Annotated in this window: 101 protein-coding genes, 1 other RNA gene and 2 CRISPR repeat arrays (2 of these 104 running past the window's edge); of the genes, 40 read left to right on the top strand and 62 right to left on the bottom strand. The window is 73.7% G+C overall.

The window, feature by feature from the left end; genetic code table 11:
- The 9 genes from IMZ35_RS14325 to IMZ35_RS14285 all read right to left on the bottom strand — a co-directional run.
- Window positions 1-1,031: the 5' portion of an RNB domain-containing ribonuclease gene (locus IMZ35_RS14325; RefSeq protein ID WP_199441582.1), read on the bottom strand. It extends 373 nt beyond the left edge of the window; the window shows 1,031 of its 1,404 coding nt (coding positions 1-1,031); the start codon lies at window positions 1,029-1,031; its stop codon lies beyond the left edge, outside the window.
- A 136-nt stretch (window positions 1,032-1,167) separates the two neighbouring features.
- Window positions 1,168-1,353: a hypothetical protein gene (locus IMZ35_RS14320; RefSeq protein WP_199441497.1), complete on the bottom strand. Its 186-nt coding sequence runs from the start codon at window positions 1,351-1,353 to the stop codon at window positions 1,168-1,170.
- 29 nt (window positions 1,354-1,382) lie between these two features.
- Window positions 1,383-1,910: a hypothetical protein gene (locus tag IMZ35_RS14315; RefSeq protein ID WP_229371758.1), complete on the bottom strand. Its 528-nt coding sequence runs from the start codon at window positions 1,908-1,910 to the stop codon at window positions 1,383-1,385.
- Window positions 1,911-1,948: 38 nt separating this feature from the next.
- Window positions 1,949-2,950 (bottom strand): C40 family peptidase, encoded by a 1,002-nt coding sequence (locus IMZ35_RS14310; protein ID WP_199441581.1) that lies wholly within the window; start codon window positions 2,948-2,950, stop codon window positions 1,949-1,951.
- Window positions 2,951-2,954: 4 nt separating this feature from the next.
- On the bottom strand, window positions 2,955-3,566 hold the full coding sequence (locus IMZ35_RS14305) for a hypothetical protein (RefSeq protein ID WP_199441496.1): 612 nt from the start codon (window positions 3,564-3,566) through the stop codon (window positions 2,955-2,957).
- Between the two features lie 13 nt (window positions 3,567-3,579).
- Window positions 3,580-5,502, bottom strand: coding sequence for a hypothetical protein (locus IMZ35_RS14300; RefSeq protein WP_199441495.1), 1,923 nt, complete (start codon window positions 5,500-5,502; stop codon window positions 3,580-3,582).
- Complete coding sequence (locus tag IMZ35_RS14295; RefSeq protein WP_229371987.1) at window positions 5,499-8,255, bottom strand: ATP-binding protein; 2,757 nt, start codon at window positions 8,253-8,255, stop codon at window positions 5,499-5,501. Before IMZ35_RS14295 ends, IMZ35_RS14300 begins: the two co-directional genes overlap by 4 nt.
- 97 nt (window positions 8,256-8,352) lie before the next feature.
- On the bottom strand, window positions 8,353-8,844 hold the full coding sequence (locus IMZ35_RS14290; RefSeq protein WP_199441493.1) for a hypothetical protein: 492 nt from the start codon (window positions 8,842-8,844) through the stop codon (window positions 8,353-8,355).
- A 3-nt stretch (window positions 8,845-8,847) separates the two neighbouring features.
- On the bottom strand, window positions 8,848-9,123 hold the full coding sequence (locus IMZ35_RS14285; protein ID WP_199441492.1) for a hypothetical protein: 276 nt from the start codon (window positions 9,121-9,123) through the stop codon (window positions 8,848-8,850).
- Window positions 9,124-9,636: 513 nt separating this feature from the next.
- Between IMZ35_RS14285 and IMZ35_RS31760 the strand changes: the two genes are divergently transcribed.
- Window positions 9,637-9,864: a ParB family protein gene (locus tag IMZ35_RS31760; RefSeq protein WP_307868101.1), complete on the top strand. Its 228-nt coding sequence runs from the start codon at window positions 9,637-9,639 to the stop codon at window positions 9,862-9,864.
- 48 nt (window positions 9,865-9,912) lie between these two features.
- On the opposite strand, the gene IMZ35_RS31755 is transcribed toward IMZ35_RS31760, so the two are convergent.
- The gene (locus IMZ35_RS31755) at window positions 9,913-11,553 is read right to left on the bottom strand and encodes a DUF6345 domain-containing protein (protein ID WP_199441490.1); all 1,641 of its coding nucleotides are present in this window, start codon (window positions 11,551-11,553) and stop codon (window positions 9,913-9,915) included.
- A 204-nt stretch (window positions 11,554-11,757) separates the two neighbouring features.
- Window positions 11,758-12,168, bottom strand: an RNA gene (rnpB, locus tag IMZ35_RS14270) — RNase P RNA component class A.
- 314 nt (window positions 12,169-12,482) lie between these two features.
- Here rnpB and IMZ35_RS14265 point away from each other — a divergent pair.
- Entirely contained in the window at window positions 12,483-13,067 is a 585-nt protein-coding gene (locus IMZ35_RS14265; protein WP_199441489.1) for an NAD(P)H-dependent oxidoreductase, read from the top strand.
- 107 nt (window positions 13,068-13,174) lie between these two features.
- Here IMZ35_RS14265 and IMZ35_RS14260 read toward each other — a convergent pair whose 3' ends face one another.
- Genes IMZ35_RS14260 through IMZ35_RS14240 form a run of 5 tightly spaced genes read right to left on the bottom strand, consistent with a single transcriptional unit; the run spans window position 13,175 to window position 17,131 of the window.
- The gene (locus IMZ35_RS14260) at window positions 13,175-14,275 is read right to left on the bottom strand and encodes a bifunctional RNase H/acid phosphatase (RefSeq protein WP_199441488.1); all 1,101 of its coding nucleotides are present in this window, start codon (window positions 14,273-14,275) and stop codon (window positions 13,175-13,177) included.
- On the bottom strand, window positions 14,272-15,009 hold the full coding sequence (locus IMZ35_RS14255; RefSeq protein ID WP_199441487.1) for a zinc ribbon domain-containing protein: 738 nt from the start codon (window positions 15,007-15,009) through the stop codon (window positions 14,272-14,274). Before IMZ35_RS14255 ends, IMZ35_RS14260 begins: the two co-directional genes overlap by 4 nt.
- Complete coding sequence (locus IMZ35_RS14250; RefSeq protein ID WP_307868099.1) at window positions 15,006-15,845, bottom strand: Nif3-like dinuclear metal center hexameric protein; 840 nt, start codon at window positions 15,843-15,845, stop codon at window positions 15,006-15,008. The genes IMZ35_RS14255 and IMZ35_RS14250 overlap by 4 nt, the downstream gene beginning before the upstream one ends.
- A complete protein-coding gene (gene cobC, locus IMZ35_RS14245; protein WP_199441486.1) occupies window positions 15,842-16,897 on the bottom strand; it encodes an Rv2231c family histidinol phosphate aminotransferase CobC in 1,056 nt (351 codons plus the stop codon). Before cobC ends, IMZ35_RS14250 begins: the two co-directional genes overlap by 4 nt.
- Window positions 16,898-16,924: 27 nt before the next feature.
- Window positions 16,925-17,131, bottom strand: a complete 207-nt coding sequence (locus IMZ35_RS14240) for a hypothetical protein (protein ID WP_199441485.1) — start codon at window positions 17,129-17,131, stop codon at window positions 16,925-16,927.
- Window positions 17,132-17,201: 70 nt separating this feature from the next.
- Between IMZ35_RS14240 and IMZ35_RS14235 the strand changes: the two genes are divergently transcribed.
- Complete coding sequence (locus IMZ35_RS14235; protein WP_199441484.1) at window positions 17,202-17,819, top strand: 2'-5' RNA ligase family protein; 618 nt, start codon at window positions 17,202-17,204, stop codon at window positions 17,817-17,819.
- Here IMZ35_RS14235 and IMZ35_RS14230 read toward each other — a convergent pair.
- Complete coding sequence (locus tag IMZ35_RS14230) at window positions 17,789-18,607, bottom strand: hypothetical protein (RefSeq protein WP_199441483.1); 819 nt, start codon at window positions 18,605-18,607, stop codon at window positions 17,789-17,791. The two genes, IMZ35_RS14235 and IMZ35_RS14230, sit on opposite strands and share 31 nt — an antisense overlap.
- Before the next feature lie 155 nt (window positions 18,608-18,762).
- Between IMZ35_RS14230 and IMZ35_RS14225 the strand changes: the two genes are divergently transcribed.
- Both IMZ35_RS14225 and fxsT read left to right on the top strand, forming a co-directional pair.
- Window positions 18,763-19,173: a hypothetical protein gene (locus IMZ35_RS14225; protein ID WP_199441482.1), complete on the top strand. Its 411-nt coding sequence runs from the start codon at window positions 18,763-18,765 to the stop codon at window positions 19,171-19,173.
- Window positions 19,170-21,722: an FxSxx-COOH system tetratricopeptide repeat protein gene (gene fxsT, locus IMZ35_RS14220; protein WP_199441481.1), complete on the top strand. Its 2,553-nt coding sequence runs from the start codon at window positions 19,170-19,172 to the stop codon at window positions 21,720-21,722. The genes IMZ35_RS14225 and fxsT overlap by 4 nt, the downstream gene beginning before the upstream one ends.
- On the opposite strand, the gene IMZ35_RS14215 is transcribed toward fxsT, so the two are convergent.
- The gene (locus IMZ35_RS14215) at window positions 21,719-22,762 is read right to left on the bottom strand and encodes an NUDIX hydrolase (RefSeq protein ID WP_199441480.1); all 1,044 of its coding nucleotides are present in this window, start codon (window positions 22,760-22,762) and stop codon (window positions 21,719-21,721) included. The two genes, fxsT and IMZ35_RS14215, sit on opposite strands and share 4 nt — an antisense overlap.
- 164 nt (window positions 22,763-22,926) lie before the next feature.
- Here IMZ35_RS14215 and IMZ35_RS14210 point away from each other — a divergent pair, with 164 nt between their 5' ends.
- On the top strand, window positions 22,927-23,403 hold the full coding sequence (locus IMZ35_RS14210; protein ID WP_307868095.1) for a low molecular weight protein-tyrosine-phosphatase: 477 nt from the start codon (window positions 22,927-22,929) through the stop codon (window positions 23,401-23,403).
- Window positions 23,400-24,248, top strand: coding sequence for a fructosamine kinase family protein (locus tag IMZ35_RS14205; protein WP_199441479.1), 849 nt, complete (start codon window positions 23,400-23,402; stop codon window positions 24,246-24,248). Before IMZ35_RS14210 ends, IMZ35_RS14205 begins: the two co-directional genes overlap by 4 nt.
- A 10-nt stretch (window positions 24,249-24,258) precedes the next feature.
- On the opposite strand, the gene IMZ35_RS14200 is transcribed toward IMZ35_RS14205, so the two are convergent.
- Window positions 24,259-25,509, bottom strand: coding sequence for a putative hexosyltransferase (locus IMZ35_RS14200; protein ID WP_199441478.1), 1,251 nt, complete (start codon window positions 25,507-25,509; stop codon window positions 24,259-24,261).
- Window positions 25,506-26,555 carry a glycosyltransferase family 2 protein gene (locus IMZ35_RS14195; protein ID WP_307868093.1) on the bottom strand — a complete coding sequence of 350 codons (1,050 nt, stop codon included), beginning with the start codon at window positions 26,553-26,555 and terminating at the stop codon, window positions 25,506-25,508. Before IMZ35_RS14195 ends, IMZ35_RS14200 begins: the two co-directional genes overlap by 4 nt.
- Before the next feature lie 385 nt (window positions 26,556-26,940).
- Between IMZ35_RS14195 and IMZ35_RS14190 the strand changes: the two genes are divergently transcribed.
- Window positions 26,941-27,732, top strand: coding sequence for an SURF1 family cytochrome oxidase biogenesis protein (locus IMZ35_RS14190; protein WP_199441476.1), 792 nt, complete (start codon window positions 26,941-26,943; stop codon window positions 27,730-27,732).
- Window positions 27,733-27,738: 6 nt separating this feature from the next.
- Here IMZ35_RS14190 and IMZ35_RS14185 read toward each other — a convergent pair whose 3' ends face one another.
- The gene (locus IMZ35_RS14185; RefSeq protein ID WP_199441475.1) at window positions 27,739-28,689 is read right to left on the bottom strand and encodes a cobalamin biosynthesis protein; all 951 of its coding nucleotides are present in this window, start codon (window positions 28,687-28,689) and stop codon (window positions 27,739-27,741) included.
- Window positions 28,690-28,818: 129 nt separating this feature from the next.
- Here IMZ35_RS14185 and IMZ35_RS14180 point away from each other — a divergent pair, with 129 nt between their 5' ends.
- From IMZ35_RS14180 to IMZ35_RS14165, 4 genes are read left to right on the top strand one after another with little or no spacing between them, the layout of a single operon-like run.
- Complete coding sequence (locus tag IMZ35_RS14180; protein ID WP_307868091.1) at window positions 28,819-30,351, top strand: DUF2397 domain-containing protein; 1,533 nt, start codon at window positions 28,819-28,821, stop codon at window positions 30,349-30,351.
- Window positions 30,348-31,607, top strand: coding sequence for a TIGR02678 family protein (locus IMZ35_RS14175; RefSeq protein ID WP_307868088.1), 1,260 nt, complete (start codon window positions 30,348-30,350; stop codon window positions 31,605-31,607). The genes IMZ35_RS14180 and IMZ35_RS14175 overlap by 4 nt, the downstream gene beginning before the upstream one ends.
- Complete coding sequence (locus IMZ35_RS14170; RefSeq protein ID WP_199441474.1) at window positions 31,604-35,737, top strand: TIGR02680 family protein; 4,134 nt, start codon at window positions 31,604-31,606, stop codon at window positions 35,735-35,737. Before IMZ35_RS14175 ends, IMZ35_RS14170 begins: the two co-directional genes overlap by 4 nt.
- Entirely contained in the window at window positions 35,734-36,825 is a 1,092-nt protein-coding gene (locus IMZ35_RS14165) for a TIGR02679 domain-containing protein (protein ID WP_199441473.1), read from the top strand. The genes IMZ35_RS14170 and IMZ35_RS14165 overlap by 4 nt, the downstream gene beginning before the upstream one ends.
- On the opposite strand, the gene IMZ35_RS14160 is transcribed toward IMZ35_RS14165, so the two are convergent.
- Window positions 36,806-38,044, bottom strand: a complete 1,239-nt coding sequence (locus tag IMZ35_RS14160; protein ID WP_307868087.1) for an ROK family transcriptional regulator — start codon at window positions 38,042-38,044, stop codon at window positions 36,806-36,808. The genes IMZ35_RS14165 and IMZ35_RS14160 overlap by 20 nt on opposite strands.
- 233 nt (window positions 38,045-38,277) lie before the next feature.
- Between IMZ35_RS14160 and IMZ35_RS14155 the strand changes: the two genes are divergently transcribed.
- The 3 genes from IMZ35_RS14155 (at window position 38,278) to IMZ35_RS14145 (ending at window position 41,780) form a co-directional block, all read left to right on the top strand.
- Window positions 38,278-40,158, top strand: a complete 1,881-nt coding sequence (locus IMZ35_RS14155) for a lectin (protein WP_199441472.1) — start codon at window positions 38,278-38,280, stop codon at window positions 40,156-40,158.
- 204 nt (window positions 40,159-40,362) lie between these two features.
- Window positions 40,363-40,842 (top strand): gluconokinase, encoded by a 480-nt coding sequence (locus IMZ35_RS14150; protein ID WP_199441575.1) that lies wholly within the window; start codon window positions 40,363-40,365, stop codon window positions 40,840-40,842.
- A complete protein-coding gene (locus IMZ35_RS14145) occupies window positions 40,839-41,780 on the top strand; it encodes a threonine ammonia-lyase (protein WP_199441471.1) in 942 nt (313 codons plus the stop codon). Before IMZ35_RS14150 ends, IMZ35_RS14145 begins: the two co-directional genes overlap by 4 nt.
- Before the next feature lie 42 nt (window positions 41,781-41,822).
- Here IMZ35_RS14145 and nudC read toward each other — a convergent pair whose 3' ends face one another.
- Genes nudC through IMZ35_RS14125 form a run of 4 tightly spaced genes read right to left on the bottom strand, consistent with a single transcriptional unit; the run spans window position 41,823 to window position 47,194 of the window.
- Window positions 41,823-42,788 (bottom strand): NAD(+) diphosphatase, encoded by a 966-nt coding sequence (nudC, locus tag IMZ35_RS14140; RefSeq protein WP_199441470.1) that lies wholly within the window; start codon window positions 42,786-42,788, stop codon window positions 41,823-41,825.
- Window positions 42,785-44,197: a M16 family metallopeptidase gene (locus IMZ35_RS14135; RefSeq protein WP_199441469.1), complete on the bottom strand. Its 1,413-nt coding sequence runs from the start codon at window positions 44,195-44,197 to the stop codon at window positions 42,785-42,787. The genes nudC and IMZ35_RS14135 overlap by 4 nt, the downstream gene beginning before the upstream one ends.
- Window positions 44,194-45,483 carry a M16 family metallopeptidase gene (locus IMZ35_RS14130; protein ID WP_199441468.1) on the bottom strand — a complete coding sequence of 430 codons (1,290 nt, stop codon included), beginning with the start codon at window positions 45,481-45,483 and terminating at the stop codon, window positions 44,194-44,196. The genes IMZ35_RS14135 and IMZ35_RS14130 overlap by 4 nt, the downstream gene beginning before the upstream one ends.
- Before the next feature lie 10 nt (window positions 45,484-45,493).
- Entirely contained in the window at window positions 45,494-47,194 is a 1,701-nt protein-coding gene (locus tag IMZ35_RS14125; RefSeq protein WP_307868085.1) for a DUF2207 family protein, read from the bottom strand.
- 87 nt (window positions 47,195-47,281) lie between these two features.
- On the opposite strand from IMZ35_RS14125, the gene IMZ35_RS31420 reads away from it, so the two are divergent.
- Complete coding sequence (locus IMZ35_RS31420) at window positions 47,282-48,619, top strand: neutral zinc metallopeptidase (RefSeq protein ID WP_267877121.1); 1,338 nt, start codon at window positions 47,282-47,284, stop codon at window positions 48,617-48,619.
- On the top strand, window positions 48,619-49,467 hold the full coding sequence (locus IMZ35_RS14115; RefSeq protein ID WP_199441467.1) for a neutral zinc metallopeptidase: 849 nt from the start codon (window positions 48,619-48,621) through the stop codon (window positions 49,465-49,467). Before IMZ35_RS31420 ends, IMZ35_RS14115 begins: the two co-directional genes overlap by 1 nt.
- A gap of 10 nt (window positions 49,468-49,477) precedes the next feature.
- Here IMZ35_RS14115 and IMZ35_RS14110 read toward each other — a convergent pair whose 3' ends face one another.
- Window positions 49,478-49,936, bottom strand: a complete 459-nt coding sequence (locus IMZ35_RS14110; protein ID WP_199441466.1) for a hypothetical protein — start codon at window positions 49,934-49,936, stop codon at window positions 49,478-49,480.
- A 298-nt stretch (window positions 49,937-50,234) separates the two neighbouring features.
- On the opposite strand from IMZ35_RS14110, the gene IMZ35_RS14105 reads away from it, so the two are divergent.
- Complete coding sequence (locus IMZ35_RS14105) at window positions 50,235-50,921, top strand: response regulator transcription factor (protein ID WP_199441465.1); 687 nt, start codon at window positions 50,235-50,237, stop codon at window positions 50,919-50,921.
- Window positions 50,918-52,234: a sensor histidine kinase gene (locus IMZ35_RS14100; RefSeq protein WP_199441464.1), complete on the top strand. Its 1,317-nt coding sequence runs from the start codon at window positions 50,918-50,920 to the stop codon at window positions 52,232-52,234. The genes IMZ35_RS14105 and IMZ35_RS14100 overlap by 4 nt, the downstream gene beginning before the upstream one ends.
- A 4-nt stretch (window positions 52,235-52,238) precedes the next feature.
- On the opposite strand, the gene IMZ35_RS14095 is transcribed toward IMZ35_RS14100, so the two are convergent.
- The 3 genes from IMZ35_RS14095 to IMZ35_RS14085 all read right to left on the bottom strand — a co-directional run bounded on the left by IMZ35_RS14095 (window position 52,239) and on the right by IMZ35_RS14085 (window position 55,134).
- On the bottom strand, window positions 52,239-52,634 hold the full coding sequence (locus tag IMZ35_RS14095; protein ID WP_199441463.1) for a nuclear transport factor 2 family protein: 396 nt from the start codon (window positions 52,632-52,634) through the stop codon (window positions 52,239-52,241).
- A gap of 23 nt (window positions 52,635-52,657) precedes the next feature.
- Window positions 52,658-53,653 (bottom strand): potassium channel family protein, encoded by a 996-nt coding sequence (locus IMZ35_RS14090; protein WP_229371951.1) that lies wholly within the window; start codon window positions 53,651-53,653, stop codon window positions 52,658-52,660.
- A gap of 68 nt (window positions 53,654-53,721) precedes the next feature.
- Window positions 53,722-55,134: a M20/M25/M40 family metallo-hydrolase gene (locus tag IMZ35_RS14085; RefSeq protein ID WP_307868084.1), complete on the bottom strand. Its 1,413-nt coding sequence runs from the start codon at window positions 55,132-55,134 to the stop codon at window positions 53,722-53,724.
- Between the two features lie 91 nt (window positions 55,135-55,225).
- On the opposite strand from IMZ35_RS14085, the gene IMZ35_RS14080 reads away from it, so the two are divergent.
- Together IMZ35_RS14080 and IMZ35_RS14075 are read left to right on the top strand one after the other, a co-directional pair.
- Window positions 55,226-55,594 carry a DoxX family protein gene (locus tag IMZ35_RS14080; protein ID WP_199441461.1) on the top strand — a complete coding sequence of 123 codons (369 nt, stop codon included), beginning with the start codon at window positions 55,226-55,228 and terminating at the stop codon, window positions 55,592-55,594.
- A 140-nt stretch (window positions 55,595-55,734) separates the two neighbouring features.
- Window positions 55,735-56,271: a hypothetical protein gene (locus IMZ35_RS14075; protein ID WP_199441460.1), complete on the top strand. Its 537-nt coding sequence runs from the start codon at window positions 55,735-55,737 to the stop codon at window positions 56,269-56,271.
- Here the strand turns inward: IMZ35_RS14075 and IMZ35_RS14070 are convergent.
- Window positions 56,220-57,095 (bottom strand): helix-turn-helix domain-containing protein, encoded by an 876-nt coding sequence (locus tag IMZ35_RS14070; RefSeq protein ID WP_199441459.1) that lies wholly within the window; start codon window positions 57,093-57,095, stop codon window positions 56,220-56,222. The two genes, IMZ35_RS14075 and IMZ35_RS14070, sit on opposite strands and share 52 nt — an antisense overlap.
- A gap of 189 nt (window positions 57,096-57,284) precedes the next feature.
- Window positions 57,285-58,034, bottom strand: a complete 750-nt coding sequence (locus tag IMZ35_RS14065) for an SDR family NAD(P)-dependent oxidoreductase (protein ID WP_199441458.1) — start codon at window positions 58,032-58,034, stop codon at window positions 57,285-57,287.
- Between the two features lie 92 nt (window positions 58,035-58,126).
- Here IMZ35_RS14065 and IMZ35_RS14060 point away from each other — a divergent pair, with 92 nt between their 5' ends.
- Entirely contained in the window at window positions 58,127-58,735 is a 609-nt protein-coding gene (locus tag IMZ35_RS14060) for a TetR/AcrR family transcriptional regulator (RefSeq protein WP_199441457.1), read from the top strand.
- 76 nt (window positions 58,736-58,811) lie between these two features.
- Here the strand turns inward: IMZ35_RS14060 and IMZ35_RS14055 are convergent, their stop codons facing one another.
- Window positions 58,812-59,699, bottom strand: a complete 888-nt coding sequence (locus IMZ35_RS14055; RefSeq protein ID WP_199441456.1) for an oxidoreductase — start codon at window positions 59,697-59,699, stop codon at window positions 58,812-58,814.
- Between the two features lie 173 nt (window positions 59,700-59,872).
- Between IMZ35_RS14055 and IMZ35_RS14050 the strand changes: the two genes are divergently transcribed.
- Window positions 59,873-60,745, top strand: a complete 873-nt coding sequence (locus IMZ35_RS14050) for a helix-turn-helix transcriptional regulator (protein ID WP_199441571.1) — start codon at window positions 59,873-59,875, stop codon at window positions 60,743-60,745.
- Here IMZ35_RS14050 and IMZ35_RS14045 read toward each other — a convergent pair whose 3' ends face one another.
- The gene (locus IMZ35_RS14045; RefSeq protein WP_199441455.1) at window positions 60,746-64,006 is read right to left on the bottom strand and encodes an ATP-dependent helicase; all 3,261 of its coding nucleotides are present in this window, start codon (window positions 64,004-64,006) and stop codon (window positions 60,746-60,748) included.
- Window positions 64,003-67,194 carry an ATP-dependent helicase gene (locus IMZ35_RS14040; protein WP_438816869.1) on the bottom strand — a complete coding sequence of 1,064 codons (3,192 nt, stop codon included), beginning with the start codon at window positions 67,192-67,194 and terminating at the stop codon, window positions 64,003-64,005. The genes IMZ35_RS14045 and IMZ35_RS14040 overlap by 4 nt, the downstream gene beginning before the upstream one ends.
- 222 nt (window positions 67,195-67,416) lie before the next feature.
- On the opposite strand from IMZ35_RS14040, the gene IMZ35_RS14035 reads away from it, so the two are divergent.
- The 9 genes from IMZ35_RS14035 to cas2e all read left to right on the top strand — a co-directional run bounded on the left by IMZ35_RS14035 (window position 67,417) and on the right by cas2e (window position 77,886).
- Window positions 67,417-67,743 carry an MGMT family protein gene (locus tag IMZ35_RS14035; RefSeq protein WP_199441454.1) on the top strand — a complete coding sequence of 109 codons (327 nt, stop codon included), beginning with the start codon at window positions 67,417-67,419 and terminating at the stop codon, window positions 67,741-67,743.
- 105 nt (window positions 67,744-67,848) lie between these two features.
- Window positions 67,849-68,730: direct repeats of the CRISPR family, unit length 28 nt; unit sequence GTCTTCCCCGCGCGAGCGGGGGTGGTCC.
- A gap of 245 nt (window positions 68,731-68,975) precedes the next feature.
- Window positions 68,976-71,792, top strand: a complete 2,817-nt coding sequence (gene cas3 / locus IMZ35_RS14030) for a CRISPR-associated helicase Cas3' (protein ID WP_199441453.1) — start codon at window positions 68,976-68,978, stop codon at window positions 71,790-71,792.
- On the top strand, window positions 71,779-73,407 hold the full coding sequence (casA, locus tag IMZ35_RS14025) for a type I-E CRISPR-associated protein Cse1/CasA (RefSeq protein ID WP_199441452.1): 1,629 nt from the start codon (window positions 71,779-71,781) through the stop codon (window positions 73,405-73,407). Before cas3 ends, casA begins: the two co-directional genes overlap by 14 nt.
- A gap of 50 nt (window positions 73,408-73,457) precedes the next feature.
- A complete protein-coding gene (gene casB, locus IMZ35_RS14020) occupies window positions 73,458-74,036 on the top strand; it encodes a type I-E CRISPR-associated protein Cse2/CasB (RefSeq protein WP_229371756.1) in 579 nt (192 codons plus the stop codon).
- Window positions 74,037-74,057: 21 nt separating this feature from the next.
- Window positions 74,058-75,194 (top strand): type I-E CRISPR-associated protein Cas7/Cse4/CasC, encoded by a 1,137-nt coding sequence (gene cas7e, locus IMZ35_RS14015; protein WP_199441450.1) that lies wholly within the window; start codon window positions 74,058-74,060, stop codon window positions 75,192-75,194.
- Window positions 75,191-75,922, top strand: a complete 732-nt coding sequence (cas5e, locus tag IMZ35_RS14010) for a type I-E CRISPR-associated protein Cas5/CasD (RefSeq protein ID WP_199441449.1) — start codon at window positions 75,191-75,193, stop codon at window positions 75,920-75,922. The genes cas7e and cas5e overlap by 4 nt, the downstream gene beginning before the upstream one ends.
- Window positions 75,922-76,587 carry a type I-E CRISPR-associated protein Cas6/Cse3/CasE gene (cas6e, locus tag IMZ35_RS14005; protein ID WP_199441448.1) on the top strand — a complete coding sequence of 222 codons (666 nt, stop codon included), beginning with the start codon at window positions 75,922-75,924 and terminating at the stop codon, window positions 76,585-76,587. Before cas5e ends, cas6e begins: the two co-directional genes overlap by 1 nt.
- On the top strand, window positions 76,580-77,536 hold the full coding sequence (gene cas1e, locus IMZ35_RS14000) for a type I-E CRISPR-associated endonuclease Cas1e (protein WP_199441447.1): 957 nt from the start codon (window positions 76,580-76,582) through the stop codon (window positions 77,534-77,536). The genes cas6e and cas1e overlap by 8 nt, the downstream gene beginning before the upstream one ends.
- Window positions 77,533-77,886, top strand: coding sequence for a type I-E CRISPR-associated endoribonuclease Cas2e (gene cas2e / locus IMZ35_RS13995; RefSeq protein ID WP_199441446.1), 354 nt, complete (start codon window positions 77,533-77,535; stop codon window positions 77,884-77,886). The genes cas1e and cas2e overlap by 4 nt, the downstream gene beginning before the upstream one ends.
- 57 nt (window positions 77,887-77,943) lie before the next feature.
- Window positions 77,944-79,130: a CRISPR direct-repeat array (repeat unit 28 nt; unit sequence GTCTTCCCCGCGCGAGCGGGGGTGGTCC).
- Window positions 79,131-79,265: 135 nt separating this feature from the next.
- On the opposite strand, the gene IMZ35_RS13990 is transcribed toward cas2e, so the two are convergent.
- The 13 genes from IMZ35_RS13990 to IMZ35_RS13930 form a co-directional block, all read right to left on the bottom strand.
- Entirely contained in the window at window positions 79,266-79,895 is a 630-nt protein-coding gene (locus IMZ35_RS13990; RefSeq protein WP_199441445.1) for a phosphatase PAP2 family protein, read from the bottom strand.
- A 114-nt stretch (window positions 79,896-80,009) separates the two neighbouring features.
- On the bottom strand, window positions 80,010-80,369 hold the full coding sequence (locus tag IMZ35_RS13985) for a tetratricopeptide repeat protein (protein WP_199441444.1): 360 nt from the start codon (window positions 80,367-80,369) through the stop codon (window positions 80,010-80,012).
- Window positions 80,366-81,049 (bottom strand): sirohydrochlorin chelatase, encoded by a 684-nt coding sequence (locus IMZ35_RS13980; protein ID WP_199441443.1) that lies wholly within the window; start codon window positions 81,047-81,049, stop codon window positions 80,366-80,368. Before IMZ35_RS13980 ends, IMZ35_RS13985 begins: the two co-directional genes overlap by 4 nt.
- Window positions 81,046-82,161: a uroporphyrinogen-III synthase gene (locus IMZ35_RS13975; protein WP_199441442.1), complete on the bottom strand. Its 1,116-nt coding sequence runs from the start codon at window positions 82,159-82,161 to the stop codon at window positions 81,046-81,048. Before IMZ35_RS13975 ends, IMZ35_RS13980 begins: the two co-directional genes overlap by 4 nt.
- Window positions 82,158-82,511: a nitrite reductase small subunit NirD gene (gene nirD / locus IMZ35_RS13970; protein WP_199441441.1), complete on the bottom strand. Its 354-nt coding sequence runs from the start codon at window positions 82,509-82,511 to the stop codon at window positions 82,158-82,160. The genes IMZ35_RS13975 and nirD overlap by 4 nt, the downstream gene beginning before the upstream one ends.
- Complete coding sequence (gene nirB, locus IMZ35_RS13965) at window positions 82,508-85,018, bottom strand: nitrite reductase large subunit NirB (protein WP_199441440.1); 2,511 nt, start codon at window positions 85,016-85,018, stop codon at window positions 82,508-82,510. The genes nirD and nirB overlap by 4 nt, the downstream gene beginning before the upstream one ends.
- 114 nt (window positions 85,019-85,132) lie before the next feature.
- Complete coding sequence (locus tag IMZ35_RS13960; RefSeq protein WP_199441439.1) at window positions 85,133-86,497, bottom strand: MFS transporter; 1,365 nt, start codon at window positions 86,495-86,497, stop codon at window positions 85,133-85,135.
- A 125-nt stretch (window positions 86,498-86,622) separates the two neighbouring features.
- A complete protein-coding gene (locus tag IMZ35_RS13955; RefSeq protein WP_199441438.1) occupies window positions 86,623-88,065 on the bottom strand; it encodes an FAD-dependent oxidoreductase in 1,443 nt (480 codons plus the stop codon).
- The gene (locus IMZ35_RS13950) at window positions 88,062-90,050 is read right to left on the bottom strand and encodes a molybdopterin oxidoreductase family protein (protein WP_199441569.1); all 1,989 of its coding nucleotides are present in this window, start codon (window positions 90,048-90,050) and stop codon (window positions 88,062-88,064) included. The genes IMZ35_RS13955 and IMZ35_RS13950 overlap by 4 nt, the downstream gene beginning before the upstream one ends.
- Window positions 90,051-90,198: 148 nt before the next feature.
- The gene (locus IMZ35_RS13945; RefSeq protein ID WP_199441437.1) at window positions 90,199-90,996 is read right to left on the bottom strand and encodes a TIGR02569 family protein; all 798 of its coding nucleotides are present in this window, start codon (window positions 90,994-90,996) and stop codon (window positions 90,199-90,201) included.
- Window positions 90,997-91,130: 134 nt separating this feature from the next.
- Window positions 91,131-92,303 (bottom strand): adenylyltransferase/sulfurtransferase MoeZ, encoded by a 1,173-nt coding sequence (gene moeZ, locus IMZ35_RS13940; RefSeq protein ID WP_199441436.1) that lies wholly within the window; start codon window positions 92,301-92,303, stop codon window positions 91,131-91,133.
- Window positions 92,304-92,403: 100 nt separating this feature from the next.
- Window positions 92,404-93,516 carry a DUF3152 domain-containing protein gene (locus IMZ35_RS13935; RefSeq protein ID WP_199441435.1) on the bottom strand — a complete coding sequence of 371 codons (1,113 nt, stop codon included), beginning with the start codon at window positions 93,514-93,516 and terminating at the stop codon, window positions 92,404-92,406.
- A gap of 74 nt (window positions 93,517-93,590) precedes the next feature.
- Window positions 93,591-94,580, bottom strand: a complete 990-nt coding sequence (locus tag IMZ35_RS13930; RefSeq protein WP_199441434.1) for an alpha/beta fold hydrolase — start codon at window positions 94,578-94,580, stop codon at window positions 93,591-93,593.
- Window positions 94,581-94,705: 125 nt separating this feature from the next.
- Between IMZ35_RS13930 and IMZ35_RS13925 the strand changes: the two genes are divergently transcribed.
- Entirely contained in the window at window positions 94,706-95,356 is a 651-nt protein-coding gene (locus IMZ35_RS13925; protein WP_199441433.1) for a TetR/AcrR family transcriptional regulator, read from the top strand.
- 16 nt (window positions 95,357-95,372) lie between these two features.
- On the opposite strand, the gene IMZ35_RS13920 is transcribed toward IMZ35_RS13925, so the two are convergent.
- Entirely contained in the window at window positions 95,373-96,287 is a 915-nt protein-coding gene (locus IMZ35_RS13920; RefSeq protein WP_199441432.1) for an alpha/beta fold hydrolase, read from the bottom strand.
- A 64-nt stretch (window positions 96,288-96,351) separates the two neighbouring features.
- On the opposite strand from IMZ35_RS13920, the gene IMZ35_RS13915 reads away from it, so the two are divergent.
- Window positions 96,352-97,080: a TetR/AcrR family transcriptional regulator gene (locus IMZ35_RS13915; protein ID WP_199441431.1), complete on the top strand. Its 729-nt coding sequence runs from the start codon at window positions 96,352-96,354 to the stop codon at window positions 97,078-97,080.
- A 145-nt stretch (window positions 97,081-97,225) separates the two neighbouring features.
- On the opposite strand, the gene IMZ35_RS13910 is transcribed toward IMZ35_RS13915, so the two are convergent.
- Together IMZ35_RS13910 and IMZ35_RS13905 are read right to left on the bottom strand one after the other, a co-directional pair.
- Window positions 97,226-97,453, bottom strand: coding sequence for a DUF3107 domain-containing protein (locus IMZ35_RS13910; RefSeq protein ID WP_199441430.1), 228 nt, complete (start codon window positions 97,451-97,453; stop codon window positions 97,226-97,228).
- A gap of 39 nt (window positions 97,454-97,492) precedes the next feature.
- Complete coding sequence (locus tag IMZ35_RS13905) at window positions 97,493-98,164, bottom strand: ferritin-like fold-containing protein (RefSeq protein WP_199441429.1); 672 nt, start codon at window positions 98,162-98,164, stop codon at window positions 97,493-97,495.
- A gap of 397 nt (window positions 98,165-98,561) precedes the next feature.
- On the opposite strand from IMZ35_RS13905, the gene IMZ35_RS13900 reads away from it, so the two are divergent.
- From IMZ35_RS13900 to IMZ35_RS13890, 3 genes are all read left to right on the top strand, one after another.
- Window positions 98,562-100,208, top strand: coding sequence for a DEAD/DEAH box helicase (locus IMZ35_RS13900; RefSeq protein WP_199441568.1), 1,647 nt, complete (start codon window positions 98,562-98,564; stop codon window positions 100,206-100,208).
- A gap of 45 nt (window positions 100,209-100,253) precedes the next feature.
- Window positions 100,254-101,621 carry an Rv3212 family protein gene (locus IMZ35_RS13895; RefSeq protein WP_307868076.1) on the top strand — a complete coding sequence of 456 codons (1,368 nt, stop codon included), beginning with the start codon at window positions 100,254-100,256 and terminating at the stop codon, window positions 101,619-101,621.
- A gap of 68 nt (window positions 101,622-101,689) precedes the next feature.
- Window positions 101,690-102,583, top strand: a complete 894-nt coding sequence (locus IMZ35_RS13890; protein WP_199441428.1) for an alpha/beta fold hydrolase — start codon at window positions 101,690-101,692, stop codon at window positions 102,581-102,583.
- Window positions 102,584-102,608: 25 nt separating this feature from the next.
- On the opposite strand, the gene IMZ35_RS13885 is transcribed toward IMZ35_RS13890, so the two are convergent.
- The 5 genes from IMZ35_RS13885 to IMZ35_RS13865 form a co-directional block, all read right to left on the bottom strand.
- Window positions 102,609-102,947 carry a hypothetical protein gene (locus IMZ35_RS13885; protein ID WP_307868075.1) on the bottom strand — a complete coding sequence of 113 codons (339 nt, stop codon included), beginning with the start codon at window positions 102,945-102,947 and terminating at the stop codon, window positions 102,609-102,611.
- A 31-nt stretch (window positions 102,948-102,978) separates the two neighbouring features.
- The gene (locus tag IMZ35_RS13880) at window positions 102,979-103,818 is read right to left on the bottom strand and encodes a RecB family exonuclease (RefSeq protein WP_199441427.1); all 840 of its coding nucleotides are present in this window, start codon (window positions 103,816-103,818) and stop codon (window positions 102,979-102,981) included.
- Between the two features lie 64 nt (window positions 103,819-103,882).
- Complete coding sequence (locus tag IMZ35_RS13875; protein ID WP_307868074.1) at window positions 103,883-104,740, bottom strand: PHP domain-containing protein; 858 nt, start codon at window positions 104,738-104,740, stop codon at window positions 103,883-103,885.
- A 34-nt stretch (window positions 104,741-104,774) separates the two neighbouring features.
- Window positions 104,775-105,335: a PH domain-containing protein gene (locus IMZ35_RS13870; RefSeq protein WP_199441425.1), complete on the bottom strand. Its 561-nt coding sequence runs from the start codon at window positions 105,333-105,335 to the stop codon at window positions 104,775-104,777.
- 38 nt (window positions 105,336-105,373) lie between these two features.
- Complete coding sequence (locus IMZ35_RS13865; RefSeq protein WP_199441587.1) at window positions 105,374-105,544, bottom strand: hypothetical protein; 171 nt, start codon at window positions 105,542-105,544, stop codon at window positions 105,374-105,376.
- A gap of 134 nt (window positions 105,545-105,678) precedes the next feature.
- Here IMZ35_RS13865 and IMZ35_RS13860 point away from each other — a divergent pair, with 134 nt between their 5' ends.
- On the top strand, window positions 105,679-106,104 hold the full coding sequence (locus IMZ35_RS13860) for an NUDIX hydrolase (protein ID WP_199441424.1): 426 nt from the start codon (window positions 105,679-105,681) through the stop codon (window positions 106,102-106,104).
- 47 nt (window positions 106,105-106,151) lie between these two features.
- Here IMZ35_RS13860 and IMZ35_RS13855 read toward each other — a convergent pair whose 3' ends face one another.
- A complete protein-coding gene (locus IMZ35_RS13855; RefSeq protein ID WP_199441423.1) occupies window positions 106,152-107,261 on the bottom strand; it encodes a DUF2332 domain-containing protein in 1,110 nt (369 codons plus the stop codon).
- A gap of 1 nt (window position 107,262) precedes the next feature.
- Complete coding sequence (locus IMZ35_RS13850) at window positions 107,263-107,766, bottom strand: MaoC family dehydratase (RefSeq protein WP_199441422.1); 504 nt, start codon at window positions 107,764-107,766, stop codon at window positions 107,263-107,265.
- Window positions 107,767-108,076: 310 nt separating this feature from the next.
- Here IMZ35_RS13850 and corA point away from each other — a divergent pair, with 310 nt between their 5' ends.
- Window positions 108,077-109,159: a magnesium/cobalt transporter CorA gene (corA, locus tag IMZ35_RS13845; protein WP_199441421.1), complete on the top strand. Its 1,083-nt coding sequence runs from the start codon at window positions 108,077-108,079 to the stop codon at window positions 109,157-109,159.
- Between the two features lie 260 nt (window positions 109,160-109,419).
- On the opposite strand, the gene IMZ35_RS13840 is transcribed toward corA, so the two are convergent.
- The 4 genes from IMZ35_RS13840 to IMZ35_RS31415 are packed head-to-tail and all read right to left on the bottom strand — an operon-like array spanning window position 109,420 to window position 112,997.
- The gene (locus tag IMZ35_RS13840; RefSeq protein WP_199441420.1) at window positions 109,420-110,514 is read right to left on the bottom strand and encodes a DUF2332 domain-containing protein; all 1,095 of its coding nucleotides are present in this window, start codon (window positions 110,512-110,514) and stop codon (window positions 109,420-109,422) included.
- Between the two features lie 51 nt (window positions 110,515-110,565).
- Window positions 110,566-111,405: an ESX secretion-associated protein EspG gene (locus IMZ35_RS13835; RefSeq protein ID WP_199441419.1), complete on the bottom strand. Its 840-nt coding sequence runs from the start codon at window positions 111,403-111,405 to the stop codon at window positions 110,566-110,568.
- Window positions 111,402-111,740: a hypothetical protein gene (locus IMZ35_RS13830; protein WP_199441418.1), complete on the bottom strand. Its 339-nt coding sequence runs from the start codon at window positions 111,738-111,740 to the stop codon at window positions 111,402-111,404. Before IMZ35_RS13830 ends, IMZ35_RS13835 begins: the two co-directional genes overlap by 4 nt.
- A 12-nt stretch (window positions 111,741-111,752) precedes the next feature.
- Window positions 111,753-112,997, bottom strand: a complete 1,245-nt coding sequence (locus IMZ35_RS31415) for a WXG100 family type VII secretion target (protein ID WP_199441417.1) — start codon at window positions 112,995-112,997, stop codon at window positions 111,753-111,755.
- Window positions 112,998-113,151: 154 nt separating this feature from the next.
- Between IMZ35_RS31415 and IMZ35_RS13820 the strand changes: the two genes are divergently transcribed.
- Window positions 113,152-113,775 carry the 5' portion of a metallophosphoesterase family protein gene (locus IMZ35_RS13820; protein WP_199441416.1) on the top strand. It continues 60 nt past the right edge of the window, so 624 of the gene's 684 nt are visible here — the first part of the coding sequence; it begins with the start codon at window positions 113,152-113,154; its stop codon lies off the right edge, out of view.

Below are 113,775 nucleotides of genomic sequence, written 5' to 3'. Positions count from 1 at the left end.
GGCGCGGTGACGTGCGCGTACGGCGCACCCAGTCCGGCGTGCGAGGTGATCTCGGGCGGAGTGCCGTCGAACGCGGTGTACCCGGCACCGCGCAGCAGCCTCGTGGCGTCGACGAACAGGGCGAGCGACTCCGGCCGCGCCGGGTCGAGCCCGGCCAGGAACCGCGCGGGGCCGACGTCCTGCGGCCACGGGCTGCCGAGCGCGGCGGCGGTGCGGCGCAGGGCGTCGATCGCGTCGGAGTCGGGGGCGGGCAGCGTGCGCAGGACGCCGATCCCCGCGTCCAGCATGATCCGCGCGGCGCACATGCCCGTGAGCAGGGAGATCTCGGCGTTCCACGCCTCGATCTCGTTGCGGGGGCGCAGGGTCAGCCGCCAGCCGCCGTCACCGGTCGGCTCGATCTCCTGCTCGGGGAGTTGCAGCTCGACCGCGCCGCGGTCGAGTGCGAGCCCGCGGCGCAACCGGCCGAAGTCGGGCAGCGCGGCCAGCGACGGGTGCAGCTCGTCGGCGGCGAGCGCGGCCTGCACGGTCTCGTAGTCGAAGCGCGCTCTGGACCGCACGACCGCCCGGCGCACCCGCACGTCCCGCGGCTCGCCCTCGGCGTCGCAGTCCAGCGTCCACAGCACGCACGGCACGGTCTGGTCCGGCAGGAGGCTCGCCGCCCCCTCCGACAGCACGGTGGGGTGCAGCGGCACGTTGCCGTCGGGCAGGTAGAGGGTCTGGCCGCGTCGGCGCACCTCGGCGTCCAGCGCGCCACCGGGGACGACGAACACGCCCAGGTCCGCGATGGCGTAGTGCACCCGGAAGCCGTCACCGCGACGCTGCACCAGCAGGGCCTGGTCGAGGTCCTTCGCCCCTGGCGGGTCGATCGTGACCAGGGGCAACGAGGTCGCGTCTTCGCGGTCTCCGAGCGGAACTCCGCCCGAGACCACCTGCTCTGCCTCGGCCAGCGCCGCAGCGGGGAACTCCTGCGGCAGCACGAACTCGTCGCGGATGCCGTCGAAGTCCAGCTCGGCGCGGCCGGTCCGGATCACCGTCGAGGCCACCGGTGCACCTTAACCTCTCCGGTGTCGATCTCCGCGGAGTCTCCCACCACACCAGCGTGGCGCGAACGGTCCACTCGCGGTGCTGGAACGGTCCACTCGCGGTGCGGGAGCGGGCAACTCGCGGTCAGTCTTCTCGCCAGGCGCGGTCGGCCTCGTCGGCCGCCTCGTTGCGCTCGCGGGCCGTGTCCAGGGCCCGGCGCGCGGACGCCTCGTCCGGGTAGGGGCCCATGCGGTCCAGGCCGCGGCAGCCCGCGCCCTTCTCGGGGGTGCGGTGGGTGAGGCAGTAGTACCAGCCGTCCGGATCGACCATGGTCCAACCCTGTCACGGACGGCCGGTGCTCACCAGTTGTGCGGCGACTGCTTCGGCAGGGAGCCCGACGGCGGGAACTGGGACTGCTGCTGTTGCTGCTGGTGCGGCCGGGGAAAACCGCGGGGCGGGGTGCTCTGGTTGGCGTTGGCGTGCTCGGACGGGATCGGGTCCAGGCACGACACGAGGACCGTGCGGGTCTCCGGGTTCTCGATCCGCGCGCCGTTGCGCTCCCGGTAGACCAGCTCGCCGTCCGAGTCGATCTCGACCATCGCGCCGACCTCGGCGAGCTGGTCCTCGTCCAGGTCCACGAGCTTCTCGTGCCGCGACGGGACGACGCGGTACAGCGGCCAGTTCAGGTGCGCGTAGGCGCGGTGGAACTCGGCCATCAGGTGCGCCATGTGCTGCTGCCACGGCAGCGGCATGTTCTCCAGCAGGGAGCGCGGCAGCACCGCGTAGCCCCGGTCCACGCCGAGCGCCGTGTGGTCGAGGTAGTCCTTCAACGGCGTGCTGGAGGCGGGTGGCCCAGCCGGCCGCGGGATGGGGTCGGGGGTGAACATGTCGGCTCCTCACTGCGGACGATCGACGCAGCACGCGGTCACACGCCCGGCCGGACGGCCTGCGGCATCAGCTCGTGGTAGTCCCAGTTCATCTTGCTGACCTTCACCACGTCGCCCGTCTGCGGCGCGTGGATGTACTCGTCGTTGCCGAGGTACATGGCCACGTGGTGCACCGTGACGGGGTCGTTCGGGTCGGTGGCCCAGAAGACCAGGTCTCCCGCCTGGGCCTCGCGCACGGGCAGGTGGGCGCCGCCGGACAGGTACTGGTCGTTCGCGACCCTGGGGATCGCGACCCCCGCCTTCGCGAACGCCTTCACCAGGATTCCCGAGCAGTCCCAGGCGTCGGGACCGTTGCCGCCCCACAGGTAGGGCTCGCCGAGCTGCTCCTTGGTGAAGTCGATCGCCGTGGCCGCCGCCGCGGAGGCGACGAGGTAGTTGCCGATGCTGTCGCCGCAGCCCGCCGGGTCCGGGATCTCGCCGGACCTGCCGATGAGGAAGGCCGCCATGGCCTCCCAGTTGTGGTACCGGTCGGGGAAGGCCGAGCGCTCGACGGCCTGCGCGGAGTCGCCGGGACGGGTGGTCTCCCAGTCCGGCAGGGCCTGGAGCACGTCGTAGAACTTGTTGACCGCGTACTCGGGGTCGGTGACCTCCTCCGGGCTGCCCCAGCCCATCGAGGGCCGCATCTGGAAGATGCCCAGGGAGTCCCGGTCGCCGTGGTCGAGGCTGCGCAGCCCGGACTCGGTCATGCCGGCCTGGATGGCGATCTGCCAGGCCAGCGGCGGCAGTTCGCGCCGCTGCCCGACCTCGATGATCTTGGCGACGGTGCCCATCTGCTCCTCGGTGAGCTTCGCCGCCTGCTGCTCGCCCCGGTCACCGCTGCCGCTGTCCCACGGGCCCAGCGCGGCGTTGCAGCTCACGCTGCGCAGCCCGACGCGCTCCTCCTGCGCCGTCGTGCCGCTGATGACCGTGCTCACACCACTGGTGATCGTCACGGTGATGAGCGCCGTGATGATCGCGGAGACGATCAGACCGATCTTCAGCACGTCAGCTCACCTCGTCGTACTGGTGGACGACCCACTGGCCGTCAGCTCCCTTGACCACGGTCACGCGCAGCTTCGGGCCGTCGGTCGTCACGTCGACCTCGACGCGGTTGGAGAAGGAGGCGACCACCGACGGGATGCTCGTGACCCTGGTGGCCGGGACGTTCGCGGGCTCGACGGACCTGAGCTGCGGCAGCATCTCCTCCGACGTGTAGGGCTCCAGCCCGTCCAGCCACGTCTCGTTCGTCGTCCCCTCCGGGTGGTCCACCCACGCCTGCGCCCAGCTCATCGCCGCCGCGGTGGCCAGCGGGTCGGGGGGCACGGTCGTGGGCGTCTGGGTGGGACTGGGCAGCTTCGTCGGCAGGCTGGACGGAGGACCGCTGGGCAGCACGCCGACCTGTCCGGCGGAGGCGGGGGTGGTCGTCGCGCCGCCGCCGGTCTGCCTCTGGGCGGCCGGGGACCGCGTGCCCGTGACCCCGGGGACGACGACGCTGGCGACGGTCACCAGCACGGCGAACCCGACGGCCGCCGCCACCAGGTGGGCGGGTGACCGCAGCGGCCACCCCCACAGGCGTCGGTACACGGCCGCGCGACCGCGGTTCGTGCGAATGGGCACCTGCGTCCCCCTCTCAGTTGTCCCGGACTTCGAGCCCGCGCGACGGCCGGTAGATCACGTGCACCTGACGGCCCGCGACCACCTCGGTCTCGGCGCGTCTGGGGCCCGGCACGACCGGGCCGTCGACCGCCCGGCCCGGACCGCCCGCGCTGATGCGCGACGGCACGAGCACCGCGTCGTCCTGGCGGTCCCAGCTCCGGTCGACCGCGGGAGGCGTGTCGACGATCCTGCTGGGGACGCTGCCCGACGGCAGCGCCGCGGCCGGGCCGCTGCGGACACCGGGACCGGCCGGCAGGGCCGGGGTGCCGAGTCCGCCGTTGGACGGCAGCGCCCCGGCCTGCGCGGAGCGGTCGAGCCGCTGCGCGCTCGCCACGACCGGGTTCGCCGCCTCGGGGCGGATGCGCCGGGTGCGCTGCGCGCCCGCCGCGTCCGGACCGCTCGCGTCGGGGTCGGCGCCGCGCACGGTGTCCCAGAACTCGTCCTGCGGCGTGGGACCGGCGTCGGCCTTGCGTCCGCGCAGCCGGGCCAGCGGCCCCTGGCCGGACGGGAGCGCGTTGCTGGCGCTGCCCACGGACATCTCGACCATCTGCCACATGCGGCGCACCGGGCGGCCGACCATGAAGCACACCAGGGTGAGCATCAGCCCCAGCAGCGTCCGGGTCAGCAGCGACAGCGCCGTGGCGTTGAAGATCGCCTGGAGCAGCAGGGCGTGCACGCCGGCCAGCACCGCGAGGATCAGCACGTTGAACACGGTCACGGCCGCCGCGCGGGCGACCTTGCGCAGCAGGTCGTGGTGCAGCAGCGCGACTAGGCCGATGAGCGGCCCGGCCAGGGTGAGCAGGCGCAGCAGGAGCTGCGCGAGCAGCACCGCGGCCTTCGCGAAGAGCTGGAACAGCGAGAACGCGATCGCCTGGAGCAGCGCGAGGAACCCGGAGCCGGTGCGGCTGCCGTCGACGCCGGTGAAGTACCCCTTGGTCGCGCCGAGGCTCTTCGCGACGGTGTCCAGCTCGGCGTTCTTCGCCTTCAGCGCGTCGCCGTCGCCGTCCTCGTGGTCGATCAGCTCGGTGCGCGTCCACGCCTGCGCGTTCAGCAGCCGGGGACCGAACTCGGCGGCCTGCGGGGCCTCCGGCGAGCCGAACTCACCGCGCAGCCAGCTCTGGTAGACGACCATCTCGTGCAGCTTCGTGGGCAGCACGTGCAGCGTGCCCTGGTTCTCCGCGTCGTCGATGAAACCCGCCTGGATCTCCGAGGTCCTGCTGACCAGGGTGTTGTCCAGGAAGCTGTAGAACTGCGGCAGCGCCAGCGTCGACGTCGCGAGCCACATGCCCGCGAGCGCCCACAGGCTCCGCTTGCTGATCGTCGCCAGGTCGCCGTTCCAGATCTGGCGGAACATCAGCACCGCCAGGATCAGCGCCACCAGGCCGAACCAGCGCAGGTACACGTTGTCGTAGACCTGCTGCACGCCGTCCTTCACGGCGTCGTCGAGCGGGGCCAGCAGACCGCGGCCCATCACCGTGTAGTGCAAGGCGTTCGTCGCGCCGACGATGTTCTTCGCGACGCTGAACAGCTCGTTGCCCGCCCACGTGTCGATGGTGGCGTTGGGGTCGGGGATGCTGAGTTCCTTGCAGTCCGGGTCGTAGGTGTGCCACACCATGCCCGCGTAGCCGTAGACCGAGTACGCGCTGTCCGGCAGGCCGTTGCCGACCGCCGGGTCCAGCGCGCCGACCATGCCCGTGCCCGGACGCTCCGGGTTGGGCACGCCGCAGTTCGCCGCGTGCGCCGCGGGTGCGCCCAGGACCACCTGGAGAGCCGTGATCGCGACGACGACCGCCATCGCCGCGCCCCGCCTCGGCACCACCGCGCCCGGCGCACGCCGGGCGCGCCGCCGCGCGTGGAGCACGGCGACGACCCCCAGCACCAGCAGGACGGTGGTCATGCGACGCCTTCCCGGCCCGAGCGGCGGTTTCCTCCGTCACCGTGGGTCGAGTCGACCAGCTCGTCGGCGAGACCCACCTCGATGTCGGCCGCCAGCTCGTCGTCGTCGTAGCTGCCGTAGCTCTCGTCGTAGGTCAGCTCCTGCCCCGGCGAGGACACCTCGATCTGGTTCTGCGCCTCGGCTGTGGACTCGCGCATCGCGTCCGGTGTGGTGTCCAGGCCGTTGCGCAGGTGCTCCAGGTGCGGTCCGCTGAAGTCGATGCGGATGCGCTCCACACCGCCCGCGCCGTCGCCGAAGATGAACTGCCGCGGCGCGCGGTCCCGCTCGGTCGCGGTGCGCGCGCCACCGGGCCTGCGGCCGAGGCTCGCCACGACCTGCTCGTAGCCCGCGCCGACCGGGACCTTCAACAGCCGCAACGCGTCGGCCTGCGCCTGGTCGTCGTCCAGCCGCCCCACGAACACCGAGTCGAGCAGCGTGACGAAGCCCTGGATCTTCAAGAAGTCCGCCGGGACCTGGCTGGACAGCAGCACGCGGACGTTCCACTTGCGGGAGTCGCGGGCGAAGCGGTTCATCAGCACGCGGCCCGTGGGAACCTCGGACAGGAAGAACGCCTCGTCGATCCAGACGCCCTTGCGCAGGTCCTTGGGGCGCTCGTAGATCGAGCGCTGGGTGAGCCACGCGGCGAGGTTCAGCATCTCCACGCCCAGCGCCTCGGCGTCGGTCCAGTGCTCCCGGCCGACACCGTCCTTCGGCAGGTTCAGCCCCGCCATCGTGAGCACGGTGAGCCGGTCGTCGCGCTGCTCGTCGTAGGGGTCGGCGTTGCGCTCGGGGATGAGCAGCGACATGCGCTCGCGCATCTCGTCCAGGAAGTCCGCCACGACCACGGCGTGCTCGTGGTGCTCGCTCGCGTCGCGCCGCAGGGCCTCGAACACCTGGCCGGGGTGCGCGTCGAAGCGACCGCCGACGGTGCGGACCGCGCGCAGCAGCACGATCCTGGTCTGCGCGAGCTTCGCGACCTCGTAGGGCAGCAGACCGGTCAGCACGTCGAGCACGAGACGGCGGCGGGTCGCGGCGGCCAGCGCCTTCTCCCTGCGCCAGGCCCGCTCGGGGTCCTCCTCGTCGGCGAAGTGGTCGATCAGCGGCTCGGCGACCACCCGGTAGGGGTTGAGGATGCCGGGCTGGGCGTTGAGGAGGTTGATCGGCCGCGCGTAGGGCTTCAGCTCGGGCAGCTCGCACAGCGCGGCGAGCGGGCCGGACGGGTCGAGCAGCGTCCAGTGCGCCCCGGCGCGCAGCGTCTTGTAGACGATGCCGCCGCCGAGGAACGACTTTCCGGCGCCCAGACCGGCGACCATCGCCGTCAGACCGGAGGCGTCGCGCAGTTCCTGCGCCATCCACGGGTCCCACGCCACGGGCCGGCGGGTGGCCGTGCACGTCTCGCCGAGCAGGATGCCGCGGCGGTCGCCCACCTCGGCGGTCGCCGTGGGCACCGCGCTCGCCGCCCACAGCACCGAACCGCGGCGCAGGTAGGCCGACGACGACAGCGCCTCGCCGGGGATGAACTCCCGCGCGATGGCGTACTGCGCCTCGGGGTGCTCGATCGCGATCTTCGGCTTGTAGAGGTCGAGCAGCGACTGGGCCAGCCGCAGCGCCTCGCGCTCGGACGGCCCGGACACGGCGAGCCGCCACCACGAGCGCACCCGCGTGCCGAGCGCGGTGAAGCCCGACGTCATCTCGTCGTCGATCTCCAGCACCCGCGACGCCTGGCGCGCCAGCGACTGCGGCGGCTCCAGCTCGTGCTCGTCGGTGTAGTGGCGGACCTGCGAGCGCACCTTGTTCATCTGGCGCTGGAGCTCGCCGGAGACCTCCTCGGGCCGCCGCACGTAGATGCGGGCGGACCACTCGACCGAGGCCGGGAGGCGGTCGGCGCGCTGCACCCACGGGTCGTCGACCTCGGGGATCTGGAGGCCGTGCATGAGTCCGACGGTGAGCACGGCGACGTGCCGCTTGATGCCCGCGTTGGAACCGGTGCGGCCCCGCACGGTGACCGTCGGCGAGTAGGGCTCCTGGTGGAAGTCGGCGGCGTCGGTGAAGCTCGCCAGGTCCTCGGGCTCCCAGGCGGCGCCGGGCACCGCGGGCAGGTTGCGCGGCGCCGGCAGGCCCAGCGAGCACGACCGGTGCATCAGCCAGGCCATCTCCTCCGCCGTGGCCGGGCGGCCCTCCAGCCCGGCGGAGCCGATCACCTGGTCGAGGTGGTCGACCTCGCTGTCCAGCGCGACCAGCTCGGCGTCCACGGCGTCGGGGAAGACCTTGCGCAGCAGCGGGGCCGCGCGCTCGACGGCGCGGTCCACCACGTTGCGGGTCTGCACCTGGACGCCGAGGTAGACCTCCTTCTCCGCCATCGACCGGCCCATCAGCTGCTGCTGCTCGCCGACCATGTAGTCGTCGAACGACAGCGTGCCGGGGGTGTCGGGCAGGCGCTTCACGGCGTTGTGCACGTGCGCCTCCGCCCACATCCGGATGGGGTACGGGCGGGTCGTCACGCGCAGGTGCATCCAGCGGCCCTGGAGCTCCGCGTACTGCCCGGCGATGGCGGCGATCAGGTCCTGCCGCTGCGAGTCCGACCGGAACGACCAGCGCTGCGGCGCGAGCTTGTACCAGGCGTAGACCTCCTGGCCGGTGCGCAGCAGGTGGCCGTCGATGCTGCGCGCGGAGATCGACGGCGTGTAGCTCGGCACCGCCTGTTCGCCGGGCAGTCTCCTGCCCCTCCGGCTGTGGACCCTGCGATCGTCCGCGGCCGCCGCCGCGGCGTGCTGGGCGACGTGCTGCTGCGCCGAGCGTCGTCGGTCACGGTCACGCCGGCGTGCGAACACCGCGAGCCTCCTTCTTGCCGCTGGACTTCCGGCGCTGCTGGGATCGGGGCGAGACCTGCTGGGGCTGAGGTCGTCCTCTCGAACCACCGCCCCGCTTCTTCCTCTTCGGGCGGGGGCGCGCGGAGCTGATCCGGATGCGGGCGGCACTGGCCGCCCCACCGGCGCCGGAGCTCCGTTCCCTGGGCGCGGTGAGTTCGCGGACCCACATCGTGACCGCCGACGACAGCGGGCGCTCGTGGCTGATCCGCGCGCAGATGAAGCGGGTGATGACGATCGTGATGACGAAGGCCCAGGCCGTCGAGAAGAAGCCGAAGCCGAAGCCCATCCTGCGTTCCACCGTCATGACCAGCAGGAACACCACGATGCCGACACCCCAGGCGACGTAGCGCGCGCGCCAGGGGAAGGTTGCCTTGGGCGGGCCGAGCCAGACGGCGTCGACCCGGTAGACCTCGTCGTCAGTGCGCACCCGCACGCGTCATCCCCCGGTGAAGAGGCCGGCGATCCAGGTGCCGATGTTGGCGCCGGCGTTCGTGGTCACGGCGAGGCCGATTATCCCCAGCGCGATGATCACACCGCCCAGGCGGCGCATCACACCCGCGTTGTCACCCTTGCCGCCACCCAGCCACAGCAGGAGGACGGCGACCGTGAGCAGCAGCAGCGGTACCAGGTTGTCCAGGATCCAGGCGCGGATGCCTGTCGTTCCCAGAGCGGGCTGGTCCTGAGCGAGTGTTACCAGGGCCATGGCGGTCATCTCGTACTCCCGGGTACGCCTAGCGTGTCCGGACGGACTGATCGAGTCTCGTCCGGGGCGTGCGCTGTCGAGTAGAACACGTTCAGGTCACGAGCGGTGGTGCAGTGGGTGGTCCTGGTGGATCAACAGCCGTTCCCCTCACGATCTATTACGTCTAATCTACTGACACACATCATCGTTGAGGGGGTCTCGGCGGTGAACATCGAAGTGCCGATTCTCCCGGTTGCCGAGATCTTTCACCCGGATGCGGGCACGACGTTCACCCACCGTGCGCGGCCCCGGAAGTCGTGATCGAACAGGCACGTGATCGGCCGGATCGCCGCCGCCGGGGACCGCGGCCCGGAGTCGCACATCCGAGGAGACTCGCAGATGGCCCACCAGCCCGAACCACTTCCCGACGCGGGTGCAGCACTGGACCCGATCGCAGCCTCCAGAACGACCAGCACCGCAGAAACCGACGGTGATCAGGTTACCGGCTCCGGGCGGCAAACCGGACGCCGGGTGCAGCGCACGGTGAACTTCGACAGCGACGTGCTGGAACGGGCCAGAGCCGCCGCCACGTACCTCGCCGCGTACGAGCCGGTCGCGGGCGTGCGCAGCCTCGCGGACATCGTCAACCCCGCCGTCGCGGAGTACGTCGAGGAGCTGGAGCGGCGCTACAACGGCGGGGAGGCGTTCCGCCCGGTGTTCCGGATGCCCCCCGGCCGGCCCTCGCGCCGCCCGCTGGTCGGCGAGGTCTGACGCGGCGTGCCGGGGGCCGTCGCGACGGCCCCCGGCACGGTGCTCACCTCAGGACATGCCGCTGATCCGCCAGTAGAAGCCGCTCGCGGACGGGGTGTCCACGCCGGGACCGGTGCCCCTGCCGTGGAAGTAGTCGTCGAAGTTCGCCAGCCCCGACGGCCCGACCGGGCCCATCGTCGCCCACCTCACGGACGCCGGCTGGGTGTCGATCGACGCCTGCGCCCACGCGTCGCGGACCTTCATCGGGTGGTTCCACCACAGGAACGGCGCGCGCATCAGGTAGTCGCCGTAGATGCCGCCGTGGTCGGCGCGGTGCCAGGAGACCGTGTCGAAGCTGTTGATCTGGTGCAGGCCGCGGAACGCCCTGCCCCACCGCTGCGCCCACGTCTGGCCGCCCGAGGTGCCCTGCAGGATCGAGCAGGTGAACAGGCTCATCCACTCCACGTCGTCGGTGTTGCCCCAGTGGGCGTCCGTGTTGGAGAGGAAGGAGTCGTCGTGGTCGCTGCACCCGGCGAAGGAGAAGCCGGTCGGCGCGCCGTGGCCCTGCCAGTAGGTCATGTCCACGTCGTCGGCGTAGACGTCGTCGTGGCCACCGGGCAGCGACGAGTCCTTGAAGTCGCTCTCCCAGGCGTTGCCGTCGAGCCAGCTGAACTGCACCGGGACGCCCCGGCCGCTGAACTCGGCGTTGAACGAGGCGATGTTCTGCGCCGTCCAGGGCAGGCCGGAGCACGGACCGGTGCCCTCGCTGCCGACCGCGATCGGCGCGGTGGACCGCGTCTGCGCGTCCGGCGCCGACCGGACCTCCTGGCGCGGCGGCTGCGGGGGCGCCGGGACGGGCAGCGTCGCGTCGACCGCGGCGGGCACGGTGATCGCCTGCGTGGCCGAGCCGTCGGAGGCGATCCCGTCGCAGCGGAAGCTCGGCTCCAGCCGGTCGACCTCCTCGCCGAGCGCGGGAGCGTCGTAGACGTAGGACGCGGTGCCCACCCGCACGTTCTTCCCGAGCGCCTCGGCGCAGCGCTCGCGACCGCCGGCCAGGTCGAGCACGGCGACGGTGCCCGCCCGCTCCAGCGTCCTGGCGCTGTGCGAGAGCTGGGTGACCCGGCCGGTCGGGTCGAACGCCACCCGCAGATCGGCGCCGGGACCCACCAGCGGAATCCCGCCGAGGTCGAAGGTGAACGACACGGCGGTGTCCAGCGGCGCGGACACCCTCGTCCGCCCCTGGTCGTCGACGACGTCGAACGTGGTGCGCCCCGTCGTCGGGCGGGCGTTGCCCGGCAGCGCCCCCGCCGCGCGCAGCCCCTCCACCGCGCGCTTCGCCGCCTGGTCCTCCGGCAGGGCGGTGATCCTGCCGAGCGCGGCGAAGTCGATGCCGGTGAGCGCGGTCCGCCCGCCGTCCTCGTCGGCCTCGCCGTCGCCGAGGCGCACCGACGGGACGCGCAGGTGGTTCTCCTCGTCGACGAACGCGACGGCCCCGCTCCCGGTCCGTCGCACCTCCCGCAGGTCGAACGCGGCCCTCAGCGCGGCGGCCCGGTTCTGGTCCAGCCCCTCGGACGCGACGTGGAAGTACGGGAGTTCGGGTGCGGACGCGGCGAGCGCGGTGCTCGCGCCCGCACCGGCGAACGCGGTGGTGGTGATCAGCCCGCTGAGCGCGAGCCAGGTGGTCCGTCCTCGTGTGATCGGTTGACGCACTGGGGTTCCCCCTCTGTGAACCGGCACCGGGTCGGTGCCTGCGAGGAGGAGCGGCACCACCCCCCGGTGATACCGACCGCGGTCGCGGGGCCACCCGATCGGACCCGCGCACCCGTCGGCCGGTCGAGCGCCGGTCGTGCGAACGGGTGCTTCCGGGTGCGCGAACGCGAGAACCGCCCCGCCGGAGGGCGGGGCGGTTCGGCGCGGACGAGTCGGCCTGTAAGCCGGATCCTGTTCACGGGCGCCTCGCGGCGGTCCGATCGGCGGCCATCCATCTGGGCCCGTCGTCGCCGGCGGGCTCTAGCGGCCTACCCGCAGGCATCGGGCGGGCAGCCCTCGAACGCCTGCGCAGGAGTCACGACGAGCGCGACTCCCTCTTGGCCTTGCTCCGGGTGGGGTTTACCTAGCCGCCCCCGTCACCGGGGGCGCTGGTGGTCTCTTGCACCACCGTTTCACCCTTACCGCGGTCGCCCTGAGGCGTCCGCGGCGGTCTGTTCTCTGTGGCACTGTCCCGAGGGTCGCCCCTGGTTGCTGTTGGCAACCACCCTGCCCTGCGGAGTCCGGACTTTCCTCGACGACGGGGGTTCCCGCCGCCGCAGCCGCCCGGCCGGCTCGTCCGCGTCACCAGGATACCGGCCGTGTTCCCACGCCCTGGAATCCGCCCCGGTCTCCCTTGTCGCGGCCGGGGCGTGCTGCTCTACTCGGGGCATGGCCGGAACCGGGGTGCTGACCCGCCGCCGTCACGTGGACCACCACCGCGCGACCAGCTGCGCCTGTCGCTCCTGACGGTCTCCTCCGCTCGCCGCGGCGCGGCACCGCGCCCGTCCCGCTCGCCCAGCCCGGAGTCCGCCGAGCGCACGCGTCCGTCCACTTCGGACCGCTCGGCCGTTCGCCGTGCTCCGGCCCACGAACGACGAGGTGTTCCGACGATGTCGACGATCCTGATCGTCTCCGGTGACCCGTCCCCGTCCTCCCGCACGGGAACGCTGGTGTCGCACGTCGGCGCCCGGTTGCGAGGACCCGGCCACGACGTGGGCGTGCTGCACGTCCGGCGGCTGCCGACGATCTCGCTGCTGACCGAGGACCGGCGCGACCCGGAGATCTCCGACGCCCTGCGCCGGGTGGTGACCGCGGACGGGGTCGTCGTCGCGAGCCCCGTGCACCGCGCGGCCCACAGCGGACTGGTGAAGGCGCTGCTGGACCTGCTGCCGGAGCGGGCGCTGCGCGGCAGGGCGGTGCTGCCGCTGGCGCACGGCGGCAGCCAGGGCTTCCTGGTCGCCCTCGACCACGTGCTGATCCCGCTGCTGGCCGGTCGCGGCGCGGACACCGTCGTGCGCGGCGAGTTCGTGCTGGACCGCGACGTCCGCCTCACGCCGGACGGCGGCGTGCTGGCACCGGACTCCGCGCTCGCCCTGGACGCCGCCGCCGACCGCTTCCTGTCTGCCCTGAAGACGACGCGCGCCCGCCGCCACCCCCTGGCCTCCCGAGTGGAGCGTTCAGGCACCGCGAGTTGAGCGTTCGAGCAGCGCGAGTGGAGCGTTCGCGGTCCGGCTCGCGCCCGAACGCTCCACTCACCGGTCCCGAACGCTCCACTCGGGGTGCCCGAACGCTCAACTCGGGGTCAGGGGAGGTGGGAGGTGTCGTTGACCAGGCGGACGCTGGCGTGGCCGTCGGGGTAGAACTCGGCGGTCGACAGGGACGCCAGGTCCAGGTGCAGGCGGAACAGCAGTGACGGGCCCACGTCGAGCGCCATGCGCAGCAGGGTCTTGATCGGCGTGACGTGGCTGACCAGGACGACGTCGCCACCGCCGTAGCGGGTGATCACGTCGTTGCGGGCGCGGCGCACCCGCCGGTGCACCTCGTCGAAGCTCTCGCCGTCCGGCGGGGCGATCGACGTGTCGGACAGCCAGCGCCGGTGCAGGTCCGGGTCGCGCTCCGCGGCCTCGGTGAACGTCAGGCCCTCCCAGGCGCCGAAGTCCGTCTCGATCAGGCCCTCGTGCACGACGATCTCGGCCCCGGTGGTCGCGGCGACCGCCTCGGCTGTCCTGCGGGCGCGCTCCAGCGGTGAGGTGACGATCGCGGCGACGTCCGGCAGGGCGGCCAGCCGCTTCGCCGCGGCCTCGGCCTGGCTCAGCCCGGTGTCGGTCAGGGCCGGGTTGCCGCGCCCGGAGTAGCGGCGCTGCACGGACAGCTCGGTCTGGCCGTGGCGCAGCAGGTGCAGCCGGGTGGGCGTGCCGGACGCCCCCGTCCACGACGACGGCGGGGCCTGCTCGCGGGCGGCCGGGGAAGCGGACGGCGTCGTGGAACCGCCCTCCGCCTGCTCGTCCATCGCCCGGTTGGCGAGGCGGTCGGCGTGCGAGTTCTGCGCGCGCGGAATCCACTCGTAGGTCACGCGCGAGAACCGCTTCGCCAGGTCGCGCGCCTCCAGGGCGAGCGGCTGCATCGACGGGTGCTTGATCTTCCAGCGACCCGACATCTGCTCGACGACGAGCTTGGAGTCCATCCGCACGTCGACGGTGTCGGCGTCCAGCTCGCCCGCGGCGCGGAGCCCGGCGACGAGGCCCTGGTACTCCGCGACGTTGTTGGTGGCGTGGCCGATCCCGGCGAACCGCTCGGCCAGCACCGCGCCCGTCACCGCGTCCTTCACGACCGCGCCGTACCCGGCGGGGCCGGGGTTGCCCCGCGACCCGCCGTCCGCCTCGACGACGACCCGCCGCGTCACAGGCCCGATTCTCCCGTGCGCACCATGATGGCGTCGCACTCCTCGCACTGGACCACGTCGTCGGCCGCCGCGTCGCGGACCTTGCCCAGCGCGGTGCGGTCCATCTCGATGCGGCACGCGCCGCAGCGGCGGCTGCGCACCAGACCGGCGCCGATGCCCTTGTGGGCGCGGACGCGGTCGTAGAGGGCGAGCAGGTCGGCCGGGAACTGCTCGGCCATGCGCTTGCGGTCGGCGATGCGCTTGGCCTCCTGCTGGTCGAGGTCGGCGAACACCTCGTCGCGCCGGTGCGCGGCCTCGGCGATGGCCTGCTGCGCCTTGTCCAGCTCGACGCGGCCGTGCTGCACGTCGGCCTCGACGGCCTCGCGGCGCTCCATCAGCTCCAGCAGGTCGTCCTCCAGCACGCCCTGCCGACGCTCCAGCGTCGCCAGCTCGTGCTCCAGGTCCGACAGCTGCTTCGCGCCGACGGTGCCGCCCTGGAGCAGCTTGCGGTCGCGGTCCTCGCGGGCGCGCACCTGGTCGATCTCGGTCTCCTGGCGCTTCACGTCCCGGTCGAGGTCGCCCAGCGCGGTCTCGACGGTGACCAGCGCGTCCTGCTTGACCTGGACCTGCTTCTCGGCCTCGGCGATCTGGGCGATCTCGGGCAGCGTGCGGCGTCGGTGGGTGACGCGCGCCAGCTCGGCGTCGACCTCGGCGAGGTCGAGCAACCGGCGCTGCACGGCGGGGTCGGCTTTCACGCGGGTCCTCCTGTGTTCCGGCTCGTCGCAGCAACGGTCCACGGATCTGTCCGGCTGGTGGAGACGAGGGTGTCGACCGTACCGCCGAAGGCCCGCCGCACGACGTCGGCCGCCTGCTCGCACCACGGCTGCTCGCTGGCCCAGTGGGCGACGTCGACGAGCGCGGGCACGCGCGGGCCGCGGGCGAGGTGCTCACCGGCCGGGTGGTGGCGCAGGTCGGCGGTGACGTAGGCGTCCACCCCGGCGGCGGTGGCGGCGGTCAGGTAGCCGTCGCCCGCGCCGCCGCACACGGCCACGCGGCGGATCGGCCGCTCGGGGTCTCCCCCGGCGCGCACGCCCCACGCGGTCGGCGGCAGCGCGTCGGCGACGCGCTGGACGAAGGTCCGCAGCGGTTCGGCCTCGGCCAGCTCGCCGACCCGGCCGATGCCGGTGCCGGGGGCGTCGGCGTTCGGCACGAGCGCCCCGGTGACGGTGAGGCCGATGGCGGCGGCGAGCGCGTCGGAGACGCCGGGGTTGGCGGAGTCGGCGTTGGTGTGCGCGCAGAGCAGCCCGGCGCCCGCCCGGACGAGCCGGTGCACGAGGGCGCCCTTGGGGTCGTTCGCGGGCACGCCGTGCACGCCGCGCAGCAGCAGCGGGTGGTGGGCGACGATCAGCTGAGCGCCGGCGCGCAGTGCCTCCTCGACGGTCTCCTCCACCGGGTCGACGCAGAACAGCACCCTGCTCACCTCGTCGGCCGGGTCGCCGCAGACGAGGCCGACGGCATCCCAGGACTCGGCGGTGGCCGGCGGGTAGACCGCCTCCAGCGCGGCGACGACGTCGCCGAGGGTCGGGCTCACGGGTTCTCCTCCACTGCTGCGCTCAGGGCCTTCACCAGCACGTCGAACTCCTCCGGGGGCCGCAGCGCGACCCTCAGGTGGTCGGCGTCGAGTCCGGGGAACGTGTCGCAGCGGCGCACCGCGATCCCGTCGTCCCGCAGCGCCGCGCGCACGGCCTCGCCGTCGCGCACCCGCAGCAGCAGGAACGGCGCCCGCGGCTCGGTGACCAGCTCGACGCCGGGCACGTCCCGCAGCGCGCGGACCGCGTGCGCGGCGTGCTCGGCGTGCTCGGCCGCGAAGACCTCGGCGGACGCGGTCGCCGCGGGTTCGCAGCACGCCGTCACGGCCTCCAGCACGAGGCTGCCGACCGGCCACCGCGGCCGGTGCGCGCACAGCCGCGCGAGCAGGCCGGGTTCGCCGAGCAGGTACCCGGCGCGCAGCCCGGCGAGGCCCCACGCCTTGGTGAGGCTGCGCAGCACCAGCAGGCCGGGGACGCGCTCGGCGGCCAGGGACTCGGGCTCGCCGGGCACGGCGTCCATGAACGCCTCGTCGACGAGCACCACCCGGCCGGGTCTGGCCAGCGAGCGGACCACCTCGGCCGGGTGCAGCACGGACGTCGGGTTGGTGGGGTTGCCGAGGACGACGAGATCGGCGTCGTCGGGCACCAGCTCCGGCCGCAGGGCGTAGCCGTCGGCCGGGTCGAGCAGCACGTGCCGCACGGGCACGCCCGCGTCGAGCAGGGCGACCTCCGGCTCGGTGAACGAGGGGTGGACCAGCGCCGCGAGCGACGGCCGCAGCACCGGCAGCAGCGCGAAGCCCTCGGCCGCGCCGGACAGCACGACCACCTCGTCCGGCCGTCGCCCGTGCCGGTCGGCGACGGTCCGGCGGGCGGTCTCGTCGGCCGCGGCGGCGGGGTAGGAGCCGAGCCCGTCGAGCGCGGCGGCGAGCCGGTCGCGCAGCCAGGCCGGCGGGCGCGGGGAGCGCACGTTCACCGCGAAGTCCACGAGCCCCGGAGCGGCGTCGACGTCTCCGTGGTGCCGCAGGAGGGCGCGCGAGGAGTCCTGGCTGGTCATCGGGCGGAATTCTAGGCGGGTGCGGGATCAGCGCGCCGGGCGCTCCCGCTCGTGCAGCTCGTGCAGGGCCTCGTTGAGCACGATGGCGAGCCTGCTGGCCTGCGAGCCGCGGAACGACCCCGTGCCGGGGGCGGGGAACACGACGTCGATGCGGTCGTCCCGGAGGGTCACGCGGGCCTCCCGGTCCCGGCCGGTCGCGTCGGTGCACGGCACCCGCCAGCTCTTCGGTTCCACCCCCGGCACGCTAGGCAGCCGGGGCCCGCCCCGCCCGCTGCCGACACGTTCGGGGGATTAGGGTCGTGTCGTGCGCAGTGTGCCCGACGACACCATCGGCAGGGACGCCGTCGGCTACCTGGTGAACGCCGCGCTCTCACCGGCCGCTCAGGACGCCGTGCGCGGTCTCCAGGCGCTGCTGGACGCGCGGCTCCCCGGTGCGCTGTGGCTCGCCCCGGCGCACTCGCTGCACATCACGCTGCTGGACTGGATCGCGCCGCTCGTGACGTACGAGGAGGACCCGCACCGGCTGTTCGAGCGCGTGTTCCCGGAGTGCGACCGGGCGCTCGCCGCCGTTGTGGCCGGGCGCTCACCGGTCGAGGTGCGGTTCGACGAGGTCGTGGTGAGCGAGCGGGCGATCATCGTCAGGGGACGCGACGACGGGTCGTTCGCGAGCATCAGGAAGGCGTTCACGGCCGCCGTCGAGCTGCCGCCGGGCACCAAACCGGCGCCGCGCATCGTGCACGCGACCATCGCGCGGTACCGGGAGGCGGTGGACCTCGACGACCTCGCGCGGTACGCCGGGGGCATCGGCCCAGGTCCGGCCGAGACCGTCCGCTCGTTCCGGCTCGTCCGCGAGAACGTCCTGCCGATGCTGGCCCACGACCACCTGCGCGACTACCCCCTGGGCACGACGACCCGCAGGTAGCTCCGGTCGTCGAAGGACCGCTTCCCCGGCGCCCACCCCTTGGTCGCCGGGGGCTCGTCGATCATCAGCGGGTCGGCGGCCAGCCGTTCCGCCAGCAGCCTCTCGGCCTCGGCCAGGCTCGGCGCGGCGGCCGGGTACCCGTCGCTGGCGATCACCACCTCGCACCGCTCGTCCGGCAGGTCCACGACGTCCACGAACCCCGGCGGCACGTCCCCGCCGTCGACGGCGGCGTTGCGGTACCCGGCCACCGGGCGGTTCCGCAGCCCGACCAGCGCGCGCAGCAGCGGCTGCACCGCCGCCCTGCCAGGGTCGTCCGCCCTGAGCCGCTCCACCTCGGCCCCGGCGTCCAGCTCCGAGCGCAGCACGAGGGCACGCGCGCGGGCGACGACGTCCTCCCCGGTGGGCCGCTCGGGGATCGCGCGGCCGTTCACCAGGACGTGCGCCTCGCCGACCCGCCACACCTGTCGGCTGCCGAGGTGGACGACGGCGAAGGAGGCGGCGGACCCCGCTCCCCGGCCGATCCCGGCGGCGTCCAGGAGACGGCCGACGTCCCCGGTGACGGCCCGCACCGCCTCCTGCGCGGTGGTGGCCGGGTCCAGGGCGGCGAGCCGCGCCGCCGCGGTCAGGGCGATCGTCCGCCCGTCCGGCCCGCCAGGGTCGTCCCACGGCTTGGCGGTGGCGCCGTCGACCACGCCCGCCACCCGCGGCGCGAGCACCAGCACGTCGGCGCACTCGGCCTCGGACACGGCGCCGACCAGCGCTCGCTCGACCACGACGATCTCCGGCACCCGAACCCCCCGCTCTCCCGAACCGCAGGACGACACCCGGAAGGATGCTGGACGAACCCGTGCCGTGCGCGCACGATCGAGAACTGTCCCCTTTTCCGGCGCTCTCCTCCGCTAGCCTCGATCAGTCGATCATCACCGACCGCTGAGGACAACCGATGGACGATCTCGCCGCCACCGTCGTTCCGTACCTGGGAGCACTCGCCACGACCTACGGCGCGGCCGTCCTGGAGAGGGTCCGCGACGACACCGTCGACGCCGCGGCGGAGGGATCGGTGGGGCTGGGCAAGGAACTCCTGCGCAAGCTGCTCTCCCGCGGCGACGCCTCCCGGCGGGTGGAGGACGCGATGGTCGACCTGGCGGAGAACCCCGAGGAGCAGGACAACCGGGACGACCTGCTGCTCCAGGTGAGGAAGCTGCTCAAGCAGGACCCCGAGCTGCGCGAGGACCTCACGGGCGTGCTGCGCACCGAGGGCGTGGTCATCGCCGCGATCGGCGAGCGGTCCTTCGCCGCCCGCGACGTCAGCGGCAGTCACGTCCACGTCGGCGACAACCACACGACCACGTGACCGCGACCGGGCCGGGGAACGTCACCGCCGCGGGCGACGGCTCGTTCGCCGCCCGCGACGTGACCAACAGCCACATCCACGTGGGGGACGACTTCCACGTCCAGGGCCCGCGGCACCCGAGCGAGGTCCCGCCGCCGAAGCACCCGTGGCAGGTGCCGGTCACCCCGAAGACCGCGCTGTTCGGCCGGGAGGAGGAGCTGGCCGCGCTGCGGCGGTCGCTGCTCGACAGCGGCGGCACGGCCATCGGCCAGCAGGCCGTGCACGGGCTCGGCGGCGTCGGCAAGACGACACTGGCGCTGCACTACGCCTGGCTGCACCACACCGACTACGCACTGGTCGCGTGGGTCACCGCCGACGACCCGAACAGCGTGGTGCAGGGCCTGGCGCACCTGGCGCTCGTGCTCGAACCCGCGGCGTCGGCCAGGGGCGCGTCCTTCGCGGACGACGGCGCGGCGGCGGTCTGGGCGCGGCAGTGGTTGCAGGACCACGGCGACTGGCTGCTGATCCTGGACAACGTCGAGGACCCGCGCGACGTGCAGGAGCTGCTGAGCCACGTCGGCACCGCCGGAGCGGGCGGCCACGTCCTGATCACCACCCGCCGGGCCACGCCCGCGTGGGACGAGCTGGGGGTTCGCACGGTCCTGCTGGACGTGCTCGACCGGTCGGCCAGCGTCGAACTCCTGCTGAACCTGAGCGGGCGTCCCGACACCGCGCAGGAGCGCCGGGAGGCCGCCGCGCTGGCCGAGGAGCTGGGGGACCTCCCGCTGGCCCTCAAGCAGGCCGGTGCCTACACGGCCTCGATCGGCGCGTCGCTCGCCGAGTACCGCGCGCTGCTGGCCGCCGCGCCCGCCCGCCTCTACGGCAAAGGGGCTCCGGCGCTCGCCGACGAGGCCGTGGCCGTCCGGCGCACCTGGCAGGTGACGGTGGAGCGGATCGCGCGGGACCAGCCCTCCGCGGTGCTGCTGCTGGGCGTGCTCGCCCGGCTGAGCCCGGACCTGGTGCCGGTGTCCGTGCTCGTGGCGGGCAAGCCCGTGCTGGAGGCGCTCGACGTCCGGGAGGACCTCGCCCTGCTCGCGTCCTACAGCCTGCTCACGTTCTACCCGCGCACGGACATCGCCCCCGGCGGCGCCGTCATCGTCCACCGGCTCGTGCAGGCCATCACCCGCCTGGACGACGAGAACCCCGCCGAGACCTACCGCCGCGCCGTGGACGTCGTGGACGCCGTCACCCGCGACCTGGACCCGGAGGACAGCGGGACCTGGCCGGTCTGGCGCACGGTCTCCGAGCACGCCACGCACCTGCTGGCCGAGGAGGTCGTCCCCGACCCCGCGCACCCGGAGCACGACGGCGCGACGGCGTTGCGCGCGGCGGCCGCGGCGCACCGCGGGGCCTGGTTCGTCCACCGCAGCGGTCTGCACCGGCAGGCCGAGGAGCAGCTGAACCGCGTGCTCGGCCTGCGCCGCCGACTGCTCGGCGACGAGCACCGCCTGACGCTGCGCACCGCGCACGACCTCGCGCGGGTGGTCCGCGACGCGGGGCGCTGGCCCGAGGCGCAGGAGCGGTTCGAGACCGTGCTCGCCACGCAGCGGGAGCACCTCGGCGAGGAGGACGCGGACACCGTCACCAGCCGCAGCAGGCTGGCCGGGGTGCTCCGGCTGCGCGGCGAGTTCACGCCCGCGGTCCGCGAGTTCCGGTCCGTGCTGGAGGTCAGGGAGCGCACGCTCGGCTCCGACCACGTGGACACCCTCAGCACCCGGCACAGCCTCGCACTCGCGCTGCGCGGCCTCGGCCGCTGGGCCGAGGCCGCCGACGAGTACCGCGAGGTGCTCGCGAAGCGGACCGAGCTGCTGGGGCCCGACGACCCGGAGACGCTGGCCACCCGCAACCAGCTCGCCGTCGTGCTGCGCGACCTCGGCCACTTCGCGGAGGCCAAGCTGGAGTTCGAGGAGGTGCTGGAGGGACGGCTGCGCGCCCACGACGGGAACCAGCACCACCGCGACGTCCTGAGCACCCGCAACCAGCTCGCCGGGGTGCTCGCCAGGCTGGGCGAGCTGGCGGCGGCGGAGACCCAGTGGCGCGAGGTCGTGCAGATCCGCCAGCGGGTCCTGGGACCGACGCACCCCTACACGCTGATCGTCCGGCAGCACCTCGGGAAGGTCCGCCTGGAGCAGGACGACCCGGACGGCGCGGCCGAGGAGCTGGAGGACCTGCTGGCCGTGCAGCGGCGGGTCTACGGCAGGGACAACGACCAGGTCTTCGGCACGAGGGTGCTGCTCGCGCGGATCGCGCTGGCCCGCGGGCGGCACGACCTCGCGCTCGGCGAGTTCGCCGCCCTGCTCCAGGAGCAGCGGCTGGCGCTGGGCGAGGACCACCCCTACGTCCTGGAGACCCTCTTCCAGCACGCCCTGGCGCGCAGGGCCGCCGGGGACGCGGCCGGTGCGCGGGAGGAGCTGAACGCGGTCGTCGCCGGACGCGTCCGCCAGCTCGGCGAGGACCACCCGGACACCGGGGCCGCCACCGACGCCCTCGCCTCGCTGCCGGGCGGCTAGCCGCGCAGCACCGCGGCCAGCTCCTGCTCGACCGCGGCCCGGCCGAACCGGCGGACCAGGGCGAAGTGGAGCAGCGGCGGGACCACCGAGATCCACCTCTCCCTCCGGTCCTCCCGCAGGAGGGTGCTCAGGACGGCCTCCGGCGTCAGCTCCACGACCTCGAACGCCGAGTTCTCCCACGGGTCGGCCGACCCGCGCGACAGCCGGTCCAGGAGGTCCTGGAGCGTCAGCGTCCGCAGCGTCGCCGTGAACAGGCCCACCCACTGGTGCACGGTGGTGGCGACCCCGACCGACAGGAGTTCGAGGTCGTACTCGTCGGCGTCGAGCGCGAGTTCCTCGTGCAGTCCCCTGCGGGCGAGGGCGTGCGGGCCGGGGGCCTCGCCGTCCATCCCCCTGGCCAGGCCCTCCGACACCGACGCGGCCCACAGTCCCGGCTGCACGGCGACCGCGTCGCCGCGCTTCGCGAGCAGGAGCCGGTCGTCCGCCGTGATCACGGCGACGTGGGCGCCGAAGCTGTTGGACATGAAGTCGGGGACGTCGGCCGGGGAGCGACCGGCGAGGTAGCGGGAGCGCGGGGTCGTCCCGTCGGCGAACGCCCGGTCGAGCTGCTGCGTCGCCAGGAAGTTGACGTACTCGCTGTGCTTGAGGGTGAGCCACAGCTCGGGGTCCTCGGACTCGCCGTGCCTGCCGATCGCGAAGTCCGCGACGGCGAACCGCAGCCCGTTCCACGTGCGGCCGCCGTTGCGGGCGTCGAGCCGCGCGCGCTCCTGCTCGCGCCACTCCCGCAGCTCCGGCGGGAGTTCGACGTCCTCCGGCGTCACCGCGACGTGGACCCGGTCCTCGGCGATCGTCCGCGTCCCGTCCCCCTCCAGGGAGACGTACCCGGTCGTCAGCGGCCCCAGCCGGAAGCCGTTGTCCGACGGCACGACGACCTCCGCGGCTCCCGGCTCCCGCGAAGGACGCCGCAACAGCCTCCGCAGCGCACCGGCACGACTGCCCAGTGCGATGCCCGCCGCGAAGAAGGCCAGCTCACGCCGCATCAGCGAACCCCGTCCACCAGTCGGCGCCGACGGGGACGGCACGCCCGCAGCGGGCGGCCGGGACCACGTCCGGCGCACCACGTCCCGACGACCGGATGATAACCGCGCGGGGTCGGGCGGTGATCGCCTCGCGACCACCGCCACCGCTCCAGTAGCGTCCGGCCGTGGTGTCGAACAACCGGACTCTTCGCGTCAGCTTCGTCTGCACCGGCAACATCTGCCGCTCCCCCGTCGCCGCGCTCGTGTTCGCCGAGCACGTGCGGCGTGCCGGGCTGGCCGGGGAGGTCGAGGTGAGCAGCGCGGGCACCGGGCCGTGGCACGTGGGCGAGCCAGCCGACCCGCGCGCCGCCCGGTCCCTGCTCGACGCCGGGTACCCGACCGCGCACGTCGCCGCGCAGGTGTCGCACGAGCACCTCGGCGCGGACCTCCTGGTGGCGCTCGACTCCGGGCACGCCCGCGACCTGCGGCGACTGGTCGACGACCCGGACCGGGTGCGGCTGCTGCGCTCGTTCGACCCGGACGCCGACGGGCCTGACGTGCCCGACCCCTACTACGGCGGGCGCGAGGGCTTCGACGAGGTGCTCGCGATGGTGGAGGCCGCGGTGCCCGGCCTGCTGGCCGAGGTGCGCGAGCGGCTGTGACGGACTCACCACCGGCCGACGTCGCCGCCGAGCTGACCGGCACGGTTGCGACGGCCGCGCGACGGCTCTCCGGGGACGTGCACGTCGTGGACCTCGCCGACGGCACGGCCGTCGTCGTCAAGCGGCACCGCGAACCCGGCTGGGCACGTGCGGAGGCCGCGTCGCTGGCGTGGCTCGCCGTGCCGGGCGCACCACCGGTGCCCGGCGTGCGCGGGCACCGCGACGGGTGGCTCGTGATCGACCACGTGCCGCCCGGCAGACCGTCCGAGCGCGCCGCCGAGGACTTCGGCCGTGCCCTGGCCGTGCTGCACGCCGCGGGAGCGCCCGCGTTCGGCTCCCCGCCGCCGGGCGGCCCGCGGGACGCCTCGATCGGACTCGCGCCGATGCGCGACGTGCCCGGCGGGGAGTGGCCGTCCTGGTACGCCGAGCACCGCGTCCTGCCCTACGTGCGGACCGCGCGGGACACCGGTGTGCTCACCGCGGCCGAGGCGCGGGTGTTCGAGGACGCGTGCGACCGGATCGAGGGGCTGGCCGGGCCGCCGGAGCCCCCGGCCCGGCTGCACGGCGACCTGTGGAGCGGCAACGTGCACTGGGCCGCCGACGGCCGCGCGTGGCTGGTCGACGCGTCGGCGCACGGCGGCCACCGGGAGACCGACCTCGCGATGCTGCGGCTGTTCGGCTGCCCGCACCTGGACCGCGTGCTGGCCGCCTACCGGGAGCGGGCCCCGCTCGCCCCCGGCTGGCGGGAGCGGGTGCCGCTGCACCAGCTCTTCCCGCTGCTGGTGCACGTCGTGCTGTTCGGCCGGGGCTACGCCGCCGAGGCGCTCGCCGCCGCGCGGGCGTGACCCCGGCCGGTCAGCCCGCCCAGTTGCCGGTGAAGAACATCGTCGCGAGCACCGTCTGGACCACGATGTTGCAGTACATCACCCCGAACACCACCGGCCGCAGCGCCGGGCGCCGCTCCACCGCGATCACCAGCGCCAGGTAGAGCACGACGCAGGGCAGCGTGTAGCGGTGCACCGAGACGAGGTTGCTGTTCAGCGTGAACATCACGAAGGACATCAGGCCGAACGCCGCGAGCGGCACACCGTCCCAGCGCAGCGCGACGAGCACGTAGACCGAGGCGACGAGCAGCAGCAGGAGCCCCACCAGCGGCAGCAGGTGGTCGACGACCGTGCCGTAGGACATCGGCACGTTGCCGGTGAGCGCGCGCAGCACGAGCCACGTCTCCCGGCCGACCGTGTTCAGGATGTTCGGGTTGAACACGTGGTAGCCCCACGCCGGGTTGGCCTCGTAGGCGCTGGTCATCCCGAGCGCCCTGCCGGAGACGATCTCCAGGTGGATCGCGAAGGCGGCGAAGCCCAGAGCGCTGGCGGGGAACAGGAGCAGCTTCCACGACAGCAGACCGCGCGGCTTCCAGTTCACCGAACGGCAGAACTCCAGGAAGCACAGGCCGACGAACAGCACGGCGGTGATCCGCGACGAGGTCAGCGGGATCAGGCACAGCGCCATCCAGATCCACTGCCTGCGCAGGGCGAACAGGTAGGCCCAGAAGCCGAGCGCGATGAACGTGGCCTCGCTGTAGAACGCGTGCAGGAAGAGGGCCGCCGGCGAGGTGAGGAACAGCGCCACCGCGAGCCACGGCATCCGCGGGCCGACCGCGAAGTAGCGGGTGATCTTGATCAGGGCGACGACGCCCAGCCAGGTGGCCGCGGTGTTCAGCAGCAGTCCGGCGGCGAGGAAGGGCAGCGTGCCGAAGCTCGCGAGCTGGACCAGCCGCACGCTCAGCGGGAACAGCGGGTAGAACGCGGGCACCGCGGCGTCGGTCGCGTACTCACCGCTCATGATGCGGTGGAACCACAACCCGTCCCACCGGTAGGTGTGGACGAGCACCGTCGGGTCCACGCCGCTCATCCTGGCGATGCCGGTGGTCAGCAGCAGCGACGGCTCCACGACCGCGCCGACGGCGGTCATGGCGGCCTGCCACACCAGCACCACGACGGCCGCTCTGGCGAAGTCGCCTCGCACCCGGTTCCACCCGCGGCGCGCGCGGGGGGCGGCGTCCTCGGTCTGCCGGGTCACCGGAGCGGAGTTCGTCAACGTCATCGCGATCCGCCGACGGCCGCTTCGGTCGGCACGCGCTGCTCCGCGCCGCCGCCCTGCGCGGCCCGGAGGGTGCGGCGGCGCGGCGCGGGGGCCGGCTCGCCGCCGCTCCGGACGGAGGACACGCCGTAGAGCGGCCTGCCCTGCGACTCGGTGTAGATCCGGCCGATGTAGCTGCCGAGCAGGCCCAGCATGCTGATCTGGATGCCGCCGAGGAAGAACATGGCGATGGTCATGAACGCCCAGCCCGGCACGGCCGACTCGGGCGAGAGCAGCTTGACCCCCAGCACGTACAGGATGCCCAGCAGGCTCAGCGCGGAGATCGAGTAGCCGATGCGGGCCACCAGCTTCAGCGGCGCGGCGGAGAAGCCGAGGATGCCGTCGGCGGCGAAGCGCAGCATCTTGCGCAGCGGGTAGCCGGTGCTGCCCGCGTGCCTGGCGTCGCGGTCGAACAGCACGGCCGTCTGGCGGAAGCCGACGTAGCTGACCAGTCCGCGCAGGAAGCGGTTGTGCTCGCGGTACTTGCGCAGCTCGTCGACGACCTTGCGGTCCAGCAGCCGGAAGTCGCCGGTGTTCTCCGGGATGTCGATGTCGGCGAGGCGGCGCAGCAGCCAGTAGAAGCCGTGCGCGGTGGAGCGCTTGAAGACCGTGTCCTGGCGGGAGCGGCGCTGCGCGTAGACGACGTCGTAGCCGTCCTCCCAGCGCTCCAGCAGCTCCAGGCTGACCGCGGGAGGGTCCTGCATGTCGCTGTCCATGACGATCACGGCGTCCGCGTCGGTCGCGTCCAGGCCCGCGGTGACCGCGACCTGGTGGCCGAAGTTCCTGGACAGGTCGATCACGGTCACGCGGTCGTCGGTCCCGGTCAGCTCGTGCAGCTTGGCGAGCGAGTCGTCCTCGCTGCCGTCGTTGACGTAGACGAAGCTGAACTCGTAGCGGTCGCTCAGCGGAGCCACGACCTCGCTGATGGTGCGGTGCAGGAGCTCGATGTTCCCCGACTCGTTGAAGATCGGGAACACGTACGACACCCGTCGCGGCCACTGGTCGGACACGAGAATCTTCCCCCTGGTTCGATCGCTCGCAACACGACGGCTCATGGGCTCATGATCGCTGCGCGCGTTGCGCGATTTTACCGTTGACACGCCCTCGTCCCGGCCCGAGGTTGCACGCAGCGCCCGATGGTGAGCTGGAACACGGGTACAATCACCCGTACGAGGGTCTTCGACCTCTGCCACCGGTGACGTTGCCGCGTTTGGTCCACCTGCCGCCGGACGTGCCGGTGCGCACGGGCGTGACGCGCGCGGCTCCGGACCGTCCCGGTTCCACCGCGCGGTTCACCGGCGCGAGCACCGGACGCCCCCGGTCGAGGATGGTGGAGCTCACACCTGGCCGGGGTCGCCGCGCCGGACCGGTGGTCAGACGCCTACCGTGGTCTCCGTGCGGTTCCGCTTCCTGTTGCGCCCCGGCTGGCTCGCGCTGACGCTGGCCGTCTGGGTCTTCGCGGGCGCGTGCTTCGCACTGCTCGCACCCTGGCAGTTCGGCCGCGACGCCGAGCGCGAGGCGCAGAACGACGCCATCTCCTCCTCCGTCGACCTCGACCCGGCGCCCGTCTCCGAGGTGCTGGGCCGGGACAACTCCGCGCACGAGTGGCGCGAGGTGGAGCTGACCGGCGAGTACCTGGCCGACGCCGAGGCCGTGGCCCGGCTGCGGACCGTGCAGGGCGAGGCCGCCTTCGAGGTGCTCACGCCGTTCCGGCTCGCCGACGGCCCGACCGTGCTGGTGAACCGCGGCTACGTGCGGCCGGTGAACGGCGTTCGCGTGCCGGACTACGCCGCGCCGCCGGCGGGCCGGGTGAGCGTCGTGGCCCTGGTGCGGGCGGGCGAGTCCGACAGCGGTGACGCGTTCACCGAGGACGGCCACCGGCAGGTGCGCTCGATCAACTCGGCCGTGGTCGGCCGGGCCGCCGGGCTCGGCGACGTGCGTCCCGGCTACTTCCAGCTCGTGGAGGGTCAGCCGGGCGTCGTGCAGGGCGCGCTGCCGCTGCCGAAGCTCGACGCGGGCCCGTTCTTCTCCTACGCGCTCCAGTGGATCGCGTTCGGCGTGATGGCGCTGGGCGGCTGGCTGTACTTCACCTGGCGCGAGGCGCAGCCCGGCGGCGTGCTGGCCGAGGAGCGCCCGCGCCGCAAGACCGTGCAGGAGATGCTGGCCGAGGACCCGGTCAGCGGCTGAGCGCGGTCAGCCCCTGCTGGACCGGCGACCGGCGAACAGCGCCACGACGGCGGCCAGCAGGGCGGCCCCCGCTCCGACCACCCGCGACAGCTCCACCGCGCGCGTCACGTGCCCCGCGTCGGGAGCGCGCCCGTCGCCGAGGACCGGCCGGTCCTCCACGCCGTGCCGGTAGACCGTGCGCCCGCCGAGCCTGATCTCCAGCGCACCCGCGAACGCCGCCTCGACCTGCCCCGCGTTGGGGCTGGGGTGGGCGGCGGCGTCGCGGCGCCACGTGGACCACGCCTGCGGCGCGGAGCCGCCGACGACGGGAGCGCCCGCGGTGGTGAGCAGCGCGGCGATCCGCGACGGCACCAGGTTCGCCACGTCGTCCAGCCGCGCCGACGCCCAGCCGAAGCGCAGGTAGCGGGGCGAGCGGTGCCCCACCATCGCGTCGAGGGTGTTCGCGGCCCGGTAGGCGAGCAGCCCCGGCACCCCGGCGACGGCGCCCCACAGCAGGGGGGCCACGACGGCGTCGGAGGTGTTCTCGGCCACCGACTCCACGGTGGCCCTGGCGAGTCCGGCCGTGTCCAGGCGCTGCGGGTCGCGGCCGCACAGGCTCGGCAGGCGCTCGCGGGCGGCGTCGACCTCACCGGCGTTCAGCTCGCGTCCCATCGCGGTGCCCTCCGCGGCGAGCGAGGCCCCGCCGAGCACGACCCAGGTGGCGACCGCCGTCGTGGCGGCCTCGGCGACCAGGTTGCCCCGGCTCGCGCGCTCCACGGCCCGCCCGGCCAGCGCGACCCCGCCGACCAGGAGCGCGGTGTGGGCGACCCCGGCGACGCGGTGGTCGCGGTGCAGCACCCTCTCCACGGCGCCCGCCACGCGTCCGAACGCCGCGACCGGGTGTCCTCGGCGGGGGTCGCCGAGGACCGCGTCCGCCGCGACTCCCAGCACCAGTCCCACCGCGCGTCCCGCGCCCACTCCGGCCTCCCCAGATGACACGAAGGTGTGAGCGAGCACCGTATCGCCTGCCCGTCACCCGGTCGGACGGCGGTCCGCGGTTCCCGTCGCGGCGGGTCCTGTCGGTGCGCGGCACTAGGGTGGCCGTCCGTGGAGCCAGGGGACGAGACACCGGACGGCGGGCGGCAGCGCAGGTTGAAGCTGTACGCCTACCTGGACGCGCAGCACCACCAGCGCACCTACCTGGCGATCATGCGGCTGTTCGCCTCGACGCTGCTGGCCGACCTGTCGGCCGGCGAGGTCGCCGGCGCGCTGGCCGGCGCCGAGCGCGCGGGGCGCGTCGACCGCGGCGAGTCGCGGGTGGAGAACGTGATCAACCGGCTCAACCAGCTCGTGGAGTGGGGCAACCTGGTGCGCGGGCGGCGCGAGGTCGTCGCGGCGAGCATCGCCGAGTTCCAGCACGGCAGCGCCCGCTACCAGGTCAGCAAGCTGGCGCTGCGCGTGCAGCGGGACGTGGACGAGGTGCTGCGGGTGCCGGAGGGCGCGCGCGAGGTGTCGCGCGAGCTGCTGCCCGCGATCGAGCGCGGCCTGAGCGAGCTGGGCCGGTCGCTGTCCGAGGCGCTGGTGTCCGGCGCGTCCTCGCCGCGCGCCAGGGAGGTGCTGGCCGAGCGGGTCACGACGGTGTTCCTCCAGCACGCCGAGCTGGCGGCGACGGTCCGCGACTTCTACGCCTACCTGGGCCAGGTCGTGACCCGCAACCACCTCGCGCCGGAGGAGATCTCCGGGTTCCGCAACCTGCTGGTCGAGTACATCCAGATGGTCGTGGAGGACGTGCTGCGGCACACCCCGGCCGTCGCGGACGCCCTGGCCGGGCTGAACCGGGCGCGGGCGGAGCTGCTGCGGCTGCTCGGCTCGGCCGAGGGGCTCGGCGCGGAGGTGGAGCGCGCCCGCGGCCGGTCAGCGCACGACTGGGACGAGCTGACGGACTGGTTCGTGGACCGGCCCGGCCGTCCCAGCCAGGTGACGGCGCTGCGCGAGGCCACGGCCCGCGCGATCGGCTCGCTGCTGGCGAGCGTGAAGCGCGCGACGTCCGGCGGCGGCCTGCTGCCGGGGCGGCGCGCGGAGCTGCTGAAGCTCGCGGCCTGGTTCGACGGCGGCACCCGCGATCAGGCGCACGAGCTGTACGCGGCGGCGTTCGGGCTGCACTCCGCCCGCCACCTGTCCCCCGCGCCGGAGCACGACGGCGACGACGAGCGGACGCCGTGGCGCGACGGCCCGGTGCTGGACGTGACGGTGAGCGTGCGCAGCCGCGGCGACCGGGGCGCGCGGGGCCGCACCTCGCGGATCGTGGACGACCCGATCACCGAGCAGTCGCTGCTCGCCGAGGCGCGCGAGGCCGACGAGCGGCGCGCGGCGTCGGTGGCGGAGCTGACGGCGGCGTCGTCGGCGCTGGAGGAGACGGTGCTGTCCCCCGGCGCGCTGGGCGTGCTGTGCGAGCTGCTGACGCTCGCGATGGCCCAGCGGGAGGACGCGGCCGACACCGGGTCGGCGACCGATCCGGTGCGCGGCCTGCGGGTGACGGTGGCGGCCGAGCCCGGCGGGGCCACCCGGATCACGTCGGCGGCGGGCACCCTGACGCTGCACGACGCGGCGCTGACCCTGCACGGAGGCGGCGCGTCGTGAGCCCGCTCGTGCTGGACGACCTGCCGGAGATCGACGCGGCGAACGTGGTGCGCTGCGCGCGCACCCTGCTGCGCAGGCCGCTGCTGCGCGCGGGCGGCCACGACGGCGACCTGCTGGCGCTGGTGTACCGGCACCGGTTCGCGCTCCAGGACCTCTTCGCCGGTCTGCTGGGCTACCGGCTCGTCGTGGAGCGCCGCTTCGCGCGGCTGTACAAGTCGGGGCCGGGCGCCGACGACACCCGCGGTGTGCCGGGCCTGTCGCCGCGCGGTTACGCCTACCTGGCGCTGACGCTGGCCGTGCTGACCGGCGCGGGGCGGCAGGTGCTGCTGTCGCGGCTGGTGGCGGACGTGCGGTCGGCGGCGGCCGAGGCGGGCGTGGAGGTCGTGGACGACACGGCCGACCGGCGCGCGCTGACGGCGGCGCTGCGGCACCTGGTGTCGCTGGGGGTGCTGCACGAGACGGAGGGCTCGGTGAACTCGGTGGTGCCGAGCGGGCCGGAGGTCGCGCTCGTGCCCCTCGAAGCGCTGCTGACGATCGACACGGACCTGCTGGGCCAGCTGCTCACCGGTCCGGTCGGCGAGGCGGACTCGCCGCGGCGGCTGGTGGAGCTGGCGGCGCGGCCGGGTCCGCGGGGTGTGGAGCACGCGGTGCGGCGCAGGCTCGTGGAGACGCCGCTGGTGCTGTACGCGGACCTGCCGCCGGAGCAGGCCGACTGGTTGCGGCGTCACCAGCGGCGGGAGTCGGTGCTGCTGGAGAGGTGCTTCGGGCTCCGCACGGAGAGCCGCGCGGAGGGCGTGCTCGCGACCGACCCGGAGGAGTACCTGACCGACGTGCACTTCCCCGGCGCGTCCACGGTCGCCCGGATCGCGCTGCTGGCGCTGCCGCGACTCCTGGAGACCGACGACCCGGAGGACCCGGACGAGGAGCAGGCGCACCGCACCGACGGCCGTCACCCCGTCGCGCCCGGCCGGTTGCGCGAGGTGTGCGAGCTGCTGGTGGCCGACTACCCGGCCGCCTGGTCCAAGCAGGTGGCGGAAGACGTGGACCGGCTGGCCGAGGAGGTCGTGGAGCTGCTGCGCGCGGCGGGCCTCGCGGTGGTGACGGACGAGGGCGTGCTGCTCAACCCGGCCGCGCACCGCTGGGTGCCCGAGCCGGACGGCGATCCGGAGCGCGAGGTCGTTCCGGTGGCCGTGGCGGCGCCCGAGCCGAGCTGGTCCCTGTTCGACGACGACGACGACACGGAGGGCGGCGCGTGAACGCCGAGCGGGACAGGTGGCGGTTGCACCGCGGCGGCGTGGTCAACATCTGGCAGTACAGCGAGCAGACGTTCGACTTCTCCGGCGGGCGGGCGATCTTCCAGGGCACCAACGGCTCGGGCAAGTCCCGCACGCTGGAGCTGCTGCTGCCGCTGTGCCTGGACGGCGACCTGCGCCAGCTGGGCTCCAAGGGCTTCGACACGGTCAGCATCCGCCGTCTCATGCTGGACGACTGGAACGGCGGCCCCAACCGGGTCGGCTACGCGTGGATCGAGCTGCACCGCGTGGTGAACGGCGTCGAGGAGCACCTGACCTGCGGGCTGGGCGTGAAGGCGTCGAAGACGTCCAACGCGATCACCGACTCGTGGCGCTTCATCACGCCGGCGCGGGTGGGGCGCGACCTCCAGCTGTGGGTCACGGTGACCGACACCGAGCGCGCGCCGCTGAGCCAGCCGCAGCTGCGGGAGATCATCGGCGCGGACTGCCTGTACGAGGAGGCCCCGTTCCGGGCGAAGATCGCCGAGAGCGTCTACGGGGTGCCGGCGGCCCGCTACGGCGACCTGCTGCACCTCCAGCGCACGCTGCGCAACCCCGACGTGGGTCTGAAGGTCCTGGAGGGGCAGCTGGAGCAGATCCTGTCCGACGCGCTGCCGCCGCTGGACCAGGCGATGATCGAACAGCTCGCGACCTCGTTCGACGACCTGGAGTCGATCCGGGAGAACATCACCAGGCTGTCGTCGGCCGACGCGGCGCTGAGCACGTTCCTCACGACGTACTCCGACTACGCGTTCGCGGGCGTGCGGGCCGCGCTGGAGCGGCTGACCGGCGCGGAGGGCGCGGTGCACAAGCGGCAGCGCGAGTCCCGGCGGCTGACGGCGCTGCTGGCCGGGGCCCGCGAGGAGCGGACCGGCGCCGAGAGCGCGCAGGTGGAGCTGGAGACGGGCGAGCAGCGGGCCGAGGAGCGGATCGGGGCGCTCAAGGAGCTGCCCGCGTTCCGCGACCTGGAGGACCTCCGGACGCGGGAGAAGCTGGTCGACGAGAAGCGCTCGTCGGCCGTGGCGGCGCTGGAGATGGCGAACAAGCAGCGCACGGCCGAGGACGGGGCCGTCGACGGCGTCCTGCGGCAGTTGCGCCGCCTCGCCGACGACCTGGCGTCGGCCGACGAGCTGGTGGAGCCGCTGAGCGGCCACCTGCGCGCGATCGGCCTGGACCCGGCGCTCGCGCCGGTCGTGCCGCGGGTGCCGGTGACCGACGCGACCTCGGTTCCCGACCGGGTGCGGGCGAAGCCCGATCCCGAGGCCGATCCGCTGCCCGTCGACCGGCGCGTCCCGCCCTCGCCGTCGGCCGGGGAGGTCCTCTCCGGGCTGGAGCGGGCCGGTGCGGCGGCGGAGGAGATCGCCTCGGCCGCCCGGCAGCGGGGCGCGCTGGCGCTGGCCCTGCACGAGCGGGCCGTGCGGCTGGAGGCCGAGCAGCGGCACGTCGAGGACGTGCGGCGGCGGGCCGAGGACGCGCGGAGCGCCGCCGCGGACGCCGCCACCCTGCGCGACCGGGCCACCGCGGAGCTGACCGCGGCCGCGACCGGCTGGGTGGAGGCCGTCGCGCGCTGGCGGGCGACCGGGCCGCTGGCCGAGGAGCACCCCGAGCAGGCGCTGGACCTGCCGGAGACCGCCGATCTGGTGACCGGCCCGGCCGGCGCGCGCACCACCACGACCGCGGCCCGCGCGTGGGTGACCCCGCTGGTGCGGGCGGCGCGCGACGCCGAGCACGCGGCGGGAGGGCGTCGGAGCGAGCTGCGGACCCTGATCGACGAGCGGGACGCGGAGCTGGCCGGGCTGCGCTCCGGCGAGGAGCCCGCGCCGCCGCGCGACCGGTTCTCCCCGGCCGGGCGCGACCCGGCGACCGGGTCGCCGTTCTACCGGCTGGTGGACTTCGACGCGGCTCTCGGGGACGCGGAGCGGGCCGGGCTGGAGTCGGCGTTGCAGGCGTGCGGCCTGCTCGACGCGTGGGTCGGCGGCGACGGCGTCGTGGACGATCCGGACCTGGCCGGGGTGTTCGCCCGCGCCGCCGCCCCGGTGGAGGGCGCGGCGCTGACGTCGCTGCTGGTGCCGGCGACCGAGGGGGAGCCGGTGGACGCGCGGGTCGTGGCCGGGCTGCTCGCCGCCGTGTCGACGACCGCGGCGGTGAACGATCCGGCGGCGGACGATCCGGTGGCGGGCGGGCTGTCGGTGTCGGTGACCGGCCGGTGGAGCGCGGGGGTGCTCGGCGGCGCGTGGAGCAAGCCCGCGGCGGAGTTCATCGGCGCGGGCGCGCGCGACGCCGCGCGACGGCGGCGCATCGCGGCCCTGGAGGACGAGCTGGAGGCGCTGCGCGGAGACCTCGGCGCGGCCGAGTCCGAGCTGACGGCGGCACGCGCCCGCGTGGCGCGCTGGGAGGCGCACCTGGCCGGGTTCCCCGACGACGGCGAGCTGATCGGCAGGCACAGCAGGGCGCAGGCCGCGCAGGAGTCGGCGGACCGCGCCCTGACCGGGGCCGCTGCGCTGCGCGAGGAGCTGGAGGGTGCGCTGGCCCGCGCGGAGGCGGCGCGGACCGACCTCGCGCGGCGGGTCGGCGAGGCCGGTCTGCCCACCGGCAGCGACGGGCTGCGGCAGGCGCAGCAGGCGGCGGCCGAGGCGCAGCGCACGGCCGACCGGCTCGGCGACGTCCTGCGGCGGCGCTGCCGCGGTGCCGTGGCCGACCTCACCGACGCGGTGCACCGCTACCACGCGGCCGTCGCCGACCGGGAGGCCGCCGAGGCCGACGCGGAGGCGCGCTGCGTGGACCTGGCGACGCAGGCGGCGGCCCTGACCGAGCTGACCGACGCCGTCGGCGGTGAGGCGCGGGAGATCTCCGCGCAGCTCACGTCGCTGGAGTCGTCGCGCCGGTCGGTGCGGGCCGAGCTGCGCGGGGTGCGCGAGCGGGTCGCCGCCGCGCGCGAGGAGGCCGCGAAGCTGGAGGCCCAGCTGGAGGCGGCGCACGCGCAGCTCGCCGAGGCGCGGGAGACCGAGGCCCGCGCCGCCGAGCAGTGCCTGGCCGCGGTGTCGGCGCCCGGTGTGCTGGTGGCGGCGCTGCCCGACCTCGCGGAGGACGACCTGGCCGCGGTGCGGGCGGCCGTCGCCGCGGCCGGTGAGCGGCGCGGCGCGAGCGAGGCGACCGTGATCAGCAAGCTCCAGGCGCTCCAGACGTCGCTGGCCGGGTCGCACGACATCGCCGCCGAGCAGCACGGCGGCGTGCTGACGGTGACGGTGACCGGCGAGGAGGGCCCGCGTCCGGTGGCCGTGGCAGCCCGCCGGGTGCGGACGAAGCTGGCCGAGCAGCGCAGCTTCCTGGACGAGTCCTACCAGGGGATCTTCGCCGACTACCTGATCCGCGACCTCGCCGAGTGGCTGCGCGGTCAGATCGCCGTGGCGGAGGACCTGTGCCGGCGGATGAACGAGGTCCTGGGGCGGGCGCGGTCCAGCCAGGGCGTGCACGTGAAGCTCGCCTGGCGGTCGTCGTCGGCGCTGGAAGAGGAGACGAGGCAGGCGCTCGCGCTGGTGCGGCTGCCGTACGCGAACCGGACGCCGGAGCAGGACGCGACGCTGCGCCGCGTGTTCACCGAGCGCATCGAGGCGGAGCGCGACTCGCAGACCCGCGGCTACGCGGAGATCCTGTCGCGGGCGCTGGACTACCGCGCGTGGCACGCGTTCACCGTGACCGTCGCCGACACCGGCCCGGACGGCGGCCCGCGCGAGCGCAGGCTGCGCCAGCTGTCCTCCGGCGAGACGCGGCTGATCTCCTACGTGACCCTGTTCGCGGCGGCGGCGTCCTTCTACGACGCGGTGAGCAGCGGTTCCGACTCGTTCGAGCCGCTGCGCCTGGTGCTGCTGGACGAGGCGTTCGAGCGGTTGGACGACCCGACGATCGCGCGGATGCTGGGCCTGCTGGTGGACCTGGACATGGACTGGGTGATCACCTGGCCGAGCGGCTGGGGCGTGTCGGACAAGATCCCGCGGATGCACATCTACGACGTCCTGCGACCGCGCAACGGCCGAGGCGTGGCGTGCACGCGCACGACGTGGGACGGCGTGGCGCTGGGCCGGGTGGACCCGTGACGCGCGAGGAGCTGCGGGACGCCTACGGGCTGACCGAGCTGGCCGAGCTGTGGCGGCTGGCCAGGGAGACGATGGAGTCGCCGCGGCCCCGGTCGGCGTTCAGCGTGCGGGTGCCCGACGCCGCCACCGCAGAGGCGCTGGGGTTCGTGCTGCGCAAGGAGGTCGGCTTCCCCGCGCGGCGGCAGGTCTCGCTGGTCAAGCTCAACGAGCACCTGCTCGCCGGTCCGCACGGCCGTCCCCTCGTGGAGGTGCTGCACGCGGTGCACGGCAGGCCGGTGGAGCGGGGCGCGGAGCGGGCGGACGCCTTCGTGGCGCGGGACCCGGTGGAGACGTCGCTGTGGAAGGCGCTCGACGAGCACGGGCTGGTGCGCGAGCCGTGGGCGCAGCGGTGGGTGGAGGAGGTGCGCCGCTACGGTCGCGTCCCCGCGGCAGAGGCGCCCGCGACCGCGCGGCGTGCCGCCGAGGTCCTGGCCTCGCTGCCCCGCGCCACCACGCGGCACGCGCTGGCGGGCACCGCCCTGGACCGGGGACGGCCGCTGGCCCGGCTGGTGCTGCGCGGCCTGGCCCTCTCCCTCGGCGTGGAGGTTCCGGTGACCGCCGCGCAGGAGCGGGCGCTGTGGGAGCGGGCCGGGGTCGCCGCTCACGGGCTGGGCGCGCCGCCGATCGTGCACGCCGCGGAGGCGGGCGGCACGGTCGCCGTGTGCCGGAGCCCGCGACTGGTCGAGGAGGCGGTCGCGGCCGGGGTGGCGCATCCGCTGGTCTGCGTCGACGACCGGCTCACCGACGAGGCGCGCGAGGTGCTGCGCGGGCGTGACGTGGTCGTGCACGCCGACTTCGACCGCGCGGGTCTGGCACTGGTGGACGAGGTCGTCGCGGTCACCGGCGGACGGCCGTGGCGGATGGGCGCGGCCGACTACCGGGCCGCCGTGGCCGAGCTGATCCCGGCCGGTGTCGACCTGCCGACGCTGACGACCGCACCCTCCGGGGACTCCGAGCTGGTCCGCGCCATGACCTCGGCCGGGCTCGTCGTGGAGGAGGAGCACGTGCTGGAGACGCTGCTGGCCGACCTCACCCGGTGGAGCGCGTAGCCGACGCCGCGCGCACCCCGCCCGCCGCCAGGAACTCCGCGACGGGCAGCGTGGCCGCGCCCAGCGCCACCGACTCCGGCCCCAGCTCGCACAGGTCGATCGACGCCCGCTGGAACGACCGGCGCAGCGCGTGCTCGGCCGCGGCGGCGCGGATGCCGGGCAGCAGCCGCTCGCCGAGCAGCAGACCGGCCCAGCCGCCGATGATCACCCGTTCCGGGTTGAGCGTGTTGATCAGGTTGGCCACGCCGGCACCGGCGCAGCGCGCGGTCTCCTCCAGCACGGCCCGCGCCCGCGCGTCGGTGTCGGCGAGCGCCACGAGGTCGCGCAGCGCCCGTTCCTGGTCCACCTCGACCGGCCGCGCTCCCACGGCCTCGTGGTACCGGTCGAGCACGCCAGCGGCCCCGACGTACGCCTCCAGGCAGCCGCGCGCGCCGCAGCGGCACGTTCGCCCGTCGAGCGCGATCGTGGTGTGCCCCCACTCGCCCGCGCCGCCCGACGCCCCCCGGTACGGCGTGCCGTCGGCGACGACGCTCGCGCCGACCCCGGAGCCGATGAGCGCGATCACCGCGTCGCGCGCGCCCCGCCCCGCCCCGAACCACATCTCGGCCTGACCGAGGGTGTTGGCACCGTTGTCGACGTGCAGCGGCAGGCCGGTGCTCGCAGCGAGCAGCCGGTGCAGCGGGACACCGTCCCAGCCGGTCGTCTGGGCGTGCACGAGCGGTTCGGGCCCCTGCTCCACGAGGCCCGGCACGCCCACGCCGACGCCGAGCACCCGGTCGCGCTCGACGCCGCTGTCCGCCAGGCACCGCGTGAGCCCGGCGGTCACCCGCCGCACGACGGTGTCGACGGACTGCGCGCCCGGTTCCACCGGGAAGGTGGTCATCGCGAGCCGGGTGAGCGTCAGGTCGAAGACCTCCACGAGCACGTGCGTCTCGCCGACGTCGACCCCGGCGACGGCGGCGTGGCCGGGGTCCACCCGCAGCAGCACGCGCGGCCGTCCGCCGTCGGACTCCACGAGCCCGGCCTCCGCGAGGACGCCGTCGTCGAGCAGCTCACCGGCGACGTTGCTGACCGACGCCTGGCTCAGCCCGGTCGCGCCCGCGAGCTCGTGACGGCTGAGGGGGCCGTGGAAGTAGAGGTGGCGCAGCACGCGGGCGCGGTTGGCGGCGCGCAGGTCCCGCACCGTGCGTCTGCTGCCGTGTCCTGTTCTCAGCGGCACCGCTGCGGACCTCCCACCCCTTGACGGCACACCTGCGCGTCGCTTGAATCACGTCTTGAAGTAAGGCGTGATGCGAAGGTGTCGCGTCCGAGTGTGCCAGTCGTCGCAGAGCTGCGAGAACTGTGACCCCGCGCCGTCCCCGCCGCCCTCCCGGCCGGGGCGGGGCGACGGCCCAGCGGGCGTGCCGTCCTCCGCGCGCGCCTCCGCCCTCCAGCGAACGAGGACTCCCTGCCATGCCTCACTCCTCGCCACCCCGCCAGGGGCCGCACCGCCTGATCCCCGTCGCCGCCGCGCTCACCGCACTGGTGGCCGCGTTCGCGGTGGTCCCCGACGCGCCGTCCGCCACCGCGGCGGGCGAGTCGGTCGACGTGCACCTGACCACGACCTCCGACCCCGGTGGCCGCGTGGTCACCCGCGGCCTGCAGAAGCAGACCCCCGTCACCTTCACCGCCGGCAACGGCACGGGCGGCCAGACGATCACCGTCGACGAGAACACCACCTACCAGCAGTTCGAGGGCGGCGGCGCGTCGTTCACCGACACGGCGGCGTGGCTGATGAACAGCAGCGGCGCGCTGAGCGCGGCGACGCGCGAGGACACCGTGCGCAAGCTGTTCGACCCGGTGAACGGGATCGGGCTGTCCTTCAACCGCAACGTGATCGGCTCGTCCGACCTCGCGCGCGGCAACTTCTCCTACGACGACACGTGCTGCGACGTCGGCGACTTCACCATCGCCCACGACCTCGCGGACGTCCTGCCGCTGACCAAGCGCGCCAAGGAGCTGAACCCCGAGCTGACGGTCATGGCGTCGCCGTGGAGCGCGCCGGGCTGGATGAAGGACAACGGCCGGCTCGACCAGGGCTGGCTCCAGGCGCAGTACTACGGCCAGTACGGCCAGTACCTCGCGAAGTACGTGCAGGCGTACCAGTCGCGGGGCGTGCCGATCGACTACGTGTCGGTGCAGAACGAGCCCGGCTGCTGCCCCGGGTACCCGTCGATGCACTGGAACACCGACGGGCTGATCTACTTCACGAAGAACGCCCTGTGGCCCGCGTTCCGCTCGGCCGGGATCACCACGAAGACCCTGGTCATGGACTGGAACTTCGACGCCTACGACACGTGGGCCAAGCCGCAGCTCCAGGACCCGGCGATCGTGAACGACCCGCTGTTCGGCGGCATCGCGTGGCACGGCTACGGCGGTGACGTGGCGACGCAGACGCGCGCGCACGACGAGTTCCCGAACGTGAAGTCCTACGACACCGAGCACTCCGGCGGCACCTGGATCTCCGACCAGCAGGCCGAGGACATGAACAACATCATCGACTACACCCGCAACTGGGGCCGGACGGTGACGAAGTGGAGCCTCGCGGTCGACCAGAACCGGGGCCCGCACAACGGCGGCTGCGGCACGTGCACCGGCCTGATCACCGTTCACAACGGGGACTCCAGGCACGGCCAGGTGGACTACACCGTCGAGTACTACACGATGGGCCACCTGACGAAGTTCGTGCGCAAGAACGCCCACCGCGTCGCGTCCACCGACAACGCGGCCGTGCGCAACGTGGCCTGGAAGAACCCCGACGGCTCCAAGGCCCTCATCGCGCACAACACCACCGGCGGCACGCAGAACGTGCGGGTGAACTGGGGAAGCTCGTCGTTCTCCTACGACCTCCCGGCGAAGACCTCGGCCACGTTCACCTGGCGGGGCGTCCAGGCCGGGAACCCCGCCCCGGTCGGCGGCGCGATCACCGGTCTCGGCGGCAAGTGCCTCGACGTCGCGGGCGGCTCGACCGCCAACGGCGCGGCCGTGCAGGTCCACGACTGCAACGGCTCGGCGGCGCAGCGCTGGGCGGTGAACACCGACGGCACGATCCGCACCCCCGGCGGGAAGTGCCTGGACGTGAAGGACGGTTCGACCGCGAACGGGGCCGGGGTCCAGGTCTGGGACTGCTTCGGCGGCGGCAACCAGCGGTGGACCGTCACGGCGGCGCGGGACGTCGTCAACCAGGGGGCGGGCAAGTGCCTCGACGTCACCGGCAACACCTCGGCCAACGGCACGCCGGTCCAGATCTGGAGCTGCACGGGCGGCGCCAACCAGAAGTGGACCGTGAGCTGACGGCCCCGAGCACCGCGGGCGGACCGTTCCCCGGCGTGAACGGTCCGTTCGCGGTGCTCGAACGCTCCACCCGGGGTGTCTGAACGCTCCACTCGGGGTGCTTGAACGCTCCACTCGCGGTCGGGGGTCGGGGGGCGCTCGTACAGTTGCGCGGGATCGGACGTCGAGGGCAGGAGGTCCCAGGTGAAGCAGCTCGTGGTCGTGATGGGCGTGTCGGGTTCCGGCAAGACCACCATCGCGCAGGAACTGGCGAAGCGGCTCGGTGTGCCGTACGCCGAGGCCGACGAGTTCCACTCGACCGCCAACATCGAGAAGATGGCGGCCGGTGTCCCGCTGACCGACGAGGACCGCTGGCCGTGGTTGCGGACCATCGCCGACTGGCTGCGCGAGCGCGGCGAGCGGGGCGGCGTCGTCACCTGCTCCGCGCTCAAGCGCAGCTACCGCGACCTGCTCCGCGAGGGCGACGACCGGGTGCTGTTCGTGCACCCCTACGCCCCCAAGGAGGTCGTCGCCGCGCGCGTGGCGGCCCGCGAGGACCACTTCATGCCGGTGAGCCTGCTCGACTCCCAGTACGCCACGCTGGAGGTGCTCCAGCCCGACGAGCCCGGCTTCGTGCTCGACGCCTCCGGAACCGCCGCGGACCTCGTCGACCAGGCGGTCCGGCGGCTGGAGACACCGGCGTGACACCGACGGTCCCGCTCGCGGAGGTCGAGCGCGCCGCCGAGCGCATCCGTTCCCTGGTGGTGCGCACGCCCCTGCTGGAGTCCGAGCGCCTCGGCGCGGAGCTGGGCGTGCGGGTGCTGGTCAAGGCGGAGAACCTCCAGCACACCGGCAGCTTCAAGCTCCGGGGCGCGCTGAACACCCTGCTCGGCTGGCAGGAGGACGGCGAGCTGCCCACCGGTGTCGCCACGTTCTCCGCGGGCAACCACGGCGCGGCCGTCGCGCACGCGGCACGTCTCGCCGGCATCCCGGCCGTGGTGTGCATGCCGCCCGCCGCGGTGGCGTCGAAGGTCGAGGCGGTGCGCGGCCGCGGCGCCGAGGTCGTCTTCACCGACGACCTGCTGGGCACGTGCCGCGCCCTGTGCGAGGAGCGCGGTCACCGGCTGCTGCACCCGTTCGACGACCCGGCGGTCATCGCGGGGCAGGGCACGGTCGGCCTGGAGGTGCTCCAGGACTGCCCGGACGTCGACCTGCTCGTCGTGCCGGTCGGCGGCGGCGGGCTGATCAGCGGGACCGCCGTGGTCGCGAGGGCGGTGAAGCCCGGCGTCCGCGTGGCCGGGGTCGAGCCGCTCACCGCGAACGGCGTGTCGCACGGGTTGCGTGTCGGCCGTCCCGAGCCGCTGCCCGTGCGGCCGGTGTCGCTGGCCGACGGCCTCGCGGCCCCCTTCGCGGGGGAGCACACCCTCGCTCACGTGCGGGAACTGGTGGACCGGGTCGTCGAGATCGACGAGCAGAGCATCCGCGACGCCTGGTGGCCGCTGGTGGACGCGACGAAGCTGCTGGTGGAGCCGTCTGCCGCGGTCGGCCTGGCCGCGCTGCGCAGCGGGGCGCTCCCGCTGGGCGACGCGCGCGTGGTCGTCCTGGTCCTGTCCGGCGGCAACACCGCGGCGACGCTGGGCTGAGGGCGGGTGCGGCACCTCGTCAGGAGTGCCGCACCCGTCTCGTCAGGCCCTGGACCAGGACTGGAGCATCCGGAACGCGATGGACGACCCGCCCGCCAGGAGCAGGTCGGGAACGCTGCCCGGCTCGTCGATCGCCCGCCGGACGTCCGCGCGGGACACCCACCTGGCCTCGGCGATCTCCCCGTCCGCTGGCACGAGCGGCTCGTCCGGGTCCGCCACGGCCGCGAAGCCCACCATCAGCGAGCGCGGGAACGGCCACGGCTGGCTGCCCAGGTAGCGGATCGAGTGCACGTGGACCGAGACCTCCTCCTCGATCTCCCGCGCGACGCAGGCTTCGAGGGACTCACCGGCCTCCACGAACCCGGCGAGCACCGAGTACCGCCCCTCCGGCCAGCCCGTTCCCCGCGCGAGCAGCACCCGCTCGCCGTTCACGCCCTCGCCGTCGTGCACGAGGCAGATCACGGCGGCGTCCGTGCGCGGGTACTCCTCGTGCCCGCACCGCGTGCACACCCGCACCCAGCCGGACTTGCCCGGCTCCGCGGCCGAACCGCAGCGCGCGCAGAACCGGGCGTTGCGGTGCCAGTGGAACAGCGCCACGGCCGAGGTGAACAGCCCCGCGCCCGTGTCGTCGAGCAGCGCGCCCACGGCCCGCAGGTCGAGCCACTGCGGCTCGTCCGTCAGGTCGGGGGCCAGCCAGGCGCGCGCGTCCGGTGCGGACGCGTCGGTCTCGTCCTCGGTCAGCGGCACGCCCCAGTACGCCACGCCGTCCTGCTCACCGAGCAGCACCGCCGAGGCGGGTGGTTCGTCGCCGAAGTCGGTCGCCGGGCGGTCCACCAGCCGGGTGCCCCGCTCCGCCACGAGAGCGCGACCCCGGACGTCCACGGCGACGACCCGCGACTTCGGCCACAGGGCCGCCAGCCGTTCGGCGTCCCCGCGCAGCGGCTCGCGGCGGTCGACCGTGAAGCGCGACAGCGCGGGATCGCCGATCAGCTCGAACGGGCCGCTCACGGGAGGACGACACCGCCCAGCGCTCGGAGCTGCGGGGCCAGCCGCTCCGCGTCGCCGACGAGGACGCCGGTGAACGCGGTCGGGGCGAAGAACTCCAGCGCCACCTCGGCCACCTGCTCGCGCGTCACGGCGGTCAGGCGCTCGGGGTGGGCGGTGAACCAGTCGACGTCCAGGCCGTTCCCGGCGAGGTTCACCAGGAACGAGGCCAGGCCCGCCTGCGAGGACGTGGCCGTCAGCAGCGATCCCACGGCGTAGCGGCGCGCGGTGTCCACCTCGGACTCCGTGGGCGGCACCAGGCCGAGCTTGCCCAGCTCGTAGCGGGTCTCCAGCAGCGCGGCGGCGGTCGCCTCGCTCGCGGTGTCCGCGTCGACCAGCAGCGTCGCGGTGCCCGGCGTGAACTCCGGGTGCGACCGCGCGCTGTAGGTGTAGCCCTTGTCCTCGCGGATGTTCTCCACCAGGCGCGAGGAGAAGAACCCGCCGAAGACGAGGTTCGCGATCTGCAGCGCCGGGTAGCGCGGGTCGGTGCGGGCGAGCCCCTGCGCGGCCAGCCTGATCTGCGACTGCACCGCGCCGGGGCGGTGCACCAGCAGCAGGTCACCGCCGGTGACCAGGGGCAGCGGACGCAGTTCCACGGCGCTCGCGTCGGACGACCAGGCCGCCAGCGACTCGCCGATGGCGCGCACCGCGTCGTTCGGGTCGACGTCGCCGACGACGACCAGCACGGAACCGCGCGGCAGCACGGCGCTCGCGTGCAGCTCGGCGACCTCGTCGCGCCGCACCCGCGCGATCTCCTCGGCCTCCGGCATCTCCTTGGCGAAGGGGTGGTCGCCGTAGAGGTGCCGCTGGAGGGCCTCGCGCGCGATGACGCTGGGCTGCGAGCGGGCCAGTGCGATCCGCTCGACGAGCCGGTCGCGCTCGCGCTCCACCTCGTCGGCCGGGTAGGCCGCGCCGGTGAGCACGTCGCGCAGCACGTCGAGGAGCGTGTCCAGGCCGCTGGCCAGCGCGTTGCCGGAGATGCTCAGCCGCTCCGGGTCGACCACGGCGTCCAGCTCGCCGCCGACGAGCGCCAGCTCGGTGTCGATCTCGACGCGGCTGCGCCGGTCGGTGCCGGTGAGGACGGTGCTGGCCAGTACCTCGGCGCGCGCCGAGTGCTGCGAGCCCTCGGCGGAGTCGGCCGGGTCGGCGAACGGGATGCGCAGCCGCAGCTCCACCAGCGGCACCGCGGAGCGCCGCACGGCCAGCACGCGCAGGCCGTTGGGCAGCACGGTGTCCACGCTGGACAGGTCGGCGGGCGGGCGCTGCTCGCCCAGCTCGGGGAGGGGACGGGGGCCGTGCTCGGTGCGGCCGATCTCCCCGGCCGTGCGGTGCGAGCCGGGCGCAGGGTCGAGCTTCTGGTCCGCGGCGCTCACTCGGTGCCTCCACTGCTGGCGGGGTTGACGATCAGGACGGCGCGGGCGTCGGGCCGCAGGGTCTTCGCCGCGGCCGACACCTCCTCCGCGGTGACGGCGGCGATGCGCTCGGGAAGTTCGTAGATCAGCTCCGCTCGGCCGAACAGCAGTTCCGCCGAGCCGAGGCCCAGGGTGCGGCTGGTGAGCCGGTCGTGCTCGCGGTGCATCGTGGACACCCAGCGCGCGGTGACCTTGGCCAGCTCCTCGGTGGTCGGCGGCTCCGACGCGAGCTTCTCCAGCTCCTCGTCGATCGCGGCGAGGACGGTCTCCGCCGCCACCTCCGGCGCGTGGATCGCGGTGATGCTGAACGTGTCGGGGTCGCGCGCTTCGAGCGGGCCGAACAGGCCGCAGCCCGCGCCCACGTCGGTGACGATCGCGTCGCGGTGCACCAGGCGCTGCTGCAACCGGGAGCCGTCGCCGTCGGTCAGCACACCGGCGAGGACCAGGTGCGCGAGGTAGGCGTCCAGGTCGCCGACCGGGTCGGGCACGCGGTAGCCGACGGCCAGCGCGGGGAACGGCGCGTGCGCGTCGGTGTGCTCCGCGCGGCGGGCGGCGCTGGGCGGCGGCTCGGCGAACGACGGCCGCTGCGCCACGGGACGCGCCGGCACGTCGCCGAAGTGCTTCTCCACGAGGGCGAGCGTGGTCCGCACGTCGAGGTCACCGGCGACGGTGAGCACGGCGTTGCCCGGCGCGTAGTAGGTGTCGAAGAACGCCGCGCAGTCCTCCACGGTGGCGTTCTCCAGGTCGGTGAAGTCGCCGTACCCGTTGTGCGCGTTGGGGAAGGTGTCGAAGAGCACTGGGGGGAGCAAGATCCACGGGAAGCCGCCGTAGGGGCGGTTCAGCACGTTGAGCCTGATCTCCTCCTTCACCACGTCGATCTGGTTGCGGAGGTTCTCGGCGGTGATCTTCGGGGCGCGCATCCGGTCGGCCTCCAGGAACAGCGCGCGTTCCAGGGCCGCGGACGGCAGCACCTCGTAGTAGTCCGTGTAGTCCGGGTGGGTCGACCCGTTGAAGGTGCCGCCGGAGGACTGCACGTGCCGGAAGTGCGCCAGCTTCTCCAGGCTCTCGCTGCCCTGGAACATCAGGTGCTCGAACAAGTGGGCGAAGCCGGTGCGCCCCTCCGGCTCGGAGCGGAATCCGACGTCGTAGTGCACGCTCACCCCGACGACCGGCGCAGTCGGGTCGGGGGCGAGCACCACGCGGAGACCGTTGGACAGCGTCGACCTGTGCAGCTCGGGTGGGGCCATGGAAGAAAGCCTACGGCGTCGGACCTCGCAGTGAGCGGAGGTGCCCCGCCTGGGCCAGCACCCCGTCCAGCGCCCCCAGGAACGACGGGAAGCGCTGCGCGAACCGGTCCAGGTCGTCGGCCGGATCGGTCTCGCCGAACCAGTACAGACCGGGTGTGCCGTCCGCGTCGGAGCGCAGCCGGGCGAACGTGCCGAGCCACCGGTCGGCCTCGCCGAGGACGACCGCGTAGGGCAGCGACCGGGAGAACACCAGCTCGCGATCGGCGTCCGGGACGTCGGCCGGGTCCAGCTCGCGCAGGTAGCCGCGCAGGCCGCGCACGTGCTCCAGCAGGGCGCTGCCGCGCCGGGTCCGCGCGGGCATCGCCCTGGCGAACACCGCGAGCGCGATCCCGGCCGCCACCACGACCAGGCCGAACAGCGCGTGGCCGACGGTGAGGGCGAGCACGGCGGTGAGGACCGCTCCCGCCGCGGCCGTGCCCGCTCCGGCCCACCACCACAGGGTGCGCTCGGCGTCGGGACGGCGGGCGAACCAGCGCTTGGCCACGACGTCGCCGTACAGCTCGTCGCGGACCGCGCTCAGGTCGACGTCGCGGGCGCGCAGCTCGGACAGCAGCACCGAGTCGGCGCCGTCGGGCAGCACGGCCCGGTAGACGGCGCGCTCGTAGCCCGACAGCGCGGCGTCGGCGGGGTTGCGGCGGACGATGCGCCAGTCCAGCACTCCCCCGGCCGAGCCGACCTCGGCGATCCACAGGTAGTTGCGCACGGCGAGGTCGATCACCGTCGCGGTCACGTCCACCACGTCGACGTGCTCGTCGACGACCGTGCCGACCTGCCCCGGCAGGACGCCGTCCGGCGAGGCGAACGCGACGCGCCCGTCCTCGCCCGCGACGAGGACCGTCACCGGGCCGACCCCGGCCGCCATCGCCGCGGCGTCCCTGCCGCGCAGCAGCCACAGCAGCGCGACGCCGCCGAGCAGCAGCACCAGCAGCACGCCGAGCCCGACGGCGGTGACCGGGGTCAGGGCGAACGCGGCGGCGAGGCCGGAGCTCTCCACGACGAGGGCGTTGGGCGGCACGACCCCGGCGCTCAGGCCGACGGCGAGGTCGACCCGCTCGCCCGTGCCGAGGCCGATCTCCTCGGCCCGCACGCCGCGGCCGTCGGCGAGGTCGGCGCTGGTGCACGGGGTGGACGATCCGGCGGGACCGGCGAGGCAGTTGACCGATCTGGGCGCTTCCGGCGAGGCGAGCGAGACCGTCACCGAGTCCAGGTCGGTGTTCCAGCCGCCCGCGACCTGCCAGCGCAGCTCCAGCTCGTCGCCGACCTCGCTGATCGTGCCGTCGACGACGTAGGTGGCGGTCGTGCGCCCGCCGCCCGCCTCCAGGACGAGCTCGTCGCCGGTGACGGACGCGGAGCCGCTGCCCTCGACGCGCGCGTCGGTGACGGTGAAGACCCGGTCGAGGTCCTCGCCGGCGGCGAAGCGCAGCGGCACCACCCGACGGGCGGTCCCTCCTTCGGGGACGGTGACGACCTCGGTGACACCGAGACGGCCGTCGCGCTCCAGCTTGAGACGCACCTCGCTGCTCACCACGTCGGGAAGGGGTTGCGACGTCAGCGCGGTCGCCGGGCCGGCGGCGGCCAGCGGGCCGATCAGCGACGCGAACGCGGCGACGACCACGACCGATCCGGTGACCGTTCCCCGATTTGTGAACACGGCCGCGGACAATAGCGGAGTCGGCCTATGCTCTCGTGGGGATTCGACGGTGCGCTATCACGGCGGCGATATGGGGGCCACGCAGCAATGACGCAACCACCGCCGCCCGGCGGTTGGCCGCCACCGCGTCCGGTCGCGCCGCCTCCGGTGCCCGCGCCGCTGCACCGGGTGAGTCCGCCCCCCGGCGGACCGCCCCCGACCCGCACGGACCAGCCGGGCACGGTCCCGCCCGGCACGATCCCACCCGGCCCGGTCCAGCCCGGTCCCCAGCAGACCGGCCCGGTCCAGCCGCTCCCGAGTCGGCCCGGTGCCGGACAGCAGTGGCCGCCGCCGTGGCCGCAGCACCCGCCGCCCGCCGCCGTGATGCCGCCACCGCAGGCCACCGGGCCGCAGCACGGCGGCCCCTGGGGCCCGCCTCCCGGCCGGTGGGCGCCTCCGCCGCCGCGGCGCAGCAACGGCCCGGTCGTCGCCGGCGCGCTGCTGTCGGTGGTGGTCCTCGGCATCGCGCTGGTCGGCGTGGTCGCCGCGTCGAGCAGGCCGGACCGCGTCGACGTCGGCTACTCCGGCGGCTACACGACCTACACCGCCACGGCGACCCCGCGGCGCACCACCGCGGCCACCACCACGACGAGCGCCACGACGACGGCCAGCGCGCCGACCTCGACCCGTTCGAGCTCGGCCTCCCGACCGTCCTCCGGCCCGAAGTCCGTGATCGCGCTCGGCGACAACCCGATCCACAGCGCGAACATCGGCGCGTTCGACGTCCCCGGCTGCGCCCTGCCGAGCATGGACTACTCCCCGGCCGGGCAGGACCGGTTCCTGCGGGCCGCGCTGCCGTGCATCGAGCAGATGTGGCGACCGGCGTTCACCCGGTCGAACCTGCCCTACCAGCCCGCCGAGCTGATGATCGTCACCACGCCCACGCAGAGCCCGTGCGGCACGGTGAAGCCGGACGGCACCGCCCGCTACTGCGAGGGCGTCGTCTACTGGACGGCCAACGCCTACGCCGGCGAGCAGAGCGCGAACAGCCCCAACCACCCCGGCAAGTACCTGGGCCAGCTCGCCCACGAGTACGGCCACCACGTCCAGTGGCTCGCCGGAATCCTGAAGGCGTCGAGCAACGCGCAGTACGAGAAGGGCGGCTGGGACACCCCGGCCGGGCTGGACGTGAACCGGCGCAAGGAGTTGCAGGCCACCTGCTTCGGCGGCATGGCGCTGGCTCCGCTGTCGCGCGGCGCGATCCCGATGGACGTCATCTCGATGGCGCTGCAGGACGCGGGCAACCGCGGTGACTGGCCGGACAACGGGCTGCCCCGCGACCACGGCTCCCCGGAGCGCAACGCCGCGTGGGCCAAGCACGGGTACGACACGAACTCGACCGCCGAGTGCAACACGTGGTTGTCCCCGGCGGAGGACGTCGCGTAGTGGTGCGGCAGGACGGCGCCGAGCGGAACGACCCGGTCGTGCTGGCCGGTGTCTTCGTGCTGGTCGTCGGCGCGGTGCTCGCGCTCGGCCTGGCGACCCGCGGCACGGAGTCGCGGGTGATCTCCGGTTTCGCGCTGCCCGTGGCCGACTCGTCGCGCCCGCGCGCGGCGCAGCGCGTCGCCGGGCACCAGCTCATGACGAGCCCGGTGTCGCTGACGCCGGTGACGTGCGAGCTGCCCCGTTTCGATCAGGACGACGCGCGCCTGCGCCTCTACTACGAGGCGGGGCTCACCTGCCTGAGCCGGGCGTGGGAACCGGTGCTGACGGCGGGCGGCACGTCTCCCGAGCCCGCACGGCTGGACACGACGCCGGGGACGGAGGACGGCCCGTGCGGCGCGGCGCCCGGCGGTGAGGAGGTCGTGGCCTACTACTGCGGCTCCGACCGGACCGTTCACATGATCACCGAGCGGCTGCGGGAGGTCGGCGGGGACGCTCCCACGACGCACCTGGCGACGCTGGCGCACGAGTACGGGCACCACGTGCAGGCGGTGAGCGGGCTGCTCCGGGCGGCGCAGGTGGACGGCGCGACCGACCTGGAGATGTCGCGGCGCGTGGAGCTCCAGGCGGACTGCTTCGCCGGGATGTTCCTGGCCGCCGCGCACGGATCGATCGGCGCGGACCTGGTGGCGCTGGTGCTGGAGGACTTCGGGCGCAGCGCCGGGGAGGACCCGGCCGACAACACGCACGGCAGCGGTTCCAGCCGGGCCCGCTGGGTGGAGCGGGGACTCGCCGAGAACTCCACGGCGGCCTGCAACACCTTCGCCGCCCCGGCCTCGGAGATCGGCTGAGCCGGTCGGGTCAGCCGACCGCGGGTGACGCGGGACTCCGGCGGCGGGAGCCGATCGGACGGCGGACGAGGAACGCGTAGACACCGCCGGCCACCGCGCTCAGCGCCAGCAGCAGGGCGGTGAGCCGGGTGGCCAGCGGCACCCCCTCGGGCACCGCACCGGCCATCATCACGGTCGTCGCCCCGGCGGGGACGACCACCTCGAACGTCTCGCCCTCCGCGTGGCCGCAGCCGTCCAGCCGAGCCTCGCGGGTCTCCCCACCGGCGGTGAACCGCACGGTGTCGTGGGCGTCGGGCGCACCGCACGAGGTGGAGGTGAGCACCTCGGCCGTCACCCGCTCGCCGCTCACCGCCGCGGACCCGGACACGCCGGACAGCACCCACACCAGGCCCACCGCTGCTCCCAGACCCACCAGTCCGACGACCAGCAGGACCAGCACCCGTCGTCCGGGGCCACGCCCAACCGCCACCCGCGCATGCTCCCAGAACCGGGGGCCCCTTGTCGTGGGTCTGTGTCGACGGTTTCAGCCCGCTCCCGGCGGGACGCGCACGGCGCCGGTCCGCACGAGCCGCGCCCGATCTCCCCCCGACGGCCGTGACCGTGCCCACGAGCGACGCGGTCGCCGTCCGCCACGCGCACCACGACCAGCGCGCGACGGCCGCACCCGGCCGCGCGGCCGGACGGCCGCTCGGGTTCCGGCACGGGGACCTGCTCGTCCTGCGGGACCGGGTGAACGTGGCTCACCCGATTTGCGCCCGACCACCACAATGGTGCTCGTGTCGACCCCCGCCAGGGTGCTGGTGATCGAGGACGCCGAGGCCATCGGGGTCGCCGTCAGCTCCGCGCTGCGCGACGTCGGCTACCAGGTCCTGCTCCGCGGCGGCGGGCGTGAGCTGGAGTCCGACCTCGCCCGGTTCAGGCCGGACCTGGTGGTGCTGGACGTCATGCTGCCCGGTCGCGACGGGTTCGTCCTGCTGGAGGTGGTGCGCCGCGCCAGCGGAGCGGGCGTCGTGATGCTCACCGCGCGCGACGGCGTGTCCGACCGGCTGCGCGGCCTGGACCGCGGCGCGGACGACTACCTGGTGAAACCGTTCGTGCTGGCCGAGCTGGTCGCCAGGGTCAGCGCCGTGCTGCGCAGGCTGGGCCGCACGCCGTCCGCCGTGGAGATCGGCGACCTGCTGGTCGACGCCGACTCCGGCGTGGTGCTGCGCGGCGACCGGACGGTCGACCTCACGGCCACCGAGCTGCGGCTGTTGCAGTACTTCGCGGCGCAGCGCGGGCGCGTGGTCGGCAAGACGCAGATCCTCACCGCCGTGTGGGGCTACGAGGACTACGCGCCGAACCTGGTGGAGGTGCACGTCAGCGCGCTGCGCCGCAAGCTGGAGGAGCACGGGCCGCGCCTGCTGCACACCGTCCGCGGTCTGGGGTACGTGTTGAGGGCGGACCAGCGGTGAGCCGTCTGCGGACGGTGTCGCTGCGACGGCGCGTCACCCTGTCCGCGCTGGCCGTGCTGGCCGCGGTGCTCGTCGGCGTGGTGTTCCTGGTCGACGCCCTGTTCGCCGCGCAGTCGCACGACGACCTCGACGCGCTGGTGCAGGAGAAGGCCCGCAGCGCGCAGCAGCTCGTGAAGCAGCGCGTGCGCGGCGGTGAGCTGGTCAACCGCCTGGAGGGCCGCGGGGTGCGCGTCGTGGTGGTCGGGGCCGACGGCACGACCTGGGGACGCGCGCCGAGCGGCGCGCAGGAGGAGACCAGCCGCCCGCTCCAGGACGGCTCGACGATCCGGCTGTTCGCCGACACGTCGGTGATCACCGCCGCGCAGGTGCGGTTGCGCAGGCTGCTGGTGCTGGCCGGGTGCGGGGCGCTGGCCGTGGCGACGCTGGCCCTGGTGCTGGTCCAGCGGCGCGCGCTGGCGCCGCTGGACGCGATGACCACGCTGGCCCGCTCCATCTCCAGCGGCGACCGCGGCCGCCGGCTCGACCCGGCGCGCACGGACGACGAGCTGGGCCGCACGGCGGCGGCGTTCGACGACATGCTCGACTCCCTGGAGGGGGCGGAGACCTCGGCGCTGGAGTCGGAGGAGCGCACGAAGCGGTTCGTCGCCGACGCCGCCCACGAGCTGCGCACGCCGATCGCGGGGGTGCAGGCCGTGGCGGAGGCGCTCGTCCAGGCGGCTCCGGAGGAGCGCGAGCGGCTGAACCTGCTGCTGGTCCGCGAAGCGCGCCGCGCGGGGCGGCTGGTGGACGACCTGCTGGCGCTCGCGCGGATCGACGCGGGCCTGGAGCTTCAGCGCGAGACCGTCGACCTGCTCGCGCTGGCCGAGGCCGAGGTGATCCGCACCGGCCTGCTGGCCCCGGAGCTGGACGTGCGCAGCGAGGGCGAGCAGGCGCTCGTCCACGGCGACCCGCAACGCCTGGCGCAGGTGCTGGCGAACCTCGCGGACAACGCGCGGCAGGCCGTCGGGCCGACCGGCCGGGTGCGGCTGTGGGCCGGGCAGTCCGGCGCGTGGGCCGAACTCGTCGTCACCGACGACGGGCCCGGCGTTCCCGAGACCGACCGGGAGCGCATCTTCGACCGGCTGGTGCGGCTGGACGACGCCCGCGACCGCCGCTCGGGCGGCTCCGGCCTGGGCCTGCCGATCGCGCGCGGCGTGGTCCGCGCGCACGGCGGCGAGCTGACGGCCGAGGCCCCCGCCCCCGGCGAACCGGGGGCGGTGTTCCGGCTGACCCTGCCGCTGTCGCGCCGCCGTCCGGTGCCGGACGGCGGCTGACGGGTCAGCCCCCGGCGAACACGGGCGCGAGGTCGCCGTAGAGCCGCTGCTCCACGAACGCGCCGGTGGCGTCGATCGTCGCGAACACGCAGCCGGGGATGTCGACGTGGCCGCCGTTCTTCAGGTCGTAGGCGATGCGGATCTCGAACAGCGCGTCCGTGTTCCCGTTCGCGCCCGGTTGCTCGAACCAGGTCACGACGGTGTGCCTGATCGCGTCGCACCGGTCGAGGACCGTCTGGATCGACGCATGCGCGGCCGCCCTGCCGGACACCGGCTCCGCGTTGGCGAAGGTCAGTGTCACGTCGTCGCGCATCAGCGCGACCGCGTCGCCGAGATCCCCGGAGTCGACGAGCGCGTAGTAGCGCTCGACGAGGGAGCGCGCAGAGGTGGTCGAGGACATCCGGGTCTCCTTCGGCTGGACGGTCAGTCTCCGTTGGGCGGGGTCACCTTCTTGACGTAGAGCAGCCGGTCGCCGGGCTCGATCGAGTCCGCCTCGGCGGCGTCCACCCGGTACAGCTTCCCAGCGCGCACGAGGCCCAGCACGATGTCCGGCAGGTGCCGCGGCGAGCCGCCGATCTCGTGCTGCTCGACGTCGCGCTCGGAGATCGCGAGCCCCGAGTCCGGCGTGAGCAGGTCCTCCACCATGTCCACGACGGTCGGCGTCGCCGTGGCCATGCCCAGCAGGCGGCCCGCCGTCTCGCTCGACACGACCACCGAGTCCGCGCCGGACTGGCGCAGCAGGTGCTCGTTCTCCCGCTCTCGCACAGACGCGACGATCTGCGCCTTCGGGGCCAGCTCCCGCGCGGTCAGCGTCACCAGGACCGCCGTGTCGTCGCGGTTCGCCGCCACGACGACCGCCCGCGCCTTCGTCACGCCCGCGACGCGCAGCACGTCGTTGCGCGTGCCGGAGCCGTGCACGGTCACCAGGCCGATCGCCGACGCCGAGTCCAGCGACTGCTGGTCGGTGTCGACCACCACGATGCCGCCGGGCGTCACACCGTCGCCGAGCAGCGCGGCCACCGCCGACCGCCCCTTCGTGCCGTACCCGACCACCACGACGTGATTCCGCACCTTCGTCCTCCACTTCTGGATGCGCAACGCCTGCCGCGAGCGTTCCGTCAGCACTTCGAGCGTCGTGCCGACCAGCACGATCAGGAACAGCACCCGCAGCGGGGTGATCACCAGGACGTTCACCAGTCGCGCCATCGGGCTCACCGGCGTGATGTCGCCGTAGCCGGTCGTCGACAGGGACACGGTGGCGTAGTAGACGCAGTCCAGGAACGACAGCGGGTCCTCGCTGACGTCCCGGTAGCCGTCGCGGTCCACGTAGACGATGAGCACGGCGGCGAACAGCGCCGTCAGCGCGCCGATCACGCGTTTGAGGATGGCCCTGGTCGGGCTCTGCACGTGCGCGGGCATCGTGATGACGCCCACCAGCGAGTGGTCCGGCCGGTCGGTGAGCCGATCGGCGGGGGTGCGCACCCGGATCACGACAGCCTCCCCGGCAGCAGGCGCCACAGGTGCGCGGCGGCTTCCGCGCCGCGCAGCAGCAGCGGCACGACGACGCGCTCGTTCGGGGCGTGGATGCGGTCGCCGGGCAGGGTGACGCCCAGGTAGACGACGGGCGCGCCCAGCCAGCCGTGCAGGATCGCGGCCGGGCCGGAACCCCCGGTGCGGCTGAACCGGACGGGCTGCTCCAGCGCGGCCTCCAGCGCGTCGTGCACCGCGAGGTTCGCCGGGTGGGTGAGGTCCACCGCGTAGGGCGGAGCGCCCGCTCCGCGCTCGATCACCTCGGCCCGGACTCCGGGCGGGGTGTGCGCGGCGACGAACGCGCGGAGCTGGTCGGCGACGTGCTCGGGCCGCTGGTCCGGCACGAGCCGGAAGGACAGCTTCACCGACGCCGACGCGGGGACGATCGTCTTGCCGCCGGGACCGGTGTAGCCGCCGGCGATGCCGTTGACCTCGGCGGTCGGCCGCGCCCAGACGCGCTCCAAGGTCGTGAAGCCCTCCTCGCCGGTGGCGGCCTGCGCGCCCCCGGCGTTCGCGGAGAGCCACGCGGCCTCGTCGAAGGGCAGCTCCGCCCACGACGCGCGCTCGGTCTCGGAGAGCTCCGCGACGTCGTCGTAGAAGCCGGGCAGCCCGACCCGGCCCGCGTCGTCGTGCAGCGCCGCGACGAGCCGGGCCAGCGCCGTCGCCGGGTTGGGGACACCGCCACCGGCGCGGCCGGAGTGCACGTCGGACGTGCCGCCGGTGAAGACCACGTCGGCGGCGTACTGGCCGCGCTGGCCCGTGCAGACCGTCGGCGCGTCCCGCTCGTACAGCGGTGTGTCGGTGAACACGATCAGGTCGCTCGCCAGTTCCGCGCGGTGCTCGTCGAGCAGGCGGGTGATGTGCGGCGAGCCGGACTCCTCCTCGCCCTCGACGAACAGCACGAGGTTCACCGCCGGGGAGGTCCGCCCGGTGGCCGCGAGGTGCGCGCGCACCCCCAGCAGGTGCATCGCGACCTGCCCCTTGTCGTCGCTGGCACCGCGCGCGAACAGTTCCTCGCCCACGAGGACGGGCTCGAACGGCGGGGTGTGCCACAGCTCGACCGGGTCGACCGGCTGGACGTCGTGGTGCCCGTAGACCAGCACCGTCGGCGCGTCCGGGTCGTCCGACGGCCACCGCGCGTGCACGGCGGGCAGCGCCGGTCCCGAGTCCCACACCTCCACCACGGGCCAGCCGTCCGCGCGCAGCGCCGAGGCCAGCCACTCGGCCGATCTGCCCACGTCGGCGTGGTGCGCCGGGTCGGCGCCCACGGAGGGGATGGTCAGCCACTCGCGCAGCCCGGAGAGGAAGTCGTCCGCCAGCGCGGCGACGGCCTCGCGCTCCCGGTGCGCGGGCTCGGGATCACCTGTCACGGCGGGAGGATAACCGCGCGGCGGGGCGAACCGGTGACGGATCGGGTGGTCCGGTGCCGAGTCGTCGCGAGCGGCGTGGCAGGGTGCGGTCATGACACGTTCCTGGCCGGCGGTCGCGCTGGCCGCGCTGTGCGTCGGAGCGGGGATCACGCACTTCGCCGCGCCGCGCCCGTACGACTCGATCGTGCCGCGCGCGCTGCCGGGCGAGCCCCGGACCTGGACCCACCTGTCCGGGGTCGCCGAGATCGCGGTGGGCGTCGCGGTGGCCGTGCCGCGCACCAGGCGGCTCGGCGCGACGCTGGCCGCGGCGCTGTTCGTGGCGGTGTTCCCGGCCAACGTGACGATGGCGTGGCGCTACCGGACGAAGCCGGCGAAGGCGAGGGCCGTCGCGTACGGCCGGTTGCCGCTCCAGGTGCCGCTGGTGCTGTGGGCACTGCGGGTGCGCCGTTCGTCCTCCTGAGAGCACCGCTCCCTGAGAGCACTCCCACACGAACTCCCGCTGCCGGGTCTCGTGTGGTGTGATCACGCTCGGCGTTCGCCGTGCCACTCTGCGGCGAACAGACCCTGTCCTTGAATCTGCAACCACCATAGGATGCGCGAGTGCAACCGCTCCTCCAGCCCGCCGCGACGGCGCTAGGTTGGCGCGGCACGGTCGTTCCCGACGTCACCGTGCTCGGCCAGCAGGTCTCCGCGGTCGTGCGGCTCCGTGCCGACGTGCACGAGTGGCGCGTCGCCAACGGCTGGCCGCCGGGTGCCGACCCGTCCTGGTTCCGCTCGTGGTTCGAGCCCTCCACCCACGACAGACTGCCCGTGGCCGCCGTCGAACTGGTCGGCGTGCTCGTCGGCGAGTCCACCGTGGACACGGCGCTGCAGTCCTGCGGGACGCTCATGACGCTCGCCCCGTGCGTCGTCGTGCTGCCCGCGTCCCAGAGCGGCCAGTCGTGGTCGATGATCGAGCTGGACTACTACGGCATCGGCGTGGTCTCCGTGGACGAGGTGAGCGGCGCGGAGCTGCTCGTGCCCCCGGAGGACCGCTCGACCGAGTTCGGCCCGTCCCTGTTCGGTCGCTGGCTGCTGGAGGTCCTCTACGAGCGCGTGCTCAAGGAGGTCCCGGACGAGGCCCGCGTCCTGGCCTGATCACCGCTCGCGCACGACGCGCCGTACTCGTCGGCCAGCGCGGACACGAACGCCCGCGAGTCCTCCACGTCCAGCGCGCACTCCGCCAGTTCGCCGATCGCCTCCACGCACGCCTCGACGACCACCGCGTCCTCCAGGTAGACGCTCGCCCACCACGCTTCCCCGTACACGACGGGCCGGTCTTCGGCGTACTCCCGCAGGACGAAGTCCCCGTGGGCGAGCCCGGAGTGGACGACCTCGCCGACAGGCACGATCCGGACGACAGCGGGCGTGAACAGCAGCGCCATCAGCTGGTCGTGCATCACAGCTGGTCCGCCGACGGGTCGGCGCAGAACCTGCTCGTCCACGAAGAAGGTGATGTCGGGACGGTCGGAACGGCGGAGCAACTGCTGGCGGCGCAGCCGGTGCTCCACTCCGCTCCGGACGACGTGCTCCATGTAGCCGTGGGACTGGAGCAAGCCGGGCACGAACCGCGAGCAGTAACCGGTGATGGCCACTGCTCGCGCCTCCTCGTGGATGAACCGGCTCGGGCTGTTCGGCGGCCGGAGGCCCATCACGTCCAGCCACGCGCCCCGGCTCGTCTCGCGGTTGAGGGCGAGCAGCCGGTGCAGCTCGTCGCCGACGACGCCGCAGCTGTTCAGGTAGACCGCGACGTCGACGTCCGACGTGCCCCGCTCGCCGCTCTCCAGCTTGTTGATCTTCGCTGGTGACCAGCCGAGCATCGCGGCGAGCCGGGTGGCCCGAAGATCGGCGGCCTTGCGCTTGGCCCGCAGCTCGTCACCGAACTGACGGCTGCGTGCCGTGGAATCCCGACGCGGGTGCATGGCCCGGCACGCTAGCGGCGACGCTGGGCCGGACGGCTCAGTCACACGGCCAAGACACCCGAAGTGACCACGGGGCACCAAATTTGGCCAACGGTCCCGCCTGACCGCTCACGCCGCAGAGCCGCGACCGGGCGCGTTCGGGCACGGGAACTCCCGGTGGAGCGACGCCCCACCGGGAGTCTCCAGCGCTCAGAACTGCGTCTCGCCACCGTCGACGACCAGGTCCGCGCCGAGGAAGAAGCTGCTCTCCTCGGACGCGAGGAAGGCCACCACGTTGGCGATCTCCTCCGAGCGGCCGATCCGGCCGAGCGGAATGGCCTCGACGAACTTCGCCTTGACGGCCTCCACCTCCTCCTTCGCGACCATGCCGTCGAGCGCGGGGGTGTCGATCGCGCCGGGGGAGATGACGTTGACCCGGACGTTCCGGTCCTTGAGCTCGTTGGCCCAGGTCCGGGCGAAGGACCGGATCGCCGCCTTGGAGGCCGAGTACACGCCGAACGCCGCGACGCCGTCACCGGCGCGCACCGAGGAGGTCAGGATCACCGAAGCGCCGTCGTTGAGCAGCGGCAGCGCCTTCTGCACGGTGAACAGCGTGCCCCGGACGTTGACGCGGAAGGTCTGGTCGAAGTGCTCCTCGGTGACCTGCTCCAGCGTCACGAACGACGCGGTGGCGGCGTTGGCGAACAGCACGTCCAAGCCCCGCCCCCTGGCGCGGACCGCCTCGTAGAGCCGGTCCAGGTCGGCGAGGTCCGAGATGTCGCCCTCCACGGCGGTCACCGACGACGCGCCGATGCTCTCCACCGCCGCGTCGAGCACGGACCTCCGGCGACCCGTGATGAACACGTGCGCGCCCTCGGCCGCCAGCCGCGTGGCCGCGGCCAGGCCGATGCCCGTTCCACCACCGGTGACGACGGCGGTCTTGCCTTCCAGCTGCCCCATGACCCACCTCTGCAAATATTCGTACCGATTGGTACTGAAATCAACCGTAGCACTTCCGTACCGTCCGGTGCAGGAGGGGTAGGATGGGGCTCGTGCAGACCCAGCGGAAGTCACCGATCGGTCGGCCACGCGGTTTCGACGCCGACGAAGCGCTCGACCGAGCGATGCGGGTGTTCTGGGCCCAGGGCTACGAGGGCGCCAGCCTCACCGACCTGACCAGCGCCATGGGCATCACCCGCACCAGCATGTACGCCGCCTTCGGCAACAAGGAAGAGCTGTTCCTCAAGGCACTGGAGCGCTACTCCGAAGGCCCCGCCTCGTACGTCCCCCGCGCCCTGGAGGAGCCGACCGCGCGAGAGGTGGCCACCGCGTTCCTCGCCGGTTCCGTCCGGGCCACCACCCTCCCCGACTGCCCCACCGGGTGCTTCGGCGTCCAGGGCTCCCTGGCTGCGGGCGAGTCCGGCCGCAGCGCCAGGGACACGTTGGCGGCCTGGCGCGACAGCGGCGTCTCACTCCTGCGGACGCGGTTCCAGCGGGCCGCCGACGAGGGCGACCTGCCCGCGGGAACCGATCCCGGTCTGCTCGCCCGGTACCTCATGACCGTGGCCAACGGCATCGCCGTCCAGGCCGCGGGCGGCGCGGCCGCCGACGAGCTCCACCTGGTGGCCGACATGGCCCTGCGGCACTGGCCGCCGGCCTGATCATCCGCTCCGTCCCGGCGTCGGAGCCGTTCACACCCCGGTCGGCCGCTGTCCCGCGAGAGCCTCGACTTCGCCGTCAGCCACCCGCGGTGACGGCGAAGTCGACGCCGGTGATGGCGGCGGTGGCGGACCACAGCTCGGCCGCTGTCCTGGCGTTGCGGGCGCGGCGCGAGGGCTTGCGCACCGCGGGGTGCCCCTTGACGCTCGCGAACCCGTCCGGCCCGACGTAGGAACCGCCCGGGACGTCCCCGGTCGCGGCGTAGAGGGTGGGCAGCGCGCCGTGCTCGACGTCGTTGAGCAGCGGGGCGAGGTTGTTGATCCGGCCCGACAGACCGCCGGCGTGGCTGGCCAGCGTGGTGGTCGCGATGCCGGGGTGGGCGAGGACGGATCGCACCGGGCTGCCGATCGCCTCCAGCTTCCGCTGGAGTTCGAGGCCGAACAGGGCCAGGTCGAGCTTGGAGTCGGCGTAGGCGCCCAGCTTCCGGTACCTGCGCTTGTGCCAGTCGAGGTCATCGGCGCGGGCACGGCCGATCCGGTGGAGCTGGGAGGACAGCGTGACCACCCTGTCGGTGATGTGGGGCAGCAGGAGGTTGGTCAGCGCGTGCGGGCCGAAGTAGTTGGTCGCCATCTGCAACTCGTGGCCCTCGCCGGTCCGCGACAGCGGAACCAGCATGATCCCGGCGTTGTTGATCAGGACGTCGAGCCGGCCCGTCCAGGCTCCGGCGAACGCGCGCACCGAGGCGAGGCTGGAGACGTCCAGCCGGCGGACCTCGGTGTCACCCGCGATGGTGCGCGCGACCTCGGCGCCCTTGGCCTCGTCGCGCACCGCCATCACGACGTGCGCGCCGGCCCGTGCCAGCTCGCGGGTGGTCGCCAGCCCCAGACCGGCGGTCGCGCCGGTCACGACGAACGTCGTGCCCGACAGGTCGGGGAGATCCGCCGCTGTCCACTTCTGAGTGCTCATCTGCTCGTCGCTCCGTGCTCGTGTCCGTTGTCGGTTCCAGCAACGCTAGGGAGGTGCCGAGTGCGGAGGCAGTGCCCGATCCACCACTGACAACCGGTCAGTGGCTGACCACCACGGGCGGGCGCAGACTGGAGCCCTCGGACCGGAGCGGATGACGGAGCGCCATGAGCACGATGGACAGAGCTGGGTTCGCCGACTTCTTGCGCACCCGCCGGGAAGTGATCCAGCCCGAGGCCGTCGGGCTGCCGCGGGGCCGCCGCCGTCGCACGGCCGGGCTGCGCCGCGAGGAGGTCGCCGCGCTGGCGGACATGTCGACCGACTACTACGCCCGGATGGAGCGTGGGCAGAGCCCGCGACCGTCGGAGCAGGTGGTCGCCGCGCTCGCCCGCGGCCTGCGGCTCTCGCTGGAGGAGCGCGACCACCTCTTCCGGCTCGCCGGGTACGGCGAGCCGGGGCGCACGCAGCGCGGCGACCACGTCGACGTCGGGCTGATGCGGGTGATGGCCCGGCTCGACGACACGCCCGCGCAGATCATCGGCGCACTGGGTGAAACGCTGGTGCAGACCCGGCTCGCGGTCGCGCTGCTCGGCGATCACACCCGGTACGAGGGACTCGCCCGCAGCGCGATCTACCGCTGGTTCACCGACCCGGCCGAACGGCGTGTCTACCCCGAGGCCGACCACCGGATGCACTCGCGCATCCTGGCCTCACGGCTGCGCGCGGTCCTCGCCCGCGGCCGGTACCCCCGCGCCGCCGAGATCGTCGCGGCGCTCGACGCGGCCAGTCCCGAGTTCGTCCGGGTGTGGGGCGACCACGAGGTGGGCCTGCGCCACAGCGAGCAGAAGCGGCTGGTCCATCCCGAACTCGGTGAACTCGAACTGCACTGCCAGACCCTTCTGGACCCGGGCCAGGACCAGTCGCTGCTGGTGTTCACCGCCGTCCCGGGGAGCGAGAGCCACGAGAAGCTCGAACTCCTCTCGGTCATCGGCACCCAGGAGCTGGGCACCAGGGAGTTCGGCACCGCCGCCCACGACCCGGTCCGCTGATCAGGACGGCACGGGGACCGTGCGGATCAGGGCGCGCAGCCCAGCCGCGTCCAGCAGGTCCGCCGGGCGCAGCGTGTGGCCGGGGCGCACGTAGTGGAACGCGGCGCGCACCTTCTCCACCGGCACGTCCGCCAGGGACGCCCACGCCAGCCGGTAGGCGGCGAGCTGCACGGACAGCGTCGGCAGGCGGTCCTCCCCCGGCACGGCCCCGGTCTTCCAGTCCACGACGGTGAAACCGCCGTCGGGGTCGGCGAACACGGCGTCCATCCGGCCGCGCACGGCGACGCCGTCGATCTCCGTCTCGAACGACACCTCCACGTCGTGCGGCGTGCGCGTGCCCCACTCGCTCGCGAGGAACGCGGTCTGCAGGTCGTCCAGCTCCGCGTCGGGCGCCGCGCCCTCGTCGGCCGCGCCGGGCAGTTCGTCCAGGTCGAGCAGGCGGCTGGCCCCGAAGCGCCGCTCCAGCCACGTGTGGAACGCCGTGCCGCGCCGCGCGAGCGGGTTCGGCGGGAAGGGCAGCGGCCGGCGCAGCCGCCGGGCCAGCGAGTCGGGGTCGGCGGCCAGTTCCACGAGCTGGCTCACCGACAGGTGCTCGGGCAGCTCGACCCGCTCGCGGCGGTTCGCGGCGGCGGCCCGCTCGGCGAGCAGCACGTCCACGTCGCGCGCCCAGCCCTCGGGGTCCTCGGGCGGGTCCGGGGACTCCACGGGTTCCGCCTCCAGCGCCCGCAGCACGAGTTCGGCTCCCTCCGCGACGGCGTCGCGGCGGGAGCCCAGCGGGTCGGCCGGCCACTGCGCCGTCCTGGTCTCCGCCGCCAGCGGGTTGGGCTCCTCCTCCGGCGGCCGGTCCGCCCAGTGCACGACCACGCCGGGCGCGTCCTCCCCCGACAGCAGCTCGTGCAGCTCCAGCAGGAACACCGACGGCCCCTTGGGCTTCTCGCCCTTCTCCGCCCACCAGTGCCCGGACAGCAGCAGCACGCGCTCGGAGCGGGTCACCCCCACGTACAGCAGCCGCCGCTCCTCCACGAGCCGCCGCTCCTCGAAGTCGTCGCCGTGCTCCGCGAGCGCCTCCTCCACCTCCTTGCGGTTGCCGCCCACGGGGATGCGCAGCACCGGCAGGTCGGCGGCGTCGCCGCGCAGCGGCGCGGGGAGCTGGGGCGCGGACCTCAGCCAGCTCGACGACTTGCGGCGGCCGGGGAACACGTCGCGCACGAGGTGCGGCAGCGCCACGATCTCCCACTCCAGGCCCTTGGCGGAGTGCACGGTGAGGATCTGCACGCGGTCCTCCGCGACCTCCACCTCACCGGGTTCGAGTCCGTCCTCGGCGTGCTCCGCGGTGTAGAGGTAGTCCAGCAGGGACGGCAGGGTCGCCGACGGGCTGGCGGCGGCGTAGTCGGCGACGACGTCGGCGAAGGCGTTCAGGTGCGCCCGGCCGATCGCTCCCGGCCTGGCCATCGCCTCGATGTCGAGCAGCAGCGTGCGCTCGACGTCGGCCACCAGCTCGGGCAGCGGCTGGTCGAGCCTGCGGCGCAGCGCGGCCAGCTCGCCGCCGAGCCTGCGGATGCGCCGGTACCCCTCGGAGGAGTACGCCTTCGGGTCGCCGGGGTCGTCCAGCGCGTCGGCCAGCCCGGCCTGCTCGGCGTGCTCACCGGGCAGCGCGTCGGCGAACACCGCCAGGGGGTCGTCCACGACGGCCTGCCGGTCCGGGGCTCCGGCCAGGGAGCGGGCGCGCTCCCACAGGGCGCGCAGGTCGGCGGCGGCGACGCGCCAGCGCGACCCGGTGAGCAGCCGGGCGGCGGCGGTGCCCGCGAGCGGGTCCACGAGCACGCGCAGGGCGCTGGTCAGGTCCCGCACCTCGGGCTCGTCCAGCAGGCCGCCGAGGCCGACGACCTCCACGGGCAGGTGCCGCTCCCGCAGCGCGGCGGCGATGGCGGCCATGTCCGCGCGGCGGCGCACCAGCACGGCGGCGGTCGGCGGGGCGCCGTTCACCTCCAGGGCGTGGTCCCACTGCGCGGCGAGGGCGTCGGCGAGCCAGTCCAGCTCGGAGCGCACGTCCGGCAGCAGCGCGCAGCGCACGTCCCCCTCCGGTGCGCCGTCGCGGGCGCGCAGCTCGTCGACCTCCAGTCCGGCGGCGCGCAGCGGCTCGGACACGGCGTTGGCCAGCGTCAGCACCTCGGGCGGGTTGCGGAAGCTCGTGAGCAGGCCGTAGCGCCGCGACGGGACGGGGTCCCCGGCGGTGTCGACGGCGCGGGGGAAGTCCTCCCGGAAGCGCGGCAGGTTCGCGGCGCTCGCCCCGCGCCACCCGTAGATCGCCTGCGCCGGGTCGCCCACGGACGTGACGGCCATCGGCTCGCCCCGCCCGAACAGCGACCGCAGCAGCACGCGCTGCGCGTGACCGGTGTCCTGGTACTCGTCCAGCAGCACCGCGCCGTAGCGGTCGCGCTCGCCCTCCACGACCTCCGGGTGCTCGCTGGCCAGCCGCGCGGCGAGGCTCATCTGGTCGGCGAAGTCCATCGCGGCCTCGCGCCGCTTGCGCACGCCGTACGCCTCCAGCAGCGGGAGCAGCGCCACCCGCAGCCGCTGGGCGTCGACGACCTCCTTGAGCTTCTCCGGCAGGGCGTCGCGCTGGCGCGGGGTCCTCGGCGCGGACTCGACGGCGTGGATCAGCCACTCGGCGTGCTCGCGGACGTCCGCCGGGTCCACGAGGTGCTCCCCCAGCTCACCGGCGAGCGCCAGCAGGTGACCGGTGACGGTCGCGGGCACCTTGTCGGTGTCGAGGTCCTCGGCCCAGGTCGACACGACGCGGTGGGCGAGCTGCCACGACGCGGTCCCGGTCAGCAGCCGCACGCCCGGTTCCACCGGCAGCCGCAGACCGTGCTCGCCGACGAGGCGACCCGCGTAGGCGTGGTAGGTGAGCACGACGGGCTCGGTGGTGAGCACGGCGGCACGGCGCTCGCCGCTGGGGTCGAGGTCGTCCAGCAGCCGCGAGCCGCCGAGCCTGCGCAGGCGCAGCCGCACGCGTTCGGCGAGCTGCCGGGCCGCCTTGCGGGTGAACGTCAGGCCCAGCACCTGATCGGGCAGGACGAGACCGTTGGCCACGAGCCACACGACGCGCGCGGCCATCGTCTCCGTCTTGCCCGCTCCCGCGCCCGCGACCACCAGGGCGGGTTCGGTGGGCGCGGCGACCACCGCCGCCTGCTCGTCCGTCGGCCTCGGCAGTCCCAGCGCCGACGCGACGACGTGGGGGCTGACGAGTTCGGTCATTGCCCGACCTGTCTACCCGACGGGTGGATCGGGCACGACGTGCGGGCGGGACAGCGGGTGCAGTCGGAGTTCTCGTTCGCCCTGTAGACGGGACCGACGCTGGAGCCGCCGGCCTCCTGGACCGCCTCCAGCCAGGTGCGGACGCCCTGCTCGTCGAGCGGGGCCTGCGACCGCTCGACGGCACCGGTCTTCTTGTCCTCGCGCGCCACGTACAGCAGGCGCGCGCCACCGGGCTCGGTGCCCAGGCCGATGTGGGTGAAGCCGCCCAGCGCCGACGCGAGCTGGTACACGGCGAGCTGCGGGTGCTCCTCCCCCTCCTGCCTGGTCACGGGGTTCTTGCTGGTCTTGATGTCGACGACGACGGGCCGCCCGTCCTCGTCGGATTCGAGCCGGTCGACCCGGCCGCGCACGCGCAGCCACGGGCCGTCCTCCGCCCGCGGCACGTCGACCTCGATCTCGTGCTCGACGGCGACCTGCTTGAGCTGGTCGCGACTGCTGGTGAGCCAGTCGAGGAACGTGTCGAGCATCCGCTCCACGCGCATCCGCTCGCGCCGGGAGAACCAGGGCGCACCCGCGTCGACCGCCACCCAGGCGGCGTCCAGCTCGGCGCGCAGCCGATCGGCGTCCGCCCCGCTGGCCGCCGCCTGGGCCAGGGCGTGCACGAGGGTGCCGGTGATGGAGGACAGCTCAGCCGGGTCCTGGCCGCCGTGACGCTCCACCACCCACCGCAGCGGGCACGTCGCGAGGACCTCGATCGTCGACGGGGACACGGTGACCTGCTGCTCCGGCGTGAACAGCGGGCTGCGCGCCGACACGTCGGGCAGGCCGTACCAGGAGTCGGGGTGCGCGCCGGGCACCCCGGCCCCGGCGAGCCGGGCGAGCTGCGCGGCGGCCCGCTCGCGCTTGCCGGGCAGCACGTCCGGGTCGCACACCACGCGGCGCAGCTCGCCGACCAGCTCGGCCAGCACGAGACCGCGCTCCGGCGTGAACACGGGCCGTTCGACCAGATCGGGGTCCAGGTCGTGCACGTCGACCTCGTCGAGGAACCGCGACGGCTGCTCGTCGTCCCCGCGCACGGCGCTGACCAGCAGGGTCCGCCGCGCCCGGCTCGCGGCCACGAGCAGCAGCCGCCGCTCCTCGGCCAGCAGCGGCGCGGTGGCCGACACGCGGTCGGCGGGGTCGAGACCGGCGAGGACGTCGATCATCCGCTCCACGCCGAACAGCGAGCCGCGCAACCGCAGGTCCGGCCAGCTGCCCTCCTGCACGCCGGGCACGGCGACGACGGCCCACTCCCGCCCGGCGGAGGCGTGCGCGGTGAGCACGGCCACGGCCTCGCCCACCGGCGCGGAGGGGGCGAGCGTGTCGCCGACGATCTGCTGCGCCATCAGGTAGTCGGCGAACCCGCCGACGCCGGAGCCGGGCAGCCGGTCGACGTACTTCGCCGCCGACTCGAACAGGCCCACGATCGCGTCCAGGTCCCGGTCGGCCTGCATCCCGGCGGTGCCGCGCCGCCCGGCCTGCGCCACCCAGCGCGACTCCAGGCCGCTGTCCTGCCACACCTCCCACAGCACCTGCTCGACGCTGCGCCCGCGGGCCACGGCGTCGCGCGCGGTGCGCAGCAGTCCGGCGACGCGCCGCGCGGGCAGCGACTCGGAGTCCTCCAGGGCCGCGAGCCGGTCGGCGGAGCGGACGACCTCGACGAGCAGCTCGCCGCTGGACCGGTCGCGGCCGGCGGCCATCTCCAGCCTGCGCAGGCCGCGCCGCAGCCGCCGCAGGGCCAGCGGGTCGGCGCCGCCCAGCGCCGAGGACAGCAGCATCGTGGCGGTGTCCTCGTCCAGCGCGGCCGGGTCGGCGGCGCAGCGCAGGATCGCGAGCAGGGGGCGCACCGCGGGCTGCTGGGCCAGCGGCAGGTCGTCGGCGGGCACCGCCAGCGGCACGCCCGCCGCGAGCAGCGCCCGCTGGAGCACCGGCAGCGCCTGCGTGGTGGAGCGGACGATCACGGCCATGTCCGACCACGGCACCTCGTCCACGAGGTGCGCGCGACGCAGCTGGTCGGCGACCCACGACGCCTCCTGCGCGACCGAGGCGAGCAGCCTGACCTGCACGGACCCCTTCACGTCCGGACTGTCCAGCTCGCGGGTGACCGACGCGCCGGGCAGCCGGGCCGACAGACCGCGCACGGCCGCGCGGATCTCGGGGGCCATCCGGTGCCCGAGGCCCAGCACGGCCGTGCGGTCACCGGCCGGATCGGCGTTCGTCAGGATCGTCGGATCGGCGCCCCGGAACGAGAAGATCGCCTGATCGGGGTCGCCCGCGACGAGGAACTGCTCCGCCGCGTCCCCCAGTTCGCGGATCAGCAGCCACTGCTGCGGGTCGAGGTGCTGCGCGTCGTCCACCAGCAGGTGACGCACGCGGAACTGCTCGCGCGCGAGCAGCTCGTCGTCGTGGTGGAACGCGAGCCGGGCGCTGCCCACCAGCTCGGCGGCGTCCAGCGGGGCGGCGAACTCACCGGCGGCGTCGGCGGCCGACAGCAGCAGCACCTGCTCGTAGACCTCCCCGAAGCGCCCGGCGGCCGCCCACTCCTGGCGGTCGTGCTTCTGGCCCAGCTCGATCAGGTCCTCGGGCCCCAGGCCGCGTTCGGTGGCGCGCAGCAGCAGGTCGCGCACCTCGTGGGCGAATCCGGGCAGCGGGATCGCGGGCCGCAGCCGCTCCGGCCAGGACAGCGCGCCGTCCTCCACGTCACCGGCGAGCAGCTCGCGGACCACGGTGTCCTGCTCGGGGCCGGACAGCAGCCGGGGGGCGGGGTCGCCGTCGCGGGCGGCCCGCGCGCGCAGCACGGCGAACGCGTAGGAGTGCACGGTCCGCACGAGCGGCTCGCGCGAGGTCCGCAGAGCCGGTTCCTCCGGCGCGGCGGCGGTGAGCAGCCGGGTGATGTGCGCGCGCACGGCCTCCGCCGCTCGCCGGTTCGACGTCAGGACCAGCACGTTCTCCGGGTCGACGCCCCCGCGCAGCACCCGGTCCGCCGCGATCTCGGCCAGCAGCGTGGTCTTGCCCGAGCCCGGACCGCCGAGAATCCGCAGGAAACCGCCGGTGTGGTCGAGCGCCCGCCGGGCAGCGGGTTCCCAGAGCAGCCGGGGCCGCTCACGAGGCGCCCGGCGCACCAGCAGGGGCGCGGATGTCGAAACCACGGGAGGGATCGAACCACGTTGCCCCGACAGGCTCCGCCCCCACCCGCCGTACGCAGCAACCCGATCTTGCCAGGTCACCCACCCGCGTCACCGCCCCCACACGGCTCCGCGCCACGAAGGGGTGGCACAGCTCCAGACCCCTTCGATCCACCGTGGACGTGCAGGGCCGTTCTGCGTCGTGTGAAGCTGACGAGGCCACCCGAGACTGGTTAGCTGACGCGTGTGGACGAGGTACTGCACGAGAAGATCCGCGACACCGTGAAGGCCGTCCCGCGCGGACGCGTGGCGACCTACGGCGACATAGCCGACATCGCGAGAGCCCCCTCGGCGAGACTGGTCGGCACCGTGCTCAACCAGGACGGCCACGACCTCCCGTGGCAGCGCATCCTGAAGGCCAACGGCACGTTCGCCCCGCACATCGCCGACGAGCAGGCCCAGTTGCTGCGCGGCGAGGGAGTGACGGTGGTGGACGGCAAGGTCGACCTGCGCGTCTACCGCTGGGAGGACGCCGTGAAGGAAGCCCCACCGGAGGAACCCGGCCTGTGGTGACGGCGGTCGCGGTTCACCCGCGCAGGCGCCAGAGCGGTGCTGCCGAGCGGCGTCAAACCCATGCTGAATCGTTGGTAGGCTACGCAAAACGCCAGGTCAGTTAGTGTCTTCCCCGCGCGAGCGGGGGTGGTCCCATCTGGAGTCGCCGATACTGTTCTTGCAGGTCGTCTTCCCCGCGCGAGCGGGGGTGGTCCCGCAGGCAGCAGCGGGTTACCGAGGATGTTCTCGTCTTCCCCGCGCGAGCGGGGGTGGTCCCACCGTCGAACGGCTGAGCCGGAGCGGGAAGAAGTCTTCCCCGCGCGAGCGGGGGTGGTCCGTCGGGGGCGGCGTTGGTGAGCAGGAAGTCGCCGTCTTCCCCGCGCGAGCGGGGGTGGTCCCGTCGTGATCGGCTTTTTCGATCCCGAGCGCACGTCTTCCCCGCGCGAGCGGGGGTGGTCCGTTCGGGTGGGCGGTCGACCACATCGACGAGATGTCTTCCCCGCGCGAGCGGGGGTGGTCCCAGGTACGACGCGAACGCGCCGACGCCGATGGCGTCTTCCCCGCGCGAGCGGGGGTGGTCCGGTCGGCCGCGGCAAGACGCACCAGGCGTACGGGTCTTCCCCGCGCGAGCGGGGGTGGTCCGTCGTCGCTGGTCGACGCCTTGGCCTACCGGGCGTCTTCCCCGCGCGAGCGGGGGTGGTCCCGGGGCTCTCTGGTTGGCGGTCGTCCGTGACGAGTCTTCCCCGCGCGAGCGGGGGTGGTCCGCCCTGCCGGACCTTCACCAGCGGCGCCCCGGCGTCTTCCCCGCGCGAGCGGGGGTGGTCCCCACTGGCAGGTGGGCGAGCCGTGACCGGCGGCGTCTTCCCCGCGCGAGCGGGGGTGGTCCCGCGAGGCGATCCACGTCTGTTCGTTCCGCCCAGTCTTCCCCGCGCGAGCGGGGGTGGTCCCCGGTCGGCCGCGGCGACGTCCGGACCGAACGCGTCTTCCCCACGCGAGCGGGGGTGGTCCGGCCTCACCGCCGCAGCGAGGTTCACGGCCAGAGTCTTTCCCGTGAACACCACGTCGTCGAGTGCCCGCTTGGTGGTGGTGCGGGGTCAATCACCTCGGCCTCGGGTCGCACAAATGCGGTAACGAGCGATCGACGCTGGTCCGTTCGAGCGAACATCGGACGTCAGGAGTAACAGGCACCTCCTGGCGGACTATTCCTTTCGCATGTGGACGCAACAGCGTTCGAACGATGGGGAACACCACGGATGCTTGACCGAGTTGGACTGTTGTCGGTGTGGGCGAAGTCTGCCCGTGACGAGCAGGGGAACATCACCGATTGGCTTCCACTGCACCAGCACCTCGACGATTCTGGCGCGGTGGCCGATTTCCTGGTCGAGCACTGGTTGTCCCCTCAGGTGCTGCACCGGATAGCTCGCGATCTCCCGGACGGTCTTGACGGTGTTCGTGTTCTCGCGCATTGGCTGGCCTCCGTTCACGACGTCGGCAAAGCGAGCCCGGCCTTCGCCGTTCAAGTTCCGGTTTTGTGCGACCACATGCGCCGTCGGGGGTTGAGCGCAAATCCGCGGTTGGCGCAGGACCCGGCGCGCAGCGCGGTGTCTCATGCGCTGGTCGGGCACGTGGCGGTCCTGGACCGACTGGTCGAGCGGCACGGGTTCTCCCGGCGCGGTGCGGCTGCGCAACTGGCCGGTGTCGTGGGGAGTCATCACGGAGTGACCCCCGAGAACGGTCAACTCGAACTGGTGCGCGAGCGACCGGATCTGATGGGCACGGGCGTGTGGGACGAGGCTCGGGCGTTCTTCCTCGATCGAGCGACGGCGCGGATCGGTGGCGCGGCGGTGCTGGAGCGCTATCGCGACGTGACGCTGAGCAAGCCCGGTCAGGTGTTGCTGACGGCAGTGGTGATCGTCGCGGACTGGATCGCCTCCAACACCGAACTGTTCCCGATCCAGCCGTTGACCGCGTTGGGCGATCCACCGGTCGAACTGGACGAGGAGACGATGCGCGATCGGGTCGAGATCGCGTGGGCCGCGCTCGACCTGCCGTCCCCCTGGGAGGCTCAGCCGCCGGGTTCCGATGTGGACCGGTTGTTCAGAGAACGGTTCGACCCGGGGGCAGCCGGCGCTCGTCCGGTTCAGGCAGCCGCGTTGGAGGTCGCGTCCGCGCAGAGCGGTGCCGCGATGCTGATCGTCGAGGCGCCGATGGGGGCGGGCAAGACCGAGGCGGCGCTGCTGGCGGCGGAGGCGCTGGCGGGGAAGTCCGGAGCTGACGGGTGCTTCATCGCGTTGCCGACACAGGCGACGACGGATGCCATGTTCGGCCGGGTCCGGGCGTGGCTGGACGCCCTTCCGGGACGGGACGGCCCGGTCAGCGTGACGCTGGCTCACGGCAAGGCGTCGCTGAACGAGGAGTACGAGGGGCTGGTCCGCCGGGGTCGGTACAGCTCGATCGGCGATGAGACCGATGACGAGAAGGCCCCGCCCCTGATCGCCCACCAGTGGCTGTCGGGCCGCAAGAAGAGCGTTCTGGCGAGCTTCGTGGTGGGCACCGTCGACCAGGTGCTGTTCGGCGGGTTGAAGAGCAAGCACCTGATGCTGCGTCACCTGGGCCTGGCCGGCAAGGTCGTGATCATCGACGAGGTCCACGCCTACGACGTCTACATGTCGCAGTACCTGGACCGGGTACTGCACTGGCTCGGTGCCTACGGCGTGCCGGTGGTGCTGCTGTCGGCGACTCTGCCCGCTGACCGCCGCGCCGCGCTGCTCAACGCCTACGAGCAGGGTGCCGGTAGCACGCTGCGACACGTTCCGCAGGACGATCTGGGTTATCCGGTGGTGCTGAGCACCGGTGGTGCGCCGCCTCGCCTGGTGCCGATCGCCCCGGACAGGACCGCCGTGCAACTGGATCATCTGACCGATGACCCGGACACGCTGGTGTCCTACCTGCGGGAACACCTGTCCGCGGGCGGGTGCGCCGTGGTGGTGCGCAACACCGTGACCCGTGTGCAGGAGACGGCCGAGCGGTTGGAGGCGGAGTTCGGTGCTGACCACGTCACGGTCAACCACTCGCGGTTCCTGAGCTGCGACCGTGCCCGCACCGACCGCGCACTGCTGAGCCGCTTCGGTCCCCCCGGTCCCGAGGTGGAGCGTCCGCCACTGCACGTGGTGGTCGCCTCTCAGGTCGTGGAGCAGTCGCTGGACGTGGACTTCGACCTGATGGTCACCGACCTCGCGCCGGTCGACCTGGTGCTGCAGCGCATCGGACGGCTGCACCGCCACCAGCGCGACCGACCCGCGCCGCTGCGGACACCGCGCTGCGCACTGGTCGGAGTGGGCGACTGGACCGCTGAGCCGGTCGAGGCCGTCGCCGGGTCCCGGCGGGTCTACGGCGCGCACAACCTGTTGCGCGCGGCCGCCCTGCTGGGGCCGTCGCGGCGGCACGTCGTGCTGCCCACCGACATCTCTCCCCTGGTCCAGCGGGCCTACGGTCCCGAACCGGTCGGACCGCCGAGCTGGCAGCCGACGATGCTCCGCGCGCGAACAGACGCGGAGACGGCAGCTCGCAAGCGGACGGAAGCCGCGCGCACGTTCCTGCTCGGCGAGGCGGTCCCCGGTGCGGGAACCCTCGTGGGCTGGGTCCGCGGCGGGGTGGGCGAACCGGAGGTCGATCCGCGGGGTGTGGCGCAGGTGCGTGACGGGGAGGAGTCGCTGGAGGTGCTGGTGGTGCAGCGGGACGCCGACGGCGGGCTCGTGACACCGGACTGGATCGGCGACGAAGCCGGTCGGCAGATTCCGCTGGACTCGCAGATGCGCCCCTCACTGGCGAAGACGATCGCCGCGTGCGGACTGCGGCTGCCGCTGGCCCTGTGCCACCCCGGCGTGGTCGACGACGTGATCTGCGCTCTGGAGCGCGACCAGTTCACCAGCTTTCAGCAGTCGCCCCTGCTCAAGGGACACCTCGTCCTCGTGCTCGACCAGGCGCGGACAGCAGAGCTCAAGCACCGCCGAGCCCACTTCCACCTCACCTACGACCCACGCCGAGGACTGGTGCATGAGCGCCGCTGAACCCGCCTCGTTCTCCCTGATCGATCAGCCCTGGCTGCTGGTGCGCGTCCACGACGGCGAGACACCGGAACTGTCGCTGCGCGAGGTGCTGACGCGGGCCCACGAGTTGACGGAGCTGCTGGGCGACGTGCCCACGCAGGTGTTCGCCTCGACCCGCCTGCTGCTCGCGGTGCTGCACGGTGCGCTGCGCGGGCCTCGCGACGTCGATCACTGGTTGGAGCTGTGGAACGCCGAGACGCTCCCCGTCGGTTCGATCGACGCCTACTTGGACCAGCACCGCGAACGGTTCGACCTGTTGCATCCCGAAACGCCGTTCTTCCAGGTCGCGGGTCTGCACACCACCAAGGGCGAGATGACCGGTCTGGACCGGCTCGTCGCCGACGTGCCCAACGGGCAGCCGTTCTTCTCCACCCGCCTCGACCCGCGGCTGAACCTGTCCTTCGCCGAAGCGGCGCGCTGGGTCGTGCACGCCCAGGCGTTCGACCCCTCGGGCATCAAGTCCGGTGCCGTGGGCGACGACCGGGTCAAGGGCGGCAAGGGGTATCCGATCGGAACCGGGTGGAGCGGCTTCCTCGGCGGGGTGCTGCCCGAGGGGCGCACGTTGAAGGACACGCTGCTGCTCAACCTGATCGCACGCGACCACGGCGACACGGCCAGGTCCGCCGAGGAGGACCTGCCGGTGTGGGAACGCGCCGCCGTGGGCCCCGCGGAGGAGGAGCCGGGCGGCCGTGCGCCGACCGGTCCGGTCGACCTCTGCACGTGGCAGAGCCGCCGCATCCGGCTGGACCACGACGGTGAGCGGGTGACCGGGGTGCTGATCTGCAACGGAGAGCGCATCACCCCGCAGGACAAGCACCGGGTGGAGCCTCACTCCGGATGGCGGCGCAGCACGGCGCAGGAGAAGAAGCTGGGCCGCTCGCCGGTGTACATGCCACGGGAGCACGCCCCGCAGCGGGCGGTCTGGCGCGGACTGCAGTCGCTGCTGCCCGGCGCGGAACGACCGCAGGGTGACGAAGCGGCCCCGTTCCTCTCCCCGCCGGTACTGGAGTGGGTCGGCGAGATCACCGGCGACGTGGGCCGCGACTACCCGATCCGGCTGCGCACGATCGGCATGGCCTACGGCAGTCAGAGCTCCACCACGGAGGACGTCGTCGACGACGTGCTGGACCTGCGGGCGGTCCTGCTGCGCCAGGACGCGGGGCACCTGGTGCGTCCGGTGCTGGAGTGCGCGAAGGCCGCGGAGGACGCCGCCCGCGCGCTGGGCAGGCTGGCCGGCGATCTCGCCGCCGCGGCGGGCTGCGGCCGGGACGAACGCGAGGGCCCCAGCACCAGGGCCGGGGAACGGGGTCTCGCCGCGCTGGATCCGCTGTTCCGGAGGTGGGTGCAGGACGTGACCGCGGAGACCGACCCCACCGGTGCACAGGTCGACTGGCACACCGCCGCCCGTGACGTCCTGCGCCCGCTGGGACGCGATCTGATCGCCCGAGCCCCGATGACGGCGTGGACCGGTCGCGTCGTGGACGGCAAGCTCCTCACCTCCAACCACGCCGAGAGAACCTTCCTCCGGCGACTGCGCGACGTACTTCCCCTGGCGTACTCGGAGAACGTGTCATGACCGATGAAGAAGCACAGCCGTCGCCCACTTCAGCCCCCTCTGCCCGCTGGATGGACCTGCACACCGTCGGGACGGTGGTGCACGACCGCATTCAGCTCCTGCAAAGGGGTGTGCTTGACAACCGCGCGGCCGGGGTCGCCGCCCTCGCCCGGCTCCGCCGCGGAGTCGGGAAGACCCCCGGCACCGTGAACGACATCCTCCAGTACACCCTGGCCGACGAGTTCGTCGACCGCTGCGCCGCGGACGAGCCGACCCACGCCGAGCGGGCCGCGCACATCAGCCTCACCCTCTACGCGCTGCACCAGCAGTCCAAGGACAAGCCGATGCACCAGCGCGGCTGGGGCGTGGGGCGCGCGGTGCGCCGGCTGCACCCCGAGGAGCCCGGCACCACCCCCGGCCCGGTGCTGCGCAGGTTCCAGGCGCTGGGCACCTCCGCGGACCTGGACGAGCTGGTCCACCACGCGCGCGGCGTGGTGCAACTGCTGCGCGGCAAGGAGATCCCGCTGGACTACGCCCTGTTCGCCGACGACCTCGTCCGCTGGCAGCGCCCCGGTGGCGCGTCCGCCGTGCGGCTGCGGTGGGGGCGCGAGTTCTACCGCACCCGCCCCGCCGCCACCGACTCCCACTGATCAGAGCCCGAAGGAACAACCATGTCTCGCACCATCGTCGACGTCCACGTCCTGCAGACCGTGCCGCCCAGCAACATCAACCGCGACGACACCGGCAGCCCGAAGACCGCGGTCTACGGTGGTGCGCGGCGCGCGCGGGTGTCCAGCCAGGCGTGGAAGCGCGCGACCCGCGACGAGTTCGACGACCTGCTGGACCGCTCCGAGCTGGGGGTGCGCACCAAGCGGGTGGTGGAGCTGATCGGTGACGAGATCACCAGGCAGGACCCCTCCCTGAACGAGCGCTCCGCCGAGCTGGCGGCGGCGGTGCTGGGTGCGGCGGGGATCAAGACCAAACCCGCCCGCAAGGCCGATGCGCTGCCCGAGTCCGGCTACCTGCTCTTCCTCAGCCACCGGCAGGTCGTGGGCCTGGCGGAGCTGGCCGTGCAGGCCGCGCACGCCGCGGGCGGGGGCAAGCTGGAGTTCGCCAAGGGCGAGGCCAGGGCTCGCGCGGACCGGGAGCACTCGGTGGACGTGGCGCTGTTCGGACGCATGGTCGCCGACGCCACCGACCTCAACGTCGACGCCGCCTGTCAGGTCGCGCACGCGCTGAGCGTGCACGCGGTGAACAACGAGTACGACTACTTCACCGCCGTGGACGACCACAAGAAGGACGACGACGAGGAGGACGCCGGCGCGGGCATGATCGGCACGGTCGAGTTCAACTCCTCCACCCTCTACCGCTACGCCACCGTCGACGTGGACCGGCTGCACGACAGCCTGGGTGACGCCGAGGCCACCAAGCGCGCGGTGGAGGCGTTCGTCCGCGCGTTCGTCGCCAGCATGCCCACCGGCAAGCAGAACACGTTCGCCAACCGCACCCTGCCCGACGCGGTGCTCGTCCTGGTCCGGGAGACCCAGTCGGTCAACCTCGTCGGCGCGTTCGAGGACCCCGTTCCCGAGGGGGTGCCGGGCGGCCGGATCGGCGAGTCGGTGCGCAGGCTCGTCCAGCACGGCCGCGACCTGCACGAGGCGTTCGACGAAACGCCGGTGACGGGCTGGTCGTTCGGGGTCGGCGACCGCACCGCTCCCCTGGCCGAGCTCGCTGAGCGCACGACCTTCGACACCGCGGTGCGCGGACTCGGAACCGTGGTGGCCGAGCGTCTGGCGGACGCTCCGTGACCGTCCTGCTGCTGCGGTTGGGCGCCCCGTTGCAGTCCTGGGGCACCAGCAGCAGGTTCGTTCGCCGCAACACCGACCGGACGCCCAGCCGCAGCGGGATCATCGGCCTGCTCGCCGCCGCGCAGGGCCGCCGACGCACGGACGAGCTGGAAGAACTGCTGGACCTGCGGATCGGGGTGCGCGTCGAGCAGCCCGGCGTCCTGGAACGCGACTTCCAGACCGCCCGAACCCGCGACGGCGGCCAGTCCATGCCGCTGTCCTACCGGTTCTACCTGGCCGACGCCGTGTTCGCCGTCGCCGTCGAAGGAGACCGGGCGGTCCTGGAGGGACTGGTGCAGGCCGTGCGGCGACCGCAGTTCCCGCTGTTCCTGGGCAGGCGCTCCTGCCCGCCGGCGGGCAAGCTGATCCAGGGGCTGCGCGAGGGCGACGCGGCCGGCGTGCTGGCCGCCGAGCCGTGGATGGCCTCACCGCGGGTGCAGCGCGCCCACCACGCACCCACCGTCCGGCTCGACGTCGTGCTCGACTGCGCGCCCGACGAACCGGGCGCGAACCTCGTGCGCGACGACCCGATCAGCTTCGACCCGCGCCACCGCCGCTACGGCTGGCGATCGGTCCAGCGCTACGCCGTGGACGCCCCGAACCCCGCCCACCGCGACGCGACCGCTGCCCACTCCCCCTCCGCCGTCGACGAGTTCGACCCGATGGCGATCTTCGAGGACGTGCCCTGATGCACCTCACCCGATTCGAGATCAACACCGCACGACGCGCCGCGCGATCCCTGCTGACCTCACCGCAGAAGTTGCACGCCGCCGTTCTCTCCGCCTTCCCCTCCCCCGGCGACGACGCCGAGCCGGACAGGGTGCTGTGGCGGCTCGACCAGCGCGCTCACCAGAGCAACCTCTACCTCGTCAGCCCGCGGGAACCCGACCTCACGCACCTGGTCGAGCAGGTCGGCTGGCCCACCACCAACGGCTGGGACACCCGCGACTACAGCGCGCTGCTCGGCAAGCTCGCCGCCGGACAGCAGTGGGCGTTCCGCCTCAGGGCCAACCCGGTCAGCAGCCGTCGCAAGACCGCCGACGCGACGCGGTCCCAGCGCTTCGGGCACGTCACCGTCGCTCAACAGACCCGCTGGCTGCTCGACCGCACCGAGCGCCACGGGTTCACCGTTCCCACCGGCGTGCACGACGAACCCGACGTCGCCGTGCAGGGGCGTGAGACGCTGAAGTTCGACCGCTGCGGACGCACCGTCACCCTGAGCACCGCGGTGTTCGAGGGCAGGCTGGAGATCAGCGACGCCGAGGTCTTCCGACGCAGTCTGGTGCAGGGCATCGGACCGGCGAAGGGCTACGGCTGCGGCCTGCTGACCCTGGCGCCTCTGCGCCGTGGCTGACGTCCCCGGTGCGAAGCCGGTCCCCCTGTCCCAGCTCGTCCGCGCGCAGGACAGGCTGACCTTCCTCTACCTGGAGCACTGCGTCGTGCACCGCGACGCCAACGCGATCACCGCTCGCGACAACAGGGGCACCGTGCACATCCCCGCCGCCACCCTCGGGGCACTGCTGCTGGGGCCCGGCACGACGGTGAGCCAGCAGGCGATGGTGCTGCTGGCCGAGAGCGGCTCCACCGCGGTGTGGGTGGGTGAGCAGGGTGTGCGCTACTACGCGCACGGCCGCAGCCTCGCCCGCTCCTCGCGCCTGCTCGAAGCTCAGGCGCGACTCGTGTCCAACAACCGCACCCGTCTGCGGGTCGCCCGCGAGATGTACGCCGTGCGCTTCCCCGGCGAGGACACCACCGGCCTGGACATGCAGCAGTTGCGCGGCCGCGAGGGCGCACGCGTGCGCCGCCTCTACCGGGAGCACTCCAGCCGCACCGGCGTCGAGTGGAACCGCCGCGACTACGACCCCACCGACTTCGCCGGCGGCACCCCGGTCAACCAGGCGCTCTCCGCGGCCAACACCAGCCTCTACGGCGTCGTGCACGCGGTCGTCGTCGCACTGGGATGCGCTCCCGGTCTGGGTTTCGTGCACACCGGACACGTGAAGTCGTTCGTCTACGACATCGCCGACCTCTACAAGGCCGACATCACCATCCCGATCGCGTTCGACATCGCCGCCCGCGACGTCGCCGACGTCGGCGCGGAGACCAGACGAGCGGTGCGCGACCACATGAAGGGAGGCACGTTCCTGGAGACCTGCGTCCGCGACGTCAAAACCCTGCTCCGGGAGGACGACGACGTCGTCGAGTACGGTCCCGAGGCCTTCGAGGACCCCGACGTCGTGATGCTGTGGGACTACAAGGGCCCAGCCGTCGCGGGCGGCACGGCGTACGGAGACGACGAATGACCGTCATCGTGGTCGCCGCCTGCCCGGTCGGCCTGCGCGGTCACCTGACCAGGTGGCTGCTGGAGATCTCCCCCGGCGTGTTCGTGGGAAAGGTCAGCGCGAGGGTCCGCGGTCTGATGTGGGTCCGCGTGGTGGACATGGTCAAGTCCGGTAGAGCGATCATGGTCCACAACGCGGACAACGAGCAGGGACTCGCGTTCGAGGTCCACGACCACAACTGGGTGCCGACGGACTTCGAGGGCATCAGCCTCGTGCTCCGCCCCGCTTCGGCGGACGAGGCAACCACGACAGCGCCTCCGTCGAAGGGCTGGAGCAGTGCGAGCAAGCGACGCCGCTTCGGTCGCCGCTGACCGTCCAAACCCATGCTGAATCGCCGGTAAGCTCCGCAAAGCAGCAGGTCAATTAGCGTCTTCCCCGCGCGAGCGGGGGTGGTCCCAGCGCGTCAGGCGTACCGATCTGGCGTCAGGTCGTCTTCCCCGCGCGAGCGGGGGTGGTCCCGCTTCGCCGCGGTCGTGGTGGTAGACCGCGAGTCTTCCCCGCGCGAGCGGGGGTGGTCCGTCGTCCGATGGTGACGACGAGGCGGGCACGCCGTCTTCCCCGCGCGAGCGGGGGTGGTCCCATCGTCACCAGCATCGTGAAGTGGATGCGGGCGTCTTCCCCGCGCGAGCGGGGGTGGTCCGGCGCCGAACCTGGCACGACGAACGTCCTCGTCGTCTTCCCCGCGCGAGCGGGGGTGGTCCGGCGTCGAGGCCCTGGCAGATCGAGTGCAGCAGGTCTTCCCCGCGCGAGCGGGGGTGGTCCGGCGAGCCGTTCGAGCTGATCGACTGGCAGGCCGTCTTCCCCGCGCGAGCGGGGGTGGTCCCGCACCCACCACCAGCCCCAGCAGGTCAGCGCCGTCTTCCCCGCGCGAGCGGGGGTGGTCCCTGCCACTCCCACTTGCGTGGAGCGAGCATCCGGTCTTCCCCGCGCGAGCGGGGGTGGTCCGGCGGGGCCGGTGAGGTTGGCCCAGTGCAGGTCGTCTTCCCCGCGCGAGCGGGGGTGGTCCCGCCAGCGTGCGCGTGCCCGCGGCGCCCAGCGGGTCTTCCCCGCGCGAGCGGGGGTGGTCCCGGGGCGAACGGATTCCTGACGGAGTGGCTGGAGTCTTCCCCGCGCGAGCGGGGGTGGTCCCTTGAAGCTGGTGCGACAGAAGGACCGGACGAAGTCTTCCCCGCGCGAGCGGGGGTGGTCCATCGCCAAGCGTCTCACCTCGCGCGAAGAGCTCGTCTTCCCCGCGCGAGTGGGGGTGGTCCCGCGGCGGCGAGGATGAGGCGGGTCTGCTCGGTGTCTTCCCCGCGCGAGCGGGAGTGGTCCGTCCGAGGCCACTCTCGACGGGGACGAGACGTGGTCTTCCCCGCGCGAGCGGGGGTGGTCCGTCGAAGATTCTTCGGAGCGTCCCTTGCACGATGTCTTCTCCGCGCGAGCGGGGGTGGTCCCGCGTTGATGTCCTCCTGCTGGTCCTCGATGTAGTCTTCCCCGCGCGAGCGGGGGTGGTCCCACCGTCACGATCGTGGGCAACGTCCCGGCCAAGTCTTCCCCGCGCGAGCGGGGGTGGTCCCGCGCACTGGGCAGGTGTCGAGTCCGCAGGTTGGTCTTTCCCGCGCGAGCGGGAGCCCGTGGGGCGACATCAGCAGCCGCCCCGCCCAAGGCACCCGCGAGCGGGAACCCCACCGGAGGGACGCGACCTCTCGGGTCAGGCCAGGACCGTCGTCACGAGCGCCCAGTGCGGCAGGCCGCCTGCCAGGACTCCCACCGCCGCGCCCACCCACACCTGTGCGGTCGTGTGGTCGCGCAGTTCCACCCTGGACCAGCAGACCAGGACCACCGCCGGGGTGAGCAGGGCCAGCAGGGGGCCGTAGGCGGCCACCAGCATCACCACCGCGCCCGACGCCACGGCGGCGTGCATCGAGACCTTCCAGTGCAGGCCGAACGTGATCGTCACGCTCACGACCAGGGTCACGAACATCGCCACGGCCAGCGCGGTCATCTCGCCCGGCGCTCCGCCCAGCACCAGGATCGCGATGCCCACCGCCAGGGACGACGTGCAGACCGCGAAGGGGATCACCCTGCCCTCGCGGTTCGTGACGTGGTGACCCTCCCACGCACCGCGGCGCGCTCCCCGGACGATCACCAGCATCGGGATCACCGATCCCGTCACGCCGACGACCAGGCCCCACAGCAGCGTGCCGCCCGGGGTGCCGGTGGCGTGCCAGCCGATCGCCAGGGGCAGGCCCAGCACCCACACCCACGGGGCCAGGACCTCCGTCGCGAGGCGGGCCAAGCGGTGTGCGGGCGTGGGAGCGAGGTCGGTCGGTGCGGTCATCTGGACTTCGGACTCCTCGGCTCGGTGGCCGCGGAACAGCGGCACCGCACGACCGTGCCAGCACGGTCGTGCGGTGCCAACCCGTTCGTGATCATCGGGCAGCGGAGGGTGGCCTCAGGCCAGGCGTGCCTCCACGCGGGCCACCTCGGCGGCCACCTCCGGGTCGCCCGTCATCACCGCGGCCATCCGCAGCTCCGGCAGGGCCTCGGCGTGGCGGGAGGCCCGGCTCAGGGTGCGGCCCAGCAGCAGGCGCGCGTAGGCGTCCGACGGGTCCAGCTCCAGCAGCGTTCGCAGCACCTCCTCCGCCTTGCCCAGCGCGGCGGACCGGAAGTGCGCCAGCGCCAGTTCGGTGAGCACGGTGCGGTCGGTGGGGGCCAGGTCCGCCGCCTCCGCCAGGTGGCGGGCGGCGGTGATCGGGTCTCCGGTCGCTCGGTGCAGCCTTCCTCGTTCCAGCAGGTCGTTCACGGTGCTCATGCCACGCTCAACCGGGTTGAAGCGTCAACTATTCCGGCCGCGTAGCGGTGCAGCACCAGGTCCACGAGCCTCGGGTGCGCGCCGATCGGACCACCCACGGCGTCCGCGCCGCACGACGCCAGCGAGCTGTGGAACAGGCCCGGTGCCAGCAGCCACGACGCCACGCCCACCCGGCCCGGCGACCCCGCCACCACGTCCGGCACCCGGGGGACCGCCGTGGCCACGAACGACACCGGCACCACCGAGCCCGTCCGCACCGACAGCAGCGCCGCCGCCGCCCGCACGTCGGCCAGCGCTCGCGCGTCCGACGAACCGGCCGCTGCCAGGACGACGGCGTCGCCTCGCCGCCAGCCCGATTCCAGCAGGCGGTCGTGCATCGCCCCCACCAGCGCCGGGTGCGGGCCGAGCGGAGCGGTGAGCACCACGTCAGCACGCCCGCTCGCGCGGATCTGCTGCGGCACGTCCACGCGGACGTGGTAGCCGGAGGCCAGGAACGCGGGCACCACCACGGCGGGTCCGTCGATCGAGCGCAGCACCGTCGTCACGTCCGGCTGGCGCACGTCGGCGTAGGCGACCAGGACGGGGACGTCCAGGCGGGGACGCAGCAGTGCGGCGATCTGCTCCACGACGACCGAGCCCTCCGGGCGCCTGGTCCCGTGGGCCACCAGGACGAGGGTCATGCCGCCGGCTCCATCGCCAGCCGGTAGCCGCGCTTCACCACCGTGCACACGAGTCGCGGTTCACCGAGAGCGGTGCGCAGCCTGCCGATCGCCGTCTCCACGGCGTGCTCCTCGCCGCCACCGGGCAGCGCGGCGAGCAGGGCCTGGCGCGACACCACGGCGCCGCGGGCGGCGGCCAGGGCGCGCAGCACGGCCATCGGCGCGGGGGCGATCGGGCGCAGTTCGCCGTCGACCACCACGGCCTGACCGCGCAGTTCCACCTCGCGGGTGCCCAGTCGCAGACGCACCGCGCGCGCCGGGAGCTCCAGGGCGAGTTCGCGGGCCATCGCGCCGATGCGGGCGCGCGCGGGCTGCACGACGGGGATGCCCGCGCTCACCAGCGGGCCGGCCGTGATCGCGCCGACGCCCACGACGAGCACGTCGGAGCGCAGCACCCGCACGAGCTGGTCGTAGCGGCCGGTGTCGCGGGCCGTGCTCAGCACGCTCGCCGCGGCGGGGGCGCTGGTGAACGTGAGCGCGTCGAGCTGGCGGGCCAGCAGCGCGTCCAGCATCCGGTCCAGCGGCGCCGGGTCGGCCGGGCCGGTCCACCGGTACACCGGGACCTCGACGACCTCGGCCCCGGCGTCGCGCAGCGCGGTCACGAAGCCCGGCAGCGGTTCTCCGTGCAGCTGCACGGCGACCCGGCGGCCGTCGACCCCGGACCGCAGCAGGTACTCCAGCAGTTCGGCGTTGCTCTCCGAGTCCGGCGACCACGCCTCGTCCAGGCCCGCCGCGCGGACGGCGCCCTTCGCCTTGGGGCCGCGCGCCAGCAGCGTCGCGTCGCCCAGGCGGCGCAGCAGCCGCCCGCCCAGCCCCCAGCCCTCCGCGGCCTCGATCCAGCCGCGGAAGCCGATGCCGGTGGTGGCGACCACGACGTCCACCGGTCCGGCCACCAGGCGGCTGGTCGCGGCGTGCAGCTCGGTGTCGTCGGTCAGCGGGACGATCCGGATCGCCGGCGCGTGCACCACGGTCGCGCCCTTGCGCTGCAACAGCGCGGACAGCTCCTCGGCGCGGCGCGCGGCGGTGACGCCGACCGTGTACCCGGCCAGCGGCGCGACGTCGGCCGGAATCACGCAGCCCCCACCTGGACGACACCGTCGAGCACGCGGACCGGGTGCACGGGCACGCTCGTCTCCTGGTCGTCGAGGCAGACGCCGCTGCGCAGGTCGAAGGACTGCTTGTAGACCGGGGAGGCGACCACCGGCACGCCGTCCCGGTCTCCGACGATACCCCTGGACAGCACGGCCGCCCCGCTGAACGGGTCGACGTTGCCCAGGGCGTGCAGCGAGCCGTCGGCGCAGAGGAACAGCGCGACCTGCGTGCCGTCGGGCAGCAGCACGGCCACCCCGCGCTCCGGCTGGAGCGCACCGCGCTCGCACGCGCTGGTCCACGTCGCCGTGTCGCGTTCCACGAGTGATGTCATCTGGCGGCCACCTCCGGTGTGCCCAGCAGCACGGGTACCCGCTGACCCCGTTCCTCGCGGAAGGAGATCGCCGGGTCCGGCGTGCCGGGTGCGTTGACGAACGAGGAGAACCTGGCGAGCTTCTCCGGGTCCTGGAGGACGCCGCGCCACTCGTCGGCGTAGTCGCGCACGTGCACGCCCATCGCCGCGTCGAGGTCGGCGCAGATGCCCAGCGAGTCGTCGACGATCACGGCGCGCAGGTGGTCGAGGCCGCCCTCCATGGCCTCGATCCACGCGGCGGTCCGCTGGAGGCGGTCCGCGGTGCGCACGTAGAACATCAGGAAGCGGTCGATCGTGCGGATCAGCGTCTCGGTGTCCACGTCCGACACCAGCAGTTCGGCGTGCCGCGGGGTGAAGCCGCCGTTGCCGCCGACGTGGAGGTTCCAGCCGTTCTCGGTGGCGATGATCCCGAAGTCCTTGCTGCGCGCCTCGGCGCACTCGCGCGCGCACCCGGACACACCGGACTTGAGCTTGTGGGGCGAGCGCAGCCCGCGGTAGCGCAGTTCCAGCTCGATCGCCAGGCCCACGGAGTCCTGCACGCCGTAGCGGCACCACGTGCTGCCGACGCAGGACTTCACGGTGCGCAGCGCCTTGCCGTAGGCGTGTCCGGACTCGAAGCCCGCGTCGACGAGCCGCCGCCAGATGTCGGGGAGCTGGTCCACGGTCGCGCCGAACAGGTCGATCCGCTGGCCGCCGGTGATCTTGGTGTAGAGGCCGTAGTCGCGGGCGACCTCGCCGATCACGATGAGCTTCTCCGGGGTGATCTCGCCGCCGGGGATGCGCGGCACGACGGAGTAGGTGCCGTTGCGCTGGAGGTTCGCCAGGAACCGGTCGTTGGTGTCCTGGAGGGTGACCTGCTCGCCCTCCAGGACGTGTCCGCGGTCCAGCGAGGCGAGGATCGAGGCGACGACGGGCTTGCAGACGTCGCAGCCGCGGCCCCTGCCGTGCTTGGCGACGAGCGCGCTGAACGTGTCGATCCCGGTGGAGCGGACGATCTCGAACAGGTCGGCCCGCGAGTGGTCGAAGTGCTCGCACAGCGCGCGGGACTGCTCCACGCCGCACGAGGCCAGGAGCTGCTTGAGCATTGGGACGCACGAGCCGCAGCCGGTGCCGGCCCTCGTGCAGCTCTTCAGCCCGGCCACGTCCGAGCACCCGCCGGAGGTGATCGCGTCGGTGATCGCGACCTTGGTGACGGCGTGGCACGAGCACACCTGCGCGTCGGCGGGGAGCGCGTCGAGCCCGACCGGCTCGCCACCGGCGGGCGAGATGAGCGCCGCCGGGTCGCCCGGCACCTCGCGTCCCACGAGGGGGCGCAGCAACGGGTAGGACGAGGCGTCGCCGACGAGCACGCCGCCGAGCAGGGTCTTCGCGTCGTCGGACACCACGAGCTTCGCGTAGGTGCCCGCGACGGCGTTGTTGAGCACGACCTCCAGCGAGCCCTCGGCCGTCGCGTGGGCGTCGCCGAAGCTCGCCACGTCGACGCCGAGGAGCTTGAGCTTCGTCGAGGTGTCCGCTCCGGGGAACTCGGCGCGGCCGCCGAGCAGCCGGTCGGCGACCACCTCGGCCATCGAGTAGCCCGGTGCGACGAGCCCGTACACCGAGCCGCCGAGGCAGGCGCACTCGCCGATGGCCCACACGTGCTCGTCGGAGGTGCGGCAGGAGGCGTCCACGACGATCCCGCCGCGCTGGCCGACCTCCAGGCCGCTCTCGCGGGCGAGCTGGTCGCGCGGCCGGATGCCCGCGGAGAACACCACGACGTCGAGGTCGAGCTCCAGGCCGCTGGACAGCACGGCGAACAGCCGGTCGCCGTCGCGCTTCACCGCCGCCGCCGAGGTCCCGGTGTGCACGGTCAGGTCGAGGTCCTCCACGAGGCGCTTGAGCAGCGCGCCGCCGCCCTCGTCGACCTGGATCGGCATGAGGCGCGGTCCCAGCTCCACGACGTGCGGCGACACGCCCATGCCGCGCAGCGCGTTGGCCGCCTCCAGGCCGAGCAGGCCGCCGCCGAGCACCAGGCCCGCGCGCCTGCCGGGTCCGTGCGCGGCCCGCACGGTCGCGCGGATGGCGTCCAGGTCGTCGATCGTGCGGTACACGTGGCAGCCGGGCAGGTCGTGGCCGGGGACCGGCGGCACGAACGGGTAGGACCCGGTGGCGAGCACCAGCGCGTCGTAGGGCTGCCGCGCGCCGGAGGCGGTGGTGACGACCCGGTGCTCGCGGTCGACGCCGACCACCGGGTCGCCGAGCCGCAGCTCCACGAGGTCGTCGTCGTCGTACTCCGAGCCGGGCAGGGCCAGCGAGGCCGCGTCCCAGTCCTCCACGTAGGACGACAGGGCCACCCGGTCGTACGCCGGGCGGCTCTCCTCGCCCAGCACGACCACGCGCCACGTCCCGGCCGAGTCCCGGTCGCGCAGGGCCTCCACGAGGCGGTGCCCGACCATCCCGTGGCCCACGACCACCAGTGTTCGCGTCATCGGTGCATCCCTCCTCCTGCCCCGCCATGCTCACCGGGGGCCGTGTCCTGCCGAGTACGGAACTGTTTCGCGAGCGTTAAACGACCCTCACACCGCTAGTGGGGGCGAGGTGCGTCAGACGGCGGCGTGCGCCAGGCTCGGCGCGCTGGCCACCATGAACCTGCGCCGCAGGTAGAACCACCAGGTCACGGCCAGGCACACGCCGTAGAAGGCGAGGAACACCCCGAGCGCGGGGGCGATCGAGCCGTACGAGGTGAGCGAGATCGAGAACCCGCGGGTGATGAGGAACCCGCCGAGCGCGCCGACGGCCCCGGCGATGCCGATCACCGCCGCCGCCTCGCGCTTGGCCGCCACCCGGTCGCCGCCCCGCGCGGCGAAGATCGCCGGGATCATCCGGTAGGTGGAGCCGTTGCCGATGCCGGAGGTGAAGAACAGCCACAGGAACGAACCGAGGAACAGGGTGAAGTCGTGCCGCGCGAGACCGGCCAGCACGCCGGCGACGCCGATGCCCATGAGCAGGTACGTCCACAGCGTCACCCGCCCGCCGCCGAGCCGGTCGGACAGCCAGCCGCCCAGGGGGCGCGCCAGCGAGCCGACCAGTGCGCCGAGGAACGCGAAGTAGGCGGCCTTCGACTCGGGGAACGTCGTGTTGATCAGCAGCGGCAGCGCGGCGGAGTAGCCGATGAACGAGCCGAACGTGCCGATGTAGAGGAACGACATCACCCAGGTGTGCTTGCGCTTCACCGATCCCGCGTAGGCGGTGAAGTCGGACTTCGCGACGGTGAGGCTGTCCATGAAGAACAGCGCGCAGGACGCCGCCACGACGATGAACGGCATCCACATCAGCGCCGCGTGGACGAGGTGCACACCGGTGCCGATGTGCACCACGAGCGGCACGGACAGCTGCACGACGGCGACGCCGATGTTGCCGCCCGCCGCGTTGAGACCGAGCGCGAAGCCCTTGCGGGACTCGGGGAAGAAGAACGAGATGTTGGCCATCGACGAGGCGAAGTTGCCGCCGCCGAGACCGGCGGTGGCCGCCGCGAGCAGGAACATCTCGAACGGCGCCGCGGTCAGCACGCACAGCGCGAGCAGACCGGTGGGGATCAGCAGGAGCAGCGCGCTGATCGCCGTCCAGTTGCGACCGCCGAAGAGCGGCACCGCGAACGTGTAGGGCAGTCGCAGCACCGAGCCGACGAGGTTCGGCAGCGCCACCAGCCAGAACAGCTGGTCGGTGCTGAACGCGAACCCGGCCGTCGGCAGGAACACCACGACCGCGCTCCACAGCAGCCAGACGGAGAAGCCGAGGTTCTCCGAGACGATGGAGAGCAGGAGGTTGCGGTTCGCGACGCGCTTGCCGCCGCCCTCCCAGAACGCCGGGTCCTCCGGCTCCCAGTGTTCGATCCAGTGGTTCCTGCGCAGCGGGTTGCCCCGCCCGCGCGGCGCCACGGCGTCGCGGTCCTCCACCACAGCGGTCATGCCGTCCTCCCGAGATCGCGTTGCAGTGGAAACCTAGGAAGCGGTCGTTACCCCGGCGTGCGGGCGCGTTGCACGGGCGGCAACTCCCTCGCACACCCCGGCCGACCGGCCTGTGAGGACACCGGTCAGGACGTGCTGGCCAGCCAGGCCGACACGTCCCGCACGGCGTCCTTGCAGCCTCCGCAGCCCGTCGTGGCCCGCGTCCGCTCCGCCAGGGCGGACGGCGTCGTCGCCCCGGCCCGCCACGCCGTGACGAGCTGGGCCTTGCTGACGGTGTTGCAGCGGCACACCACGGCGCTGCCCGGCAGGTCGGCCGGGCTCGCCACCGCCGCCTCCCCCGGCAGGGTGCGGCCGAGCAGCAGGGCCAGCCGGTCGGTCGGGGCGGGCAGGTCGCGGTCGTAGAGCTGGGTGATGGCCGCGGCGGCGTCCGGAGCGCCCAGCAGGATCGCCCCGGTCACGCGGTCGTCGCGCAGCACGAGCTTCGCGTACCGGCCGCGCGTGGGGTCGGCGAAGCACAGCACCTCGGAGTCCGGGCAGTCGACCTCCACGTGCACGTCGCCCAGCGCGGCGAGGTCGACGTCGCGGGCCTTGAGCCTGGTCACCACGGGTGTGCCCGTGTAGCGCGCGCCCGGCGCGGTGCCGGTCAGCCGGTCGGCGAGCACGGCGGCCTGCTCCCACGCGGGCTGCACGAGGCCGCCGACCGTGCCGGTGTGCTGCGCGCAGTCGCCGATCGCGTGGACGCGCGGGTCGTCGGTGCGCAGCGCGTCGTCCACGAGCACGCCCCGGTCCACGGCGATCCCCGCGTCGGCGGCGAGCCCGGTCTCCGCGCGCACACCGGCCGACACGACGACCAGCTCGGCGGGCACGCGGGTGCCGTCGTCCAGGGCCAGGCCGTCGCCGGCCAGGTACTTCGTCGCCAGCGCGCCGAGCCGGAACTCGATGCCCAGACCCTCCAGCGCGCGGGCCAGCACCCGTCCGGCGCCCGCGTCGAGCTGGCGCTCCATCAGGTGCCCGACGGGGTGCACCACCGTGACGAGGCAGCCCCGCCCGGCCAGGCCCCTGGCGGCCTCCAGGCCCAGCAGCCCGCCGCCGACCACCGCGACCGGCGTGCCGGGAGCGGCCAGGGACGTGATCCGCACGCAGTCGTCCAGCGTCCGGAACGCCACGACGCCCGGCGCGAGCGAGCCGTCCGGGTCGGTCAGGCCCTCCGTCGGCGGTATCCACGGGCGGCTGCCGGTCGCCAGGACCAGCGCGTCGTAGCCCACCTCCGAGTCGTCGGCGAGCCGCACGACCCGGCGGTCCCGGTCGATCCCGCACGCCGTCGCGCCGAGCCGCAGGTCCACGCCGTGCGCGTCGGCCCAGTCGGCGGTCTGCAACCGCACGGCGTCGGCGCGCATCGTCCCGGCCACCACCCCCGACAGCAGGACCCGGTTGTAGGCGGCGTGCCGCTCCTGCCCCACCACGGTGAGCGCGACCCGGTCCCCGGACGGGTCCCGGCGGCGGACCTCCTCGGCGAACCGCGCCCCCGCCATGCCGTATCCGACGACCACCACGCGACGTGCACTCACGGCTGCTCCAATCGCACTGCGCAGACCTTGAACTCGGGCATCCGGCTGGTCGGGTCCAGCGCCGGGTTGGTGAGCAGGTTCGCCCGGCCCTCGCCGGGGAAGTGGAACGGCAGGAACACCACGTCGAGCCGCATCGACGGCACGCAGCGCACCCTGGCCACGGTCCGGCCGCGCCGCGACACGACGGCGGCCAGCGCGCCGTCGGCGAGCCCGGCGCGGGTGGCCGTGTCCGGGTGGACCTCGACGTGCGCCTCCGGCGCCGCCTCCACGAGCTCGCGGACCCGCCTGGTCTGCGCGCCGGACTGGTAGTGCTGGAGCAGCCGGCCCGTGGTGGCGTGCAGCGGGAAGTCGGCGTCCTGCGGCTCGGCCGGGCCGCGGTGGTCGACCGGTACGAGCCTGGCCAGGCCGTCCGGGTGGGCGAACCGGTCGAGGAACAGCCGCGGCGTGCCGGGGTGGCCGGGCGCGGGCACGGGCCAGTGCAGCGCCTCGCCGTCGCGCAGCCGCGAGTAGGTGACGCCCGAGTAGTCGGCCGGTCCCCCTGCCGAGGCCCGGCGCAGCTCGTCGAACACGACCTCGGGCTCCACCGGGAACCTCTCGGCCGGTTGGCCCAGCCGCACGGCGAGCCCGTGCAGCAGGTCCAGGTCGCTGCGCACGCCGTCGGGCGCGGGCAGCGCGCGCTCGCGCAGCAGCACCCGGCCCTCCAGGCTGGTCGTCGTGCCGCTCTCCTCGGCCCACTGCGTCACCGGGAACACCACGTCGGCGGCCTGCGCGGTCTCCGACAGCACCACGTCGGCGACGACCAGCAGGTCCAGCGCGGCGAGCCGCTGCGCGACGTGGTTGCTGCGCGGCGCGGAGACCAGCAGGTTGCTGCCGAACACGAGCAGCGCTCGCGGCCCGGCCGGTTCGCCGAGCGCGTCGAGCAGCTCGTAGGCCGATCGGCCGGGGCCGGGCAGCGACGCCGGGTCGACGCCCCACACCCCGGCGACGTGCTCGCGCGCGGCCGGGTCGTCGATCTTGCGGTAGCCGGGGAGCTGGTCGGCCTTCTGGCCGTGCTCCCGGCCGCCCTGCCCGTTGCCCTGGCCGGTGAGGCAGCCGAACCCGGAGCCCGGCGTGCCGGGCAGGCCGAGCGCCAGCGCGAAGTTGATCCACGCCGACGTGGTGTCGGTGCCGCTGGCGTGCTGCTCGGCACCGCGCCCGGTGAGCACGTGCGCGGTGTCGGCGGCGGCGAGGATGCGCACGGCGGCGAGCTGGTCGGCCGCGGAGACGCCGGTGACGCGCTCCACCCGCTCCGGCCACCAGGCGGCGGCGACCAGCCACGTCTCCTCGAAGCCGGTGGTGCGCTCGGCCAGGTACTTCTCGTCGATCAGGCCCTCGGCGACGGCGGTGTGCAGCAGGCCCAGGGCGAGCGCGAGGTCCGTGCCCGGCGCGGGTTGCAGGTGCAGCGTGGCCTGCTCGGCCGTGGCGGAGCGGCGCGGGTCCACGACGATCAGCTCGGCGCCCCGCAGGTGCTGCACGAACGGCGGCATCGTCTCCGCCGGGTTGCTGCCCGCGAGCAGCACCGCGCCGCTGTCGTCGAGGTCGGTGACGGGGAACGGCATCCCGCGGTCCAGGCCGAACGCCCGCGTCCCCGCCGCGGCGGCCGAGGACATGCAGAAGCGGCCGTTGTAGTCGATCTGCGCGCTGCCCAGCGCGACGCGGGCGAACTTGCCCAGCTGGTACGCCTTCTCGTTGGTGAGCCCACCGCCGCCGAAGACCGCCACCGAGTCGGGGCCGTGCTCGGCGCGCAGACCGGCGAGCCGGGTGGCCACGACGTCGAGCGCGTCGTCCCAGCTCGCCGGGCGCAGCACGCCGTCGCGGCGCACCAGGGGCGTGGTCAGGCGGCCCGCGGCGGTCAGCACCTCGGCGGACGTCCAGCCCTTCTGGCACAGGCCACCGCGGTTCGTGGGGAACTCGCGCGGCCGCACGCGTCGTCCGTCGAGCGACATCGCGCACTGGAGCGCGCAGTACGGGCAGTGCGTGGCGGTGGAGGTCACCGCTCGAACGTAGGAAGGGGGTGTTAACTCCACCGCACCCGATGTTTCGGGCAGCGCACGTTGCCCGCTCGCCGGGCGGGAGCCCCCGGTGAGGTTCGCCCTACTGGAGTGCGGAGACGTACAGGGCCGCCCGCTCCAGGCCCACCATGGACTCCTGGCTCGAAGCGGGGTGCAGGGCGTGCACGGCCAGCCGGAACAGCGCGGCGCGCAGCAGCATCTGCGGCCACTCCGGCAGGTGGCCCCAGCGCTCCAGGATGCCGTGGTCGGCGCCGCCCCAGGCGAACGCGTCCACCGCGATCACGGCGGCGGCCCACTCCGGCGGACGCCAGTGGGCGATGAAGTCGATGATCGCCGGTGACGCGGCGCCGGAGAACAGCACGTTGCCGAACAGGTCGCCGTGCACGACCTGCGAGGGCAGCGTGACGGGCTTGCGCTGCGCGGTCAGCAGCTCGAACGTCCGGCCGCCGAGGTCGGGGTGCAGCGGGACGCTCTCCTCCTCCCAGGCGCAGCGGTCGGCGACGGCGAACACGTCGGTGCGCGTCTGCAGGAAGCGGGGCCGGGGCAGCCCGGCGGTGGCCTCGTGCAGCCGGATCGCGACGGCCACGACCTCGTCGTGGCGCGGCTCGGCCCGGCCCGCGAGGTACTTGGTCGCGGTCCACCCGCCGACGACGTAGCGGCCGTCGGTCGAGCGCAGCGGACGCCCGATGCGCAGGTCGGGCACCTGCAGGGAGTCGAGGGTCTTCGCGACCCAGGTGGCCTCGGCGGGCTTCCCCGCGGGCTTGATCGCCGCGTCACCGCAGCGCCAGGCGGGCCCGCCGTCGATCAGCTCCGGCTCCGCGTCCCGCTGACCGAACGCGGCGCGCACGTGCGACGGGGGCGGCTCCGGATGTGGCGTCACGACCAGGCACGCTACCCGGACACGCGCGCCGAGTGGGGGAACGCCGCAACGTTTTCACCACCTCCGGTCCACGCGCGACGGCCCGCGACGCACGAACACGTCGCGGGCCGTCGCCCGACCGGGTCCTCGGGGGGTCAGTAGGTGGGCAGGCTCGGGTCCACCTCGCGGGCCCACGCCAGGACGCCGCCGCCGACGTGCACGGCGTCGGCGAAGCCCGCCTTGTGCAGTGCGGACAGCGCCTCGGCCGACCGCGCGCCCGACTTGCAGTGCAGCACGACCTGCTTGTCCTGAGGCAGTTCCGACAGCGCCTCGCCGGAGAGGATGCGGTCCTTGGGGATCAGGACCGAGCCGGGGATGCGCACGATCTCGAACTCGTGGGGCTCGCGGACGTCGACGAGGAGGAAGTCCTCGCCGCCCTCCTGCTTCTGCTTGAGCTCCAGCGGCGTGATCGTGCTGCCCGCCGCGGCCTGCTGCGCGTCGTCGGAGACGACACCGCAGAACGCGTCGTAGTCGATCAGCTCGGTGATCTTCGGGCTGGCCGGGTCCTTGCGGATCTTGATGGTCCGGTAGGTCATGTCCAGCGCGTCGTACACCATCAGGCGGCCGAGCAGCGGGTCGCCGATGCCGGTGAGCAGCTTGATCGCCTCGGTCACCATGATCGAGCCGATGGACGCGCACAGCACGCCCAGCACGCCGCCCTCGGCGCACGACGGGACCATGCCGGGGGGCGGCGGCTCGGGGTAGAGGTCGCGGTAGTTCAGGCCCTGACCGCCGGGGGCGTCCTCCCAGAAGACGCTGACCTGGCCCTCGAACCGGAAGATCGAGCCCCAGACGTACGGCTTGCCGAGCAGCACCGCGGCGTCGTTGACCAGGTACCTGGTGGCGAAGTTGTCCGTGCCGTCCAGGATCAGGTCGTAGTCGCGGAAGACGTCGAGCGCGTTCTCCGAGTTCAGGTGCGTCTGGTGCAGGACCACCTTGACGAACGGGTTGATCTCGGCGACGGAGTCGCGCGCGGACTCCGCCTTGGGCTTGCCGATGTCGGACTGACCGTGGATGACCTGGCGCTGCAGGTTCGACTCGTCCACCACGTCGAAGTCGACGATCCCGAGCGTGCCCACTCCGGCCGCGGCCAGGTAGAGCAGGGCGGGGCTGCCGAGACCACCCGCGCCGACCACCAGCACCTTCGCGTTCTTCAGACGCTTCTGCCCGTCCACCCCGACGTCCGGGATGATCAGGTGGCGGCTGTAGCGCGCGACTTCTTCCTTGGTCAGCTCCGCTGCGGGCTCCACGAGCGGCGGAAGCGCCATCTGCTCCTCCTCGAAGCGTGTGAACAGTCCAGTCCTGGACAACGCCAGGGTGCACCCCGGTCTTCCCGGGTGAGAAACCGTCTCACCCCGTGGACACGGCCTACTGGCCGCCCCCCGGCACCGGGTAGGGGTTGATCGTGCAGACGAACCCGTTCTTGGGCACGACCTCGCGGTTGGTGGCGTCGGTCTGGTTCAGCTCCCAGACGTAGTCGTTCGCGACGCCGAAGGTCTGCTGCATCATCACCGGCGCGGGAGCGCCGTCGGCCTGGCAGCCCTCGTGCGGGCGCTGGAGCGCGTGGCCGACCTCGTGGTTGATCACGTACGCGCGGTAGGTCGACAGGTCGGGCCCGTACGCCTTCGCGCCGCGCACCCACCGGGCCAGGTTGAGCACGACGCGGTTCGTCGGACCGGCCAGGCCGGGGTCGTAGCAGGACGACTCGGCGTTGATCGACTCGCCGCACAGCCGGTGGGTCGTCTCCGGGGTGGTCAGGCTGATCGTGAAGTCGGGGTTCTCCTCGACGGGGACGCGCTGCATCCGCACGGTCCTCGTGCCGATCCAGCTGCGCGGGTCCCGCAGCGTGTCGTCGATCGTCGACGCGAACGCGGCCTCGTCGTTCTGGTAGCCGGAGGGGCTGATGCCCTCCTCGACGGCCACCGCGTACCGCACGACGTCGCCCTCGACGCCGAACACGTCGGTGCCTCCGGCCACCCCGCGCCAGATGCCCGTGGCGGTCCGGGTGAACTCGGGGCCGGGGGGCAGTTCGGCGGTCGTGCCGCCGAGGTCCGGCTTCGGCGCGGGGACCTCGCTCACGTCCGGCAGCGCGGGCTGCTCGCGCGCGGGCTGTCCCGTGCCGCCGCCACCGCCGGACACCCCGGCGTCACCGGCGCCGGTGTTCGTCACCGACGGCGCGGCGGAGTCCAGGGCCACGAGCGCGGTGAGCACGAGCAGCACCGGCACGGCGTAGACGCGCCAGCCGTAGTGCGACAGCAGTCCGGCGACGCCGGTGCGGCGCGGCGCGACCGGACGCCTGACGACCGACTCGACCGCCGCGTCCGGCACCCAGGACGCGGTGAGGGGCTCCGCCGCGGTGCGCCGCGTGCCGCGCCGGTAGCGCTCCTCGTTGTTCAGCGTTCGCTCGCCGACGGCCGTGAAGCCCGTTCCGGAGGCAGAAGGGGAACGATCGGCTTCCTCGCCGCGCCCTTCGGAAGTCATGCGCTCAGGGTGCCACACCGGGGCGCGCAGGTCTTCACTACACCACGCGCCCGTCACCGCGCGAGCGGGGTCGATCACCAGGCGTGGTCGTCCACCGACTCCCACATGCCCAGCACGGCCCGCGCCACGGTCACCGGCCGCTCCATCTGGGCCACGTGCCCCGTGCCGGGCAGCACGAGGAGCCGCCCGCGCGGCAGCAGCGACGCGGTCCTGGGGGCCTTGCGGACGCTGACGAGCCGGTCCCGCGTGCCCCACACCACCAGCGACGGGGCGCTCACGCGCGGCGCGACGGTCCACAGCGACCGGGCGCGCGGGACGAACCAGGAGCGGAAGATGGCGAGCGTGCTGGCGGTGAGCGCCGCCTGCGCCCACGGCTGGCGGCTGCGCTCGTCGTTCTCCTCCATGCTCTCCCTGATGCGGTTCTCCGGGACCGACGCGGGGTCGCCGAAGCACAGCCGCAGCATCTGCTCGGTGCGCTGGCGCGGGGAGATCGTGGCCAGCCTGCGACGCACCGGCGTGCCCACGAACGGCAGGAACGCCAGCGGCAGCCGCGGGTCGGACACCCTGGACAGGCTGGGCCGCAGGTCGGGCACGGCGGGCGAGACGAGGGTCAGGGTGCGCACGAGGTCGGGGCGGGTCGCGGCGACCAGCAGCGAGATCGCGCCGCCCATCGAGTTGCCGAACAGGTGAACGGGCCCGCGGTCCAGGCCCTCGACGAACTCGATCACGACTCCGGCGTGCGTGGCGATGGCGTAGTCGTAGCCGTCCACCGGCTCCGACCTGCCGAAACCGGGGAGGTCGAGCGCGATCCCGTTGACGTGACCGGCGAGCTGCGCGGCCAGGTCGGTCCAGTTGGTCGCCGATCCGCCGAGGCCGTGGACGTAGACCGCGGTCGGCGCGTCCGGCCCCGGTCCGGGGGTGGTGCGGACGTGCAGGCGGTGCCCGGCGACCTCGACGTTCTCCCCCGGCCACGGCGGGGCGGAGCTGTCCAGCGGGGGGAGCGAGACGGTGGACAGGGGCACGTGGGTGAGCGGTGCGCGGGGCACCCCGGTGGTTTCCGTCATCTCCCCAGGATGCTGGAAGACGCGCCGCGACGATTCACGGCGGGCTGCTACCCCCGAGTAAGGTTGCGGCCGTGCCGGGTGTGGCAACCCCGTCCCGGCGCCGCGATGACCTGGCTGGAGGCACCATGACGGACACGACCCACCCGGCGGTCGGGCACCACGGGACGGCACCCGCCGGCCGCGGCGTCCGCCTGCCGCGGACCGCCCGCCGCGCTCAGCTGCTCGCCGCCGCGCAGGACGTGTTCGTGAACAACGGCTACCACGCCGCGGCGATGGACGAGATCGCCGAGCGCGCCGGTGTCAGCAAGCCCGTGCTCTACCAGCACTTCCCCGGCAAGCTGGAGCTCTACATGGCTCTGCTGGACTCCCACGTGGACGAGCTGGTCAGCCGGGTGCGCGGTGCGATCGGGTCCACCACGGACAACAAGCTGCGGGTGCACGCCGCCGTGGCCGCGTTCTACGACTTCGTCGACGGCGAGGGCCAGGCGTTCCGGATGGTGTTCGAGTCCGACCTGCGCAGCGAGCCGCAGGTCGCGCGGGCCGTGGAGCGCGCGACCACCGACAGCGTCGACGCCATCACCCGGACGATCACCGCGGACGCCGGGCTCGACGAGCACCGCGCGCGGCTGCTCGCCGTGGGCCTGGTCGGCCTGAGCCAGGTGACGGCCCGCTCGTGGCTGGCCGACGACCGCAAGGTGCCGAAGGAGGAGGCGGTCTCGCTGATCTCCAACCTGGCGTGGCGCGGCATCGGCGGCGGTTTCCCGCTCCAGCACTGACCCCCGGCCACCGGGGTCACCGCAGGAGGCGCGCGATGCGCGTGGCGACCTCCGCCGGGCGCTCCAGCGGCAGCATGTGGCCCGCGCCGGGGAGGACGACCAGCCGGGTCCGCGGCAGCTCGTCGGCGATCACCGCGGCGTGCGGCACGGGCGTGAGCCGGTCGGCGCCACCGGCGAGCACCACCGACGGCACGGGCGCCAGCGCGGCCAGCGCCTCGCGGCGCTCGTGCTCGCTGAGCGACTCGCGGAAGGCGACCAGGGCCGCCGGGTGGCAGCGCGCCACGGTCTCGGCGGTCGCGGTGACGTCCGCGCGGTCGGGGCGCGCGCCGAACAGCAGCCACCGCAGAGCGGGCCGGACGAGCCGCGGGCGGCGCAGCAGCACCGGTCCGCGCAGCGCGGCGATCCGCCGGTTGACGACCTTCTCACCCCTCGCGACCAGCGCCGCGACCCGCTCCGGCAGCCCGAGGGAGATCTGAGCCAGTCCGCCGCACGACGTGGCCACGAGCGCCACGCCCGCGACGCGGTCCAGCAGTTCGGGGTGCGTCTCGGCGAGCGCCATGATCGTCATGCCGCCCATCGAGTGCCCGGCCAGCACCACCCGCCCGGTGGGCACGCGGTCGGCCAGCAGCTCGGCCAGGTCCCGCGCCAGCCGCTCGATCGTGGCCGTTCCCGGCGCCGCGGGCGCCGAGGCGCCGTGGCCGCGGTGGTCGTAGCGCAGCACCCGCCCCGGCAGGGCGTCGGCGACGCGGTTCCACGACGAGTGGTCGAGCGTCCAGCCGTGCAGCAGCACGACGGTCGTCCCCGCGTCGCGGGGGCCGGTGTCGACGACGTGCAGCGCGGTGCCGTCCGAGGTGGTGAACCGGGAGGTCGCCCGGTCGGGCGGCGGCTTCGCGGTCCTCCGGCGGTCGGCGCCCCTCGCGGCCCGCGTCATCAGGTCCTCCCCGGAGCAGTAGGTGTTACCAGTGGTAACGGTTACTTCTGGTAGCGTGCGTCACATGGCTCGCACTGTCAAGGGTGCGCCCGGCGGGACCGACGCACGCCGAGAGCGCTGGAAGGGGCACCGCGAGGCCCGCAGGGCGGAGTTCGTCGAGGCGACGATCCGCGCGGTCGCCGCGCACGGCCCCGAGGTCGGCATGGACGAGATCGCCGCGGAGGCCGGGGTCAGCAAGCCGGTGCTCTACCGGCACTTCACCGACAAGTCCGACCTCTACCTGGCGGTCGGGCGGCGTGCCACCGAACTGCTGATGGACCAGCTCGGCCCCGCCATCGCCACCGACGGCCCGATCCGCGAGCGCATCCGCCGCATCGTGAACGCCTACCTCGGCGTCATCGAGGAGAACCCGAACCTCTACCGGTTCGTGGTGCGCGGCTCGTTCACCGACCGGCCGGTGGAGCAGGACGTCGTGAGCGAGGACAAGGAGCTCATCGCCGCCGCCCTGGCCCGGCTGCTCGGCGACCACCTGCGGGCGTTCGGCATGGACTCGGGCGGCGCGGAGCCGTGGGCGCACGCGCTGGTCGGCATGGTGCAGAACGCGGGCGACTGGTGGCTCGACCGGCAGTCGATGACCAAGCAGGCGCTGAGCGAGTACCTGACCACGCTCATCTGGCACGCCATCGACGGCCTGCTGCGCGGCGCGGGCATCGAGATCGACCCCGACGAGCCGCTGACCTCGGGTCCGCGCCTGCGGCTGATCACCGGGGAGCACACCGGGGAGGCGCGGTGACCGCGGCGCACGCCCCGACCGGCCGAACCCGGCCGGCGGAAGCGCCACCGCGTCACGACGGCCGGCGCGCCACCAGCGGTGGTGAGCCGACCGCGCGGGTCCCGGCCGTCCGCGACGGGACGACCGGGTCGCACGGTGCCGGGAACTACACGGCGGCGAAGCCGACCCGCCGCGAGTCGCTGGGGCCGATCTCCACGTAGGCGATGCGGGCCGTGGGGATCACGAACCGCGCACCCTTCTGGTCCACCAGGGCGAGGACGCCCTGCTGGTTCTTCAGCGCGTCCGCGACCAGCGACTCGACCTCGTCGGGAGTGAGACCACTGGACACGACGAGCTCCCGCCCGCTGTCCGCGACGCCGACCTTGACCTCCACGCTGACCTCCGTGCGCGTTGATGACTCTCGGAACCAACACTAGCCGAGGCCGAGGTTCCCCATGCGGCGCGTGTGGCTCTGCTGGAGCCTCCGGAACAGGCCCGCGATGCCCGCGAGATCACCCGATCCGCGGATGATCAGCTCGGCGAGCGCGTCCCGCTCCGCCACCACGTACTGGGCGTTCGTCAACGCCTCGCCCAGCAGGCGACGCCCCCACAGGGTGAGCCGGTCGCGCAGCTTCGGGTCGGCCTCGCACGCCGCGAGGACTTCGCGCTCGGCGAACGCGGAGTGGCCCGTGTCGGCGAGGACGGCGAGCACGAGCTCCCTCGTCGGCGCGTCGAGCCACTCGGCGACCTCGCGGTAGAAGTCGGCGGCCAGCCCGTCGCCCACGTACGCCTTGACCAGTGATTCCAGCCACGTCCTGGGAGCCGTGGAGGTGTGGAAGTTGTCGAACCCGACGACGAACGGGCGCATCGCGTCCTCGACCACGACGCCCCGGTCCGCCAGGTAGCGCTCCAGCAGCCCGTAGTGCCCGATCTCGGCCGCCGCCATCGCCGACAGCGCGGCGCGCCCGGACAGCGACGGCGCCGTCCGCGCGTCCTCGGCCATCCGGTCGAACGCCGACAGCTCCCCGTAGGCGAGCGCCCCGAGCAGGTCGGACACCCCCTCCGGCAGTTCTCCAGCGACCCCGACCGTTACCGCCTCGCTCATGAGAACGAGCCTAGTGGCAGCGTGCCGGGCGGCTCCGCACGACCACGACGGACGCACGAATCACGAAATGCCCGGTAGACCGGTCGTTGCGGGTAGACTTCTCCCTCGACGCCCGGTGCGAGCCGCAGCGCGGCCACGGTTCGGCCTCCCCGGAAGGACGGCGGAGCTGACGGGCTTCGCGGCAGCGACGGCACCGCGGTGCAGATCACGGCGGTGCACTGCCGCCACGTGAGGGTGCGCGCACAAACCTCGCAGGCCCTCCCGCGCCCCGCCCGGCCACACGGCCCGCGGCGGACGGCGCGGTCGAGAGGCCCGTCCAGGGCCACGTGCGCGCTGGAACGAGCTGAGAGAGGCGATCATCCTGACCGCTAGTGAAGAAGACAAGAACCTCGACCCGATCTCCCTGGAGCACAGCGAGGCGGGTCTGCCCGACGACGACCCCTCGCAGCCGCTGGTGGCCAACGCCCCGGTGCGCGAGAACTCCCCCACCTTCGCCGAGCTGGGCGTGCGCGAGGAGATCGTCCGCGCACTGGCCGAGGCCGGCATCGAGCGGGCGTTCGCCATCCAGGAGCTGACCCTGCCGCTCGCGCTGGCCGGGGACGACGTGATCGGCCAGGCCCGCACCGGCACCGGCAAGACCCTCGGCTTCGGCATCCCGCTGCTCCAGCGGATCACCACTCCGGGTGACGGCACGCCGCAGGCGCTCGTCGTGGTCCCGACCCGCGAGCTGTGCCTCCAGGTCACCGCGGACCTGACCCACGCCGCCAAGCACCTCGACGTGCGGGTCATGGCGATCTACGGCGGCCGTCCGTACGAGCCGCAGATCGCCTCCCTGCGCAAGGGCGTCGACGTGGTCGTCGGCACGCCCGGCCGCCTGCTGGACCTCGCCGAGCAGCGCCACCTCGTGCTGGGCAAGGCCAAGAACCTGGTGCTGGACGAGGCCGACGAGATGCTCGACCTGGGCTTCCTGCCCGACATCGAGCGCATCCTGCGCATGGTGCCGGAGAAGCGGCAGACGATGCTGTTCTCGGCGACCATGCCGGGCCCGATCATCACCCTGGCCAGGACGTTCCTCACGCAGCCCACGCACATCAGGGCCGAGGAGAACGACGCCAGCGCGATCCACGAGCGCACCGAGCAGTTCGTCTACCGCGCGCACGCGATGGACAAGGTCGAGCTGCTGGCCCGCGTGCTCCAGGCGAAGGACCGCGGCCTGTCGATGATCTTCACGCGCACCAAGCGGACCGCGCAGAAGATCTCCGACGACCTGGCCGAGCGCGGTTTCGCCGCCGCGGCCGTGCACGGCGACCTGGGCCAGGGCGCGCGCGAGCAGGCGCTGCGCGCGTTCCGCTCCGGCAAGGTCGACGTGCTGGTCGCGACCGACGTCGCCGCCCGCGGCATCGACGTCAGCGGCGTGACCCACGTCGTCAACTACCAGTGCCCCGAGGACGAGAAGACCTACGTCCACCGCATCGGCCGCACGGGCCGCGCCGGGCGCACCGGTGTCGCCGTGACGCTCGTCGACTGGGACGAGATGCCGCGCTGGAAGATGATCAGCGACGCGCTCGGCCTCGGCAAGCCGGAGCCGGTGGAGACGTACTCGACGTCGGACCACCTGTTCGCCGACCTGCACATCTCCGAGGACTCCACCGGCAGGCTCCCGCTCGGCCAGCGCACCAGGGCCGGGCTGGACGCGGAGCCGGAGGAGAACCTCAAGGGCGAGCGGAAGTCGCGCAGCCGCTCCAGCGGTGGCGGCAAGACCCGCACCCGCACCCGCGGCGGCGCGTCCACCGTGGAGCAGCAGAGCGCCGCGGCCGACACGCCGGCCGCCGAGGAGGACGGCACGCGCCCGCGCCGCCGTCGCCGCCGCCGCGCGGGCGAGAACGGCGACGCTCCCGCACCGCAGACCGACACGCCGGCGGAGTCGCCCGCGGCCGAGGGCGGTGAGCGGCAGGTCAAGCGCCGTCGCCGTCGTCGCGGCGGCGTCGAGAGCGGCGATTCGGCGCAGGTGGCTGCGAGCGACGCGGGTTCGACGGCAGACTGACACCCGTCAGCAGATCTTTTCCGCCGGACGATCGGGAGCTGGGAAGTGGGACGACCGGAGCAGCCGCACGACACGGACGAGCTCCCGGAGTCGGAACACCTGGCTCCCGATCCGCAGGCGCACCGGGAGAGCCGGGGCGTGCCGCCGGAGGACGTGCTCGGCGACGACGAGCCGGCCCCCGTCCCGGACGGTCCCCGGCCGCGCACGTGGCGCACGGGGCGCGACTACGCCGCCCTCGCGGTGATCGTGGTGGGCGTGCTCGTCGGCGGGCTGCTCGTGTGGCGGTTCGGCGACGCGCGCGCCACCACGTCGATCACCGGCCCCAGCTCGGTGCCGCAGCTGCCCTCCGCGGTGGCGCTCCCGCCGAGCCTCGGCGAGGTGTGGCGGGCCCCCAGCGGGGCCACCCACGTGCCGATCACGCTCGACTCGACCGCGGTCACCGGCGAGGGCGGCCAGGTCGCCGGTCGCGACCCGCTGACCGGCGACGTCCGCTGGAGCTACACGCGCGACTGGCCGTTGTGCACGGTCTCGGCCGCCTGGGGCAAAGTCGTCGCGGTCCACCGCAAGGAGACCAACTGCTCCGAGGTGACCACGCTCGACCCCGCGTCCGGCACGCGCGGCCCGCAGCGCAACGGCGACGCCGAGCTGGGCACCGTCCTGCTGTCGGAGGGCTCGCACCTGGTCACCACCGGCGAGCGCTACGTGGACGTCTACCGGCGCGACGACCTCGTGCGGTCGCTGGAGTACGGCACGCTGCGCGCGCCGGTGAACTCGGGCAAGCAGCCCCGCACGAACTGCTCCTACGGCTCGTTCGCCGTGGCCACCGGCAAGATCGCGCTCGTCGAGCGGTGCCCGGAGCAGGACCCCGGCGACCGGCTGACGGTGCTCAAGCCGAACCCGGAGAAGTCCGACGAGCCGCAGGTCCTCAGCAGCACCGTCCTGGGCGGCACGGGCGCGCGGGTGGTCGCGGTGACCACCGACCGCGTCGCCGTGGCGCTGCCCGGCCCGAGCCGCCTGGTGGTGCTCGACGCGAACAGCGGCGCGGTGCTCGACGAGCGTCCGCTCGACGTGCCGGACGGCGACCTGTCCGGCGACCCCGAGGGCCGGACCGCGCCGACGTGGACCAGCTCCTCCCACGTCTTCTGGTACACCGGTTCCCGGACCACCGCCCTGGCCCTGGACACCCTGAGTCCTGTGTGGACCGCCGAGGACACCCTCGGCCCCGGCACGGTGCTCGCCGGTCGGCTGCTGCTGCCGGTGCCGGAGGGCTTCCGCGTCCTGGACCAGGCGACCGGTCAGCAGATCGGCGTCGTTGCGCTGGACCGCGGCGGCCACGAGGGCCCGGTGCGGCTCACCGCGGTCGGTCCCGTGGTCCTGGAGCAGCGCGGCGGCACGCTGGTCGCCCTGCGCTGACCGCTCCGCGAGAAAGCTCTCACCGCCGCGGCACCACTCGGCGGCGTCGTTGAGGCAGACTGCTTCTCGTGACCGACCTGCCGACCACGCCCTCGCAACTGACCCCGAACGGGGCCGAGCGCGTCGACCTGCCGGGCAGGTACGGCCCGGTGGCCGCGTTGCGCGCCCCCGCCACGGGTGACGACCTGGGCGCGACCGCCCTGTTCCTGCCCGGTTACACCGGGTCCAAAGAGGACTTCGCGCCGATCGTCGACCCCGTCGCCGCCGCCGGTGTGGAGGTCGTCGCGATCGACCTCCCCGGCCAGTACGAGTCGGCCGGTCCCGACGACGAGGCCGAGTACCGCCCGGCGCCGCTGGGCGCGGCCGTCGCCGAACTGGTGGAGAAGCTGTCCTCGGACGGCCGCCGCGTGCTGCTGCTCGGCCACTCCTACGGCGGTCTCGTGGCGCGCGGCGCGGCGCTCGCCGGTGCGCCGCTGGCCGGGCTGACCCTGCTGTCCAGCGGTCCGGCCGAGCTGCCGTTCGGGGCGAGGCGCTCCGCGCTGGACACGGGCGAGTCCGTCCTGCGGGAGCACGGCGTGCGGGGCGCTCAGGAGCTCAACGAGGCCAGGGTGGCGGCGCAGCCGCGCTGGACCACGATGGACGGGCGCGTCAAGGAGCTGCTGCGGGAGCGCTTCCTGCGCTCGACCCCGGCCGGACTGGCCGGCATGGCCGACGGCCTGCGCCACGAACCGGACCTGGTGGCGAAGCTCGCGCGTGCGCTGCGCAGCGCACGCGTCCCGGCTCTCGTCGTGTGCGGCGACCTGGACGACGCGTGGGCGCCCGCGACGCAGCGGGACATGGCCGAGCGCCTGGACGCGGACTTCGCGCTGCTGCCCGGCGTGGCGCACTCGCCCGCCGAGGAGGCCCCGGACGCACTGCTGGCGACGCTGCTGCCGACCTGGCGGGCCTGGCTGCGGGACTGACCACCGGAACGCGGTCGCGGACCGCTCAGGCGTACCAGAACAGCCACAGGCTCGTCGCCACGGCGACCAGCACGACGAGACCGCACAGCGCGCCGACCCGACCGCCCCGGCGATCCGCGACGACCTGCGCGGCCACGGCGACCACCGCGGCGACGACGTGTCCGGTCACGACGAACGCGCCGGGACCGGGCAGGCCGCGGTTCCCGGCGTGGACCTGCACGCCGATGACCGCGAGGGCGAGCAGCAGGGAGCCCGCCGCCAGCACCCCGGTCGTCCCGCGCCACGTCCGGGCGATCCTGCTGGGCCGGCGCGGCTCGGTGCGCTCCGGGATTCTCAGGTCCTCGGTCATCTGCTCGTTCGTCACGTCGCCTCCGCACACGTTGTCCTGGCTCCGGTCAGGGGGCGAGCATCGCCCACGGATCGAGGGCGGGAGCGGCGCGCTGTCCCTCCGGGCAGCTCCGCCGGAAGTCGCACCAGGAGCACTGGCGGCCCGTCCGCGGCGGGAACAGGACGTCCTGGTCGCCCCCGGCGGCGAGCGTGTCCGCGGCGAGGCTCACGTCGTCCGCCGCCTCCTCGGCCCGGCGCAGGTGCCGCTCCAGGGTCTCGTCGGTGTGGTCCCACGCGGCGACGGTGCCCGTGGGCAGGTGGTGCAGCTCGACGCGGTGGCACGGCTTGCGCAGCGTGCGCCCGGCGGCCAGCGCGTACAGCGCGAGCGCGAGGGAGCCGCGCGCGTCGTCGGTGGTGAGGGCGTGCCGCCCGGTCTTGTAGTCGACGATCACGAGTTCGCCGTCGCGCAGGTCGATGCGGTCGACCCGGCCCTCGGCCACGATCCGCTCGGTCGGCGTGGACACCCAGCGCTCGACGCCCACCGGCTCCAGGGCGGGGTCGAGCTCGGCCACGTAGTCGCCGATCCAGCCCTCGGCACGCCGTCGGTACTCGGCCGCCTGCTCCGGGTCCCGGAAGCCCTCGTTCTTCCACTGCCGGTGCAGCAGCGCCACGGCCTGGTCGGTCGTGCGCCGTTCGGCGGGCAGGTCGAACAGGCCCTTCAGCGCGTTGTGCACCACCGCGCCCAGCGTGCTGTGGGCCCACGCGCCGCCGCGGGGCGGGGACGGCCGGTCGAGGTAGGCCATGCGGTACCGGCGCGGGCAGTCGGCCCACGTGGACAACTTGGCCGGGGTCACGCGCACCAGCTTGCGCGGCACGTCCCCGAAGTCGAGCCCCAGCTGATCCGCCACCCCGCACACGGTACGCAAGCGCACCGACACCCCCGCGCGGGCACCGGCTCGCGCGGAAGCGCTCTCAGCCCACCAGCACCTTGCCCCCGGTCGCGCGCTCGGCCAGCGCGTCGAGCACGTCGGGGTGCGTCGTCTCCTGGCCGAGCCGGACGGTCTTGTTGGTGCCGTGGTAGTCGCTGGAGCCGGTGACCAGCAGGCCCAGCTCACCGGCGAGACCCCGCAGCCGGGCGCGCGTCTCCCGGTCGTGGTCCGGGTGGTCCACCTCCACCCCGGCGAGCCCCCGCCCCGCGAGGTCGGCGACGACCTCGGCGGTGACGATCGGGCCGCGGGAGATCGCGAACGGGTGAGCCAGCACGGTCACGCCGCCCGCGTCGCGGACCATCTCGATCGCCCGCTCGACGGGGGTGTCGGTGCGGGGCACGTAGTAGCGGCCACCGGTGAGGTAGCTCGCGAACGCCTCGTCCACCGAGGACACCACGCCCGCGCGGATGAGGGCCATCGCGAGGTGCGGGCGCCCGGCCGGCGCGTCGTCCGGCAGGCCGGACATCAGCTCGTCGGTGTTGATCGGGAAGCCGTCGGCGACCATCTGGTCGGCCATGCGGCGCAGCCGGTGGCGGCGCTCGGCGCGCAGCCGGAGCTGCTCGTCCACGATGGCGGGCGAGGTGGCGTCGTACAGGTAGGCGAGCAGGTGCACGGTGATGAGACGGCCCCGGCCGTCGGGTGCCGCGCAGGACAGCTCGGCGCCGCGGACGAGCTGGAAACCCGCGGGCAGAGCCGCCGCGGCCTCCGCCCACCCCGCTGCGGTGTCGTGGTCGGTGATGGCCAGGGCACCGAGACCCGCGGCGGCAGCGGCCGCCACGAGCTGCTCCGGGGTGTCGGTGCCGTCGGACTGGTTCGAGTGGGTGTGCAGGTCGATGCGCACCCGTCCAGTCTGGACCATTCGCCCGGACGGCTCGCTACGGCACCATCTTCTTGCCCCTGGCGATGCGCTGAGCCTTGATCATCGAGAACCGGTCGGCCTGGGCCTTCTTGTCGCCGAAGACCAGCTCGGAGATGGCGTCGTACACCTCTTCGGGGTACGGCAGGAACTCGATGCGGTTCAGCGCCTGGATCTGACCGGCCGACTCGACGACGAGCGTGCCGAAGCCGAACATCCGGCCGAGCACGGTGCGCTCGTAGGTGAGGTCGGTGACCTTCGTGACCGGCATCATGGCGAGCTTCGAGTCGAAGACCCCGGAAGCGATCATGAACCGCTTGTCGGTGACGACGATCCGCTCGACCCACCACTCGATGACGAAGTAGGACAGCCTCAGCACCACGAACAGCCCGACGTACCACAGGACGTTCTGGACGATGTCCGCGTTCTCCGGGAGGAGGTACGAGATCATCATCAGCCCGACCAGCAGCGCCGCGCCCTCCAGGGTGTCACCGAGCAGGACGCTCCAGTGCCGGCGGACCTTGATGACCCGGCGCTCGGTCCCGAGGATGTAGTCGTCCGGATCTCTGGGAGCGAACACGGATCACACGCCTCTCGCCGGCGACTGGAGCAGCTGACTCAGGCGAACAGGTTCTTGGCGAACGTGACGATCGCCTCGGCAGCGTCCCTGAGAGTACCCAGGATGTTCTGCACGAGCTGCGCCGCGTTCGCGGGCTCGGCGATCATGAAGAACAGCACCAAGCCCACTCCTGCGAAGGTGAGGATCTTCTTCAAGTTCACGGTGATCATCCCCGTCCGCTACCCGCACCCCTGTGGCGCCAGTGGAAACCGTTGTACCGCACTCGGCGAGCACTCGGGAGATTTGTACCGCACTTGGGTCAGCGCGCAGCACCGCCATTGCGGTGTGACTACTCTGCGTGTTCATGCCACGAAGAGAGCAGCCGCGCATCCGCTGCGCGGGTGGGATCGTGCACGACGCGGAGGGGCGGCTGCTGCTCGTCCGGCGGGGCAATCCGCCTGGTGAGGGCCTGTGGTCGCTCCCCGGCGGCCGGGTCGAGCCGGGCGAGACCGACGTCGCGGCCGTGACGAGGGAGATCGCCGAGGAGACGGGACTGAGCGTCACCGTGGGCCGCGTGGCCGGAACGGTGCTGCGACCGGCCGCGGAGGGGGTCTACGAGATCCACGACCACCTCTGCCAGGTGGAATCGGGAACGCTGCGGGCCGGGGACGACGCGACGGACGTCCGGTGGGCGACGGCTGCGATATTGGCCACACTCGATCGGGAGTCGATGCTCACGGAGGGTCTCGTCGCCGCGCTGAGGTCCTGGAACTGCCTGCCGCGGAGCTGACGGGTCCACCCGTTCGTGCCCCCGCGGCCGGGGGCACGAACGGCGCGTCAGACGAGCCAGGTGAGCCGCTGGCCGTGCACGGCGGTGCGGGCCAGCGCGGTGGCCCGCGCCTCCCCGCCCTCCCAGGTCGTCAGGCCGAGGACGCCGGCGCGCTGCTCCCCCGGTCCGGGGACGAGGTCGTCGCGGCCGGGCAGGACGTGCTCCAGCGCGTCGCCGTAGACCTCGTTGCTGACCCACCACAGCGGCCGCCCGGCGGCCAGCGCGGCCAGCGCGGCGACGAACTCGGCCTGCCGCGGGCCGGGCAGGTAGGGCAGGACGCTGCTCGTGATCACCACGAGAGGCAGGTCGGCGGGCACCAGCTCGGCGGCCGCGCCCAGGTCGTCCACGGCGTCGCCCTCGACGAACACCGGCGGGTCCTTGCGCTGCACGGTCGCCGCCACGCCGAACAGGCGCAGCCGCTCCGGCTGGTCGGCCCACACGCAGGCCTCCAGCCACGCGTAGGAGTCCTCGTCGGTCAGGTCCGCCGGCATCCGGTCCAGCGCGACCCGCGCGCCCACGTCGACCTTCTTCGGCAGCTTCGGCAGCTCCGCACCGGGCGCCAGCTCCAGCGCGCAGTGCAGGCCCAGCGCCGCCTTCGCCGGTCCGGCGACGAGCTGACCGGCCGCCTGCGTCTGGTAGCGGTAGGAGTAGCGGTCGAGCCCCAGCAGCAGCCCGGCGCTCGCTCCGACCTCCAGCAGGCCGATCTTCCCGCCCGCCCGCTTCGCCGCCGCGGCGACGGCCGGGAACAGCTGCGCGGCGCGGCGCACCTCGTTGGTCTGCGTCGAGCGAGCCGCCACCAGCGCCCGCACCCGGTCGGCCCGCTCCAGCACGAACTCGCGGACCAGCGGCCACGTGCCCGAGTCCACGCCGTGCGTCCCGCCGAGCGACGGGTAGTAGTCCGACAGCCGGTGGAACGGCTCCGCCTGCACGACCCGGTGCACCGCCGCGAGCAGGAGTTCCGGGTAGGCGAACTCCCGCGGCGCCGCGGTCAGCAGAGCGGCGACGTCCGGATCGTCGGCGGCCCGCGACGCGAGGTGCTCGTAGAGCGGTGAGACACCGGCCGCCTCCCGCTCGGCGAACTCCCGCAGCCTCTCCCGCACGAGATCCAGATCGGTCATCTCACTCCTTGGGCTCGGGTCGGCCGGGCTGCTCCCCGCCGCGGCTCTCGCCGTGGGAACGCTTCGGCACCATCACCTTGCGGCGGAAGACGCAGACCACGGTCCCGTCCTGCTTGTACCCGCGAGTCTCCACGTGCACCACGCCGCGGTCGTCCTTCGACTTCGACGGCGTCTTGCCGAGCACCTCGGTCTCGCCGTAGATCGTGTCGCCGTGGAAGGTCGGCTTCACGTGCTTGAGCGACTCGACCTCCAGGTTCGCGATGGCCTTGCCCGAGACGTCGGGCACCGACATGCCCAGCAGCAGGGAGTAGACGTAGTTGCCCACCACCACGTTGCGGCCGAAGTCGGTGGTCTCCGCCGCGTAGTGCGCGTCCAGGTGCAGCGGGTGGTGGTTCATGGTGATCAGGCAGAACAGGTGGTCGTCGTACTCGGTGACCGTCTTGCCGGGCCAGTGCTTGTAGACCGCGCCGACGTCGAACTCCTCGTAGTACCGCCCGAACTGCACGTCAGTCCTCCTACGGGTCGTGTGACCGGAAACCCCCGACGACCGGGACGACAGTGTGAGCACCGGGGGAGTACCCTCGGCAACCGGTGTGTGAGCGAATCCACCGTTCGCGCCCGTCGACCCGAGGAGGTGAGGACGCCCCGTGAGCAACGACCCACACCCTGCCAGTACCACCCGCGTCTTCACCGGACGGGCCGTCTAGCAGGTCCCGCGGTATCCGGTCGGGGACGCTCCGGTGCCGGTTCCCCGCTCTGCGAGCGGAACCCGGCACGTCGTAAGCCGTTCACGACGTGAGTACCTGGAGGACCCCATGCCCGGTCTGCCCTCGCTCGGCGGTCTGCGCGGCCGCACGACCTCCCGCCGTCCCGATCCGGTGCCGATCCCGGTGCCGCTGTCGGCGTACGTGGTCGACTGCGCGGTGTACGTCGAGGGCGAGCGCCTGCCCGGCCGCTTCACCCACACGCAGGCCGTGGAGGAGGTCCGCGAGCGCGGCGAGGGCTTCGTGTGGATCGGCCTGCACGAGCCCGACGAGGAGCAGATCCAGGGCGTCGCCGAGACGTTCGGGTTGCACGAGCTGGCCGTCGAGGACGCGGTGCACGCGCACCAGCGCCCCAAGCTGGAGCGCTACGACCAGACGCTGTTCATGGTCCTCAAGACGGTGCGCTACGTGGAGCACGAGTCGCCCGACACCGCCAACGAGATCGTCGAGACCGGCGAGATCATGGCGTTCCTCGGCCACGACTTCATCGTCACGGTGCGGCACGGCAACCACTCCGGGCTCGGCCGGGTGCGGCACGACCTGGAGGCCGACCCCGAGCGGCTCACCGTGGGGCCGTCCGCCGTGCTGTGGGCCATCTCCGACCACGTGGTCGACAACTACCTCGACGTGACCGACCACATCGAGAGCGACCTGGACCAGATGGAGACGATGGTCTTCGCGGTGCGCAGCAGCGTGAGCGCCGAGCAGATCTACCTGCTCAAGCGCGAGGTGCTCGAACTGCGTCGCGCGGTCATGCCGCTCGCGCTGCCGCTGCGGCGGCTCGCCGAGGGCTACACGCCGCTGATCCCGGAGCAGGTCCGCTCCTACTTCCGCGACGTCGACGACCACCTCACCGAGGTGTCCGAGCGCGTCGTGAACTTCGACGAACTGCTCACCACGCTGGTCGACGCGACCCTCGCGAAGATCACGCTCCAGCAGAACACCGACATGCGCAAGATCACCTCGTGGGCGGCGATCATCTCCGTGCCGACCATGGTCGTCGGGGTCTACGGCATGAACTTCGAGTACATGCCGGAACTGGAGTGGAAGTTCGGCTACCCGCTGGTCGTGTCGCTGATCTTCGGGGCGTGCGTGATCCTCTACCGCATCTTCCGCCGGAACCGATGGCTCTAGCGGGTCTCCGACCCGCCGGACCACCCCTCCCCACCCACCTCGCAGCAGTGACGGGAAGTTCCGACATGACCAGAATCCTCACCAACCCCCGCTTCTGGATCCTCGCCTTCGTCTTCACCTGGCTGACCCTGGTGACCGTCCTGATCGCGGAAACGCCGTGAGCGTTCGGGCACCGCGAGTTGAGCGTTCGGGCCTGGTGAGTTGAGCGTTCGGGCGTGGTGAGTTGAGCGTTCGGGCACCTCGGGGTGGGACGTGGCGGGTCACGACCACGGTCGTTCGTCCCAGGTGAAGGGGATGCCGTGGCCCGCTCCGCTGCCCAGGCGCAGGGAGACGCCGGCGGGCCAGAGCTTCAGGAGCAGGTGGAACTCGTAGGTCGGCCCACGGCTGTCGTGCGTGCGCCTCGACTCGTAGACCAGCAGCGCCAGGGGGGCCGACGGGGTCGCACGCTCCGCGGCCGCGGCCAGCACCGCCCTGCCCCGCGCGCGGTCGGCCGGTGACGTGTACTGCCACACCACCGAGTGCCACACGACGGTCAGCACGCCATCGGCCCGGTCGGCGAGCTGCTCGACGAGCCACTCCGGACCCGTCACCCGCTCCACCGGCACGGGATCGGTCGCGGCGAGGTCCAGGGCGTCGCGCAGGCGGCGGAACCGGTCCACCTGGTCCGCCCACACGAACGAGGACAGGTGCAGCCGCCCGTCGTCGGTCGACACGTCGACGGGGTTCACGTCGCAGCCCGCGCGGCGGACGAGGGTCAGCCGGTGCGACAGGTCCGCGGCGGGCGCACCCGTCCACACCGGGTCCAGCACGAGGCGGCTGCGGGCGTCACCGAGCACCCGGCCGTCGGGCATCCGGTAGCCGATCCGGTGCGGGCGCAGGTTCAGGCCGCCGCTGGCGCCGATCTCCAGCAGCCGGACGGGGAACGGCGCGGCCCGGCCGGTGGCCTCGGCTGCGCGGTGCGCCGCCACCTGGAGCCCGCCGAACAGCGGCGCGCTGCGGCCGGGCTCGTTGGTCTGCACGACCGTCGAGCTGATGCGCCGGTTCAGCTCCTCGGTGTTCTCGTGCAGCACCGGCAGCACGTCCTCCCAGAGGGAGTCCAGGCGAGGCGTGCCACCCACGGACGGGTAGTGCGCGGCGAGCTGCGGCGCACGGCCCTCCAGGACGACTCGGTGCACGGCGCCGGCGAAGCGCAGCCCCGGCACGGTGCCCCTGCGGTCGCACTCGCAGCCCGCCATCACCTTGGCGGTGATGCCACCGGCGGCGAGGTCGTCGGCGGCGGCGTTCAGCAGGGTGGCGGTCAGTGGGCTGGACTGCGAACAGCCGCGAGCCGCGTCGACGAACAGTTCGGCGAGCACGCGTCGACGTTAGTCCGTCTTCCGTACGGCGCAACGGGAAGAGCAGCCGGTTCACCCGTCTCGGCGCAGCGGTTCGAGCAGCCGACGAGTCGCGGCACGCAGGTCGTCGCGGCCCAGCGGGTTCACGCTGATCCACCCGGAGCCGTCCGCTCCCGGTTCCTCGGTGAGCCGGAAGCGGCCGCGCGGGGTGTCGATCCAGGCGAGTTCCGCGCCGAACCGGACGTGGTCCTCGTCGTCGCCGCGCAGGCCGTTCGGACGTGATCCGCCGAGCTGCCCCCGACCGTGGACGGGTTGCAGGTGGGCGATCATCCGTCGGGTGACGCGGTCGTCCAGGCCACCGCGTTCCAGCAGGTCCAGCAGGTCGTCCTCGCGAACGCGCTCGCCGGCCCGCACGCGGTCGGCGATCAGCTCCTCGGCGGCGCGCAGCGCGCGCACCGGCAGCGCGAACGGGCTGGCGGACGCGGCGTCGACGTCCGGCACCAGCGCGGCCAGCGCGTCGGCCGCCCGGTCCACGGGGACGGACCGCAGCCGCACGGCGCCCTCCTCGTCGCCGTCGCGCTGCACCGCCAGCAGGGCGTGCGGGACCGCGCCGACGAGCAGCACCGCGCGCAGCGCGCCGCCCTCGCCGTGGACCACCAGATCGAGTGCACCCGTGCGGTGCCGCAGCAGCCGCACGAACTCGTCCGCGATGCCGGTCGGACCGTTCGCGCCGGCCAGGCCGCGCAGCTCCAGGGACTCGCGCGCGCCCTGGAACACGACCGACCGCTCCGCCTCCGACGTGCCGCCGGGCGGGATCTCCAGCGGGAACGGCGGCTCGACCTCGGCGTGCACGCAGAGCAGGTCGACCTCGTACGGGTGCAGGACGCCCCGCGTGCTCACCGGCGCGCTCACGACGGCAGCGGCCCGTCCATGCGCAGCCCGGCGGCACCGGAGGCGTCGTCGCGCCGGTAGCGCGCCGCCGCGGCCTCCGCGCTGCCCACGAACTCGTCCATCCGGGCCAGGGCGGTGCCGAGCTGCTCCAGCAGCCCCGCGGTCCCGCCGAGCCGGTTGTTGAACTTGTCGGTCAGGCCCGATCCCACGGGGCTCGTGCCGAGCCTCGGGTCGTTCGACGGGTGCATCAGCTCCTCGGCGTCGGAGCGCAGCGCCTCGAAGCGGGCCCGCACCTCCTCCACCGCGGCGGCGAACTCGTCGACCCGCTCCGGCTCGACCTCCCAGCTACCGGTCACGTCCTCTTCCCCTCACAGTCCGATGACCGGCGGAGCGGCCTTCGCGTCGAGCGCGAACGGATCTTCCTCGAACGGGTAGCGGCGCTCGTGCTCGCTGTCCTCGTCGCCCTCTCCGCGCCGTCCGGTCGCGCCGGGGCCGTAGCCCGCACCACCCGCGCCGGGCCGTCCGCGCAGCAGACCTCCGGCAGCACCACCGGCACCGCCCCTGCCACCACCGGCACCTCGGCCGGTGGGGCCGAGTCCGGGTGGGAACACGCCGGGCAGGCCGCCCCACAGGCCGTTCGCGCCGGGCAGGCCCACACCGGGCCTGCCCGCGCCGAGCCCCAGCTTCGCCGCGTCGAACCCGGCGCCGCCGGGGCCGCCGGTGAGCGCGTTCCACCGGGCGTCGGAACCGCTGGCGAAGCTCGGGACGGTGCTGTCGCCGGACCGGGCCCCCGACCCCGCGCCGGAACCGGAGCCCGGTGCGGAGACGCCCGCGCCGCTGGTGCCCGTGGCGTCGCCGTGGTCGGTGTCGGTGTCGCCGGTGGAGCCGCGGGGTGGCACCCGCACGACCGGCGGGGTGCCGATGCCGTGACCGGGAGTGGCGCCGGGACCCGCCGCGCCCGCGCCGCCACCACCGCTGGCCGGGCCGCCGAAGCGCGGCGTCGAGCCGTCGACGTCGAGAGCGGCCGTCTCGAAGCGCTGCATGGTCTGCACCGCGCGCCTCTTGAGCTTGCGCTTCTTGCTGGCACTGGCGAAGAACGAGCCGATGCCGCCGAGGACGGCGCCGATCGCGGCACCGGCCGGGCCGCCGAAGGCCGCACCGGCTGCGGCTCCCCCGGCGAGGGAACCCCAGCTGAAGCCGTCGGGCGGAGCCGGCATCTGCTGCTGCGCCGAGCGCAGCGCGCCCGCCGCGTGCTCGACGGGAGCCGCCATGCTCGTCGCGGTCTCCCCGAGGTCGGACAGCCAGGCCGCGTTGCGCAGGACGGTCCGCGACGCCTCGTCGGCCGCGCCTCCCGACCAGTGCTGCAGGAGCTTCGCGAGCGAGCGCTGCAACTCCTCCGACCGTTCGGAGATGCTGGTGCCCTGGCGCTGCCAGGTGTCGGCGAGCCGCTCCACGTGCGTCGGGTCGGCCTTCTCCCAGACCATCGCGAACAGCGCCTTGTGGCTGTAGCCGTCCCAGTGGGTGCCACCGGCGACGTAGGCGTCGTCGGCCGACCTCTCCGCCTTGCGGTACTCCCGCACGGCGGCGGCGAACTGCTGCGCGGCCTCGGTCACGAAGCCGAAGAGACCTCCGAACAACCCCTCGCCCGCCACGAAGAACCCCCGCTGTCGACTCCGCTCCGACCCACAACCTAGTGCGGTCGCCGCCGCCGCGACCAGGTTTTGCCGCACTCCGCACGGGCCTGCCGGGAGGCCTACCCTCGAACCCGTGACCAGGGTGCTGGCGGTTGCCGACGAGGTGGTCGAGTCGCTGTGGACCGAACGGGTGCGCCGGTACGAGGTGGACCTGATCGTCGCGGCGGGCGACCTGCCGTTCGACTACCTGGAGTTCCTCGCCACGGCGCTGGACCGGCCGTGCGTGTTCGTGCCGGGCAACCACGACGCGGACCTCGGCGGCTACTCGAACGTGCGCGGCCTGTGGACGAGGGACGGCCTGCCGGCCCGCTGGCCGGGCCCGGTGGGCGGGGTGAACGCCGACCAGCGCGTCGTGGACGTCGCCGGGCTGCGCATCGCCGGGCTGGGCGGCTCCATCCGCTACAACTCCGGCCCGAACCAGTGGACCGAGCGGCAGCAGGCGCGACGGATGCGGCGCGTCGCGAGGCTGGCGAACTGGCGGCGGATGCGCGACGGTCGTGGAGTGGACCTGCTGCTCACCCACTCGCCGCCGCGCGACTGCGGTGACGAGCCCGACCCGCCGCACCGCGGCTTCCAGTGCCTGCACGACGGTGTGCGGCGGTTGCGGCCACCGCTGCTGCTGCACGGGCACATCCACCCGCACGGCGAGCCGAAGCCGGACCGCCTGCTGGACGGCACCCGGGTCGTGAACGTCGTG

This window comes from Umezawaea beigongshangensis, assembly GCF_016464305.1.
GTDB classification, from domain to species: Bacteria; Actinomycetota; Actinomycetes; order Mycobacteriales; family Pseudonocardiaceae; genus Umezawaea_A; species Umezawaea_A beigongshangensis.
Note: the sequence above shows the minus strand (reverse complement) of the source record. Positions and strands in the feature narration are given on the sequence as shown.

What these genes read in the sequence shown, in the direction of transcription:
- IMZ35_RS14320 (WP_199441497.1), bottom strand. Translation starts at nt 1,353, where the DNA reads ATGGTCGATCCGGACGGCTGGTACTACTGCCTCACCCACCGCACCCCC.
- IMZ35_RS14315 (WP_229371758.1), bottom strand. Translation starts at nt 1,910, where the DNA reads ATGTTCACCCCCGACCCCATCCCGCGGCCGGCTGGGCCACCCGCCTCC.
- IMZ35_RS14300 (WP_199441495.1), bottom strand. Translation starts at nt 5,502, where the DNA reads ATGACCACCGTCCTGCTGGTGCTGGGGGTCGTCGCCGTGCTCCACGCG.
- IMZ35_RS14285 (WP_199441492.1), bottom strand. Translation starts at nt 9,123, where the DNA reads ATGACCGCCATGGCCCTGGTAACACTCGCTCAGGACCAGCCCGCTCTG.
- IMZ35_RS14265 (WP_199441489.1), top strand. Translation starts at nt 12,483, where the DNA reads ATGTCGACGATCCTGATCGTCTCCGGTGACCCGTCCCCGTCCTCCCGC.
- cobC (WP_199441486.1), bottom strand. Translation starts at nt 16,897, where the DNA reads ATGACCAGCCAGGACTCCTCGCGCGCCCTCCTGCGGCACCACGGAGAC.
- IMZ35_RS14225 (WP_199441482.1), top strand. Translation starts at nt 18,763, where the DNA reads ATGGACGATCTCGCCGCCACCGTCGTTCCGTACCTGGGAGCACTCGCC.
- IMZ35_RS14215 (WP_199441480.1), bottom strand. Translation starts at nt 22,762, where the DNA reads ATGCGGCGTGAGCTGGCCTTCTTCGCGGCGGGCATCGCACTGGGCAGT.
- IMZ35_RS14200 (WP_199441478.1), bottom strand. Translation starts at nt 25,509, where the DNA reads ATGACGTTGACGAACTCCGCTCCGGTGACCCGGCAGACCGAGGACGCC.
- IMZ35_RS14155 (WP_199441472.1), top strand. Translation starts at nt 38,278, where the DNA reads ATGCCTCACTCCTCGCCACCCCGCCAGGGGCCGCACCGCCTGATCCCC.
- IMZ35_RS14150 (WP_199441575.1), top strand. Translation starts at nt 40,363, where the DNA reads ATGGGCGTGTCGGGTTCCGGCAAGACCACCATCGCGCAGGAACTGGCG.
- IMZ35_RS14130 (WP_199441468.1), bottom strand. Translation starts at nt 45,483, where the DNA reads ATGGCCCCACCCGAGCTGCACAGGTCGACGCTGTCCAACGGTCTCCGC.
- IMZ35_RS31420 (WP_267877121.1), top strand. Translation starts at nt 47,282, where the DNA reads ATGACGCAACCACCGCCGCCCGGCGGTTGGCCGCCACCGCGTCCGGTC.
- IMZ35_RS14105 (WP_199441465.1), top strand. Translation starts at nt 50,235, where the DNA reads ATGGTGCTCGTGTCGACCCCCGCCAGGGTGCTGGTGATCGAGGACGCC.
- IMZ35_RS14095 (WP_199441463.1), bottom strand. Translation starts at nt 52,634, where the DNA reads ATGTCCTCGACCACCTCTGCGCGCTCCCTCGTCGAGCGCTACTACGCG.
- IMZ35_RS14090 (WP_229371951.1), bottom strand. Translation starts at nt 53,653, where the DNA reads ATGCCCGCGCACGTGCAGAGCCCGACCAGGGCCATCCTCAAACGCGTG.
- IMZ35_RS14080 (WP_199441461.1), top strand. Translation starts at nt 55,226, where the DNA reads ATGACACGTTCCTGGCCGGCGGTCGCGCTGGCCGCGCTGTGCGTCGGA.
- IMZ35_RS14070 (WP_199441459.1), bottom strand. Translation starts at nt 57,095, where the DNA reads ATGCACCCGCGTCGGGATTCCACGGCACGCAGCCGTCAGTTCGGTGAC.
- IMZ35_RS14065 (WP_199441458.1), bottom strand. Translation starts at nt 58,034, where the DNA reads ATGGGGCAGCTGGAAGGCAAGACCGCCGTCGTCACCGGTGGTGGAACG.
- IMZ35_RS14055 (WP_199441456.1), bottom strand. Translation starts at nt 59,699, where the DNA reads ATGAGCACTCAGAAGTGGACAGCGGCGGATCTCCCCGACCTGTCGGGC.
- IMZ35_RS14050 (WP_199441571.1), top strand. Translation starts at nt 59,873, where the DNA reads ATGGACAGAGCTGGGTTCGCCGACTTCTTGCGCACCCGCCGGGAAGTG.
- IMZ35_RS14045 (WP_199441455.1), bottom strand. Translation starts at nt 64,006, where the DNA reads ATGACCGAACTCGTCAGCCCCCACGTCGTCGCGTCGGCGCTGGGACTG.
- cas3 (WP_199441453.1), top strand. Translation starts at nt 68,976, where the DNA reads ATGCTTGACCGAGTTGGACTGTTGTCGGTGTGGGCGAAGTCTGCCCGT.
- casA (WP_199441452.1), top strand. Translation starts at nt 71,779, where the DNA reads ATGAGCGCCGCTGAACCCGCCTCGTTCTCCCTGATCGATCAGCCCTGG.
- casB (WP_229371756.1), top strand. Translation starts at nt 73,458, where the DNA reads ATGGACCTGCACACCGTCGGGACGGTGGTGCACGACCGCATTCAGCTC.
- cas7e (WP_199441450.1), top strand. Translation starts at nt 74,058, where the DNA reads ATGTCTCGCACCATCGTCGACGTCCACGTCCTGCAGACCGTGCCGCCC.
- cas6e (WP_199441448.1), top strand. Translation starts at nt 75,922, where the DNA reads ATGCACCTCACCCGATTCGAGATCAACACCGCACGACGCGCCGCGCGA.
- cas2e (WP_199441446.1), top strand. Translation starts at nt 77,533, where the DNA reads ATGACCGTCATCGTGGTCGCCGCCTGCCCGGTCGGCCTGCGCGGTCAC.
- IMZ35_RS13990 (WP_199441445.1), bottom strand. Translation starts at nt 79,895, where the DNA reads ATGACCGCACCGACCGACCTCGCTCCCACGCCCGCACACCGCTTGGCC.
- IMZ35_RS13985 (WP_199441444.1), bottom strand. Translation starts at nt 80,369, where the DNA reads ATGAGCACCGTGAACGACCTGCTGGAACGAGGAAGGCTGCACCGAGCG.
- IMZ35_RS13980 (WP_199441443.1), bottom strand. Translation starts at nt 81,049, where the DNA reads ATGACCCTCGTCCTGGTGGCCCACGGGACCAGGCGCCCGGAGGGCTCG.
- nirD (WP_199441441.1), bottom strand. Translation starts at nt 82,511, where the DNA reads ATGACATCACTCGTGGAACGCGACACGGCGACGTGGACCAGCGCGTGC.
- nirB (WP_199441440.1), bottom strand. Translation starts at nt 85,018, where the DNA reads ATGACGCGAACACTGGTGGTCGTGGGCCACGGGATGGTCGGGCACCGC.
- IMZ35_RS13960 (WP_199441439.1), bottom strand. Translation starts at nt 86,497, where the DNA reads ATGACCGCTGTGGTGGAGGACCGCGACGCCGTGGCGCCGCGCGGGCGG.
- IMZ35_RS13950 (WP_199441569.1), bottom strand. Translation starts at nt 90,050, where the DNA reads ATGTCGCTCGACGGACGACGCGTGCGGCCGCGCGAGTTCCCCACGAAC.
- moeZ (WP_199441436.1), bottom strand. Translation starts at nt 92,303, where the DNA reads ATGGCGCTTCCGCCGCTCGTGGAGCCCGCAGCGGAGCTGACCAAGGAA.
- IMZ35_RS13935 (WP_199441435.1), bottom strand. Translation starts at nt 93,516, where the DNA reads ATGACTTCCGAAGGGCGCGGCGAGGAAGCCGATCGTTCCCCTTCTGCC.
- IMZ35_RS13930 (WP_199441434.1), bottom strand. Translation starts at nt 94,580, where the DNA reads ATGACGGAAACCACCGGGGTGCCCCGCGCACCGCTCACCCACGTGCCC.
- IMZ35_RS13925 (WP_199441433.1), top strand. Translation starts at nt 94,706, where the DNA reads ATGACGGACACGACCCACCCGGCGGTCGGGCACCACGGGACGGCACCC.
- IMZ35_RS13920 (WP_199441432.1), bottom strand. Translation starts at nt 96,287, where the DNA reads ATGACGCGGGCCGCGAGGGGCGCCGACCGCCGGAGGACCGCGAAGCCG.
- IMZ35_RS13915 (WP_199441431.1), top strand. Translation starts at nt 96,352, where the DNA reads ATGGCTCGCACTGTCAAGGGTGCGCCCGGCGGGACCGACGCACGCCGA.
- IMZ35_RS13905 (WP_199441429.1), bottom strand. Translation starts at nt 98,164, where the DNA reads ATGAGCGAGGCGGTAACGGTCGGGGTCGCTGGAGAACTGCCGGAGGGG.
- IMZ35_RS13865 (WP_199441587.1), bottom strand. Translation starts at nt 105,544, where the DNA reads ATGATCACCGTGAACTTGAAGAAGATCCTCACCTTCGCAGGAGTGGGC.
- IMZ35_RS13860 (WP_199441424.1), top strand. Translation starts at nt 105,679, where the DNA reads ATGCCACGAAGAGAGCAGCCGCGCATCCGCTGCGCGGGTGGGATCGTG.
- IMZ35_RS13855 (WP_199441423.1), bottom strand. Translation starts at nt 107,261, where the DNA reads ATGACCGATCTGGATCTCGTGCGGGAGAGGCTGCGGGAGTTCGCCGAG.
- corA (WP_199441421.1), top strand. Translation starts at nt 108,077, where the DNA reads ATGCCCGGTCTGCCCTCGCTCGGCGGTCTGCGCGGCCGCACGACCTCC.